This is a genomic window from Bartonella sp. LJL80, assembly GCF_054871565.1.
On record NZ_JBTXLM010000001.1, the window covers coordinates 275,172 to 390,514 of the forward strand.

Sequence of the window (115,343 nt, forward strand, 5' to 3'; positions counted from 1 at the left end):
CACGTCAACAAATGGCGTCACGTTGATTTCACTCATCAAAGCGCGGCGCGCTCCACTGCGGCGTCCACGCCGCCTTGAGCCACCACCTGAAGAGCCTACTGCCATACCCATCTGATGTCTCCTCAGACCGACTGACGCGATGTCAGTTTTTCGTCAATCTGACGTGAGAGAATTGCCGAGAATTCATCTGCAAAACCTTCCATCTTCGATGTGATTTTGCCTGCATCGCCCGATAGTTTATTATAGGCAATAACTGCAGGGATAGCGGCAAGAAGGCCGATGGCCGTGGCAAGCAACGCTTCAGCAATACCGGGAGCGACCACGGCAAGAGACGTATTTTTTGATGCGGCGATTGATTGAAACGAACTCATAATACCGACAACAGTTCCGAACAGGCCGATGAATGGCGCTGCTGAACCAACGGTTGCCAAAAATCCCAAGCGAGATTCCATCTTGTCGCTTTCACGCGCCAAAGCCACGTCCATGGCTTTATCAATACGGCTTTGCAAACCAATAGGAGAACGCGCACCTTTTTCGATGGATTTTTTCCATTCGCGCATAGCGGCCATAAAGACAGCCCCCATACCGGATACACGCCGATCGTCAAGGTTGCGATAAAGCTCCTCGAGTGATTGGCCGGACCAGAAAACCTGTTCAAACCGTGCCATAGCATGACGAACCCGACCAAAAGAAATGATCTTGTCGACAATAATCGCCCAACTCCAGACCGACGCCAGAAGCAAGCCTATCATAACGGCCTTGACAACCCAGTTGGCCTGCATGAACAGGCTCCAGATACCCACTGATTCTGGACTTGCTAGTTCTATTCCCGGCATAATTTATTCATCCCTGAATCCAAACGCCCGGCAATTTTACCGGGCGGCCATAAGCGAAAACTCTTGTTACATCAAACGCTCGAAGCCATATCAGAACGGGAACACCCCGTTTTCACGATTATCTTATGGCGTTTAAATTTGGTGAAACAAAGGCCGAAAACCGGCAATCCGGGGGCTTTTGATTCCCGCTTAGTCTTACATGTCTATGGTTAATGATTGGTAAGCAATCGAAACAATTCGCAGCTTCTCAATCGCTTTTATATCTCATTTGAAGGTGGTTGAAGAATACCTTTAAAAGCGGTCGGCAAATCTCTCGGCAGCCACTTATTGAATTGATGCCTCAATCCGTCACGATTGACCACTTGTCTATAAAATCTTTAGGGAATCGCCGCGGATGGCCTTCGCCGTTAATCAGCGCCGCCTCAACACGGGCAGATACCAGTAAGTTATCCGCGCAAGATATATTCTGACCCATCACAATACGGGCCCCGCCCAGTTTTACGATCTTTGTTTCGATTAACAATACATCATCAATATGTGCAGGCTTGCGAAAGTCTATTTCCATTTTCCGGACAATCCAAACCAGCTTTTCTCCATTTACACCTTTGGCAAGCTCGGTATGATGGATGCCGCTGACACGGAGAAATTCAGACCGTCCGCGTTCGAAAAATTCAAGATAGCGTCCATGATAGACCACGCCGGAGAAATCGGTATCGGCGAAATAAACACGTGCAAAAAGCCGATGGACACCATCGATGATCTCACCGCAAAACGGTACTGTCTCAGTCATTTTCACCACCAAACAGACCAAATTGGGTAGCATTCGGCGTTTGAGGCGCGGCGAGGCCCATATGCGTCCACGCTTTGGGTGTCATCACACGTCCACGCGGCGTACGCTGGATAAAGCCCTGTTGGATAAGGTAGGGTTCGATAATATCCTCGATTGCATCGCGCGGCTCCGATAGTCCGGCAGCAATGGTTTCAATGCCGACAGGCCCACCGCCGAAATTTTCGGCAATCATAATTAAATAACGCCGGTCGAGTTGATCTAGCCCCAGACTATCGACTTCCAAACGCGACAGGGCTTCGTCGGCTATTTTTCTATCTATGGTCTCGGCCTTGGCAACCAGCGCAAAATCCCGCACCCTTCGCAAAAGACGACCGGCGATCCGCGGTGTACCTCGTGCACGGCGTGCTATTTCACGCGCACCGTCTGCTGCGATAGGCATTTGAAAAATACGTGCCCCACGGCGCACAATGAATTCAAGTTCGTCGACCGTATAAAAGTTAAGCCTTACCGGAATGCCGAAACGATCCCGTAAGGGGGTCGTCAAAAGTCCGAGCCGCGTTGTTGCAGCGACAAGCGTGAATTTTGCCAGATCTATCTTGACCGAGCGGGCAGCAGGGCCTTCGCCAATAATGAGATCTAGCTGAAAATCTTCCATCGCCGGATAGAGAATTTCTTCAACAGCGGGACTGAGACGATGGATTTCATCAATAAAGAGAACATCCCGCTCTTCAAGATTGGTTAAAAGGGCTGCAAGATCGCCCGCTTTGGCAATCACCGGCCCAGAGGTCGAACGAAAATTGACCCCCAATTCTTTGGCCATGATTTGTGCCAAGGTGGTTTTTCCCAAACCCGGAGGGCCAACGAAAAGAACGTGATCCAATGCTTCATTTCGGGTTTTTGCCGCTTCGATGAAAACCTTCAAATTCGCCCGTGCCGCTTCCTGGCCAACAAAGTCATCCAGTAGCTGCGGTCGCAGCGATGTATCAATATCCTCGCCACGTTTGTCTGCTGTAAGAAGGCGTTCCTGATCATCCATAGCAGCGTTTTACCTTGAAAGTTCTTTCAAGCCAAGCCGTATCAACTTGGCAGAGTCAGCACCTTCGCCAGCATCACGAACAGCGGCGGCGACAGCATTGGCTGCCTGATCGCGCGAATAACCAAGATTGGCAAGCGCGGATACGGCATCGGCAACAGGTTGGGCGGCAACGCCTTCTCCAAGTTCATGTTTCAACCCCATATGCGCATTATCAATCGCAAAAGCCGGAGCCTTGTTTTTCAACTCCGTGACGATGCGTTCTGCCACTTTTTTGCCAACCCCCGGTGCGCGGCTGACCATGGCCAGATCGCGAAGGGCAATGGCATTCGAAAGTTCGGAAGGAGACAATGTTCCCAACAAAGCCAAGGCAACCTTTGCGCCCACGCCTTGAACATTTTGTAATAGACGAAACCATTCCTGTTCCAGTTTGGATTGGAACCCGAAAAGCCTGATCGCGTCTTCACGCACCTGCGTTTCAATAAAAAGGGTCACTGCCTCACCAACCGAAGGCAAAGCACCTAGAACACGCGCTGATGCAAACACCACATAGCCAACACCATGAACATCGACGATCACATGGTCATCATCAATTTCGTCGACAATACCTTTGAGTTTTCCAATCATGCCAACGCCTTCAATCGGTGGGAAAGACTATTGCGATTATGCGCGTGACAAATTGCAATTGCCAGTGCGTCGGCCGCATCACTGGAATCAAAACTTGCACGCGGCATCAAGACTTTGACCATCATGTGAATCTGCTGTTTCTCGCCATGACCAACGCCGATAACAGCTTTTTTGACAGCATTCGGCGCATATTCCGCAACGGGCAAGCCTGCCTGCGCTGGAACAAGAAGGGCGATACCACGCGCTTGTCCCAGTTTGAGCGTAGCACCAGCATCCTTATTGACGAATGTATGCTCTACGGCTGCTTCCTGCGGCATAAATTGATGTAGAATGTCGGCAAGGCCGGTATGGAGTTGGCACAGTCGTGAGGCTAAATCACATTTTTCATCCGATTTAACGGTTCCCGCGGCGATAAATTTAAGGTTATTGCCAAGCGTTTCTATAACGCCCCAACCTGTACGTCTTAATCCAGGATCAATACCTACTATTCGAATCGCTTCTGCCATGTTGCAAAGGTTAGAGCTTTTAAAGGCTTGAAGATAGTCAAATGTGAACAAAAGGGAAACAAAATGAACAGGATGTTAATCGCGTTGAAAAGCTGCCTTTAACATGTCGATCTGCTCGCTAACGGGGTTTGGCTGGCCAGATGCTGCCATCAAGGCATTATCGACATCATGATCCATATGCCTGACCCGATCTTCAAGGCGGATCGAATAATTGACAAGTTGCCTGAATTCTTCGGGTAGTTCATTCCATTGCGCGCTGTTTAAACCGGCGGACGGGGTATTGAGCGAAACTTTTGCTTTTTCCTGTCGTATTTGCTCAGGTGTCATTTCCTTGTCACGCGCTGCACGGAAAAGCAACAACCACGATGCCACCTGCATTAAGCGCGTACTCATCCGCATCGCTTCACTTGCATAGAGAGCCGAAGCCTCACCAGACAAACTCCTTGAAGCGATTTTGCCCGCACCATCAATATAGCTCGCGGTTTCTTCGATTAATGCCATCCCCTCATCATAAAGACGAGTAAAAGCATTGTCGAAAGCACCATGCTCGAACATGAATATCGTGTTATCTGCCTGCAATCCTTGCGGATTCACCCGTTTTACTCCACATCGCTTCAATCGAGGTACAAACGACAGCCGGTGACTGGAGGTTCCCGACAATCGTTTGTGCATCTCGCTTACAGCAAAATGCACAAACGAAAATGGTTTCGCAATGAAATCCTTAATGCAAGGTTAACGGCATAAAGCTGTTAACAGGTTAGCGTGACTTTTACGCTTTTTGCCAAGCGGTATCCGCCACGTTTTGTGCCGGTGAACGTACCTTTTGCGATGCATTGAAGCCATTGGTTTCGAGCGGCATTTGCACAACCGGTTTTGCCTGTTTGGTCGCAATCTTGACCCATTCAAGATAATAGGCCACGGCAAACTGGATGACAATGCCGGTCGCGATCAACAGAGTGTCATAGTACAGCCCGCCCGGATTGACCGTTTTCAAAACCTGGCCTCCCATGGCAAGGATTGTACCGGTAACGAAAACCGGAAGGCTGTGTTTGCCCAAGATAGCCAATGGATTTATCTGCGACACACGCGCCAACCGATTGATCTGCGGAATCATCACAACAACATAAGCCAGTGATAATATGTGCAACAAACGAGGAAGGCTCAAAAAGGTTTTATTAAACCCTGTCAAGGTTGCGGGCATACCCATAGTCGGGTTGATCCACCACCAGCCTAAACGCACCCACAAGAGCGAAATGACCAGATAGGAAATTGCCGCAAGCAACAAAAGCGGATGAGATGGTAACGTCCCACCACGTTTCACGTGCACTGTTGCGGCGATACCGATGACAAAAAGCAACTGCCAGGACAGCGGATTGAGAAACCAGACACCTTTTGTCGGATAATTATGCGGTGCAATCCCGTAGAAACCAGCGACGAGATAAAGCACCACCGAGCCAAGCAATAGAAGCTTCATGCTTTTATTGGCAAGATAGAGCATCAAAGGCGCAGCCAACATCAACACCATATAAAGCGAAAGAATGTTATTATAACCGAGTTGGTGCCCCAGCGTCACAACGCCAAGCAGCGCCTTGGCCGGCTCTTTCAACAACATGGGTATATTATTGACCCGCAAGAACTCCGGATGATGAAGAAATGTGGCCGCAGCAATGAAAATTGCCAGACTGATGAGTGTGGTCATAATATGGGTTGAATACAGCGTCGCCGAGCGGCGCCAAAGTTTCAAAGAGATGAGCAGGCGATTTTCACCGATGAACTTTGAACCGTAAGCAAGCCCGACTGCAACGCCCGAAATCAGTACGAATGCTTCCGCCGAATCAGAAAAGCCGAAATGCTTATGGGTAAACCACTCATAGATGGTGCCGGGCACATGATTGATAAAAATTGTCAATAACGCTAAGGCACGGAAAACATCAATGCGGGTATCACGCTTGGACATCATCGGTTGTGTCATATTTTTATTGCCTTTGGCTTTCTCTACACACGGCAAGGGCCATGCTCGGTTTTGTCATTAAACCATCACACACCAAAATGGAGTCGAAATTGCATTCGGCAACGATCACATTTCTTTCCAGATTGAAATCATTGTAAGGAATGATTAGGGGTGGGATGATAGATTTGCCCTAATTCATCCTTTTTATTTCCTTATGATTGCAGCATGACAGACAGTAACAATTTTATGACGCCACGACTTATCATGACATTAGATGCACGCCGTATGCTTGCAGCAAACCGCCTTGCAGACGGATTGGAGCGCGGTGACTTCGCCAGTGTCATTCTTTATGATTCGCAAAATGACGAAGCTTTTTTGCAAAAATCGGCTGAGTCTCTGATTGACATTGTCCAGGCAAAAGGCGTGGCGCTGTTGATTGCCAATGATAGCCGGATAGCCGGACGTATCAAAGCAGATGGTGTTCACCTCGAGGGTAAAGTCGATGACCTTCGCCAAATGATTGAGCGCCACCATGACACAATGATTTTAGGTTTCGGCAATTTGCGCGATAAACACGGCTCGATGGAGGTTGGCGAATGCGAACCTGACTATCTGCTGTTTGGCAAGCTTGGCGCCGACAAAAAGCCTGAGGCCCATTCCCGCAATCTCACATTGGCACAATGGTGGTCTGAGGTGATGGAAATTCCGGCAATTGTCCAGGCTGGTGCAGATATCGCCACTTTCAACGATGTTCTGGCAACAGGGGCTGAATTTATTGCTATTGAAGAAGCGCTTTTTGGCGCTCACGACATTGTTGAAGCTATTGACAGCATCACTGCAATGATCGCCGCAAGAACTGAGAGCATGACGGAGTCCCAGGGATGAAGGCGATTGCGCGCATCTTTATGACATTGGCTTTGCTTGCACCCTTTGCAGGCAGCGCATCGGCAAAAGCTGATAGCGACGAGGCTGAAAGAGGTGCCCGCCCAACCGCCAATAAGCAGACGAATGCGACAGCGCCTCTTAAAGCGGGCCAATATGATTTTGCCTATGACAATTATACCGCTGGAAATTATCTGACAGCATTCACAGAAGCGCTGAAACGGGGAGAAAAAGGCGACCCTACCGCTCAAACCCTTCTCGGACGAATGTATACAGAAGGCTATGCAGTGACATTGGATGGGGCGCGTGCCGCACTTTGGTTCGGGCGCGCTGCCAAACAAGGCGACCCACAAGCGGAATTGCGTTACGGGCTTATGGTTTTTAACGGAAATTACGTCACGAAAAATCAGGCTGAAGGCGAAGAATACGTTCGGAAAGCCGCAGATGCCGGTGTTCCCGAGGCTTATTTCTATTATGGTCAGCTACTGATGAATAAGGCTGACATTGATGATGCGTTGGAAGTCGGCCTTTCTTGGTTCTTGAAGGGAGCGGCTCTTGGCAATCCAGATGCCGCCTATGCAGCAAGCCAGATATTGGCGCGCGGGACACCAAAACGGCCGCGTGATGATGATAATGCCCGCAAGTTGATGGAGGCAGCCGCTGCAAAAGACCACGTACCGGCGCAAATTACGCTGGCAAAATGGATGGTTGAAGGCCGTGGTGGGCCACGTGATTACAAAGGCGCATTCAATCTTCTGCTTCTTAATTCGAGCAAAATGATTGCCCCGGCACAAATTAATCTTGCAAGGCTATATCGTGACGGCATCGGAACGGATGGTGACACCGTCATGGCTGCCGCATGGTATATGGTGGCTAAACAGGCCAAGATGGAGGCGCCAGACTTGGAATCCATGCTGGAGGGCATGTCGGACGAACAGCTTGCCGCCGCTTCAAAAAAAGCTGCCGAGCTTATGCCGACGCTTTAAAATTTCAGACCTCCCCTTGCTTCCAAAGCAATTTTATGGTCTTGAAAACCACAATACAGGACATTTCAACGATGTCCTTTCCAAAGATAATCAAAATTGGACCGATAATATGAAGATCAATGGCAATGAAATCCGGCCCGGCAATGTGATTGAACACAATGGCGGCCTCTGGGCGGCCGTCAAATGCAATGCGGTGAAACCCGGAAAAGGTGGCGCATTCAATCAGGTGGAATTGAAAAACCTGATTGACGGCACAAAACTGAATGAACGTTTCCGCGCAGCTGAAACTGTCGAAAAGGTGCGCTTGGAGCAGAAGGATTTTACATTCCTTTATGAGCAAGGCGACACATTGGTATTCATGGATTCAGAATCCTATGCACAGCTTGAACTGCAAAAGGATTTTGTCGGCGACCGCGCCGCATTTCTGCAAGATGGCATGACAGTAACGGTTGAGCTTTATGAAGAAAAGCCAATCGGCATCAACCTTCCCGATCAAGTGACATTGGCTATCACTGAAGCTGATCCGGTTGTCAAAGGACAGACAGCGGCCTCATCATACAAGCCGGCCATCCTTGAAAATGGCATCCGCATTCTGGTGCCGCCATTCATCTCATCCGGCGAGCGGGTTATCGTCGACACGAATGAACTCATTTATCTGCGTCGCGCAGATTAAAAAGGTTTAACTTATGGCACGTTCAGCAATAATGAATGTCATGGTGCAAGCGGCGATGAAAGCGGGCCGCTCGCTGGCCCGTGACTATGGCGAGGTGCAGAACCTGCAGGTATCATTGAAAGGCCCGGCCGACTATGTCAGCCAGGCCGACCGCAAGGCTGAAGAAATCGTCAAAAACGAGCTTATGAAAGCCCGTCCCGATTATGGCTATCTGATGGAAGAATCGGGTGAGATTATCGGTGAGGATACCCAACACCGGTTTATCGTCGACCCTTTGGACGGAACAACCAATTTTCTGCATGGCATACCTTTTTTCGGCGTCTCTATCGCGATGGAACGGCAGGGACAAATTGTTGCCGGTGTCATTTATAACCCCGCTTTGGACGAATTGTTTACAGCAGAACGTGGTGGCGGTGTGTTCCTTAACGATCGTCGTATGCGCGTTGCAGGGCGCCGTAAGTTGGAAGATTGTGTCATTGGCACCGGCGTTCCACATCTAGGGCGCGGCCAGCACGGACATTATCTGGTCGAATTACGCAATGTCATGGGTGAAGTTGCTGGCATACGCCGCTTAGGTGCTGCCGCTCTTGATCTTGCTTATGTAGCAGCCGGACGCCTTGATGGCTTTTGGGAAGATAATCTCCAGCCTTGGGATATGGCAGCAGGTCTTCTCATGGTGCGTGAAGCGGGCGGTTTTGTCAGTGACAAGGATGGCGGACAGGATATCTTTGGCAAAAAGAATATCATCGCCGGAAATGAGTTGGTTCACGGCGCCTTGATGAAAACGCTTAGAAAACCAATCTAGAGCAGTTCCCGATTGATGTGAATCATCAATCGGATAAGATACCGCGACAAATCAAAAGCTTGATACGCACCGGCCTGATACAATCAGGTCGAAAAGCGCTCTAGCTAATAAATCCCAGCAATATTTACATACAATCGACAAAGCGTGTTGTGGTCTCAAACTCCGATGCGCTTTATCTATCTCCGCCAGCACGGCGCTGTTCTTTTTTCAGTCGATATTGCGCGCCAATACGACGGATTGGATCCGGCGGAATAAAGCTGGGGCAACTGTTCGCGCGTATAAATTGCATGTCAGCATTATCATCGCCGCAAATTGCATCGGCAGCAAAACAGCCCAGATACGTACCTTTCGCAACACCCACCCCATTACAACCATTAAGCACCATAATATTATCTGTCGGTTGCTTGAAAACTGAATGCTGGTTAAGCGTAACGGCAATCATGCCACCCCATGTATAATCAAACTTGACGTGGGCGAGTTGCGGAAAACGTGCAATGAACGATTTACGGTGTTGTTCTAACGCGTTTCCTAAATGTCTGTCACCGGTAGAAAGCGATGCTGAAAAACGTAAGATATTGCGGATGAAGATACGTCTATCCGGTGTCAAGCGCACGGTTGTGCCTGCTGGATGAGCCGAGGTCAGCCCCCAAGGCACGACGTTGCAGAAGTGTCTCTCCACATCCGCTTTGTCTAGAGGTTGGGTTAAACTTGCATAGGTGTAGACTGGTACAAGACGATTTTTTACGAATCCGAACTCACTATTAAAGACATTGCCTGCATGAACGACAAAGCCGGCCTTTATTGACCCCGTTGGCGTAGAAAGATGATGTTTTGAACCATAACGGATTTCGGTGACAGGGCTATCTTCGAAGACGACGACATTAGCGGGCAGATGACGGGCCAAACCGCAAATCAAAGCGGCGGGATTAACTAGAATATTCCCCGCCGTATAGATAGCCCGCTGATAGTAAGAAGTCCCCAACCGACGGCTTAATGCCTCGCCGCTAATGTCTTCATAGGCAAAACCGTCCGCTTTTAGCTGCGCAGCAAAATGATCGAGCCCTGAAAGATTCCGGCTTTCATGTGCTGCCATATATTTTCCAGCATCCTGCCAATCGCAGGCGATGTCATAGCGATCCTTGAATTGACGTAAGCGGTCTATAGCAAAATTATTCAAGCGATAAAGACGTTGATCATGCGCGGGGTCGGTTTTGCCGCCATCAACATTATGCGGCACGTCGATGATGAAACCTGCATTGCGACCAGATGTGCCCTGCCCGACCTTCAGCGCATCGACCACAGCAATCTTCGCCTTTGGTTGGTGCTCAGACAACCGATGCGCGAGAGAGACACCGGTGAAGCCGGCACCTATAATGACATAATCAAATTCATGATGCCCTACCAGCTGGCGTCCCTGCCTATGCCCGTTGGGCGATATTTCATACCAGCCCGATTGGCCGTCGATCTGCGGTTGTTTGTGAATGTGAACCATGTAACGTCTATCTCACCATTTGGCAGTTTTCAGTGGGAAAACTGCAGCTTCGCCAAGCGAGCATAAAGGCCGTCACGTGCGACCAATTCTTCATGAGTACCTTCTTCAACAATATGTCCCTGATCGAGCACCAGAATGCGGTCTGCTTTGAGCACAGTTGCCAAACGATGCGCAATAACGAGTGTCGTTCTATTTTGCATCAATCGTTCAAGAGCTTTTTGAACAAGCATTTCGCTTTCGGCATCAAGTGCGGATGTGGCTTCGTCCAAAAGCAATAAAGGGGCATCACGCAAAATAGCCCGGGCAATGGCAATGCGCTGTTTTTGACCACCGGATAAGGTAACCCCCCTTTCCCCGACCTGTGTATCAAATCCGTCTTTCAACGCTTGAATGAAATCGAGCGCATGGGCAGCCTTTGCAGCGGCTTCAATTGCCGCATCATCGGCATCCTTCGCCCCAAATGCGATATTGTCGCGCAATGTCCCGTCAAAAATTGCCACATCCTGCGGCACATAGGCTATGCGTGCGCGCAAATCATGTGGATCTGCCTGTGCAACATTGATACCGTCGAACGAGATAGTACCTTTCTGCGGATCGTAGAAACGCAAAATAAGCGAAAAAATCGTGCTTTTCCCAGCACCTGACGGTCCGACGAATGCAATGGTTTCACCCGCTTTGGCTGAAAAAGAAAACCCATGGAGTGCAGGCTGTAACGGCCGTGTCGGATAGGCAAAATCAACATTTTCGCACGTCACCGCACCTTTTGCAGGAACGGGCATTTTGAGCGGAGCTGCCGGCACCGTTATTTGCGGTATCTCGACAAGGAGCTCAGCCAGGCGCTCTGCTGCACCCGCCGCTTGAGCCAATTCTGCGCCCACTTCAGAGAGTTGCCCAAACGCGCTGGCACCAAAGACTGCGTATAGGACAAATTGCCCAAGAGTGCCGGCACTCATCGTATTATCCAATACGTCGTTTGAACCGATCCAAAGTACGGCGACAACGCTGCCAAACACCAGAAAAATTGCAAAACCGGTCAGGAAAGCGCGCGAGAGTATCGAGCCACGAGCAGATTGGAAAGCGCGTTCGATGAGGGCCGAAAACCGGCTGTTGACCATACTTTCTGCCGTGAAGGCCTGTATTGTGCGTATGGAGCCGACCTGTTCCGAGGCCAATGCCGTCGCATCCGCAAGACGATCTTGCGCAAGACGTGTTCGCACCCGTACTTTTCTTCCAAAGGCTATCAAAGGAATGACCACAATCGGAATGGCGACAAGAACCATTGCCGAGAGCTTGGGGCTGGTGACGATCATCATGATAACGGCACCAACCGCCATTATCAGATTGCGCAGTGCCACAGAGGCTGTCGCACCGACAGCTGATTTGATCTGTGTTGTATCAGCAGATAAGCGCGATACAATCTCGCCTGAGTGCGAACGATCGAAAAACTCCGGCGAGAGACTAATGATATGGGCAAAAACATCGCGTCGAAGGTCAGCAACCACATGTTCCCCAAGTGTAATTACCGAATAATACCGCCCGGCAGAGGCAATGGCCAAAATGGCTGCCAATAGAAACAGCACGCCGAAATAGGAATTGATCATGGAACCGTCACTATGGGTAAAACCATGATCAAGCATACGCCGAATGGCAATGGGTAACGCCAACATGACAAGAGCGGCTAGAACCAAAGAGACTGCTGCTGAAAATGCAAGTTTGCGGTATCGTAAGACATAGGGAAACAGTGTAGAAAGCGGGCGTAAATTCCGTTTTTGTCGATTGGTTGTGTTTTTTTCGGCATTTTCTATGCCGGCCTGCTTATCCATCTTCGATTGCGCCCTTGTGCTATTGCTCTTGCTGATGTATAGGCAACACCAGATTTTTGCAAAAGTCCGGTTCTTGTCCGGGCTTTGTTTATCAAATTGACGAACGGATCGCACCATGAAAATGCATAAAGCGGTCCATCGTTACAGTTAAAAGCAGGAAGTTTGCGTCATGAAAGCTGATATTCATCCAGATTACCACACCATCAAGGTAGTGATGACCGATGGCACCGAATATTTTACCCGTTCAACATGGGGTAAAGAAGGTGACACTATGAACCTCGATATCGATCCAACAACCCATCCAGCTTGGACTGGCGGTTCGCAGACACTTCTCGATCGTGGTGGTCGCGTGTCCAAGTTCAAGAACCGTTTTGGCAATCTCGGTATCTAAAATCTTTACCAAATATAATAAAAAACCCGCCTTCATGGCGGGTTTTTTTATGGATATTTTCTAACCCATATCTTCCAGAGTAATCGTCAACATGCCGGCGACCATACTTGCTATCATGAACAGAACGAGCAGCCCGATGATGAACAAAACTAGGGCGATTCTGCGATGCCTATGATGAAACAGGAGAACCAGCCCGATACAACACAGCGCTATCGCTAAACCAAAAAACCAGCATCCGATGACAAGAAAAAGGGTTGGGCTCGAATCAGTGATTTGGTTTAAGTAACGAAAAATATCGTACAAGATAATGGAGGCCGATCAAGCGGATAGCTTGGCCAATACCTCATCGCTCACTTCGAAATTGGCGTAGACATTCTGCACATCATCGTCTTCTTCGAGTGTATTGATTAAACGTAGAACCGACTGGGCCTTTTCTTCATCAACCGGCGCACCAGTCGTAGGTTTCCAAACCGTCTTGATGGATTCTGCTTCACCCAATGATGCTTCCAATGCTTTGGATACTTCACCGATGTCTTCAAAAGCACAGATGATGACATGACCGTCTTCATCTGTTTGCACATCTTCTGCACCAGCTTCGATTGCGGCTTCCATGACGGTGTCAGCATCGCCGACTTCCAACTTGTAGACAATTTCGCCAACACGGTTGAACATGAATCCCACAGATCCGGTTTCTCCCAAAGCACCACCGGATTTCGTAAATGCGGCGCGCACGTTCGATGCCGTACGATTGCGATTGTCTGTCAATGCTTCCACAATAACAGCAACGCCAGCCGGACCATATCCCTCGTAACGTACCTCATCATAGTTTTCTGCATCGCCACCGGTTGCCTTTTTAATGGCACGCTCGATGTTGTCCTTCGGCATCGATTGTGCTTTGGCATTCTGAACTGCGAGGCGCAGACGCGGATTCATCGCCGGATCCGGTGTCCCCTGCTTGGCAGCAACGGTAATTTCGCGTGCAAGTTTGGAGAACATCTTAGATCGCATAGCATCCTGACGGCCTTTACGATGCATGATGTTTTTAAATTGAGAATGGCCTGCCATGGCTCACCTTTCAGGTTTTGGCGACAGAGAGCCTTGCCTAGATGCGAGCAACCCCGTCGGACAGCGTTTTGAAATTCTGAATGTCGCCTTATACGGAAAACTGGCGAAAAGGTAAAGAGAGCGCAATCCTTACCAGAAATTAGGGATAACCTCGTGCAGTCTCGGACCGATACGCAGCGGTGAAATTTTTTCCGCCAGCCCCGTTCGGTCTGATATGTCCACCGCCAGTCCGCAAATCGTTGCCGGGCCATGGGCTGGCTCATACCGCCCACGTGGAACCTTGGTGACAAATCGGTTGAGCGGCTCTTCTTTGTCCATTCCCAACGACGAATCATAATCGCCGCACATACCCGCATCTGACATATAGGCGGTTCCACCATTCAATATTTGTGCATCTGCGGTTGGCACGTGCGTATGGGTGCCAACAACAACGCTGGCTCGACCATCCAGAAAATGCCCGAAGCACTGTTTTTCACTCGTTGCCTCGGCATGAAAATCAAATATGACAGCATCTGCCTGCTCGCCCAGGGGACAATCCCCCACGATCTTTTCTGCTGCTTCAAACGGATCATCGAGATCAGGATGCATAAATACCCGTCCCATCACATTGGCAACGAGAACACGCGCTCCATTTTTCGCGATAAAGACACCTGAACCCTTGCCGGCGGTGCCCCTCGGAAAGTTGGCTGGCCGCAAAAAGCAATCGCTATGGTTAGCGTAATTCAAGGTTTCTTTTTGATCAAAAGCATGGTTGCCGGTTGTAACAACGTCGGCACCGGCTTCTAATGTTTCACGATAGATGCGCTCGGTTATACCAAAACCCGATGCGGCATTTTCTCCATTAACCACGACAAAATCGAGCTTGAAGTTCGATATTAAGCCGGGGAGCTTCTCGAATACCGCTGTGCGGCCGGTTTTTCCGACCATATCGCCTAAAAATAAAAATCTCATAGTCGATGTTTTAATCAAACTTTATAAAATGCGCAAACCACTTTCTGTCCAAATTCTGTCGAGTGGAATGTCATGCGGTTCAGCAGGTATATGCTCTACTTGCTGGCAATCAAATGCGAAGCCAATCAATAGAGGATTCCGCCCGTTTCGATGCATCTGCGCTATGGCGCGGTCATAGTAGCCTGCACCGTAACCAATGCGGTTGCCATTTTTATCAAAAGACGCAAGCGGAACCAAAAGACAATCCGGCTCAACCATCACCGAGTCTTGTCCGGGACCGAATGTACCAAACCCCATCGGCACCAATTGCGATTCGTTTTCAAATGATCTGAAAACCATCGTTGTTTTATCAATCAACGCAGGAAGCGCGAGTTGAAAACCATGTTTATGCAGCGCCATCATAACAGGTCGCGGATCGATTTCCGAGCGGATGGGCCAAAAACCACTTACGACTTTTCCTGTCATGATGCGTATGGCATCATCAACATTTTCAGCCATCTGCCCGGCAATCTTCAAACGCTGCTCTGGATCCATCGCGTCACGTCGCGCTAGACACTCCACCCGTAAAGCGTTCTTGTCTTTCTTCATTTGCCGCTGATGACTTTTTGTACAGCCGGTATTGCTCTCAATCGTTCGACATAGCGCAGCAGATTATCCAGACCAGCAAAGAGTTTTGCTTTGGTGGGAACTTGTGATGCATAGTCGAGTATCGGCAGCAAAATAGCATCCGCCAAAGTGAAGCTTTTTCCGCATAAAAATGCCTGCTCCGCTAACTGTTTCGAAACAACAGCGAGGCTTTCATGTGCAGCAGGAAGTGCTTTAGCCACTATGTCTAAACGAACTTTTCCGTTTTCACCTTTTGGAAAAGCATATTCCAGCACATAATCTCTCAACACTGCCTTATCGACATAGATAGAAATGACTTGCGCCCAAGCATCAACAAGCGCTGCGTCACTTGCAGCAGTGGGCCTCAGTGATTTGTCCGGATAAAGAGCATCGAGATAGCGGCAAATCGCCGTTGTTTCAAAAATTTTCAATTCGCCTTGCAACAGGACAGGAATTTTGCCGAAAGGATGATAATCTTTAAGCGCTGCTGATCTTAAAGCCAGCGTTTCGCCATGCACCGTCATACCGGTTTCATAGGAAACTCCCATCAGCTCACAATAAATGCGAACGCTTCGTGTAAACGTACTGTAATCAGTACCGACAATAAATAAAGATTGAGGCATAGAGAACTCCCACGTCGAGATTCTACAACACCCGACAAAATGTAAGCGGCGAACCACAGCAACCGATGGAAAGGTTTTGATCCCGGGAACCTACAACGTAGGTGGGTGCCATATGAAGAGGCCCACGAGCCCCCTCAGGGACAGCTCCCTTAGAGATCAATAAGGCCCCGGGGATGCAGTTATTCCTGTCGGGAAGTGCAGAACGCCAAAACCAATATAAGATGAAAGACGATACTTCACCAGTGGCAAAGCCAAATTAAATCGCCTTATCGGTTTGCTCTTCCAGCAAGTCAGAAATGCGGCTTTGGGCTTTGCGCATCTGGGGATAATATTGCAAGGCCTGCTCATAAGCCTTCAGAGCCAAATCATCCCTATCCGTCATTTCCATGACGGAACCCAAAAGTACCATGGCATTGTAATTTCTCGGCTCAAGCTTCAACGTTTCATTGAGCTCCAGCATAGCCAGTTTGATATCATTCGTTTGGATATGAACTGCCGCGCGCCGCATCCAGCCTTCGGCATAATCTGGTTGTAAAGCGACGACATTATCAAGGAAATCTAGGGCCAAAGCATAATTCTGTTCATTGATACCATCTTCCGCCCACTGCATTAACAGATCAATCGTGTCACTTCCCGACTGCGCCCAAAGCCCCTGTATCTGGCGGCTGATGGTCGCAGCAGCTTTTACATCAACAGTGCGTTTCAAGGATGCAAATAGCCGGTCAAGTTCCATTTGCTTGCGTTCAGCAGCATTCTGGTCTTTACCAAGTTCAGGTAAAGCTTCGTCAGGCGATGGTTTTTCCGGAATCATATCTTCAGGCGATAGCAAAGGAGATTCGGGGTCCTCTTGCGGTGGCAGCTCCGGCAATCCCTGCGCATAAAGCGGAATAGGGCCAAAGCCAAAGCAGAGGCATAGCAAAACACTGAAAAATCCACTGCGCAATTTATTCAACATCACATCCTGAATATCGATTTTAGCATGCAATATAGATAGACGATTGTGGTGACGCAATGGCGCCAGTCAGCAGACATAAAAAAAGGCCCCGAAATGGAGCCTTTTTTTAAGGATAGTCGAACAGATTAACCCTGACGTGCCTTGAAACGCGGGTTGCTCTTGTTGATGATATAAATACGACCCTTGCGGCGAACCAAACGGTTGTCGCGGTGACGAGCCTTAAGCGCTTTAAGCGAATTTTTGATCTTCATTTCAATCACCGTTTCTGTAACCCGTCGCCGGGCAAAATTAAATAAGCCCGCAACCGAGCCTGAAATCTGTTGGCCAAATAGCCTGAGCTGATAGGCTTTGTCAACTGCAAATGATTCAAAAAATAAGGTTTTTCCGGATCACCGAGCTCATCACTCTAACATGAGACAGTAGTCAGGCGTGTCCGGTCAACCGCGTCGCATGCCCCATCTTGCGGCCGGGGCGAACATCCGACTTACCGTAGAGATGGATCAACGTTTGCGGTTCGCGCAGTAAATCCGTCAGCCGGTCAACATCATCACCAATAAGATTTTCCATAACACAGTTGCTGTGACGCTTGGCATCAGCCAATGGCAAACCGGAAACCGCGCGGATATGTTGTTCGAACTGCGAAATCAAGCAGGCAGCTTCCGTCCAATGTCCCGAATTGTGGACCCTTGGTGCAAACTCATTTGCAATGATGGATCCATCGGCCAAAACAAAAAATTCCATGCCGATGACACCAACATAATCCAATTCATGAAGAACTATTTCAGCAGCCTTTTGCGCGGCTTTGCTGGTATTCACATCAATGGAAGCCGGAACCGTCGAGCTTCGTAATATGCCGTCTCGGTGTACGTTTTCAGGGCAATCGTAGAAGATGACCTGCTTTTGCTGGTTGCGGGCCGCAATCACAGAAATCTCCTTGGTGAAATCAACAAAACCCTCCAGAATAGCCGGCACATCGCCAATTTCGCTGAGAGCTTGATCAATCCCGGCTTCATCGGGCTGGTCAAGACGTATCTGGCCTTTGCCATCATAACCAAGCCGACGCGTTTTTAATATACCTTTACCGCCAATGGCAGCAAGGCCGGCAATAAGAGACGGCCGGTCATCGACCAAATGCCAAGGTGCGGTTTCAATACCACTTTCGTTTAAAAACTTTTTTTCAAGGAAACGGTCTTGCGATATTTCAAGCGCTGCCGGTTGTGGATGAATCGTGGCTTTTTCAGCCAGCCTATCCATGGCAGCTGCCGGCACATTCTCAAATTCATAGGTGATGACGTCACAGGCCTTTGCCAAAGCGTCGAGCGCTTCATTATCATCATAAGCTGCAACAATATGACGGTTGGCTGTCTGCGCAGCGGGACAATCCACCTGTGGTTCCAGTATAACCGTCTTGAAACCAAGCCTTGCGGCAGCCATGGCCATCATCCGCGCAAGCTGGCCACCGCCGATGATTCCAATCGTTGCACCGGGCTCAAGACGCTTCATTTCAAACCTCATCAACTGGAAACTCGGCGACACTTGCCGTTTGCTTTTCACGCCACAGATCAAGCCGACTTGCCAAACCGTCGTCATAGACTGCCAACATTGCTGCAGCCAACAAGGCCGCATTGATGGCACCGGCTTTGCCAATTGCCAAGGTTCCTACCGGTATACCTGCTGGCATTTGCACAATAGAAAGGAGTGAATCTTGACCGGAAAGCGCGCGCGACTGAACCGGCACGCCAAAAACCGGCAAGGGCGTCATTGCGGCAGTCATACCTGGCAAGTGCGCCGCACCGCCGGCACCGGCAATAATGACTTTAAAACCAGCATCCTTGGCACCCTTAGCAAACGCCACCAGCCGATCGGGCGTGCGATGTGCGGATACAATCCGCGCTTCAAAAGCAATTTCAAGCGCTGTCAAGGTTTCGGCAGCATGCCGCATGGTTTCCCAGTCTGACTGGCTCCCCATAATGATGGCTACATCACATTTTTTTTCCGCCATGATCACTTCCCGTCTTTGGTTTTTCAGGCAATGATATCTGGAATGATCCGATCTTCAAGCTTTTGAAGCTGATCCTTGATACCGAGTTTCTTTTTTTTCATCCGTTGGATTTGCAGTTGGTCACATCCAACCGCCAGCATGGCTTCAATCGCTGCATCAAAATCGGCATGATCCTGCTTCAGTCTGGCTACTGCCAGTTTGATGTCTGCCTGTTCTTGTTCGGACATGACCGCCGCCCTGCATGATGATGTTGAATTATATAAAGTGCTTCGCCAGTACTGAAATATGCCTGACCGCTCTGATTGCGCCTATAACATAGATTATGTTTTGCGGAAATGCCTAATCACTGTGATGAAAATAAATCCGAATGACATCGACAAATAATCATAAAGGTGACAAATTTATTTCCTTGGATGCTTAAAAAACACATTCACAATGAATAAGTCCAAAGGTGGAAACGAAAGGAGTACTGTTATGGGAATTGAAGCACATCTGGAATCTCTGGAACGCAAGCATGGCGATCTTGAAACGGAAATCAATGAGGCTCTGGCCGCACCTTCTACAGATGATCTCGAAATTTCAGATCTCAAGCGCAAAAAGCTCGTCCTGAAAGACGAGATCGAAAAGCTGAAAACCCAAACAGCATAAACTATTTCGATTTGAATAGTGCCTCGGCATCTGCACGACTTTTGTCCTTCTTGTTCTGTTCTTCCTTTAAACGGAAAATTTCAGTTTCAAGAAGGGCTGTCCTGGCTGTCAATTCGTCAAAAGACAGCATGGATATATCTTGACCGAGCTGATGCTGGGCTTTTCGTATTGGCATGCTTTCGTCGATCGTCATGAACTTGTCTTTCGTGAGTGAGACTGCATATCCCTTATAATACCAAGAAGAAAGACGATAGAGAATGACGATAGCTGAAAAAATGCGCGCCATTGCCATAGATGGCGCAGGCGGACCAGATGTCCTGAAACTAATCGAGACAGATGTTCCAGCGGTAACGGACAATGATATTCTCATCCGCGTTCATGCTGCCGGCGTTAACCGACCCGATGTGGCGCAAAGACAAGGCAGCTATCCGCCGCCGCCGGGAGCATCTCCTCTGCCAGGTTTGGAAGTCGCTGGCGAGGTCGTCAAGGTTGGAAAATCAGTCAGCCGCTTCAAGTTGGGCGACCATGTGACAGCGCTTATCGCTGGCGGTGGTTATGCTGAATATGCTGTGGTGGCTTCGGACAATGCTTTGCCGATTCCCCAAGGATATGATTTTATCCGTGCAGCAGCCCTGCCCGAAACCTTCTTTACGGTATGGAGCAATGTTTTTGATCGAGGCCAACTCAAAGCCGGTGAAACCTTTCTCGTTCATGGCGGAACATCCGGCATTGGAACAACCGCCATTCAACTCGCCAAGGCATTTGGCGCAACAGTGATTGCTACAGCCGGAACAACAGAAAAATGCGATGCGTGCACGAAATTGGGCGCTGACCTTGCTATTAATTACCGCGAACAAGATTTCGTTGAAGAAGTTAAGAAATTCAGCGGCAAAAAAGGTGTCGACGTTATTCTTGATATGGTCGGCGGAGATTACACCAATAAAAATTATAAAATAGCGGCCTATGACGGCCGGATTGTCCAGATCGCATTTTTAAAAGACCATAACGCAACCATCGGTTTGAATTACATTATGGTGAAACGACTGACACATACCGGCTCAACTTTGCGAATAAGGGATACCGCTTTTAAAGCAGCGATTGCCAAAGCGCTTTATGAAAAAGTTTGGCCATTATTGGAGGAAGGTAGTGTTGCACCGGTGATGGATCAAGTCTTTACACTTGAACAAGCCAGCAAAGCACATGAACGCATGGAATCAAGCCAGCATATTGGCAAGATTGTTTTGAAAATCGTTTGATAAGACATGCGGTACAACAGCGTGGCTTGTCGTTTTGATAAATTTGGGTTATAAGGCTGCATGATTTCCCGGAAATTGTGGTCTAGTCCACGTCCCGCCTCACCGGAGCGGGCGAACAAGAGGATACTATCTTATGGCAACGCAACTTTTGATGCCCAAAGCCACAGCCGTCTGGCTGGTTGACAACACAGCCCTGTCTTTTGACCAGATTGCCGCTTTTTGTAAGCTGCATCCTCTGGAAGTCAAAGCCATTGCCGATGGTGAATCTGCTCAGGGAATTAAAGGTCTCGACCCGGTCAATACAGGCCAGTTGACACGCGACGAGATTGCGCGCGCAGAAAAAGACGGCAATTACCGCTTGAAAATTGCCGAACCAAAAGTTCGCATTCCTGAAAGCAAGCGTAAAGGTCCTCGTTATACGCCATTGTCAAAGCGTCAGGATCGCCCTAATGCTATTTTGTGGTTGGTGCGTAATCATCCTGAGCTTAAAGACGCGCAGATTTCGCGTCTGATTGGTACGACGAAATCAACGATTGAACAAATCCGCGAGCGTACTCACTGGAATTCAGCCAACCTCACTCCTCTTGATCCGGTTACATTGGGCCTTTGCTCCCAAATCGATCTTGATATCGAAGTTGAACGCGCTTCTAAAAACCGTCCAGCGGTTATGCCGGAAGATGGAACGTTGCTTCCAGCATCAGCGACTGAAAATCTTGATATTCATGCAGCTGAAGAGGAAGAACTAGACGCCGATAAAGTTTTTGCAAAGCTTTCATCACTTAAAAGCGATCGGCAAGAAGACGAGTCAGAGTTTTAATGATTCATTGTTGGCGCCCATAGGCGTAAGCAATAAGATCATTTTGGGGATTGTTCAGTCGTTTTGAAGACGAATGATCCCCAAAAATAGCGCAAAAAATAAATCATAATGGTGTTTTTGCGCATAAATATACCCATTTGATGGTCTAGCAAACAAACGGGATGGACGACCATTCCTGCGCTTAAGGCGCGATTTTTCATAGGGACGACCCTGCAATTTATCAGCCGGAGTCTATTCTATGACCAATACAAAAACCGCTAGAAAACGTGTTTCAGCCAACATAACGTATAAGAAATCGCACTCCATGCGCCTCTACCGCTTGTTCGCGGCTTGGCTTGCTGTGCTGGTCTTCGCTTTCGGTTGGCCGACACTTTCAAGTAGTTCGTTGACGATCATATCAGCAGCTGTTGTTTTCACCATCCTTTTCTCAGTTATTCTTTACGCTGCATTCGGCGTTGTGCACGAAGCTGATGGCTTGGCCCGCATGCTGGGTGAGCCCTATGGGACGATAATCCTTACACTATCAATTGTCTCAATAGAGGTCATCTTGATTTCTTCGGTTTTGCTCGGTCCCGGTGAGACTACATCTGTCGGAAAAGATGCAATTTTCTCGGTCATGATGATTATCATGAATTTGGTCACAGGTCTCTGCCTGATAGTCGGTGCTTGGCGCTACAAGCAGCAGGAATATAACAAACAGGGTGCCACGATCTATCTTGTTCTTATTGCCGTGCTGGCCTTTATAGGTTTGGGGCTACCAGATTTTATTGGCGATAACGGCATTTTCACCCCCATGGAAGCCACAGCGCTCGGTGGCGCAACGCTGCTCATCTATCTTGGATTTCTCGCAATGCAGATCGGGCCATGGCATCGCTTGTTTACACAGCCAACCAAGGGCCACATGGTTGTCGAGAAAGATGAAGCAGGATCGGCAATGGCGACCTCTGTCAATCAGCAGCCGAACGCTGTCGATTGGAAAGCCGTGGCCTTTAGCAGCTGCATCTTGATAGCACTGATGCTGCCTATTGTTTTACTTTCTCACCACATGGCCGTTACCATTGACTTTGGTATCGCTGCCCTAGGAGCACCAATTGCGTTAAGCGGTGTTATTATTGCGGTGATTGTGTTCACGCCGGAGTCGATATCATCTTTGAAAGCTGCGTTAAACAACGAGTACACCCGTGTAAACAATCTCTGCCTTGGAGCTTTCTTATCCACTGTCGGCTTGACCGTCCCATCGGTCTTATTTATCGGCCTCATCGCCAATAAAACAGTTTTGTTGGGTATGAACCGTTCTGAAATTATCCTGTTTATCGCGACAATGATGTTAGCAGCAGTGACATTCACAGGCAGAAGAACGCATATGATCAACGGTATCGCTCATCTTGTGCTATTCTCTATCTATTGCCTGACATTGTTTTGATGGGTTCAATCCAATAAAAAAGCCCCTTCGAGAGGGGCTTTTTTTTACGTACGCTTGATCTACCAAGCTTAGAAATCACGTTGAATACGGATGGCACCGCCGATTGCGTCGGAGCCATGTAAATCTGAATGGATATCATTCCACTTACGATAGTTGACTTCTGGCATCAATGTCAGACCCGGTGTCAGTTCATAAGCGACATTGGCTGCGGTGTAGGTATTGCCAACACCTTCATATGAAAGCTGGAAATTACCGGTGGCTTTCGGGGTAAACTTGAAGGAAGCGCCAAGCCAACCTACCCAGTTACCGCCCCATGTACCGTAGAAACTGTCAACCGCGCGCACACCCTTGCGGCCGTCGCGGATAACGCTCGAAAGGTCATCGATATCTTCGTAATAGGTGTCGTCCAGATCCTTGTAAGCACCCATAACCCAAACGTTGAAGCGGTCTGTTACGTTGAGGCTAACCTTGGCCTTGCCAATCCATGTCTCATTGACGGCATCATAAGCAGCAGCACCAGTTACCGAGCCCCAACCCTGCTCGAACTTTAAACCGGCAACGACATTTGGAGTGTAATCTTCAATGCTACCATTGTAGTCGGTATCTTCATCACCACCCTGCTCGAGCGAGATCATAGCTGACAATCCGTTACCGGCAGCATACGTGTATTGGATCATATTGGTGCGATAGGCACCGCCGAGGATAACATCGTCATTGATGAAATCGCCATAATAATCAAAAAATGTATTGAGTGATGATTCGTCGATACCGATATGCAAACCACCTAATTCGATATAGCCGAAACGGATTTCTGACGAACTGGAGTCTGTACCGTCATCAAAGTCTGAACGCAGCTCAATATGCGAGCGCAGGGTACCAAGTTCCGTTTCAGATGCTGTTGCGACAAGAATATGCGTACGCACTTCATCGCGCCAAGTTTTTGGATTGCGGTCTGAACGGCTGCGTGCATAAACATCGTCGCCACCCTTAGCCTGGGCATAGATGAAGCCGCCCAAACGCATACAGGTTTCTGTACCGGGAATATAGAAATAGCCTTCGCCATACGCATCACATACGCGTACATATTCTACCGGCTCGGCTTCGGGCAAAACTACATCCGCTGCCTTCGCTTGCAACGCCTGTACCCCGATAACCGCGGAAGTTATCATTAAAACCTGTGTGAGTTTGTTCATCATCGTCCCAATATCTCAAATAGCATTGACTGATATTAACCGGAGAGAATCCGGCAAGGCTTGTAGCGTGCATTATGTTCTGACATCTCCAACGTCCATCCCGAAATATGGAGAAATCTTACGAATGCGCATTTATCTATATAAACTTGAATTATTAGTTCAAGTTTAAACTCTCAAATAAACTTGTACGTGTTTTTTTTCCTTAGCGCTGTCACTAAAATGAAACAGTTGAAACTAAAAAAGCCCGAAACGCGGTGTTTCAGGCTTTTCCAGTGTTAAACAAGCTATTTCAGAAATCGGTTAAGCTGCGTTTTCAGCATCCTTTGACCATTTTCCCAAAGCGGCGAGATAGTTCATCTTGGCGCGATGGGTGAATGCGCGCTGACCGGCAGCGACATTTTCCTTCTTACCGCCCCAGGCCTTGATTGCTGCAGCCTGCAATGCACGACCGTAGGAGAATGTCACATTCCAAGGCAGATTGCCCATAGCATTCATAGCAGAAAGATGCGCCGTAGCTTCTTCATCCGATTGACCACCAGAAAGAAAAGCTATGCCCGGAACGGTTGCTGGAACCGTCGTCTTCAGGACACGCACAGTCTTTTCAGCAACTTCCTCTACAGAGGCTTTACGAGCGTTTTTGCCATCGATCACCATGTTCGGTTTCAATACCATGCCTTCCATTTTGACATTGGCAGAAAAAAGCTCGTCAAAAACGGTGCGGAGAACATGTTCTGTCACTTCGAAACAACGATCAATGGAATGATCTCCAGGTTTTCCGTCCATCAGAATTTCCGGTTCCACGATCGGCACTATACCTGCTTCCTGGCAAAGAGCGGCATAACGCGCCAAAGCCTGCGCATTTTGCCTTACGGCACCACGCGTGGGAAGGTTTCGGCTATCAATGGCGATAACGCCGCGCCATTTGGCAAAACGTGCTCCCAATTCATAATAATCTTTCAAACGTTCGCGCAAGCCATCAAGGCCCTCGGTGATGAATTCATCGGGAAAAGCCGAGAGTGATTTTGCGCCGGCATCGACCTTGATACCGGGTATGGAACCAGCGGCCTTGATCAGGTCTGTCAACATACGGCCATCAGATGCTTTCTGACGAATGGTTTCGTCAAACAGGATCACGCCGGAAATGTACTTCTCCATAGCCTCTTTAGCAGTGAAAAGCATTTCCCGATAATCACGACGGCTTTCTTCGGTCGATTCGAGATTGATGCTGTCGAAACGCTTCTTAATGGTGCTGGTGCTCTCATCGGCGGCAAGAATTCCCTTACCGGCCGCTGTCATAGCAATTGCGATGTCCTCAAGACGTTCACTCATAGGGGTGGCTCCTCTTTTTAACTGACCAAAGCAATAACAAAATTGTCTATGAAACGGAATGGCCGTGCAGTTTTCTCAATCGATTGAAATGGGGAGAAGGCGTATTATTTCGCTAAATTAAGCAAAATGATGCGCCTTCCGATTTTACATTTATTGTTCCAAGGCTATGACACCGGGAAGTGGCTTTCCTTCCATCCATTCAAGGAAAGCACCGCCAGCGGTTGAAATATAGGTGAAGTCAGAAGCGACACCGGCATGATTCAAGGCTGCCACGGTGTCACCACCGCCCGCTACCGATATCAGCTTACCCTGGCGTGTACGTTCTGCCGCGCGCTTTGCCGCCGCAACAGTGCCTTTATCAAATGGATGAAGTTCAAATGCGCCGAGCGGCCCATTCCAAACAAGCGTGGCTGCCTCATCTATCGCCGCATTGATACGCTCGATCGAGCCATCACCAACATCAAGCATCATGCCATCGGCTGGCAGAGCGTCAACACCATAATGTTGATTGGGCGCATCCGCTTCAAAACGATAAGCAACAACGGCATCAACGGGAAGGATAACCGTACAATTTGTTGTTTTTGCCTTTGCAAGAATAGCACGGGCTGTTTCGCCAAGCTCATGTTCACAAAGTGACTTGCCGACATCAAGACCTTGCGCGGCAAGAAACGTGTTGGCCATGCCACCACCGATTACCAGCGCGTCAACTTTTTCGACAAGATTGTTCAATAGATCGATTTTTGTAGAAACCTTGGCACCGCCGACGATCGCAACGACGGGGTGGGCAGGATTTCCTAGACCTTTTTCAAGTGCCTCCAGCTCCATTTGCATCGAGCGGCCAGCATAGGCCGGCAATAGATGTGCAAGCCCCTCTGTCGAGGCATGGGCGCGGTGGGCAGCCGAAAAAGCATCATTGACAAAGATATCACCATTTAGCGCTAATGCCTGCGCGAAAGCGGGATCATTTTTTTCCTCTCCAGCGTGGAAGCGGGTATTTTCAAATAAAATGATATCGCCATCTTGCATGGAGTCTACTGCAGCTTTTGCAGGCGCCCCGATGCAATCTTCTGAAAAGCCAACAGAATGTCCTAATATTTTTTCTGTCGTTTTGACGATTTGACGAAGTGAATCTTCTTCAACGACTTTTCCTTTTGGCCGACCGAAATGGGCGAGCAAAATAACTTTCGCGCCTTTTTCATGCAATTCCATGATCGTTGGCTTCACTCGTTCGATACGTGTCGCATCAGTCACCTGACCATCGGCGACCGGAACATTGAGGTCAACGCGTAAGAGAACACGTTTTGATTTTACATCGGCATCGTCAAGGGTGCGAAAAGCCATATTACTCTCCAGACAAAAAAGCGGCCACATCGTTTAGATGTCATGCAGCCTGTTACATTGCAGTCACGACCGGACACCCCTGAATCGAGGGCATCCCTTGAATGAAAATGGGGGCCGCAGCCCCCATTAGTCAAGTTAGATTGTTTTTGCGAGTGCCACCGCAGTATCACCCATACGGTTGGAGAAGCCCCATTCATTGTCATACCAGGAAAGGATACGGCAGAGGCTGCCATCCATCACCTTTGTCTGGTCTGTGTGGAAAACCGATGAATGCGGATCATGGTTGAAATCGTGGCTGACCAATTTTTCGTCCGTGTAACCAAGTACGCCTTTCAACCGGCCGTTTGATGCAGCACGGATCGCATCGTTGATCTCTTCAACGGTGGTAGGACGCTTGGCAATAAATGTCAGGTCAACAACTGAAACATTCGGTGTCGGCACACGGATAGCTACACCGTCGAGAAGGCCCTTCAACTCGGGCAGTACGAGGCCGACGGCCTTTGCAGCGCCGGTTGATGTCGGGATCATCGACAAAGCGGCTGCACGGGCACGGTAAAGATCCTTGTGCATGGTATCGAGTGTTGGCTGATCACCTGTATAAGAATGGATGGTTGTCATGAAGCCCTTTTCAATACCGACGGTATCGTTAAGGACCTGGGCCACAGGGGCAAGACAGTTGGTTGTGCACGAAGCATTCGAGATAACCAGATGATCCTTGGTCAGCTTGTCATGGTTGACACCATAAACAACAGTCAGATCAGCACCATCGGCAGGAGCGGAAACAATAACGCGCTTCGCGCCAGCTTCCAGATGATAGGCAGCCTTATCGCGGCTGGTAAAAATACCCGTGCATTCCATAGCGATGTCGATATTGAGTTCTTTCCAAGGCAATTCCTTGGGGTCACGAACAGCCGTTACCTTGATCGGACCACGGCCTACATCAATCGTATCGCCTGAAACCTTGACTTCATGGGGAAAACGTCCATGAACCGAATCGTAGCGCAACAGATGGGCATTGGTTTCAACCGGCCCCAAATCATTGATCGCCACGACTTCAATATCCGTGCGACCGCTTTCGATGATTGCACGAAGAACGTTGCGTCCGATACGTCCAAAACCGTTGATTGCTACACGTACTGCCATAATATCTCTCCCTAGATTGAGATGTTTCAGTATTAAAGTTTTGCTTCTGCCGCGGCAACGACAGCTTCAGATGTAATGCCGAAATGTGCGTAAAGTGCGTCAATCGGCCCGCTGGCACCAAACCCATGCATCCCGACAAAAACACCGTCCGTACCAATGAAGCGATCCCATCCCTGCCGAATAGCCGCTTCGACTGCAATTTTCACCGGCGCCGTGCCGATCAATGCTTTGCGGTAGGATTCCGGCTGCTGCTCGAACAACTCGAAACAAGGAACCGAAACAACGCGGGTCGGTACGCCCTTGCTTTCAAGCACATCACGTGCATTGACAGCTATTTCAACTTCGGATCCGGAGGCAAAAAGAGTTACTTTTGCATCATCACTAGCCGTCATCAGCTCATACGCACCCAATGCGCAGAGATTTTCTTCCTCGTAGTCCTTGCGCAAGGTCGGCAGATTCTGCCGTGTCAAAGCCAGCGTTGATGGAGTCTGGTGCGATTTGAGTGCCAATTGCCAACATTCTGCCGTCTCCACCACATCCGCAGGACGAAAAACAAGATGATTGGGAATAGCGCGCAGACTGGCCAAATGCTCAACCGGCTGGTGCGTTGGCCCATCTTCACCCAAGCCGATCGAATCGTGCGTCATAACGTAAATGACGCGGATCCCCATCAGAGATGATAAACGCATGGCCGGACGAACATAATCGGCGAAACAAAGGAAAGTACCCGAATAAGGGATGATACCACCGTAAAGCGCAAGACCATTCATCATCGCGCCCATGGCATGTTCGCGGATACCATAGTGGATATAACGCCCCGAAAAATCGTCTGGCGTAATGCTTTTGGTCTGGCTTGTTTTCGTGTTGTTTGAACCGGTCAGATCGGCAGAGCCCCCAACGGTTTCGCCAACAACGCCGTTAATGATTTCCAGCGCCATTTCCGAGGCTTTCCGTGTCGCCACCTTTGGTTGATCCGCGGCCAACTGCTTTTTATAATCGGCAATAGCGGCATCAAAATTGCCCGGCAGATCGCCACGCATCAAACGCTCGAATTCAGCCCGACGTTCAGGATCCAGCGCATCCAGTTTCTTTTCCCATTCAATACGCTTTTTGGCAGCATTGAGGCCGGCAAGACGCCAGCTATCGAGAATTTCGGCAGGCACAACAAACGGCTCACTTGTCCAACCCAGCGCCGCACGCGTGTCTGCCACTTCTTCCGCGCCCAAGGGCGAGCCATGCACCTTGTTGGTGCCCGCTTTATGCGGAGAACCGAAGCCGATCGTGGTCTTGCAAGCAATCAAGGTAGGCTTATCGGACAACTTGGCTTTTTCAATTGCCTTTGCCAGCGCTTCCTGATCGTGCCCGTCAACCTTGATCGTGTTCCAGTTACAGGCTTGGAAGCGGGCACATTGATCGGTATTATCTGCAAGGGACACTGCACCATCAATGCAGATATTGTTATCATCCCAGAACAGAATCAGCTTGTTCAGCTTCATATGCCCAGCAATAGCAATCGCCTCCTGCGAGATACCTTCCATAAGGCAACCGTCGCCAGCAAGAGCGTAGGTATAGTGGTCAACGAGATCACCAAAACGCGCATTCATCAATCTTTCACCAAGTGCCATACCCACCGCATTGGCGATTCCTTGGCCCAATGGCCCGGTTGTAGTCTCGATGCCGCTGGCGTGCCCATACTCGGGATGCCCTGCCGTTCTTGCTCCGAGTTGGCGGAATTTCTTGATCTCATCAATGGTGATGTCTTCATATCCCGAAAGGTACATGACCGAATAAAGCAACATTGATCCATGACCCGCCGAAAGAATGAATCGGTCGCGGTTTGGCCAATTAGGCTTTTTGGGATCGTGGGCAAGGAATTTTGTATAAAGCACGGTCGCGATATCGGCTGCCCCCATAGGCAGACCGGGATGTCCCGAATTGGCTTTTTCAATGGCATCGATGGAAAGAAAACGGATAGCGTTGGCCATCTGGTTCTGTTTGTCACTGTTTTTCATGGGTTCGGGCTACTCTTTGATCGCTGAAAAAAGTTCCGGTCGTCCGCAACGATTGACACATATCACTTGCACACGATGAGTCAATAAATTCCGGCTTTCAACAGCTCTGATATGGTGGATTTCTTGCCACATGGCTCAGAGCCAATTAAGAATAAGAAAAATCACTCAGAAAATGCTGATGTGATTCGTTTTTTGACGCTGGCTTTTAAAAAAGGATCAGGAACAGGATGCGGCAAGACACATCGATTCTCGATCAGGCTATCGAGCGGTTGGAAAAAGCGCTTAAGACGCTGGAAACTGCGGTGAGCAACAATCACGAAAGCCAGTCCAGCACAGGTGAGCTGGAGGAAGAGGTCCAACGCATGAATGCCGACCGCAGCCGTCTTGCACAAGAACTCGATACGTCCGAGGCACGCGCGGAACGCTTGGAACTGGCAAATAAGGAAGTGTCGCGCCGCTTGATCACGGCGATGGAGACAATTCGCACCGTGGTTGATCGATAAAGGGCAGATAAGATATGGCAACTGTTTCAGTCACGATCGACGGAAAAACTTATCGCATGGCTTGCGATGAAGGCCAGGAACAGCATTTGACAGGTCTTGCCCAGCAGCTTGACCAATATATCAGCCATTTGAAATCGAATTTTGGTGAGATTGGCGATCACCGTTTATCTGTTATGGCCGGCATTATGGTGATGGATGAACTGGCTGAAACACAGCGCCAAATGGATATTATGAAACGAGAAAACGAAGAGCTTCGACAAGAAAACGCGAAATTGGCCACTGTCGGCGAGCGTTATGAAGTGAGCATCGCAAAGACGATTGATAAGGCTGCAAGCCATATAGAAACACTCGCTAGCCAGCTCATTGCAAACCGGTAACAGCATGGATTGACCTATCGAAATTCATCGCCTACGCGCAGGATTCGAGCTTTTTTTTTCAAAATCGGTTACGCAACGAAATTGTATTCATCTTGTCATCATTTTATGCGAACTGATGTGTGTTGTGCCGTCCTATAGGGTGCAGCGAAAATTGAAAGCCGGTTTCTGTGTTATGCGTGCAATGAAACAGAAAGTTCATGCGTGTCGGTTCAATCCAACAAAAGGCCGCACACATCAAGCGCGTTGAACGACCTTCGCCGAAAACGCTGATAACCAGGCCTACAAACGAGCATATTCTCTTGTATCAAATGGTTTGCTCAAGCGCTTTTTCCACCGCTGCTTGTGCATGTATAGCGGTCGTATCAAATACAGGAACGGCACTGTCGCTTTGATCAACGAGCAACGAGATCTCCGTACATCCGAAAATGATCGCCTCTGCACCGCCACGAACCAAACGATCTATGATCGCGCGATAATTTTGACGGGATTGTTCCGTTACAACGCCCTTCACCAGCTCGTCATAGATGATGCGATGGACGGTTGCCCTATCGGTTTCTTCCGGAACAAGGACATCTAAACCATAACCGACAGTCAATTTACGCTTGTAAAAATCCTGCTCCATTGTAAAGCGCGTACCTAACAAGCCGACCTTTTTAAATCCATGCGTTTCTATACGTTGCGCTGTGGCATCGGCTATATGCAGGAAAGGTATGATGATAGCACTTTCGATAGCATCTGCAAAACGATGCATTGTATTGGTGCAAAGGACGATAAAGTCAGCACCGCCAAACTGCAATTGTCTGGCTGCATCCACCATTTTTTGCTGAAGAATATCCCATCGGCCTTCATGCTGTAATTTTTCAATCTCGCCGAAATCGACTGAAACCATGAGGCTGCGCGCAGAATGCGCGCCGCCCAGTTTCTTTTGAATGGATTGATTGATCAGCCGATAATACTCGGCTGAACTCTCCCAACTCATACCACCGATAAGGCCGATGGTTAGCATGCTATACGCCTTTCATACCGTCTTTCGAAACATAGGCGATGCGCAGCATATTCGTTGCACCAGGTGTCCCTAAAGGGACACCCGCGGAAATGATGATGCGATCGGCTGGAACACAAAACCCTTCCTGACAAGCAATCGATGCGGCACGATCGACCATATCATCCAAGTCATGCGCATCTTCAGTGACGACGCAGTGCAAGCCCCATACCAATGCCAGACGACGTGCTGTCTCTACGACGGGAGAAAGGGCGATGATTGGCGTACTTGGACGCTCACGCGAAGCACGAACACCTGTGGCGCCTGACCCCGTGTAAGCAACGATTGCGGATAGGTTGAGCGTTTCCGCGATTTGGCGCGCAGCAAGTGAAATCGCATCCGCTCCTGTCGGTTCGGGCGAAGGATGCTGGGCATTGATCATGGGAGCGTAATTTGGATCGCGTTCAATTTTGCAGGCGATCCGATCCATTGTGCGAACAGCTTCCTCTGGATAGAGGCCGGATGCGGACTCAGCTGACAGCATAATGGCATCAGCCCCTTCGTATACCGCAGTAGCCACGTCTGAAACTTCGGCGCGTGTCGGAACCGGCGCACTGATCATTGATTCCAACATTTGGGTCGCAACGACCACCGGCTTGCCCGCGCGCCGGCAGGTTTTGATGATATCCATCTGAATTCCGGGCACTGTTTCAAGCGGCATTTCGACGCCCAGATCACCACGCGCAACCATGACGGCATCGGAAAGATCGACAATCTCCTCAATCCGCTGCACCGCTTGCGGTTTCTCGATTTTAGAAAGAATGGCAACCTTACCTTGTGTGATCTTACGGGCCTCGGCAATGTCTTCTGGACGCTGGATAAAGGAAAGTGCAATCCAGTCAATCGGCTCTTTGAGAACGGCCAAAAGATCCTTATGGTCCTTATCTGTCATCGCTCCGACACCCAAGGTTGTATCAGGCAGACTGACACCTTTGCGGTCGGATATACGTGTTCCCGCGATAACTTTACACTGGATGGAATGATTGCTGCATTTTTCGGCAAGAAGTTCCAGCTTCCCATCATCAATCAACAAGCGTTCACCAGGCTTGACCGCATCCAGAATTTCAGGATGGGGAAGAAAGACGCGCTTATTATCACCGGGAACGTCTTTATTGTCCAAGGTGAAAGACTGGCCGACAACCAGATCGACCTTGCCTTCGGCAAATTTTCCGACACGCAGCTTTGGACCCTGCAAATCTGCGAGAATGCCGATTGGCCGGCCAAGCTTCTTCTCGATCGTACGGATGCGTTTGACCAATGTACGCATCATATCATGATCCGCATGGCTCATATTAATGCGGAAAACATCCGCACCAGCCATGAAAAGTTTTTCGATCATTGCTTCATCAGCCGATGCAGGGCCGAGGGTTGCAAGAATTTTTACTTTACGATCGCGTTTCATTCGGTAGGCGCTCCTGTGACAACCGGCGTGTCTAACGCCGGATTATTCGACACCGGTTCGGTCAGCTGGACCATCCAGCTCGTCTGTGTACCGGTATCAATTTCCTGAAATCCGGCTTTCTGAAAGCCGCGGGCAAAACAATCATTTACCCCATCAATTTTAAATTCGCTGTCTTTAACACACATATTGACAGGGCCATCCCAGCGCCCCTGATTTTTTGCATCTTCAGCATGAAGATAATAGAAGCGGGACGATAACGGACCATCGATTATGGTTTTGCAACGTGTCGGACCGACGACCCACCACCCTTCGCTAACCCAGCCCGAAGGCGCACGATAGCCAATCGACACGCCGATAATCTCCTGCGTTGTATTGCATACTCGAAAATCAGCATGTGCGAGGCTGCCCGTTGCAGATGCAAGCACCAGGCCGATGAGAACAACCCGAATTTTTTTCAATAGCATTGTCGGCACCTTAGGCTGTAAAACATTTCTACAGCGTTCTTCCATTCACTTCTGCTGTTTTGTGTAGTTTCGATAGAATTGTCAATCTTAACCGCTTCTAGAATAAGGTCGTGTCAGAAAAATGATGATGGAAAATTCACATCAGGGCAAAAAATTGGTGCCATTTTTCGAAATTTCCGGAAATATGCAGACGGGCATTGTATTGATTGCCGATCACGCCCGCAATACGCTTCCGCCCGAATATGGCACACTCGGTCTACCAGCGTCAGAACTTGAGCGCCACATCGCCTATGATATCGGTGCTGAAGCACTTACCAGAGCGCTTGCCATGCAACTTGATGCACCTGCGATACTCAGTAACTTCTCACGTCTGTTGATTGACCCCAACCGCGGTGAAACGGATCCGACACTGATCATGCAACTATCTGATGGAGCAGTGGTTCCAAGCAACTATCCTTTGGATGACAGCGAACGCCAGCGACGGATCGACTGTTTTTACAAACCGTACGATAGAGCGATCGACCAGTTGATTGCGCAAGTCGAGCACCAGAGCGGCCAAAGCCCGTTGGTCATCTCTATTCATTCTTTTACGCCCGTCTGGCGTGGAATAACTAGACCTTGGGAGATTGGTCTGCTTTGGGATAGCGACCCACGGGTATTCAACTTACTTTATCACGCTTTACAACAAAGCGGAGATCTCACCATTGGTGATAATCAGCCTTATGATGGCGCTCTCAAGGGCGATACGATGTATCGCCATTGTACGCGAAAAGGCATCGCGCATATTTTAATTGAAATACGTCAGGATCTTATTTGCGATGCCGACGGTGTTGAAACTTGGGCTCAGCGCCTTGCCCCAATTCTCCGAAAGATCAACCTTGATACGCTGATTCACATGAAACAGTTTCATGTCTCCCGCTGTGACTGATATCGTAGCATTTCACAGAATAAACGAAAAAAAAATGCTTGTGGCTTGACTCCGAGGGCCGGACTCGGGCATCGAAATGTCACACTGCGACCGACTTCTCGAGTCGTATAACAGGAATCTATCTGGAGACCATTTCCATGAGTGATGTGACAGACGAAACACAAGCCGTGGCCGTTGGCCAATTACGCTCTTTCATTGAACGTATTGAGCGTCTTGAAGAAGAAAAGAAAACGATCTCTGATGACATCAAAGACGTTTATGCCGAATTGAAAGGCACTGGTTTTGACAACAAAGCTGTGCGCACCATCATTCGTTTGCGTAAAAAAGAAGACCATGAGCGTCAAGAAGAAGAGGCGATGATACAGCTTTACAAAGACGCCCTTGGAATGAACTAGACCACTTTTTCAGTACCAAAAGCCTTTCATTTCTTGAAAGGCTTTTTTTCGCTCAGCCAGATCTACGCTTATCCGCTATATCCAATTGATTATCCGTTCGTTATACAAAATATGGAAACGAAACGGGTGGTATAATGATCAACAATATGATTGCGCACTATAAGCAGCAGCTAAACGAAAGCGACATCGCATCCACCTATGCTTTTCTGATAAAGTTTGTGATGAAAGTGAAAGCATCCTATGGCGATTTTTCACAACATGATTTTACCATAGGCAATGTTTCACCCGGTTATATGGATTTTACCTATTTTCCTTTTTACAATGCCTCATTACATCAACAAAAACTACGTTTTGGCATTGTTCTCAATCACAAGCAAATGCGCTTTGAGTTGTGGCTTATGGGACAAAATGCAGCCGTACAAAAGGAATATTGGACACGGCTCAAAGCCACCAAATGGAATGAAAAGCGGGTTGCGATGCCCAAATATAGTGTGCTGGAAGCCACTATCCTCGACCAACCGGATTTTTCAGACCTGGAACAGCTGGTGCTTCAAATCGCAGAGAAAGCCGATATAGCCGTTACCGAAATCCTACAAACGCTCGAAAGTTGTTAAACAACAAAGTAAGATAAGCAGCGGCCTTTAGGCGTTTTCAATTTCTTCCCGCAACATTTCCAATTGCAACCATTCTTCTTCTTTTTTAGTAATAGTCAGCCGTTTTTCATCCAAAAGCTTGGACAATTGCTGAAAGCGTTTGGCGTCGCGCGTATAAAGTGAAGGATCAGAAAACTCCTGTTCCAGCTTTGCAATCTCACCTTGAAGCGCATCTATTTCTTCCGGCAACTTCTCCAACGCGTATTTTTGTTTGTACGATAATTTCTGCTTGTCGTTGCGTGGCAGTTGCACAGGCTCTGACCCGGTTGGTGTACCAACCAATTTACGTGCTTTCCGTTCTTCAAGGGCCGCACCTTTCCTTTGCGCCAACATATCACTATAGCCGCCGGCATATTGCAACCAACGTCCGTTTCCTTCCGGTGCAATAATACTCGTCACGGTGCGGTCGAGAAAATCACGATCATGGCTGACGAGAACCACAGTCCCTGCAAAACCAGCAACCAGTTCTTGCAGAAGATCCAATGTCTCCATGTCAAGATCATTGGTCGGTTCATCGAGAATGAGTAGATTTGCCGGTCGTGACAAGACGCGCGCCAGCATTAAACGCGCCCTTTCACCGCCCGATAACTCTTTGATGGGGGTGCGGGCTTGCTCGGGTTGGAAGAGAAAGTCCTTCATATAAGACACAACATGACGCTGCTCGCCATTGACAATGACGCTATCGCCGCGACCATCGGTCAAATAGTGGGCCAATGTTTCCGTTTCATCCAGCGCACGTTTTTGATCGAGCGTCGCAATTTCCAGATTGAAGCCTAAGCGGATGGTTCCGCTGTCAGGCGCCAAAGTTCCGGTCAACATCGATAAAAGTGTCGTTTTACCAATTCCGTTCGGCCCGACCAGACCAATGCGATCGCCCCGTTGGATCCGCGTTGAAAAATTGTCGACAAGAATACGATCACCATAAGCTTTGTTGATAGATTTTGCTTCTATCACCAGCTTGCCCGACTCCTGCGTGTCGCTGGCTTCCATAACAGCGCTACCCTGTGGGCCGCGATATTCTTTATACTGCTGGCGTAAAGACTGCAGGTCACCAAGACGACGAACATTGCGTTTGCGTCGAGCTGTTACGCCGTAACGCAACCAATGTTCTTCCCTCTCAATCTGGCGCCCCAATTTATGTTGTTCGCGCTCCTCTTCCTCCAACAGCTTGTCGCGCCATTCCTCGAAAGAACCAAAGCCTTTTTCAAGGCGTTTGGTTTCACCCCGGTCGAGCCAAACGGTTGAGCGGGTAACATTTTCCAAAAATCGTCGGTCATGTGAAATGAGTACAATTGCCGACCGTATAAGATTGAGCTCACCTTCGAGCCATTCAATGGTTGTGAGATCCAAGTGATTCGTTGGCTCATCAAGGAGAAGGATATCCGGTTGCGGTGCGATGACGCGCGCCAATGCGGCGCGCCGTGCTTCACCGCCAGAGAGATTTCTGGGATCCGCTTCACCGGATAGCCCAAGATGATCAAGCATATAGCTCACACGATGTTCGTCGTCCGCTGGACCTAAACCTGCGCTGACATAGGCTCTCACAGTCTCAAAGCCATCCATATCGGGTGATTGGGGTAGATACCGGATTGTCGCAGACGGATGACGGAATATCTCGCCATCGGTCGGTTCAACAAATCCGGCTGCAATTTTTAGCAAAGTGGATTTGCCAGACCCGTTACGGCCGACCAAGGCTATGCGATCATCTTCGCTCACGGATATTGCGGCATCGGTGAGTAGCGGTGTGCCGCCAAATGTAAGAAGGACATGGTCGAGTCGGAGAAGTGGAGGAGCCATCAGAATTCCATGTGACATTTTTTTTCTGTTGTGCGCGATTGCTACGCATCTGTCAATTAAAGCGGATATAGCCCACAAAAAAGGGCCGGCAAAGCCGACCCTCTCTTACATAATCACCACTCACATCAATTACATGGTGCCTGATACATACGACCATATGCATCGCGATAATTACAGTACTGAACACCATTGCGCGTTGTTGCCACACCGACAAGCGTACCAGCCGCCGCACCAATGGCAGCACCGGCGAGAGCGCCTTTGCCGCTGCCCTTAATGGCACCGCCAGCCAACGCACCTAACGCTGCCCCACCTGCACCATAGCCTGCGGTGCGCTGCTCATTGGCTGTACAAGCAACAGTTGCAAAGCCTAAAGCCGAAACCATAGCAATCAATGAAATACGTTTTAACATAGCCACACTCTCTCTTTTTTTAAAAAACGTCCCGTTAATTGTGTCGCCATAATAAGGCGAAACCAAGATCATCGCGAGGCCCAAGGCCATCGACTGTCCCGAGTTTACACACATGAATATTAACGGCCCTTTACCAACCTGTTCACTTTGCGTTCATAGTGCTTGGGTCAAGGTAGCCAATAATATCGCTTGGCCTGAACGCAGTTTAACGTTCAAAGTTCCGCGAATACGGTTAGAAAGTGTCAAAGATGCGCCAAAAGGAACATGCTTATCGGCAAGCGGCCATTCTGCATCCTCAATACATAGCCCATCAAGATCACTCAGCCCGATAATACTAAACAGGCTTCTATCGGGCAAATCATATTGAAAAGCGCCGGGTAAAACCGGATACGCTTCTTCCCGACCACTTGCCAACATGACATTGATCCCACGTTTCGCCAAGTTTACGGCAAAGGTCATATGAAAAAGAGCGTGATCAGTACGCTCGCCTCCAAAGGCGCCACACAGGATGATTCGTTTTGCACCCCGAGCCAGCGCGGCATCAACGGCAAGCTCACCATCTGTCATATCCTTGGCGACCGGAAAGACTGCCCGCTCAATTCCGCTATATAATTGTTTGAGCTCCTCATCTGATGAATCAAAGTCACCTAGCCAAAGATCGGGTTTCAGATCGAGTGGTTTTGCATGTCGCATACCGCCATCAGCTGCCAATACGATGCTGCCACTGACCTGCTGCTTTAAACGCGGCGTTACAAAAACGTCGCCGCCTAAAAGAATAGTAAAAACTGCCATGCCAACCCCATTCCCATTCTATCTTTTTACCAATCGTCACCTATATGTCACAGCAATACATATTTGCCGAAAGAATTCGCAGTAAAGAAAAAAAACACTGTTATTCTGGTTCTTTTTCGGTCAAACAACGCTAAAGGACTATTTACGCCATAATTGCGATGAAGATGGATAATCATCGGTTTGGCATGAGCGGATTGAAGATGACGGCAAGCATAAAATCCATTCCTACAAAAAAGCAATTCAAGCGCCTGATTAAAGTGCCATATCGCACTTCGGTGCTGGGCTGTGCTTTTTTGACGCTGTCTGCCTGCCAAATTCTTGATTACAATAAGCCTGATGGTGGTTTAACTCCATCAGGAACGCCGGTGACAGTGGACAGGGTTGCCAAAAATGACGCGCTGGCAAAATTGGGCGCTTCCCAACATCCGCGCATACTGCAAACCTATGGCGGTGAATATAGCGACGCGAAACTTGAACGTATGGTTGCAAAGATCGTCGGAAAATTAACAGCCGTTTCCGAAAATCCCAACCAAACTTATCGTATCACGATTCTCAATTCACCCAACGTCAACGCATTTGCACTGCCCGGCGGCTATGTCTATGTCACGCGCGGTATGTTGGCCCTAGCCAATGACTCGTCTGAAGTGGCGGCAGTTTTGGCGCATGAAATGGCACATGTGACGGCCAATCACGGTATCTTACGCCAGCAAAAAGAAGCTGAGGTTGAGCTAACCAATCAGGTTGTAAGCGAAGTTCTTGCCGACCGTTCTGTTGAAAAAGAGGCCGCGATACGCGGAAAACTCAGGCTTGCACAATTTTCGCGGAATCAGGAACTCCAGGCTGACGCGATCGGTATCAAAATGCTCGGTGAAGCGGGATATGACCCTTTTGCATCGCCCAGGTTTTTGCAGTCGATGGAAGCCTATACGGCTTTTCGTAATGTTTCCGGCGCGACCGATGCCACATTGGATTTTTTGGCGAGCCATCCCGCCACGCCGCAACGTATTCAATTGGCCATCGGCCAAGCGCGAAAAGTCGGTGCACCTGGTATCGGCACAACAGATCGCGATGATTTCCTCAACGGTATTGATGGCATGATTTTCGGTGATACGGCTGACGAAGGCTATATTCGCGGTAATCAGTTTGTTCATCCGAAACTCGGTGTCACCTTTACGGTTCCGCAGGGTTTCACCATTGATAATTCGTCAGCTGCGGTGATAGCAAGCGGCCCCGGAGACATAGCTATCCGCTTTGATGGTGTGGCGCTCCCCCGTGGACTTTCCGCGAGTGACTACATTCAAAGCGGGTGGGTTAGCGGTCTTGATCCGGCTTCTGTCCAACAAACCAGCATTAACGGGTTGCCCGCGGCCCGTGCTAGGGCTGTCAATGACCGTTGGGAGTTTGACGTGGTGGTCATCGTGGTAAAAGACCGTGTTTTCCGATTTTTAACTGCCGCACCAAGAAACTCGACAAATCTTGCTTCTGTGTCTTTAGCAACAACGTCAACTTTCAAGGCTCTGTCCTCACGCGAAGTGTCCGCGCTTAAGCCGCTGCGCATTCATGTTGTGACTGTACGCGCAGGAGAGACGGTCTCGTCAATGGCGCAGCGCATGCAAGGATCAACCGCGAGCGAGAAACTATTTCGCATCATCAATGCACTATCTCCCACGGCAACACTATCAGCCGGAGATCGCGTAAAGATTATATCAGAGTAAATCTACGCCAAGGCTTAATGCGAAAGGGATAAAACATGATGGCGCCGTTTCGTTCGAAACCCCATCAATAAGCCCATTCCGGTTTGGCAGTGAATGACACCGTCAACCAGCGATCCGGTCCAGCATCACCGATCATATCGCCTATTTCGGAGCGTATTTTATCCAGCTCTTCAACTTTTCCGATCTGATAATTCTGCGGTAAGATTAAGTGAATTTCTATCATCGTCGACCGCCCCACCTTTGCCAGATAGTTCTGCGCTCCGACGAACCCATATCTCTCGACTATTTCATCAACCACTGCGTTAACGTGATTGTCTAAAGACACCGGCGTAATCATAAGAATTTCGCGCAGAGCTTTTATAACCGTTTTTACCGGTACGGGTATCATTACAATTGCTATGAGGGCCAGAACCGCAGGATCGATATAGGGCAGCAGCCAACTATGCTCCGTGCCTTCAATGAAGAAGGCAAAAATAAAGGCGCAGAGAAGCGCCAGACTAATACCGCCAGAAACAAACCAGCTTTTCGCATCTATAGCAATAAATGCTGAACCAATCTCGCGATTGCGACGCAACTCATAAAAAGCCAAGCCGAAACATAAGCACACGGCAAAGAATGCAAACCAAACCGCTGGCCCGAAGTCGGGCGTATGACCACCCCGCCAAATGGTACTGATAGACTCGAATAAACCGTAAAAAACGGCGATCATCAAAGAGATACCGTTAATCGCCAAGAGCATGGGTTCAAAATGCCAGAAGCCGTATTGAAAACGCTCTGTGAACTTAGGAGCTTTGCGCTTTTGTCGATTAACGTCGATCTGAATAAGCCGCGCAACCAACAATGCAGCTAGGCTAAAAACACAATCCACTGCCGAATACATCCCATCGAATATGATGGAAGATGAGCCGGTGAAAATACCAATAGAGACAGCAGTGACCGCAAGAACGATTGTTACCCATATCGAATATTTCAGGATGCGCTGTTCTGCCAGCGCATTTTGATCATAAAGTTGCAATCTGTTTCTCCTTGATTGCAACTTTATATCTCAACCGGCCAATAAATGGAACCGCAAGCGCAGCCAAAGTCCTAAACCTCATAGGCCTCGACATTATTGACTGACAGGAGCGCGTTACGGAGCTTTTGCATGGCGCGCGCCTCGATCTGTCTCACGCGTTCTTTGGAAATGCCCATTGCCTCACCTAACGATTCCAATGTTGCACCGTCATCATTCAAACGACGTGTACGAATAATTTGCAATTCACGTTCATTCAGAATCTGTAAAGCGTCATGCAACCATTGCGAGCGTCTCTGTCCGTCGATTTCATCTTCAATGATCTCGTCCTGCAGTGGGCGCTCATCAACCAGAGCATCCATTTTGGAACCCGAATTCTCGTCATCACCCACCATAGGCGCGCTTAACGAGTTGTCGGAAGCCGAAAAACGAAAATCCATCGTTTCAACATCCGACACCGACACGCCGAGCTTTTCTGAGATGTTGCGATAAATATCCTGTTTGGTCATGCTTCGATCTTCCTGAGCCAATTTTGACCTCAGACGACGCAAGTTAAAAAACAGTGCCTTCTGTGCAGAGCTTGTGCCCCCACGTACGATTGACCAATTGCGGAGAATATAGTCTTGTATAGATGCCCTTATCCACCAAGTGGCATAGGTTGAAAACCGGACTTCCCGATCAGGCTCAAAACGGGCAGCAGCTTCCAGAAGGCCAACATAACCTTCCTGAACAAGGTCACCCAAAGGCAATTTGAAATGCTTGAAGCGATTGGCAATTGATATGACCAAGCGCATGTGAGCCGCTGCGATCTGGTGCATAGCGTCACTATCGCGATGATCTTTCCAACGCAATGCCAAGGCATGCTCATCCTGACGCTCTAGATAGGGGGCTCTCATCGCCGAACGCATCATGTTGCGTCCGAGTGTATTATCTGTTCCGGAATATGTTTTTGATGCAACTTGTACGGCGGTGGAAACGTTGCTCATAACTGCCCCTTCGGTGTCGTGACTATAAAATCATCTTCAATGTGACGGCGCTTCGTGCCGCTATTTGAACCAAACGTCAGAATCGAGATATGGTTCCAATATGACGTTAAAGTTGTGACTTTACAACTTTAAATTTCATATATTTATACCACACTTAATAATTGTTACTTGTGTTGCATTGTTACTTCACTTTGATAAAAGAGAAAAAGGCACTCCCTGTTCCAACATCCGCGCATAGGGAGGCAATAAACCGTATCCAAACGGGATTTGCGCAGGAAAAAAAGTGCTAATACCGTCTGGTTTCTGAAAAGCAGCGATACAATAATGTCGACCTCCAAAGTGTCGACTTCCAAATTAGCACATTGACTGTTGCTTGCTTGAAAGCGGTGTGTGCTGCGAAAGGGTCGGGCTCACTTGCTCTCTTCCGGGCAATTAAGCTTGGAATAACTGCCGATAGTTAAACCACATATAAATCAGTTTCGTTTGGTACGGTTAAGCTGGTTGCTTGTTTTGGAAAACCTATTGAACCTTGTGGTTCATGAACAATGATGAGCATTTCGCTTATAGCTCAGTTAAGCCAATGAAGACATCAATGGTTCCAAGAAACATGTTTCAGCTATAAAAAAACCCGCTAGAGAAGCGGGTTTTTCGATCTTCGTCAGGTTGGTTATCGTTGCGTCATCATGCGATTAAGCGGCGACAACCTCGCCGTCATCGGATTCTGCTTCCAATTCAGCGTCACTTTTAGAACCGCGTTTTGGGCTTTTCGCAAGATTGGTTTCAATCGAGCGCACCGCCTCGGTTTCCGATACTTTGTTGACTGCCGCAATCTCACGCGCCATGCGATCAAGAGCTGCCTCATAGAGCTGTCTTTCAGAGTATGATTGCTCAGGCTGGTTTTCTGCACGGAAAAGATCACGAACAACTTCGGCAATTGAAATAAGGTCGCCCGAATTGATTTTCGCATCATATTCCTGAGCACGACGCGACCACATTGTGCGTTTGATACGTGCACGCCCTTGAAGGACTTTCAATGCACGTTCAACAAAATCTGTTTCAGACAATTTACGCATGCCGATAGAAATTGCTTTTGCAACCGGTACTTTGACATGCATTTTGTCTTTTTCGAAGTGGATCACAAACAATTCCAGTTTGTGCCCTGCAACTTCCTGCTCTTCAATGGCGATAATCTGACCGACGCCATGAGCTGGATATACGATATATTCTGAAGCTTTGAATCCCTGACGTGCCGGGGATTTTTTCTGCTGGGACGACATATTTTTACTTACTCCCTTTGTGCCCGGCACATTTGCCGGCAAACACAGGTTGAAAGCCCTTAAACCGAGCCAAATCCGACAGAAAGCATCCCACAGTTGCATCAAACTGATCAAACGGCAAAAAAACCTGCCCGACAGTTGCGAAGCAAATGTCGTTACGGGTCCCTTCAAAATGACATATCCGTCCGAGCTCAATGAAACCATTCAGCACAGCGAAGGATCCATGTCAGATTGAAACCACCTTTCAGTGATAGAAGATCAACGTCAGAAAACACTCAGCTATCGGCTGAACTCTGGTAAACTAACATAAAAAACCAAAGAAATCAACATTCAGGCCGGAAATGATTCGATAGCGGCTCAGCTCAGTCGCCGGTTCCCGGTTTGTCAGAAAAGAATTTTTCCAGTTTGCCGGTTACACCATCCATTTCGGTTGCTTCCGGAAGCTGATCTTTTTTGATGGTCAAATTCGGCCATTTCGAAGCATATTCCATATTCAGCTCAAGCCATTTATCCAAACCCGGTTCCGTATCGGGTTTGATTGCTTCCGCTGGGCACTCAGGTTCACAAACGCCGCAATCAATGCATTCATCCGGGTGGATGACAAGCATATTCTCACCTTCATAAAAGCAGTCGACAGGACAAACCTCAACGCAGTCGGTATATTTGCAGCGAATGCAATTGTCGGTCACAACATAGGTCATGTTTCAATCTCCAGTGTTCACGTCAAGCGCATTCCGACAAAAGCCTGTCACACTTTTTAACGGAAATGAATTGATAACGGCATTGAGTTAGCGTTTTTGTGCGGTTGTTTCAAGTCCGCAAATAGGCCTTGATGTTCACATTTCCTGATCGCGCAGACGCTGCAACTGCCGACGATCGCGTTTTGTCGGACGTCCACCGGCACAAACAGATGCGTGCTGAACAGCCTCTGCAACCGGTGGTGTAAGGTCTTCGTAAAGCGTCTGGGCCTCGCTTGCGGGGCCACGCCTTTCAGCCAAGGCCTTCACTTTATAAACCAGCAATTTACGTTCAAGTGTGATTGTAAGTATATCGCCGATTTTGATTCCGAAAGCCGGCTTATCTACCTTGTCACGATTAACCCGCACTTTCCCGCCGCCAGAAAGACTGGCGGCAAGGCTGCGAGACTTAACCACCCGCGCGAAAAACAACCATTTATCCAAACGTTGTTTTGCCGGGCGCGTATCGGTCATTTTTTCATCTGATCCCGAAGGGCAGCCAATTTTGCAAATGGCGAATCAGGATCAATCGGTTTCGGAGCTGGTTTTGATTTCTGGTTTTTGAAACCTTGCTCGTTCTTTGACGCTTTATCGAAACGCGGCTTATCACGACGGTCCTGATGCCGCTTTGGCCCCTTTAATTGCGGACGCGCAGACGCATTGTCCTGTCTTCTTTTTTGGTTTGCATCGGGTCGTGCACCGCGATGCTCGTGCCGTGGCTGAAACCGCCAAAGCAAAACCGGCTTCACTTCATCCTTAGCGTTCTTCTTAACAAAAGATGGACCTACCGGCTCAGCCGCCGGTGTATCTTCCGTATCGGAAGGCGTTGCAACAGCCCAATCCGTACCAACGGGTTCTGCAGCATGGATATCCGCGACCTTAGTCAAAGCCGCTGGTTCAGGCTGATCTTCCGCTATCTTTGCAGCCACAGCAGCACTATCGCTGAGTTCATGCCGGTAACCGAGGCTTTTTAATATCTCTTCCATATCTTCGGCTGTAGCGCCGAGAATGGACATCATTGCAGGCGTTACAATAAAATGTCTACCATCATATGCGCCATCAGGGCGCGTCCCGCTGCCGGGCTTCCAGCTGAGCGCGGGACGTATAAGGTCAGCCAAACGTTCCAAAATATCGATACGAACCGCGCGGCGTCCCAAAACACGATAACCCGCGAGTTGATAGAACATAGGATCATAAGATGGCTCGACAACAACCGAGGTTCTACCGGCCGATAGAACCTGAAGAACATCGCCGTATCCGGGTAGATCCCGACCATCATTTTTCAAAGCCCATAACATCGTTACGGCTTGTGCGGGAGCCGGCTTCAACATCATTGGAAGGAAAATGTGAAATGCACCAAACCGAACACCGAGGCGACGCAAAGCGGCCCGCGATATCTGGTCGAGGTTTTTCACCTCGTCAGCCACATCTTTTCTAGGCAACACGCCCAATCGCTCGACCAGCTGAAAAGCCAATCCGCGGGTAATCCCTACCAAAGCCTCGGCATTCACCAAATCAAACAGCGGCTTAAGAGCGGTTTCAAAATGGAACGCAACGAAGCGATCAAGCCGTTCCGCCACTTTATCACGTGCAGCACCGGTTAATTGCTCATCTGCCAAGAGCACCGCGCGGGGCTTAAGAAGATCATCCGTTGCGACAAGGCTTGCCAAAGGCTGGCCTATCCAACGCACGACTCCATCCGAACCAATCGCCAAATCGCCATTGGCTGTAGCAGCCAGACGATCAGCGCGTTTGTCAAACTCCGATGCCAGTGCTTTTGCGGCAGCCGCTCTGACGGCCTTAGCATCATTTCCTTCACCGCCAACATCCGCGATAAAACGAAATCCATCAAGTTTTCCCACATGGTGTCCTTCAACGAGAACATCACCATTTTGAGCTATTTCGGCATCCATCATCACATTCTCTCTCAGCCGCCTCATAAGTACGCTTGTTCTGCGGTCTACAAATCGTTTCGTCAACCTCTCATGTAGCGCATCTGACAATCTATCTTCAATTTCCCGCGTCTTTTCTTGCCAGTGTTGCGGATCGGTTAGCCATCCGGGCCTATGCGAAACAAAAGTCCACGTCCGAATCTGTGCGATACGATGGGATAATGTATCAATATCTCCATCCGTTCGATCAGCGCGCGCGACCTGTTCCGCCATGTAATTCTCGTTCACGGCGCCGCGTTTGACCAAATCCCGATAGATGCTGGCGATAATGTCTGCGTGCTGGGCCGGCGCAATCTTGCGATAATCCGGTAGAGCACAGGCATCCCATAGAAGCGCTACCCTTTCTCGCCTATCGGCGAGGTGCGCAATATCATAGTCACGCGACAGAAACTCCAATGCCTGCGCATCGACTGACGGCAATGCGCGAACCAACCCTTCGACAGGTGACGCTGTATCCAGCGAACGACGCAAACCATCCAGACTGGAAAAGTCAAATTCCGCGGTGCGCCATTGCATGACTTTGACAGAATCAAAATGATGCGCTTCGATTCGCTCCACCAAGTCTGCCTCAAGTGGCGCAACGCGCCCGGTAACACCGAATGTACCATCGCGCATATGTCGACCTGCGCGGCCGGCTATCTGCGCCATCTCCGCAGGATTGAGATCGCGAAACTGGTATCCGTCAAACTTCCGCGTTTGGGCAAAAGCCACATGGTCGACATCAAGGTTCAACCCCATACCGATCGCATCGGTTGCCACCAGAAAGTCGACATCTCCAGATTGATACAATGCCACTTGCGCATTACGTGTGCGCGGCGATAACGCCCCCATGACCACCGCAGCACCGCCCCGCTGCCGTCTTATCAGTTCTGCAATGGCATAAACTTCGTCCGAGGAGAATGCCACAATTGCTGTTCGGCTAGGCAAGCGCGTAATTTTTTTTGAACCGGAATACAACAATTGCGAAAAGCGCGGGCGGCTGACAACCGTTACTCCGCGTAGCAGCTTTTCAAGTATGCCTTGCATCGTTGCCGCGCCAAGCAGCATCGTTTCCTGCCGTCCGCGCAAATGCAATATTCTGTCGGTAAAAATATGCCCGCGCTCAAGATCTCCGGCAAGCTGCACTTCATCAATCGCAACAAATGACGCCTTGGTCTCGCGGGGCAAAGCTTCTACCGTGCAAACCGCATAGCGGGCGGTAGGCGGGGTGATTTTCTCTTCACCCGTTACCAGTGAAACCTGATGTGCGCCTATTTTCTCGCAAATACGGCTATAGACTTCGCGCGCGAGAAGCCGCAACGGTAAGCCAATCATACCGCTATCATGCGCCAACATCCGCTCGATCGCCAAATGCGTCTTGCCGGTATTTGTCGGCCCCAATACTGCCGTTACGTCACGTCCAGAAAGGATGAGCGGGGTTTTCCCCATTGCGCACTCCAAATTAACAGCCATGATTGCTGTAACCACAAGCCCAACGGATTAGCGCCTTATGGAAACAGGCGCAAGCCTTGTCATGAGAGCGCTTTTCGCGCCTGACGCTATCCGGCCGGCGCGTCTCAAGCTTTTAATTTGTTGCGGTATCTTATCCGATTGATGATCCACATCAATTGGGAACCGCTCTAACATCCCATTAACCATAAAAATTAACGATTGGAACAGCACCAGAACGAATCAGCGACGAATCGCTGACCTAGCGGTGTTCTCCCTATGTTCTCACTATATGATGTAGATGGAATCATTATGGCGCTAAATGTAGTTTAACTTTTTGTGGCATTTGGCGATATTCAACGCGCAGCGTTAACTTTTGGCGTTCTGTCTTATCCAACCGTCAAAAGGCACCGGGCGAAAGTGTGTCAACATGGACAAGTCTTAAGAAAAGCTGAATAAAAACAATTCAATATCGGGTATTTTATTAACTTCAGGAACAGCAGGGGAACGAATCGGCGACGAATCGCTGACATGACGATGTTCTATCTTTGTTCACACCATATATAGTAGTAACAATGATAAGATAGACTACCATCTCATCGATAATAGAGCATGCGCGATAGCAATGTGCGGAGAATAGGTTAATTTTTATCGTTAACAAAGCGTAAAGCGATGATCGTTCTCAAGCGTCCTTGGTTTTGAAATCATAGTTGATTCGGTCATTTGGATAGTGTTTCGGATAGCAAGAAAGATCGCCAGCTCCGTGCTGGTTGCTGCAGCAGCATCTGCCTGCCCGTTGGTGCTTAGAGCAGTACGACGCATTCTTCGTCCTCGCCAAAGATAAGCACTGATCAACGAGAATACTTTTGAGGCGTCATCAATGTCCAATAATCATAATACGCTTCACACGATCATTACGGGACACTGAACCAGACAACAAAAAACCGGCCAAAAGACCGGTTTTAATGTTCAAAGAATGATGGTGAAATCAATCTTTCGGTGTCAAAACCTGACGACCACGATACATACCGGTTTTCAAATCGATATGGTGCGGACGGCGAAGTTCACCGGAATTCTTGTCCTCAATATAGGTCGGAGCCTTGAGGGCATCAGCCGAACGGCGCATACCGCGCTTGGACGGAGATGTTTTTCGTTTAGGTACAGCCATGGAATTACACTCCAAATTCGCTAAAAACGCATCTATTAAGGTAGCGACAAAGCCACCTTGCCAGACAAAATTGCATAAGGTTTGGCGTGCCTATACACTGATTGGGAGGGTTTGACCAGTCTTCAAGCGCATTTTTTTGATAAACACGGATAAGAATGTCGCGGTATAATTACCAAAACACGCTTATTCCATCAATTGATCATCGTACGCATTGTGTATAGGCACCAGATCGTCGCGCGCGATTCTCGATCAAGCGAGCAAGCCTTGCCAGATTAACTGTCGGGCGTGCTGGATTGCGTAGTTTCGGATTGGGCAATGTGACCGCGAGATAAGCAGCCTGTCTTGGTGTCAAATTCTTCGCAGACCGTTTAAAATAATGTTGCGCTGCTGCTTCGGCACCATAAATTCCCGGACCCCATTCGGCAATATTCAGGTAGATTTCCATAATCCGGTCTTTTGGCAAAATAAAATCGGCAAAGACAGCATAGGGAATTTCAAATCCTTTCCGCAGATAAGACCGGTCATGCCACAGAAAAAGGTTCTTTACCATTTGCATAGTGATGGTCGATGCACCGCGTGAGGGGCCACCATCACGTGTCACGACGGCTTTAAGCTCGCCCCAATCGACCCCATGATGGGAGCAAAATTGGCCATCCTCCGACATCATCACCGCGTAACGTAAATTCGGGGAAATATCATCAAGATAGACCCATTGCCGATCATATCCACGGATAAGCGCAAGATCCTTGATCATGAGAGTTGATACCGGGTGAATAAAAGGCAAGCGATAAACAACGATCAGGAAAGCCGGAAAGACAAACAGGAAAAACAGGACATATGCAAATATGCGCATATTATAGCGCCATTTTGCTCGTCCGTCCGTTGGTTGATCCGCTTGCGTCAAACGTCATGCCTTTCTGCGACCTTTAACCGTTTTAACCCAAAGTATTGACGGCGTCGATTGATTGGTTCATGTCCATGTTGCAAAGATTGAAGGAACGTACAATGGAAGATTTTGCCAATACACTTGCAAAAGATGCACAATTGATTGGTGAAATGTTGGATGCGATGCTTACTGAACGCATCGAGACTGGCGAAATCCGTCGACCGGATTGGCTTTTAAGCGCAATGCGGCACGGCGTACTCAATGGCGGCAAGAGGCTTCGGCCTTTTCTCGTTATGCAGACAGCCGCATTATTTGACGCAAAGCCGCAAACAGCTTTGCGTATTGCTGCGGCACTGGAATGTGTCCATTGCTATTCTCTCATCCACGATGATCTGCCCGCCATGGATGATGACGATTTACGCAGGGGCAAGCCAACCGTGCACAAAGCCTTTGACGAAGCAACAGCCATTCTGGCTGGTGATGCTTTGCTAACATTGGCTTTTGATATTATAGCCGATGATGCGACCGAGTTGAAAGCAGAGACCCGATTAAAGCTTGTTACCGGCCTGTCGCGTGCAGCGGGAATGGGCGGCATGGTGGGTGGCCAAGTGCTTGATCTGCAAGCTGAAAAACAGAAGCCAGATGAAGATGGCATCATCACTTTGCAAGCCATGAAAACCGGTGCACTTATACGCTTTGCATGCGAAGCTGGCGCATTGATCGGCAATGCGACCCATGAAGACCGTGAACGTTTGGTGGAATTTGGTGCGGCAATAGGACTGGCTTTTCAGCTGGCCGATGATGTTCTGGATGTCACGGCCGACACGGCGGCGCTGGGTAAAACAGCGGGCAAAGATATCGCTTCCGATAAAGCAACATTGGTCGCACTGCATGGATTGGATTGGGCAAGGCATCAATTGGATGGCTTGGTTGATCAGGCAGAAAGTCTTCTTTTACCCTTCGGCGAGAAAGCAACGATTTTGCGTCAAGCCGCGCATTTCATCGCCGATAGGAAAAACTGATGCCCACCGATGGCTATGAGGAATGTCGTAGGGTTACAAAACCCAAGGCAGAAACGGATAATAACGTGGTTTGAGTTTGCCCAATACCGGCAAAAGCAAATCATACGCCCAGCTACATATGCGAGGGCAGATCAAGCGGGGAAGCTTAATGGATATTGCGATAGCTGGTATGGGCATGGGCGGTTTATGCCTTGCAGCATTTTTGGCTCGTGATGGCCATAACATTACTCTTTATGACCAGATGGATGAGCCGGGGCCGGTTGGATCTGGCTTCGTGTTGCAACCTACAGGACTTATCGTGCTTGATCAACTTGGCCTTCGTCAAAAGGCTGAAGCACGCGGTCAGCGCATTGAACGGATGTTGGGCAAACTATGCAGCACAGAAAAGATCGTGTTGGATGTCGGCTATCGCAATGGCGATTATGGTATAGCGATCATTCGCTGGGCGCTTTTTGATATCCTCTATCAGGAAGTGCTTCATCATGGCGTTAACATAGAAATAGGAAAGCGTGTGCGCAGCGTCGAGACCGGCAATGCACCGCGAATTATCTTCAAAAACGGTGAAATAAGCCCTAAATTCGACCTCGTTGTTGATGCTATGGGCGCACGCTCGCCGCTGCGACAGGTTGCAGGTCAAGAGCTGCAATATGGTGCGTTGTGGGTTAACCTTCCGTGGCACGACAATGCCGGTTTTGATGCCCAGACACTTGAACAACGCTACCATAAAGCGTCCCATATGATTGGTATTTTACCCTTAGGGAAAGGCGACCGCAACAGTGTGGCCATGACAACCTTTTTTTGGTCTATCCGTCATCGTGATTTCGACGAATGGAAAGCCGAAGGTTTACAAAACTGGATGGAAAAGATCGCCAGCTTCTGGCCACAGGCTTTGCCGTTCATAGAAACGCTGAGTGATTATAAAGACCACATCGTCCACGCCAACTACCGTCACCACACACATATGAAGCCAACACAATCTGGTTTTACCCGGTTGGGCGATGCATATCACGCGACGAGCCCGCAATTGGGCCAAGGTGCCAATATGGCGTTTCTTGATGCACTTGCCTTGGCGCGCTCTTTGCAACAAAATGCAGATCGTGACAATGCGCTGAGAGAGTACATGAAACGCCGCCGTCTGCATATCGCCTATTATCAGTTGCTCAGCTATTGCCTGACACCTTTTTATCAGTCCGATAGCAGGATTTTACCGCTATTGCGCGACTATCTCATCGCGCCCACCTTACGCCGTCGCGGGCTTGTCCATGCAATGGTGGCCTCCATGGTCACCGGCCAAATGTTAAACCCGATCAAAAGTGCGGGACGCTGAGACAGTCATGCCTTTCACCCTCGATGCGCCATTCGAAGCCACGGAAGAGATTAAAAAAAGCCGCTTTCTTACTCGGATATTTCCTATTGTGTCAGAGGAAGATGCCGAAGCAATCCTTCAAGAGGTTCGGCAGGAAGCGGCAACGCATCACTGTTATGCTTGGAAATATGGCCAAAAGTATCGCTTCAGCGACGATGGTGAACCAACGGGAACAGCCGGAAAACCCATATTGAATGCGATTGAGGGGCGCGATTGCGACCGCATCCTTGTCATTGTAACGCGATGGTATGGCGGCATCCAACTCGGCACCGGTGGACTTGCGCGCGCCTATGGCGGCGGTGCAGCGAGAGCGCTGCAACAGTGCAAGCTTGTGGAACTGATTGACTGGGAAACACTGGATTTTCACTGTCCTTTCCATCTCATACCGATCCTACAAAATGAGATTGGAAATTTTCAGGCGACAATAGAACGGCAAACTTTCGATGCCGAAGGTTGTCAATTGACCGTGCGCTTACCGGAGTTTACCGCCAACGATTTCAAGCTTTGGTTGAAAGACCGCAGCGGCGGGCGAATTCAGCTGTAATGCATTAAGATTCTGTTTTAACGCGTATATTTATCCAAAACCAGTCCCCACTTTTCGGTACACGCTTTAGAGCGCTTTTCGACCTGATTGCATCCGGCCGGCGCGTATCAAGCTTTTGATCTGTCGCAATATCTTATCCGATTAAAGAGTCACATCAATCGGGAAGCACTCCAGAACTAACGTTTGGAAATGACCATCGTCAGATCCATGTTTCTTTCCGTATCAGCGATGACAAACTCTTTTTCTATGTGTTGCCCATCACGTTTGACCTCAAGCAATATATGTTTGTTTTGCAGATTATCCAAATCTTTGAAGGCAAAACCGAAACTTCCGTTTTTTTCTGTCGTTCCCCCGGCAATTTTATAGTAGTTTCCGGTCAATATCCGCGCCCATAAAGGCAAATCCTGTTTGATCAACCAAATTGACACATTGGCAGCTTCGACGGGATGCTGACCAGATTGATCACGCTCCAAAATCTGTCCATAAACCACACGGCAGTCTTTGCAGACGTCAATAGGCGTAAACTGCCCGCACCCGGCCAAGGATACCATCAAAAATACCGACGCTAACGGCTTCCATAAAGATGGCACGCTCACAACTCGACCTCATAATCAACATGGTAGATCATTTTATGGCCGTTGCTATCTAAATAGCGGTTATATGGGCCGTTAAAACAACTGTTCTCACTGCCATCCCTTTTCTTGACGACAGGACACAAATTAAAACGCCCCAACGCCCTTAGCTTGCTGGGTGCCTTGAAGATGATAGCGTAGATTCCATGTTGATCGGTTAAAACGGAACCGACCCGTTGTAGATCGGCTGAGTTAACGACTTTATTGTCATTGCTTGCCACTACCCCGCTTCGCCACCATTCTGCTGTAATCGGAATATTAGCGACAGGTTTGTCAGACCCTTTTTCCGTGATCTTACCATAGATCACGACATATTTAGCTGCCGATAGTGCCGATGGGGGCTGAAAGTAATAGTAGCCAAACCCGACTTTTAACGTTGCAAGCAGCATAATAACCCCCATCGCTGCCAGGAACGCGTATTTATGACCCAATAACCAGTTTTTCATTTAAAGCGATTTTCAATATACTCTGCAACCATCTGTTCAAATTCGGCCGCTATGTTGGCCCCACGCAATGTTTTTACCTTTTCGCCATCCACGAAAACAGGTGCAGCGGGTGTTTCACCCGTGCCTGGCAGCGAAATGCCGATATCGGCGTGTTTGGATTCCCCCGGACCATTCACGATACAACCCATAACCGCAACGTTTAAAGCTTCGACGCCGGGATATTTTTCGCGCCAAATCGGCATGTTTTTGCGAATGTCTCCCTGAATCTTCTGTGCCAATTCCTGAAATACCGTTGATGTCGTACGGCCGCACCCCGGACAGGCAGCCACAATAGGAATGAATTGGCGAAAGCCCATCACTTGCAGCAATTCCTGACTTACCTGCACTTCGCGTGTTCTATCGCCACCGGGCTCCGGTGTCAGCGAAATACGTATTGTGTCGCCGATACCTTGTTGTAACAGAATGCCCATAGCGGCAGACGAGGCGACAATACCTTTGGTGCCCATTCCGGCTTCCGTCAAACCAAGATGAAGTGCATGGTCGCAACGTTCCGCCAGCATCGTATAAACAGCAACCAGGTCTTGCACCTGACTGACTTTGGCCGATAGGATGATCTTGTCGCGCGGCAGGCCGATATCTTCTGCCAGATGGGCAGAAATCAGTGCTGATTGCACGACCGCCTCTCGCATCACCTCTTCAGCCGATAGCGGGCCACCCTGCGCTGAATTCTCATCCATCAGTCGGGTAAGAAGTTCTTGATCCAGCGACCCCCAATTCACACCAATCCGTACGGGTTTATCATGCTTGATAGCAATTTCGACAATATCGCTAAACTGCTTGTCGCGCTTGTCACGGAAACCCACATTGCCGGGGTTGATCCGATATTTCGCCAAGGCTTGCGCGCAGGCAGGATGGTCGGATAATAGTTTGTGGCCAATATAGTGAAAATCGCCGATCAGCGGAACATCAAGCCCCAATCGCTCCAAACGTTCGCGGATTTTCGGCACAGCGGCGGCTGATTCGTCACGATCAACGGTAATACGCACCAATTCAGAACCCGCCTTGGAGAGTGCCGCCACCTGAGCAACGGTCGAATCGATATCGGCTGTATCCGTATTTGTCATTGATTGCACAACAACGGGATTGTTGCCGCCCACCGAAACATTGCCAACATTGACTGCGACAGATGTACGCCGTGGAAAAGGTTTGGAGAAATATGGTTGCGTATTCATTTTCGGCTGAGTGTCTCTATCTATCTTTAAAACGCTTATAAACAATCCAAATGTATTTGTCGTCGTTGTTATTCAATATCCACGGAACCAAACCGAACGTTTTAACTCAAAGCCGTCCTTAAACGGCTTAAATCAAACCCAAATGCACGACCAAAATTCCCATATCACTGTTTCATGTCAAGTTTTTTACCGTTGTTTGCCTCTCAACCAAGAAATTTCACGCAACGCCCGATTCACGTGAAACCGCCATGCCAATGGAACAAAAATCCACATGGCGCGTTATCGGATCATCAATAACAAGCGGCCTTGTCTAGAATGATGCGGGGCCTTTTTTAAAGGAGAAAATGATGGGAATGTTCCAAGGCGACTGTCAAACAGGTCACAAAGCAAAAAAACGTATTCATCAACTGAAGCGCGAACTTGCCTCACTGACTGGTGACCGTCAGTGGTCTGATATGAATTATGACACTGGCGAAGTTGCCGGAATGATTAAAGAGAAAGGCCGACAGGCTTTCAATCAAATTAGTGATCATGCCAGCGAGATGAAAGAAAAAGCCAAGGACAATCCCAAAACCGCTTTGGCTGTGATTGCCGGCATCGGCCTTGCAGCCTGCCTCCTGATGCGGAAGAACTAAGATCCGGCTGAAAGGTTTCAGTTTTAGAAGCGCTTGCTTTGCGGCAAGCGCTTTTTTATATTTTTGTGTCAGTCTTCGACCTGAGCATAGCTATAATTACCTTCTGGTGTTTTATACCAGCGATTTACAACATATCCTCCACCTTTCGGATCACCTTTATCATCAAAAGCAAGGTCTCCAAGGGCAGTCTTAAACGGCCCATGAGCTTTTAAATAGGCTGCAACTTTTTCAGGGTCTTCACCTTCTGCCTCAATGCCATATGCAAATACCTGAATAACAGCGTAAGAATAAAGCGTATAGGCCTCAGGCTCGAAACCGCCGTCACGAAAAGCTTTTACCAGATCTTCGTTTCCGGGGATGTTGCGCGGATCCGCGGTGAATGTATTCAAAACACCAATAACGGCGTCCTGTGCAGTGGCAGCCAATTCATTGCTGGTTATTGCATCACCGCTCATAAATTGAATTTTGACATTCTGTTCGGCCATCTGACGCAGCATCAAACCCGCAGGACTATAAACACCGCCAAAATAGATGATATTGGCACCGCTTTGCTTGACCTTGGCAATAATGGCGGAAAAGTCCTTATCTTCGACATTCACGCCATCGAAGCTCAGCTCCTTGATGCCGAGAGCGTTAAGCTTTTTCTTTGTCTCTTCTGCCAGACCTGTGCCATAAGCGGTTTTGTCGTGGATAATCGCAATTTTCGGATCAGGAAAATGCTTCTTGATATATTCAGCGGCAAATGTTCCCTGCATATCATCACGTCCGCAGGTGCGAAATTGCATAGGGAATCCCATTTCCGTCAATTTCGGATTTGTCGCACCGGGCGACATCGCCAACATTCCGTTTTCATCGTAAACGCTGGCAGCAGGAATGGCACTTCCCGAATTATAATGCGCGACAACAAAATGAACGCCTTCGCCAGCCAATTTATTGGCCGCAGAAACTGCCTGTTTGGGGTCCGAGGCATCATCGATAATCTCGAGCACCATTTTTTCGCCTTTGATGCCGCCCTTATCATTGATGTTTTTGACGGCCATCTCGGCTCCGTGTTGCATTTGTGAGCCGATCGCCGCATTGGGGCCGGTAATCGGAATGACAACGCCAATATTTATATCGGCCCACGCACCGCTGCTGCACGCCAACAGACCGGCAGCCGCTATCCCTGCAATGAATTTGCTTTTCATGTCTATTCTCCTCTGTTCCCCTTACATCCAACATGTAAGAATGCTTTTTACCGGTATTTTTTCCGGCTTATGCGTAAGTTTACGCTTATTTTTGGCGCCATGAAAATGGCGAAGACTTCTCGTAGATCCAGCTATATTGCCGCACCATCTGCTTCGTTCGTGTATATTGAAATCCCATAGCTGAAAACGCCAGCAATACGACGAGATCCACCAGATAGTAATGGAGTGACATCAACGTACCATTAAATGGCGGGATATAATGGATAAAGCGTACTGCCGCTGCAAGCGGCAACATATAGACAAGAGCGATCGTACGTGTACGCCACGTCAGTGCACAAGCACGTCCCGTCATCCAAGCGGCCCAACCGCCCAACAGACACGTCACCAAGATAAATACAAAAAGCGATGATTCTTCGTAGATGATGCCTTGCATGTCCATTCTCCCTAGAGCATGCGCCCATTTGCGTTTTCGACCATCAAAGCCATATTAGTGCCTTCCTCCCTCAAGGTATGCCGCGCGCACTTGCGGGTCCGCCAATAGCTCTGCACCTGATCCGCTCATGGTTACCTGACCATTCACAAGCACATATCCACGATGGGCAAGTTTTAAGGCCCCGAAAGCATTCTGTTCAACCAGAAATACCGTCAAGCCGGTTTCGCGATTAAGCGCACCAATCGCCTCAAATATCTGTTTGACAATCAAAGGTGCCAGCCCAAGGGAAGGCTCGTCAAGCATCAATAAACGCGGACGAGCCATCAGTGCACGGGCGATTGCCAGCATCTGTTGTTCACCGCCCGATAAAGTCCCGCCACGTTGTTGCAGACGTTCTTTTAACCGCGGAAACAAGGTAAACATTTTCTCGACATCTTCGTCAAAATATTTGAGATTATCGAGGCTGGCACCCATTTGCAGATTTTCCAGAACAGTCATGCGCGGAAATATCCGCCGACCTTCCGGTGATTGGGCAATACGCAATCTGGCAATGTCATGCGCCTCCATCCGGGTTATATCCTGCCCGTCGAACAGGATACGTCCAGACTTGGCACGCGGCTTGCCGAATACGCTCATCATCAGCGTGGATTTGCCGGCACCATTGGCACCGATCAGAGTGACAATTTCCCCTTGCCGCACTTCAATATCGACACCACGCAAGGCCTGTATGGAACCATAAAATGTTTCGATCTTTTCGACTTTCAGAAGCGTATGCGCTTGTTCGTCCATCAACGCTTCTCCTTTTCGTGCGACGGTACTTTTTTGACGATATCCTCAACAGCGGCATCCGTCGGGTCGCCAGCACCCACTTCCCGTTCAACCTCGATCAGTTGTTCGACTTCGTCATCTTCTACACCAAGATATGCCGCAATGACCTTCGGGTCATTTTGAACATGGTCAGGTGTGCCATCAGATATTTTAGAGCCATATTCCAACACAACGACATGATCGGAGATTTCCATCACGACCGACATATCGTGCTCGATCAGAAGGATGGATGTCTTTTCCACGTCACGTATGTGCAACAAGAGGTTGTTTAACTCCAGAGATTCTTTTGGATTAAGACCGGCAGCCGGTTCATCAAGACATAGAAGCTCAGGATTGGTACACATGGCGCGTGCAATTTCCAATCGCCGCTGATCACCATAGGGAAGATCACCGGCTGGATCGTCAGCACGGTCCACCAAATTGATCTTTTCCAACCACTGACGTGCTTTTTCAATGGCCGTCTTAGCCGCCCGCTTATAACCGGGCAAACCGAACAATCCGAAAAATGTCATGCCCGATGCGCGCATAAGCTCATTATGCTGTGCAACAAGCAGGTTTTCCAATACGGTCAGCCCCGTGAACAGGCGTATATTCTGAAAGGTTCTTGCAACTTTTGCTTTTTTCGTGATTTCAAAATCGCCAAGACGTTCGAGCAGCAGGGTCTTATTTTCGTTCGTCTTGAGCGACAACATGCCGCCGGTCGGTCTGTAAAATCCGGTGATACAATTGAACACCGTAGTTTTGCCAGCTCCGTTCGGGCCGATAAGCGCGGTGATCTTGCCGCGTTCAACATTAAAGCTCAAGTCATCGACGGCGACGAGACCACCAAACTCCATGCGTAGATGCATGATTTCCAGAAGAGTATTATCTGCATTCATCAGCCATGCCCCTCCTTGGTAAAGTCACCGGATATGGCTTTTCTTTCCTTCAAGAATGCACTTGGCTGGCGAGTACCAACGAAACCACGCGGTTTCCAGACCATCACGCAAACCATAGCCAAACCAAACCACAACATACGATATTGCTGCGGATCGAAGTCCGGTCCGAACACCATCTGCAATGCTGGTACATCGCGCAGAACTTCCATGCCGCCAATCATCACGACAGCTGCAACGGCAATGCCCCCCAGCGAGCCCATACCGCCAAGAACCACGATTGCAAGAATGATGGCGGATTCGTCAAAAATAAAGCTTGTATAGTCGGCACGTCCCTGCCTTGCTGCAAAAAATGCCCCGGCAAAACCGCCAAACATCGCGCCAATGGAAAAAGCCGACAATTTGGTTGTGACAGTGTTTATACCAAGTGAGCGACATGCGATTTCATCCTCACGCAGCGCTTCCCATGCACGACCTATCGGCAAGCGTCGTAAGCGGATAACCACCCATGCGGTTATGATGACCATGACAAGAATGACGTAATAGAGAAATATCTTATAATGTGCAGCATGGAAATTTAATCCGAACAGCGCTGCGAACCCGCCATCACCTCGAATAAACGGCACACCGAAGAAGGTTGCTTTCTGCACTGAAAGACCTGATGCACCACCGGTTACCGGTGTCCAATTCTGCAAGATCGTGCGAATGATTTCGCCAAAGGCCAACGTGACAATGGCAAGATAATCTCCGCGTAATCTTAAAACCGGAAAACCCAACATCACCCCCCAAAGGGCAGCAAAAATACCAGCAAGAGGCAGACACAGCCAGAACGAAAACCCGAAGTGGTTTCCTAAAAGCGCCACGGTATAGGCACCCACCGCATAGAATGCAACATAACCAAGATCCAGCAATCCGGCCAGACCAACAACAATATTCAATCCCCATGCCAGCATAATGTAGATAAGAATCTGAATAGCGTAGTTATCGATCCATTTTTGCGACTGGGCCAGATTATCAACCACGAATGTCGTGATAAAAAATGGATAGAGAAGCAGGAAGGCCAGAATAAATCCGGGTGCGTATTTGCGAACACAAGGCGAAACAACGCTGATTGTCGATTTTATCGATGTCTGAACGCCTTTCGAATAAAGCAGTATAGAAGCAATCAAAAGAACAGCAACAAGAATAGCGCCAGCAATCATCAGCTGACCCGTCTGTGCTGATAGGCTGTAGTCCGACGTTCCTGATTTCAGTTCGTAATAAATCCAGGCACGATAGGCGACAAACAGAATAGAGGCAGGAAACAACGCCATGATGGCGCCCTTCATGCCTCCACCGAATATGGACCATGTGAAGCGGCCGAAACCGGCTATCAAAACATAGTTGAACAAATAGCCGATTTGCGGCGTCAATGTCATTTCGTTCTTCAAATTCAGATCGGCTCGAAAGCCCACGATAAAAACGAAGAGAAGGAACGCAATGGCTGCCGTTATTATCCCTTCACGCAGGGCCTTTCCGACATTGCCAACCATACGATCCTGAGAGGATTGCATATTGATATTGGCCACAGCTTAAACCTTTTCGACTTCCGGACGCCCAAGAATACCGGACGGCATGAAAATAAGAACAATTGCGAGAATGGAAAAAACGGCAACATCTTTATATTCGGGCGGAAAATAGGTTTGCCATAGAGCTTCGGTAAGACCGATCAGCAGACCACCAAGCACCGCACCGGGCAAAGAGCCAATACCGCCGAGTACCGCCGCTGTAAACGCCTTGATACCGGGGATAAAGCCATCGGAAAAATGGATCTGGCCATAATTGACGAGATAAAGCGTGCCGGCAATGGCTGCAAGCGACGCACCCATGATGAAGGTGATGGCAATGGTGCGATCAACATTGATACCAAGCAGCGCCGCCATTTTACTGTCTTGTTCAACAGCGCGTTGGGCCCGTCCCAACGACGTTTTACTGACGATGTAGGAAAATATAACAAGCAGCACGACGGTAACGATCACCACCAGCAGTTGTTTGTTCAGCACGAGAACGTCTGTCCCAGGAATTGTAAAGTTTCCTGTCACCATATCAGGGATGGGCTTGTTGCGCGGGCTCTGCTCGACCTGCACAAAATTGCGCAGAACAAACGACATGCCGATCGCGGTAATCAAGGGTGCCAAACGAAAGGAACCACGCAGTGGCCGGTAAGCCACACGCTCGATGACCCAGCTCCATACCGATGTAAATACCATCGATATGACGAGCATGATCAAGAGTGCCAAGGCGATAGGCACGGCTGCCGGCAAGGTCAGCAACATCATAAAAACGATCATGGCGATAAACGCCCCGATCATGAAAATATCACCATGGGCGAAATTGATCATGCCCAGAATGCCATAAACCATCGTGTAACCGATGGCTATCAATCCATAGATCGCACCCAGTGCCAATCCATTGATAAGCTGCTGAAGAAAATAATCCATTCAGAGTATGTCCCCTATGTCATTATTTCTATTTTTGCCACAGACTACCAACTGCGCACGCGAAAGCAATGTCTTTTTTACCGGAGCGGTTAAAAAAGATGAATTTTATGGCATTTTCTTAAGTTGCTTATTTAAGCGACATATTTTTCAGATAGCGCATTTCATTGGGTAGCTCGAAAGTTTTAATGCGATGGATCCTTGGATGTATCGACATGGGTTATCACAGACATCCCTGGAATAAGCCTATCCATGTCCTTCTGATCGGGGTCCAGTTCGATACGAACTGGTATACGTTGCGCCACTTTGGTGAAGTTTCCAGTCGCATTATCGGGTTTTAAGACCGAAAATTCGGATCCCGCCGCGGGCGAAAACCGCACAACATGACCATTCAGGCGCTGGCCGTTAAGGGCGTCGACGGAAAACACAACAGGCTGGCCGACTTTCATATTCGCCAATTGTGTTTCCTTATAATTGGCTACGATCCAAATTTCATCAGGAACGACAGCCAATAATTGTGTACCTGCCGACACATATTGGCCAAGCTTTGCGCCGACCTCGCCCACTCGCCCATTGCGGGGCGAATAAATCTTCGTGTGGTCTAGGTCGATTTGCGCAAGTTCTACTGCAGCTTGTGCACTTTCCACATCGGCCTGCAGCCCCTCACGATCAACAATAATTTTCTTCAACGTCTGTTGCTTGACCTCCAAAGCCGCGCTCGTTTGATCAAGATCGGCACGGGCGGAATCCTCGTCACTCTGCGATGAAACGCCTCTTTTGGTCAAAGGCTCTATACGCTTCCAGTTCAACTCTGATTTGACGTAAGCTGCCTCAGCAGATCGTATATCGGCTTTTGCAGATTCTTCCTGCTGATAGGAACTGGCCAATGATGCTTTTTTAGAATCGAGTGTCGCCCTGGCCTGATCAAGCTTTTGCTTAAAGATACGATCGTCGATTTGGATCAATAATTGCCCCTCCTTGACCCGTTCGTAATCTTTAATTTCAACCTTGGAAATATTGCCCGCCACCTGAGGGCTTATAACCGTGACGAAACCTTTGACATAAGCATTATCAGTTGTTTCAATACTGCTGATAAAGGGAGGCAGTTCCCACGCCCATAATATCAGCAATATCCCGCAAATGCCGGCAATAAAGGACACCGCTGTCGCTTTTGATCGCAAAAATTTAATCATTTTGTTCAATCCGCATTATATTCATGGACACTCTTCCTAGATCAGGCTGTCTGTATGATCGCATCGCTCGACCGGTCACGCCAGTTACGATAGGCCGTAAAGCCCATCTTTATCAGCAATATGATTAACACCGCCAATGCTATGCAGGCATAAAGCCTGAAAACATCGTTATAAGCCAAGACATTCGCCTCCAAGGTCGCCTTTTTTCCCAAAGCAGCCAATCCCTCGGCGTTTATAAGGGTCTGATCACCAAGCACATGGGAGTAAGATGCTGACAGCTGTTTGACTTCGGCTGCGACAATCGGATCGCTCATGACGATTTGCTGACTCAATATATTTGAATGGTACTTTTCAAATAGGATTTGCATACTGCCAAAAAATGCCGAGCTCATCAGTCCGCCCGTACTTTGAGTGAAGAGAAAGACCGCGATGAAGCTCAGTATGTAGTTGGGACCGCGAGCTATCGCCGTTGCCAAACCCTTGGACATTGACGGTGGCAGGAAAAGCGCATAGCCGAACCCGATCATACCTTGGCTCAAAATCATCTGTTCCGGTCTGGTCAGATTTGTTGCATGACTATCCATGAACGAACCCACAGCCAGCATGATCAGCGCTACAACGTGAAAGATATCTTCCCGACCCGGCTTAAAAAACGCGGCGCAGGTAAACCCGCCGACAACCGTCCCCACCACGACAGAGATATACATCGGGGCCATTTCACGGTTGAGCAGACCAAAAAGATTGAAGAAATTTGCAGCCAGCGTGGATTGCTCGGACAATAATATCCTGAACATCAAAAGAACGACGGCAATATGCAGCATTTCCTTGCTGAACAGCCAGCGTAAGTCGATCAGGGGATTTTTTCGATTGAGTTCGATGATTGCTGCCACCATGAGACACAGCGCCGCAAAAGCAAACCACCACCCCATCCATTCAACATCGCGCCACCAATACAACTTACCTACCGGCATAATCGCCGCGTTGATGCCTAAACCGACAGCTATCAAGCCATAGCTGACAAAATCCATCTTCTCGATAACTTTAGCGCGCGGGATTGGTGTTAAAGGAAGGGAAAAAATACAGCCGAACCCAATCAGCGCCAATCCCATTTCCAGCGCATACAGCCCGTGGAAACCGGCATGGTCTATCAACGAAGGTGAGACCAGACGCGAGAGCGGCACCGCCAAGGCCACATTCATCAGGTTAAGACTAAGGCCAACGGTACGTTTTTTTGCCGGTGCAAATGCCTCAATCATATAGAAAAAGGCGAGCGATGACATGGGCGCCGCCGCCATACCCGCAAAAAAACGTACGATTAAAGCTGATTGCAAATCGGTTACAAACAGATGCAAGGTACATATCAATAGAAAGCCGATGATGGACAGTTCGGCAAATGCGCGTAACCCAAACTGGTTACGAATTTTAATCAACATAATCGAAAGACTGACATTAGGAGCCATATAAGCTCCGACAAGCCATGTTGTCTCTATCGTCGTTGCGTGAAAATATCCCGTTAGCTGGTTGATGTTGGACTGCACCATATTTGCACCCAGCCCATAAGCCCACTGCAAAATACATGATGCAAAAATATAGATGAAGCACTTGTGTAAAGGCCCCGCAAAAAACTTTCCCGGATTAGGAAAAGGCGGCTGACGCTCATCATCAGGTACTGGTAGGACGCCTTCACTCATAGACGCGCCTCTTTTTCTATCGTATCAGCCATATGATCAAGAACGGATAGTGCTGCAGCCATGTCCTTATTGGCAATGCCGGCCATCACATCGCGTCGAACCTCAGCGGCAAACACTTCTATACCGTCGACCAATTCGCGTCCTTGCCGCGTCAGTGTCACAAATTTCGCACGCCGGTCATCAGCAGATACATCCCGGGAAACCAGGCCTTGCGCCTCCAATGCATCGATAATACGCACAAGAGTTGCGTTCTCGATTTCCAATTCTTCCGCGAGATTCTTTTGATAGAAATCATCTTGATCTTTTAGAGCCATCAACGCACGCGCACGCGCCAGCGTCAGACCATGGCGACGTATTCGGGCGTCAAATAAAATGCGCAGCTTACGACTGACCTTCAGTAAAAGGTCGACGAATTGCGCCTGATTTTCTGCGGTTTTCATTTCTTTGTTCCAGAAAACTTTTTATGTAGCGTGCTAATTATTGTTCCACAGCATATATGAGCAACAACATCTAATGGCAATTCACATCGTCGTAAGTCACAAAGGAGTGAATGTTTCTTCAAGAACTTTCGTTACTGATATCAGATGAATGTATCAATCTGGGGCGACATCGGCGTTCCCCAGAGATAGTTACCGCATTCAAGAGGTGACCAAGTGTCGCTTGCAGACTTTCTGATACTGCTTTCCGAACGCCCTTCTGTGTTAGAAAAGGGTGTATTCAAACCCAAATGCTTAGGGTTTTTCGGACAGTTCCACGGCGTTAAGTTACAAAACAGTATGTCGGTAAAAATCGCGATATCAATTGCAGCTTTCTAAAAGCTGCGTCGAATATAAGGCAAAATTTCGAATAGAAAGCCCTGTGTGCGATACAGAAAAAAAAGGGGGCAGACATTGGTCTACCCCGTTTAACGATACACTCTTCTTGATGAAATCAAGCCATTGTAAGGACGCCGCTGACTGTGGTCAACTGATGAAGAAAGTCTTCCGCTTTGTTACGGGCTTCATCACCATTTGCACCGTCAAGCGCATTGCGTGCATCTGCTATCCGTTGCTCCAGATCCTTTTGATCGAAGGATTGTACAGGCACTGCTGATTCTGCCAACAGAGAACAGCCCGTTGGGGTGATATCTGCAAAACCACCATAAACAACAAAAGACTTTTCACCCGCTGCGGATTTGACTTTTACTACGCCAGGCACAACGCTCGTCATCATGGGAGAGTGGTTTGGCATGATGGTTACGTAACCTTCACTGGCAGGCAGGACAACCTCCAATACATCCTCTGATAGCAGCAATTGCTCAGGGGAGACCAGTTCGAACAAGAAAGTTCCAGCCATATCCAAAATCACCTTACTTTTGAATTCGGTTTTCAAAGCGCTTCAAATTGAATGAGCCTTGAAAGGTCTTTAAATGCACCAATAATTGATGGCGCGGTAACAAGAAAGGTTCTGCCACGATATGCGTAGCAGAACCCTGTTTGCATTAGGCTGCTTCGGCTGCCAAACGTTGTGCTTTTTCAATCGCTTCATCCATAGAACCAACCATGTAGAAAGCTACCTCTGGCAAATGATCATATTCGCCGGCGCACAAGCCTTTAAAGCCCTTAATCGTATCTTCCAAAGCAACAAGCTTACCAGGCGAACCTGTAAACACTTCAGCAACATGGAAAGGCTGCGAAAGAAAACGCTCAATCTTACGAGCACGCGCAACCGTCAACTTATCTTCTTCAGAAAGTTCATCCATGCCAAGAATAGCAATGATATCCTGAAGAGACTTGTAGCGCTGCAAAATGGTCTGGACTTGACGCGCCACTTCGTAATGTTCCTCGCCAACGACCAGCGGATCAAGCATACGCGAAGAGGAATCAAGCGGGTCAACAGCAGGATAGATACCTTTTTCGGCAATCGAACGGGAAAGAACCGTTGTTGCGTCCAAGTGGGCAAACGATGTTGCAGGTGCAGGATCGGTCAAATCGTCAGCAGGCACATAGATAGCCTGAACCGATGTAATCGAGCCCTTGGTTGTTGTTGTAATACGTTCCTGCAAAGCACCCATATCGGTTGCCAAAGTCGGCTGATAGCCAACAGCAGAAGGAATACGGCCAAGTAGAGCCGAAACTTCCGAACCGGCCTGGGTGAAGCGGAAGATATTGTCCACGAAGAACAAAACGTCCTGACCTTCGTCACGGAAGCTCTCCGCTACAGTCAAACCAGAAAGTGCAACGCGGGCGCGGGCGCCAGGAGGCTCATTCATCTGACCATAAACGAGAGCACATTTGGAACCTTCAGCCGAACCACCATTTTCTTTCGGATCGACATTCACATGGCTTTCAATCATTTCGTAGTAAAGGTCGTTTCCTTCACGGGTACGCTCACCAACACCGGCAAAAACCGAATAACCACCATGCGCCTTGGCAATATTGTTGATCAACTCCATGATCAAAACTGTTTTGCCAACGCCGGCACCACCAAACAGACCAATTTTACCGCCCTTGGCATAAGGAGCGAGAAGGTCGACAACCTTAATACCGGTTACCAGAATCTCTGATTCCGTTGATTGTTCGACATATTCGGGTGCTGGCTGATGGATCGCACGGGTTTTTGTTGCTTTGATCGGACCAACTTCGTCAACCGGCTCACCAATAACATTCATGATACGACCCAACGTCGCTTCGCCGACAGGAACAGCAATCGGCGACCCGGTATCAACAACCTGCTGACCGCGAACCAAACCATCGGTCGAATCCATAGCGATTGTACGCACGGTGTTTTCGCCAAGATGCTGTGCAACTTCCAAAACAAGACGGTTACCGAGATTTTCAGTTTCCAGCGCGTTCAAGATTTTCGGCAGATGACCATCAAACTGAACGTCGACAACAGCGCCGATGACCTGTTTAACGCGGCCCAAGACACCTTGTTTGGTATCAAGCTTGAAGCTTCCACCAACGGTCGCCTTCACTGCCTTTGCGGGTGCGGCGGCTTTCTTTGCCGGCGCTGCTGCCTTGGCGGCGGCTGGTTTTGCAGCTGCCTTGGCCGCTACCGTTTTGGTAGCTGCTTTTGCCGGTGCTTTTTTCTCTGCAGCCTTTGAGGCCGCTGTCTTTGGGGTCGCTGCTTTTGCCATCGATCCTTACCTTCCAGATTAGAGCGCTTCAGCGCCCGCAATAATTTCGATCAGTTCTGTAGTGATCTGCGCTTGGCGCTGACGGTTGTACGTGATCGACAATTTGTTGATCATATCGCCGGCATTCCGCGTCGCATTATCCATAGCACTCATTTTGGCGCCCATCTCGCCGGCAGCATTTTCGAGCAATGCACGAAAAACCTGAACGGAAAGATTGCGCGGAATGAGATTATCAAGAATAGAAGCCGCATCCGGCTCATAGTCGTAAACAGCATTGCCGGTTTTTGCCGATTCAGCGTCTTCAACCACCTCGGCAGACGCAGGAATAAGCTGCAATGCTGTCGGCTGCTGGTTGATGACCGAAACGAATTCGGAATAAAACAATGTGCAAACGTCAAAACCGCCATCATTGAACAACGCAATGATTTTCTTCGCAATCTGATCGGCATGGGTAAAGCCCACCTGTTTGACTTCACGCAAGTTTACGTGGTCAATCATCAAATTACTGAAATCGCGGCGCAGTATATCCGCACCTTTTTTTCCAACCGTTATCACCTTGACAGTCTTGCCTTGCGACAACAACAAGCGAATACGATCACGGGCATGACGCGCGATCTGCGAGTTGAAACCACCACAAAGACCACGCTCTGCAGTGCATACAACCAAAAGATGCACATTATCTTTGCCTGTGCCTGCCATAAGCCGCGGCGCATCTTCTGCGCCGACATTCTCAGCGATATTGGCCAAAACCGATGCCATGCGCTGTGAATAAGGGCGAGCGGCTTCCGCAGCCTCTTGTGCACGACGCAGCTTCGCCGCCGCGACCATCTGCATCGCTTTGGTGATCTTCTGCGTCGCCTTAACCGAGGCGATACGGTCTCTAAGGTCCTTAAGCGAAGCCATTAAACCGTCCCGTCAGTTTATCAAGAAAAATTCTTGGCGTAAGTTTGAAGCACATTGGTCAACTTGCTCTTCAGCTCGTCGGTAATTTGCTTCTGATCACGGATACCTTCAAGAATATCTTTGTGGTCCGTACGCAACAAAGCCAAAAGGCCTTGTTCAAATTTACCAACCTGATTAACAGCAAGCTTGTCGAGATAACCGTTAACACCGGCGAAAATGACAGCAACCTGTTCTTCAGTCTTCAAGGGCGAAAACTGCGGCTGCTTCAACAATTCGGTCAACCGGGCGCCGCGGTTAAGCAAGCGCTGTGTTGAGGCATCAAGATCAGAACCAAACTGAGCAAACGCCGCCATTTCACGATACTGGGCCAATTCGCCCTTAATCGATCCTGCAACCTGCTTCATAGCCTTGATCTGCGCAGCCGAACCAACACGGGAAACCGACAGACCGACGTTCACAGCCGGACGGATACCCTGATAGAACAAATTGGTTTCAAGGAAAATCTGACCATCTGTAATCGAGATAACGTTAGTCGGGATATAAGCGGAAACGTCATTGGCCTGCGTTTCGATAACGGGCAATGCCGTCAATGAACCCGCACCATTATCATCATTCAACTTAGCAGCACGTTCCAGAAGACGTGAATGCAGATAGAAAACGTCGCCAGGATAAGCTTCACGACCAGGAGGACGACGAAGCAACAGCGACATCTGACGATAAGCTACAGCCTGCTTGGAAAGATCGTCATAACCGATCAAAGCATGCATACCATTGTCACGGAAATATTCACCCATCGCACAACCAGCGAATGGTGCGATAAACTGCATAGGTGCTGGATCGGAAGCGGTCGCGGCAATAACGATTGAATATTCCAATGCGCCACGTTCTTCAAGAACCTTCACGAACTGGGCTACTGTTGAACGCTTCTGGCCAACAGCAACATAAACGCAATAAAGCTTATCCTTTTCAGGACCATTATCGTGAATAGGCTTCTGATTGAGGAAAGTGTCGAGAAGAATAGCTGTCTTACCCGTCTGACGATCACCGATCACCAACTCACGCTGGCCACGACCGACAGGAATAAGCGCATCGACAGCCTTCAAGCCGGTCGACATTGGCTCATGAACCGACTTACGCGGAATGATACCGGGAGCCTTTACGTCTACACGGCGACGCTCTTTCGCGTTGATCGGCCCTTTACCATCAATCGGATTGCCCAGCGCGTCAACAACGCGGCCAAGCAACTCGGGACCAACAGGCACATCCACGATAGACTGGGTGCGCTTAACCGGATCACCTTCACCGATATCACGGTCAGAACCGAAAATAACGACACCGACATTGTCTGCTTCAAGGTTGAGCGCCATACCGCGCACACCACCGGGAAACTCGACCATTTCACCGGCCTGAACATTATCCAGACCATAAACACGGGCGATACCGTCACCCACAGACAGAACCTGACCAACTTCAGAAACTTCAGCCTCTTGACCGAAATTCTTGATTTGCTCTTTCAGGATTTTGGAAATTTCCGACGGTTTAATATCCATCAGCCGACCTCTTTCAGTGCAAGCTTAAGCGAAGACAATTTAGTAACAAGTGACGTATCAATCTGACGTGAACCAAGACGCACAATAAGTCCGCCCAGAATTTTTGGATCCACCGAAGCACGTAGGCGAACTTCTTTGCCCGCCACACCCTTCAACGTCGCTTTTAGTTCTTTTTCCTGCGCTGCAGTCAGCGCATGAGCCGAAATAACCTCGGCCGATATTTCACCGCGTGATTGTGCAGCGAGATGGTGGAAGGCATCTACGATACCCGGAAGCGCAAAAAGCCGCCGATTGGCAGCAACAACACGCAAGAAATTACCAACAAGCTGACCGGCACCTTTGCCTTTCAAACCTGATTTATCACATAGCGCGGAAACCGCTTTAACCTGCTCTTCGGTGGAAAAGACCGGACTGAACACCAGACGCTTCAAATCATTGTTGGTTTCTACGAGGGCAAGGCAAGAAGCGAGTTCTTTTTCAACAGCGTCGATACATTTGGCATCACGTGCCAAATCAAAAAGCGATCCGGCATAACGCTGGGCGACTGCTGATGTAAGCGAAGACGATTTTGACACTCTATCCCGTCTCTTTCCCCTGAGCGAAGGATTGACGATCTAAAAAATGCCAACCCTATGGTGTTAAATAATTTTATCTGTTTTTCGGTATGCAAACCCGCAATTTGGACACCAAAAGTTGATAGGCATCTAGCATACACAAACCAGACTCGCAACACCGCAGGGCGTCGCTTTTTAAGAGTCTGGGTGTTTTTTTTGAAAAAAGTTTAAACGACATAGCCAAACGCATAAAGAAAACTTGCAACGGCGAACACCAACTCGACAAAAAGCGCAAGCAGATTGAAACCGGAAAAGCTGCGATCCATGGCAAAAGAAACGAGCCGCCCGACGACGACAAAAAAAGAGGCGAAGAAAAGTGCGATCGCCAGGAAAGGCTGGGCAAAAATGAGGTAGCTGAGCCCGAGGCCCAACGGCACACCACCCATATTCCCCCGAACCGAAGCAAGAAGCGCTGCTGATTCCTGTTGCGGGTAGGTCCATGACAGCCGCATGGCAATTTTTGGCCAGATCATGTAAAATAAACCAACAAGAACAAAGCCCCAGGCAACAAGCCAGGCAAGCCATTCGCCGCAACTCTGGGGAAGATAAAATCCAATCATTTGCAAACCTCAAAAACGTGCTGGGTGATAGGCAGCCATGTTGGAAAAAGCCCTTCATGAAGCGACCGTCGTATACAATCTATAGTATCAGGCGGAGTTCATGACAATCTATCGCTCCAAGCTATTGTGCCGGCTTTTCAATAAAGCCTTCATCATCAATCGGATCCTGCATACAGGTTTGCTCCATCAAGCGTTTGATATCTTGCGGAACCGTTTTTATTTTCGCCATATCGACGTCGCGAAACGTATTAAATGCAGATGATGCGACCGCGTCCCCTGCCTCGATCAAGGCCATATCAATAGCGTTGTCGTTGGCTTCCAACCTCATTTCCACCACGTCAGATGACAGATCGAGCGCACGGGCGGTTTCCAAAAGTCCGCGACGTTCTGCCAATGCCGCCAGCATCTTGGTGCCGACCGGCCCGGTTTCGGCTTTACCGCTTACACTCAATGATTTTTCCAACGCAGCGATATCTTTAAGAATTTGATTATATTGCAAAACCGCATTCATATAGACCCAATGACGGGCTTTTGCCGTCGGCATTTTACAAGCATTGCGCATCGCTTCTGCCGGATTTTCTATCATCGGAAGGAATGCCTTGTCGGTTTCTTTGACCAAACTATAGGCAAATGCGAAGACTGTCACATCAGCGCTTTTGCTATTGTTCTGCTTATCTTGACCAATCACGTCGGAAACGGATTGCGCACTCACAGAACCAGCCGCAAAAACCATCACCCACAAAAATACGACAAACCGCACCATTTCGAACCCTCTAGAGCATCTACCGACAAACAAAAACCTTTATCGACGCTTTACTCTAAAGCGTAGACCTTGCCTGTGCCTTTCCAGATACTTTACTAAAGGAAACTCTGCGGGTCGATATCAATTTGCACGCGCACGGTTCCCCTTACTTTCGGTCCCGCGGCAATCATGGCCCGAATAAATGCCTGCATATCGGCGCGTCGGCTACCATGAATGAGCAATCTGAAACGATGGCGCCCCCGAACCAATGCCAAAGGCGCTTCGGCAGGCCCCATAACCGATATGTCTGCTGTTGCCGGGGCCGCCTGACGAAGCCCACGCGCATGGGTTTCTGCATCTATCCGCGTTTCGGCTGAAACAATCAATGCGGCTAACCGGCCATAGGGGGGCAAATGGTTGCGGGCGCGTTCATCAATCTCACGTGCATAGAATGCCTCACTATCACCTGAAATAATTGCCTGCATGACCGGATGCTCAGGCTGATAGGTTTGGATCAAGCCTTGGCTTTTCAATCCTGTCCGGCCGGCCCTGCCGGTGACTTGTGATAGGAGTTGGAAGGTGCGTTCCGCCGCGCGGGGGTCGCCATTTGCAAGCCCCAAATCGGCGTCGACGACGCCGACCAACGAGATCCCTGGAAAGTGATGGCCTTTGGCAACCAATTGCGTTCCTATGACGATATCGACATCACCTTTGGTGATCGCCTCCAGTTCCAAGCGTAAACGTTTTACTCCACCGATGAGGTCAGTTGACAGTACCAATATGCGCGCCTGCGGAAATAATTGCAGCGTTTCTTCGGCAATACGCTCGACACCGGGCCCACATGCCACCAGATGATCCAAAGCGCCACATTCCGGGCAAGCTTCTGGAACAGGCTCATGATAGCCGCAATGATGGCACATCAACTGGCCGCGAAAACGATGCTCGACGAGCCAACTCGAACAATTTGGACACTGAAACCGATGGCCACACACACGACAAAGCGTTAAGGGCGCGTAGCCACGACGGTTAAGAAAAATAAGCGATTGTTCGCCACGTTCCATCGTCTGTCGCATCGCGAGTTCTAATGACGGCGAAAGAAAGCGTCCCGCTGGTGGCTGATTCTTACGCATATCAATCGCACGCAAATCCGGCATGGCCGCTTCCTTAAAGCGCGAAGGAAGATGTACGGCTTGATAACGCCCCTGCATGGCATTGACCTGACTTTCCACCGACGGCGTTGCCGAAGATAGAATAACCGGAAAGCGACCAAAAGAGCCGCGCGCGACCGCCATGTCGCGCGCATTATAAAATACCCGATCTTCTTGCTTGTAGGCGGTATCGTGTTCCTCGTCGACGATTATCAGGCCAAGATTTTCAAAAGGCAAAAACAGTGCCGAGCGCGCACCGGCAACAACTCGCACCCTTCCCTCAGCCACTTGCCGCCAAACGCGTTCGCGCTGCCGCGGCGTTAGATCCGAATGCCATTCAGCCGGGGGAGCACCGAAACGGGCATGAAAGCGATCGAGAAATTGCTGGGTTAAGGCAATTTCAGGCAACAGGATCAAGACCTGTTTGCCCAATTCAACGGCTTTGGCGACAGCTTCGAAATAAACCTCGGTTTTACCCGAACCGGTAACACCATTCAAAAGAAGCGTTTGAAACCGGTCATCAGAAACGGCTTTGACCAGACGATCGGCTGCGTCTCTCTGTCCATCCTCCAATTGCGGCGGGGCATATGAGGCGTCCGGCTCCGCCACGATTGCAGGCGCGGGCACTTCAACCTCGTCAAAAAGGCCTTGTGCCTTCAAACCCTCGACAACACTCACCGATGTACCGGCTGCATGGGCAAGGCCAGAACGCGTCCACGCCATACCATCTTCTGCCAATTCAAGAACACGCTTGCGCGCCGGGGTTAATCTTTCCACCTCGCCACCGCGATAGCGCAAACCTGTGATCGAAGGTTCGGGGTCAAAAGCTGCCGGAACACGCAGCGCCATTCTCGCGACCATTCCAGGCGGCGAAAGTGTATATTCAGCAACAAAATGAATAAACCGCAGCATGTCATCTGTTATCTTCGGACAATCAAACACCTGCGTAACAGGGCGCAATTTCTTCGCTGCCACCTGCTCACATGATTCGTCGGTGACCAGCCCCGCCACTTCGCGCGGACCAAGAGGCACACGCACAATAGACCCGATATGCGCCACCATCCCTTCTGGTACGACATAGCTATACGGCTTCTCAGCAGGCATCGGCACCAATACTGAAACGATTTTTGGGCGGTCTGATTCGGCTTTTGTCATTGTCATTGTTATGTTGGACTTGCTTTTGGATAAAACAATGTCACATAACAATCAAATCGTAGTTGATAGCGGCCTGAATGATGAGGCCTTTGGAGCACTGTTATGAAATTTTTTGTTGATACCGCAAACATTGACGATATCCGTGAACTCAATGAACTCGGTTTGGTTGACGGTGTCACAACCAATCCGTCTCTCATCCTGAAATCCGGCCGCAACATTATTGAAGTCACCAAAGAAATATGTGCTTTGGTTGATGGTCCAGTTTCTGCCGAAGTCGCAGCAACCGATTTTGACGGCATGATGAAAGAGGCAGCGGTGCTTGCCAAGATTGCCGACAATATCTGCATAAAACTACCACTGACACTTGATGGTTTAAAAGCGTGTAAAGCGCTTACATCCAAAGGTCTGAAGACAAATCTTACTTTATGCTTCTCAGCCAATCAGGCTTTGCTTGCTGCCAAAGCGGGCGCGACATTTGTTTCACCCTTTATCGGTCGTCTTGACGATATGGGCCTGAACGGCATGGATCTTATCGGCGAAATTCGTACCATTTTTGACAACTATGATTTTACTACGGAAATCTTGGCGGCATCGATCCGCACCGTCAATCATGTTAAAGAAGCCGCAATGATTGGTGCCGACGTAGCAACGATCCCGCCAGCAACATTGAAAACATTGGTAAAGCATCCTCTGACAGACAAAGGATTAGAAACGTTTCTAGCCGATTGGGCTAAAACCGGTCAAAGCATAGGCTGAGATAGCGGTGTGGGCATAAGCTTTTTGTCCATCCGCAACGCATCCGATAAACAACAACTATTTGGGATCGGGACTTATTGATTTGAACGAGACGGTATGAGGAATTTTTTCGAGAACGAGGAGAAGGCCACAGAAAATCTGAACATTTTCAAGGCTACTCGACTCGGGTTTCGGAAAAATTGACCGCATCCTGAAGGGACACAGAAACAGCTGCAAATTGCTTTATCGAAAAGCTCAACCTAAGAATACCACCCGTTTTTCGCTTTCCTTCGCGCAACTCTTTGCTGTTTATTTGGCCATAGCATTCAAATGAATAGGTCTTGACCCCAGCAGATATGCATCCTCCTCAATTTAAACCCCGGGGGGTGCATCTTGCCTTTTTTCGGCATATACTGATTTAAAGCAAATAAGTCGTTCACTACATAACAACAGCATCAATATCATATTCAAGGGGTTGCATTTGATTATTTGGGAAGCGGTCAAGCTGGCTTTTTCCAATATGACGAATTTTAAAGGTCGTGCCAATCGTAAGGAGTTCATCCTGTTTTTGGTATTTGATCTTATTGTTTTTTCTGCGCTTTTTCCACTGGCCAATTACAGCAATGAAAATCTGCTCGGCCAGATAATCAATTTCCCCATAACCGCAATTGGCATCTTTTTATTCATTCCGAGCGTCTCACTTATCATGCGGCGCTTTCATGATATTGAATGGAAAGGGCTGTGGCTTGTTGTTCCTGCTATTGGAACGATATTGATGATACCACTGCTTATTCTTTGGCTCATCTTTTCAATATTTTATTTTTTAACGGGTCTGGTCGGGCTTGTCGTTTGGGTATTTTTTATTGGTCTTCTACCCATTACGCTTTTGCAGGCTACACCGGACAACCCCATGTTTTATTTGGTTTTAGGTGTACCGATTGGCATCTATTGTGTATTCGCGCTGATATTATGCTGCTTGAAGGGTGAGGCCGGACAAAACAAATACGGTCAGCCAAGCTTGAACCTCTATACCGAGCAATATTTCACCCAACAAGCGCAACGAAATACCGCCTTGACTATGCAGTCGCAAAAAGATGATTGAATAGCGCAGTGTCTAGCACCCGCCTGACACTAACAATCTTTCTGTTATACCTGCGCAATCAAACACAGCATAGCACTGAAAACCATTATGCTTGCATAGGTATTCAGGCCACCCATCGTGCAATAGAGCGCTTTTCAGCCTGATGCTATCCGGCCGCCGCATCTCAAGCTTTTGATTCGTCGCGGTATCTTATCCGATCGACGATTCACATCAATCGGGAACCGCTCTCGAACGCGGGCAACCAAACCAGTTGGTTCAACGAGGCAAATTCGAAATTATCGGCGCGTGGTATCTTCGGACGCGACCAAAAGCGGTTTTCAGCAAAAATCGCCAAGACTTCTGCTGAAAACGCTGAGAGGTTATTTCAGCTTTGATACATCTTGAGCGAGGGACAAGAATATCTGTTCGGCAAGCTCTTCAGCCGCCCGTTTTTTGGCGTCTTCCTCTGCCTGCAGGTTGGCATATTCCTGTCTTGGACGATCAAACGATGCACTGACAGAGCGCGTACGCCTTGCCAATGGTTTGTTTTCCATGTCCTTCAACACATAGGTTGAATTGCCAACAACAGCACCCGCCGAAGCACGCCCTGTCCTATCCGTTGTATCACCGATATCAAGCTGCACGGCTGAACGAACGTAGTATCCCGTCCCCAATGACAACTGATAGGTCGCAACAGCAGGCTCCCCACCGCCGCCATTCAACAGGAAGATCAGGCGATTACGTACCATCTGGTTGAAACGGTCGTTTGGCTGGTCGATGACAATACCCGATAGTTTGGACCTGATGGATGGCGCGACATTGAGCTGCGTGCCGCCATCGCTGCTACCCTTGTAGAGTGGCTGAACGGTACAGGCTGAAACGAAAGCGACCGTACCCAGCGCAACTGCGGTGGCGACAGGTCTGATTTTGCAAAAGATGCGGTCAAGCGACAACATTAACAATCCTCTGTGGCACAACGATAATTTTTCTGGGCGCTTTGCCTCCCAGATGTGATTGCACAAAATCGAGCGACAGAACAGCCTTTTCAACAGTAGCTTGATCTGCATTTCGGTCAATTGTCAAATCACCACGTTTTTTACCGTTAATCTGAATAGGCATGACCACTTCATTATCGACGATCAAAGAGACGTCATGTTGCGGCCACGGCAGTTGCGAAACGAGCGTTTTTTCACCGAGTGCGGCGTGACACTCTTCGGCTAGATGCGGCATCATGGGCGCAATCATGACGATGAAGAAATCCACCGCCTGCCTTAAAGCGGCTTTCATTTCATCATCAGCTGTCTCGGCCGCCTGCAAAGCGGGCGCCATAATATTGACCAATTCATATAAGCGCGCCACTGCACGGTTGAATGCCAACTTTTCAATGTCATCTGCCACCGCTGCCAGCGCTTTGTGAGCAGCTTTCGAAATATCCAATGCCAATCCACTTTTTGCTGACTTGGGTGCAATGCCGACAAGCGAATCAGCTGCACCCGCAACCAAGCGCCAGACACGCTGGACAAAACGGTGCGCTCCTTCTGCACCCGCTTCGGTCCATATCACGTCCCGCTCAGGCGGAGAATCTGACAGCATGAACCAGCGCGCCGTATCGGCCCCATAGGAGGCGATAATATCATCGGGATCGACAACATTCTTTTTCGATTTCGACATTTTTTCGATGGAGCCGATTTGTACCGGGCTTCCATCCGTCAACATTGTCGCTTGCCGTAAACCGTCTTTATCTTCAATGCGTATATCGGCCGGCGATACCCAGCCATGGGCATCACGATAGGTTTCATGCACAACCATACCTTGAGTGAACAAGCCTTTGAAAGGTTCGTCCACATTGACATGACCCGTCATCTTCATCGCGCGGGTGAAGAAACGCGAATAGAGCAGATGAAGGATCGCGTGTTCGATACCACCAATATATTGATCGACTGGAAGCCAATGATCCGCAGCCTTTCTATCGGTCGGTTCGTTTTCCCAAGGCGCGGTAAAGCGGGTATAATACCACGACGAGTCGACAAACGTATCCATCGTATCGGTTTCACGACGCGCTGCCTTGCCACAGCATGGACATTTGACAGCCTTCCACGTCGCATGCCGATCCAAAGGATTCCCCGGCTTGTCGAATGTCACATCATCGGGCAGCTTCACCGGCAATTCCGATTTCGGCACCGGTACAACGCCACAATCATCACAATGAATCATCGGGATGGGACAGCCCCAATAACGTTGCCGCGATATACCCCAGTCACGCAGGCGGAATTGCACTTTGCGCTCCACTTGCGGGCGACCGTTCAACATCTGTTTTTCTAAATGCTCTACAATCGCCTCGAATGCCGCTTTCGGCTTCATTCCGTCCAGAAAACGCGAATTAATCATCATCCCGTCTTCTGTATGCGCGGTTTCGGTAACTATGAAGCTTGCAGGGTCTGCACCTTCAGGCAAAACAACCGGGCGCACAGGCAGCTCATACTTATTGGCAAAATCAAGATCGCGTTGATCATGTGCCGGACATCCAAAAACAGCGCCGGTGCCATATTCCATCAAAACGAAATTGGCCACATAGACCGGTATCTTCCAATTTTCATCCAGAGGATGGACGACGCTCAATCCGGTATCGAAGCCTTTTTTCTCAGCCGTTTCAAGTTCTGCCGTGGATGTCCCAGAGCGCTGACACTCTTCAACAAAGGTTTTTAACGCTGCATTGTTTTCAGCAAGTTTGCGCGCAATCGGATGATCGGCGGCGATTGCAATAAACGACGCGCCAAAGATTGTATCCGGTCTGGTCGAATAGCATTCTATCTCATCAAAACCTTCAATCGGCGTTTCCTCAGACAACGCCCAACGAAGCAGGACGCCTTCAGACTTGCCAATCCAGTTTTTCTGCATGACGCGGACTTTTTCCGGCCATTCATTTAGCTGATCAAGACCATCCAGCAAGTCTTCACTGAAGTTGGTAATCTTGAAGAACCACTGGGTGAGTTCCCTTTGTTCGACCAAAGCGCCTGAACGCCAACCACGCCCGTCAACAACCTGTTCATTGGCCAAAACGGTGTGGTCGACCGGATCCCAATTGACTTTGGATGTTTTGCGGTCCACCAAACCCTTGTTGAACATGTCGATGAACAACATTTGCTGGCGATGATAATAATCCACGTCACATGTGGCAAACTCACGTGACCAATCAAGCGACAGCCCCATGGATTTCAACTGTGCGCGCATCGTCGCGATGTTCTGATAGGTCCACTCTTTAGGGTGAACCTTGTTTTGCATGGCTGCGTTTTCAGCCGGCATACCAAAGGCATCCCACCCCATAGGGTGCAGCACATTATAACCCTTTGCCCGTTTATAACGCGCTACAACGTCGCCCATGGCATAATTGCGGACGTGCCCCATATGGATGCGCCCTGATGGATAGGGAAACATTTCAAGCACATAATATTTTTCACGCGGGTCATCATTACCGGTTTTGAAAATCTGCTTTTCATCCCAGATGGATTGCCATTTCTGTTCTGTCGCGCGCGGATTATAGCGTTCGGTTGCCATCGCCATTATACTCTTGCAAAATGAAGCCAAAATACTCAATAGGTGCTTCACCACGGATTAACGCAAGCGTCAACCATTTCTATGCGTTTTTCTTGATTCAATCGACGATGAAAGGGAATTGATCATGACCTCGACCGTAACACAATGGCAAAAGGTCCAGCAGGAAATCGTCAAATCTTGCGAAGAAGCAAAGCGTCCGACAGATTCGGTTGAGCTGGTTGCTGTTTCAAAAACTTTTGAAGCGCAAGAGATACGTCCCGTTCTCGTCGCAGGGCAGCGTGTTTTTGGCGAAAACCGGGTGCAGGAAGCAAAGGCAAAGTGGCCGGCTTTGCGCGATGAATTTGCCGATATCAAACTGCATTTGATCGGCCCGCTGCAATCCAACAAGGCGGCCGAGGCGGTTGCCTTGTTCGACGTGATCGAAACAGTTGACCGCGAAAAGATTGCCAAAGTCCTCGGAGAAGAAATGCAGCGACAAAACCGACCGCTGCCCTGCACCGTCCAGGTCAACACCGGCTTGGAGCCGCAAAAAGCCGGTATCGCTCCACAGCAAGCAGTCGAATTTGTTCGGCACTGCCAGCAGGTCCACAAACTCAATATTGTCGGCCTGATGTGTATCCCACCAGCAAACGAAAACCCCGGACCCCATTTCGCTTTGCTGGCAAAGCTTGCAGGGGAAGCCGAGGTATCACAATTATCAATGGGCATGTCGTCCGATTACGAGATAGCCATCGCATTTGGAGCGACGCATGTCCGTGTCGGCTCGGCAATCTTTGGCCACCGCGACACGGCTGTATAAGGCTTAGCTATCCATACCCATGCCGCCACCCGCACCAAATACCTGACCGGAGCAGTAGCTCGCTTCAGCACTGGCCAACAAGACATAGAGCGGAGCAATCTCAACCGGTTGTCCTGCACGGCCAATCGGTGTCTGGCCGCCAAATTCCGGTATTGCATCCATTGTTTGACCGCCAGAAGGTTGCAAAGGTGTCCAAAACGGCCCGGGTGCCACCGCATTGACGCGGATACCCTTCGGCCCCAATTGTTTTGCCAACGACTTAGCAAAAGCCACATTCGCGGCCTTTGTCTGTGAATAGTCGAAAAGATTTGCCGAGGGATCAAATGCCTGAATCGACGAGGTGATGATGATTGAGCCACCGGCAGGTATGTGATTCAAGGCTGCTTTGGTGACGCGAAACGGCGCATAGATGTTGGTCTTCATCGTCGCGTCAAACGCTTCATCACTGAGATCTGTCAACGATGAAACCGCCTGCTGCCGACCGGCATTGTTGACCAGAATGTCCAGACCACCAAGTTTTTGTGCAGCCTGATTGACCAATTCACTACAGAATGCTTCATCCGTCAGATCGCCGGGTAAAGCCACGGCTTTGCGTCCAGCCTTCTGGATCAGGTCAATAACTTCTTTTGCATCGGATTCTTCTTGCGGCAAGTAGTTGATCGCGACATCGGCACCCTCACGGGCGAAGGCGATTGCAACTGCCCGACCAATTCCGCTGTCACCACCGGTAATAAGAGCCTTACGGCCATTTAGACGACCGCTACCCTTGTAGGTTTGCTCGCCGTGGTCCGGCAAAGGATTCATTTTGGACGCAAGACCGGGAGGATCTTGCTTTTCTGTTGAATAGGGGGGACGAGGATACGCGTCTACGGGGTTGCGTCGTTCTGCCAAGGGATTGGCCTCCATTGTTGATTGGGTTTGAGCTCTGGCACTTAGCGGGATTGCTGCTGCGGCAAGCGTTCCACCCAGCATAAGGCCGCGTCGTGATGTTTTCAGCTTTTCGTCACTCATAAGACTTCCTTCTTTAACGCGAATTTTTAAACAAAATGAACATCGTTCATTCACGTCAATGGTGATTGGCTTTTAGCCTTAGACATTGTAAATGCGTTATTTTTCGGCGTTTTCACTGTATTGGTGGCTTAACGTTTGCTGCCTGCAAAAGGTTCCGCTTCACAACAAGTTTCACGGTGTTGGCACTTTTTTTACTGTGCAAACCGGTTCGGTTTCGTTTAATCTACCGAAAAGTTGCTTGTGCTGGCCATAGGCAAATTGGAGGAGAGCGTTTCAGGCGGGAACCTGAAATGCACACATTTGGAGGAAATCTATGTCGGAGAAAATCTATCCTGTGCCGAGCAGCGTTAAGAAAAATGCGCTGATTGATCACGACACCTATCTTCAATGGTATGACGAAAGCATCAAGGACCCTGAAGCTTTTTGGTCGAAACACGGCAGGCGTATCGACTGGTTCAAACCGTTCACGAAGGTAAAAAACACGACATTCAAGGGCCGTGTTTCCATCAAATGGTATGAGGATGGTATCACGAACGTCACCTATAATTGCATTGATCGCCACTTGAAAAGCCGCGGTGATCAGGTTGCTATGATATGGGAAGGTGACAACCCTTATATTGATAAAAAAATAACCTATAATGAACTTTACGAAAATGTCTGTCGTTTCGCCAATATTCTCAAGAAACGCGGCGTTAAAAAAGGTGATCGGGTTACCATCTACCTTCCGATGATTCCTGAAGCGGCTTATGCCATGTTGGCCTGTGCCCGTATCGGCGCTGTCCATTCAGTGGTCTTTGCCGGTTTTTCGCCCGAGGCACTTGCTGGCCGTATTGTCGATTGTGAATCTACCTTCGTCATTACCGCTGATCAAGGTGTGCGCGGCGGCAAACCCATCCATTTGAAAGAAAATGTCGACCACGCCATCGACATTGCGGCGCGGCAATATGTTCTGGTCAATCAGGTGATGGTGGTACGCAGAACGGGCGGTAAAATCGGCTGGGCACCGGGCCGTGACTTTTGGTATCACGAAGAAATGCCGAATGCCAAAACCGAGTGCCCTCCTGCAAAAATGAAAGCAGAAGACCCGCTCTTCATTCTCTATACTTCCGGTTCCACGGGTAAGCCCAAAGGTGTGCTTCATACCACCGGCGGTTATCTTGTTTATGCGTCGATGACACATGAATATGTTTTTGATTATCACCCGGGCGAAGTCTATTGGTGTACCGCGGATGTCGGTTGGGTCACGGGCCATTCTTATCTTGTTTACGGTCCGTTGTGTAATGGGGCGACGACCTTGATGTTTGAAGGAGTACCAAACTTTCCAGACCAGGCACGCTTTTGGGAAGTGGTCGACAAACACAAGGTCAATATACTTTACACCGCACCGACAGCTATCCGTGCCCTTATGGGCGCAGGGGATGAATTTGTTGAGCGTTCCAAGCGTACATCGTTGCGCCTATTGGGTTCGGTCGGAGAACCAATAAACCCGGAAGCATGGGAATGGTTCTACAACAAAGTCGGTGATGGCCGTTGCCCTATCGTTGATACATGGTGGCAAACCGAAACCGGCGGTCACTTGATCACCCCATTGCCCGGTGCGACGGATCTAAAGCCGGGTTCTGCTACCCTACCTTTCTTTGGTATCAAGCCGCAGCTCGTCGATGCCGAAGGCGAAGTGCTGGAAGGTGAGAATGACGGCAATCTGTGTATTACAGACTCTTGGCCAGGGCAGATGCGGACGGTTTATGGCGATCATGCCCGTTTCATCCAGACCTATTTCTCGACCTATAAGGGAAAATATTTCACCGGCGATGGCTGTCGGCGCGATAGTGACGGTTACTACTGGATTACCGGCCGCGTTGACGATGTCTTGAACGTTTCCGGTCACCGTCTTGGAACGGCCGAAGTTGAATCGGCCTTGGTATCTGACCACGCTGTCTCCGAAGCAGCCGTTGTCGGGTATCCCCATCCCGTCAAAGGTCAGGGCATCTATTGCTTTGTCACCCTGATGGAAGGCACCAGACCGACAGAAGAGCTGAGACAGGATCTTGTTCAACACGTGCGCAAAGAAATCGGCCCGATTGCCACACCGGATAAAATCCAATTTGCACCCGGTCTACCTAAAACGCGTTCGGGCAAAATTATGCGTCGTATTTTACGTAAAATTGCCGAAGACGATTATGAAAACCTCGGTGACATCTCGACACTTGCAGAACCTCAGGTCGTTGAAGACCTTATCACCAACCGTCAAAATAAACGTCCTGGAACATAAGCAGACATAACGTTACGCGATGAGAATCGAAAACGCCGGAAACCTTTCCGGCGTTTTTATATTTTTAAAATCATCGAGAATGAATTGTCTATCAGGCCATTTTATTGTTTAGGCTCAGGGACTAAGAGCTTCAATGCACTGGTGCGCTTTTCGACCTAATGCTATCCGCCCGACGCGTCTCAAGCTTTTGATTTGTCGCGGTTCTTATCCTATTGATGATTCACATCAATCGGGAACCGCTCTAAAAAGCAGGACGCATGGTTTTTTTGCTCAATGTGTTCAATACATCCACCGCATTATACAGTTCGGTTTTTTCCGCCTCGCTCAATTCAACACGCGTCAATTGATGATCCAAGACGATAGCGAAATCCTGTCCGTCAGGAACACCACCCAAAGCGTATTGGCGTATTGGATCTATGAAGAACGGTTGCTCATCCCTTTTCACTCGGATTCGGCGCTTGACCGTTTTCCCGTTCGCAAGCGTGATAACGTAAAAATAATAGCCAAAGGCGATCTTTTTCAACTCGATAATCGCCGGCATCATAGCGTATTTATGCCCACGCACCGACCACTGCCGGTAATGTCGTATAAGGTCGCGAAACCCAACGATGATAAAGGCTACCGATAAGGCAGCCACCAAAATGAAAATCACAAGGCGTTGCCAGAAATGATCTATCGACAGACTTAGAGCCATAATTTGCGGCTCACCGCGCTTATAAACAACATAGGTTCTGTAACCGGCAGATCCCCAATCCAAAAACCGTGCCGAGAGTTGCTTGTGAATGATGTTGTCATTCAACGTGACAGTTACATCGGCATGACAGAGGCGTATGATAAGAAAATTTGCTTCGCATATATTGCGTTCAAGCGTGAAGTTTTGCGCATAATCTGGATCAAGCCAGATCTTTGTATCCCGCTGAAAATCGGGTTTCCAAAAATGACTGAAACCAACAAGCATAAAGATTCCCAAAAACAGAAAAAATAAACCGCTTTTGAAATAAGACCAATCGAGGCCGAGAATTTTAAGGGGTCTCGTCGGAAAGGCTTGTTGCCAGTTACTCATTCCCGCATCCTGTCGATAACGATGATAGCATGATGATTAAACCAATAGCGGCATTGTTTCGCAAGAACGCACGACGATACACAGTTAACAAAACGCATTTGAAGTGTTAAGCATAAACTGTAGGGGGAGCAACGGCTTAGGACAAATGCCGTGTAAGCCTCCGTTAAGCTTCATACGTTATGAGAACAAAAAACGGAGTCTGAAAAAACGCAATGAAGCGTGTCGAAAAACAGGAATGGCGCAATCAGCTCATTCTCGATAATGCATTGGATTATGCCATATTGACGGCGGATATGAACGGCTTGATCGTAAGCTGGAGTTCAGGCGCGGAAAAACTATTTGGCTGGACACCGAAAGAAGCGATTGGCCAACCGCTCGATATTCTTTTTACGCAGGAAGACCGCAAGAACAAGCTTCCCGAATCGCGTCGTCAGATGGCCAGTCAGCATCGCATTGATGCTGTGGAGCGCTACCATATGCGCAAGGATGGTAGCCAGTTTTGGGCATCCGGTGACCTTCAGGCTTTCTATAATGATGATGGGCAACAGCAAGGTTTCTTGAAAATCGTGCGTGACCGAACAGATGAAAGACGCCATGCAGAGGCGCTGCGTCTGAGCGAAGAACGGGTGCGGCTGGCACAGGAAGCTGCCGGTATTGGCGCGTTCGAAATTGACCGCGACCGGCGAGTAATTGAAGCGACGCCGCAATTTCTCAAACTTTTGGGGTTTCCTGAAAGTGACGAACTTGCTTTGGCGGACTTCTGTTCTGTTCTGGTTGAAAATCGCGAAATGATTGCGCAACTCATGCTGGAAACCAGGCAGGATGAAAGCCTGATCATCCATTTGGAATTCCAAATCAAACGCGTTGATAACGGGCAATTGCGCTGGATGGGTTATTGGGCAGAGGCAGCCCCCAAAGACACTGGCAGCGCCATGAAACATCGCATTTTGGGGGTATTACAAGACATCACCGAAAGACGTGAGGCGCAAGAAAAGCAAGCTATGCTTTCGGGTGAGTTGGCCCATAGAGTAAAAAATATTCTAGCGATTGTACAAAGCATTGCCAACCAGACCCTCATAAACGCGCCGTCTCTGGAAAAAGCCTCTCATGATTTCTCCGTCCGCATCAATGCGCTGGCACGTGCACAGGATATTCTGACGCATGGAGCGGCAAAAAGCGCTGACCTTTTACAGATTGTAGAAGCAAGCCTTGATATTCATGGCAGCCATTCGCAGCGTTTTACCATATCTGGACCAGAGGTGGCTTTATCGCCGCAAGCGGCACTCTCAATGGCGTTAGCCTTGCATGAACTGAGTACCAATGCCGTCAAATATGGTGCGCTGTCAGGTGACGTCGGCATGGTGGATATTGGCTGGACGATGGACCAAGATGGCTTTCATTTCCACTGGCGTGAAACTGGTGGTCCGGCAGTGAGCAAGCCTACACGTAAGGGCTTTGGCTCGAAATTGATTGAGCGTCTATTGCCGGCAAGTTTCAATGGCAATGCCGATCTGAGCTATGCAAAAAGTGGATTTTCGTTTGAGCTATCAGCTCCTTATGTCGAGGAAAATTTTCCCATAGACTAGGGTCAGGATCAGGCTTGTTGAACGCTACAAAACTTTAAAACAGCAAAGAGCATTGTTTTTGTACACTAGGCATATGAGATCTAATCTGATATGAACACTGTTCATGGAAAACGACAAAAAACCAACCAAAACTGAAATGAAACGCGCGCGTCAAAAAGCGGCGTTGATAGATGCGGCTGAAAAAGTCATTGCGCGTAACGGGCTTTCGTCGTTGAAAGCACGCGATTTGGCCGACGAGATTGGCATTGCTCTGGGAGGCATTTATAACATCGTCAGTGACCTCGATGAATTGGTGTTGTTAACGGGCTCACGCACATTGCAAGAATTGAACCGCAAGCTGGATCGTGCCCTGGAGACGATAGACAAAAACCAGCCTATCGAGCGGCTTGTCGCAGCCGGTCAGGCTTATCACCACTTTGCAGCGGAAAATTATTATCTCTGGCGCGCTTTGTTTGATCACCGGATGTCGGGTGAAAAATCTTTACCAGACTGGGTCACACTGGAGCGTAAGCAACCTTTTTTCAGGGTTATTGAACCCCTGTCCCGTTTGATGCCGAATGCGGCTGACGCCGATATCGCGGTCTTTGCGCAGACACTGTTTTCATGTGTACACGGCATGGTGCTTATCGGTTTGGAAAATCATGATGTCGGTGTTCGCCACGATCAATTGGACGCCGAAATCGCCCATCTTTTGCATATCATCGCCAGCGGCCTGCAAAGCCGCAGCTAAGGGCATACCGGAAAGCGGAAACCGATTTTCCGATAGATGCACCCGACAAAAAAACAGGTTGAAGCATGTTGTTGGAACGCGGAAAAACGCTGCATGCGCGAGTCCACCATAAATCGGCGGACCTATCAGTGGTTATTCGCGGACGATGCCGACAAACGGCAATTGGCGGAATGCGTGCCCCGCATCCATGCCATAGCCGACAACGAAGTGATCAGGGCAGGAAAAACCTACAAAATCGGCTTCAATTTCTGCTTGCCTGCGCATTTTTTTGTCCAGCAATGCGGTGATAAAAATACGCCGGGCACCGCGGCTTAGCAAAAGATCGCGTACAAACTTCAGCGTGTTGCCAGATTCAAGTATGTCGTCAACAAGCAGGATGTCACGTCCCGCGATATCACTGTCAACATCGTGTAAAAGTTTTATCTCGCCACTTGTCTTACCCGCACCGTAACTGGAAATTGTGATAAACTCGACCGTCGAGACAACGTCCGCCTCGTGTAAAGCCCTGATAAGATCAGCAGCAAAGATAAATGACCCTTTTAAGATCGGTAATACCAATAGATTTTCAGGGTTTTCGGCTGCAACCTGTTTTGCTATCGCCGCATTACGGCCTGCAATATCATTTGCGGAAAACAGTACATCTATCATCTTACCATCTATGAGCGGCATAACATCATCCCGTTATCTGATTTCCGGCCATGCCTAACACAGACATTTGCGCTAAGAAAGCAGAGATTGGGTTTAAATTTTAACCGGTACTTAACCATATTCCTCAAGGATTGCGCAGAAACCGGCGCGGGACCGATCTGCGCCGGTGGTTTTACGATAAGCGCGTTTGGCAGGCCGTTAAAAAGCCTGTTTTCATGCGCAAAAGCAACGTGTTCGATGAAGCTGAATGATTAGGTGCACCTAGAGTGATTCGTTTTGAAAATGTCGGTTTGCGTTATGGCATGGGACCGGAAGTGCTCCGTGACGTGAGCTTTCATATTCCTCACGGGTCATTTCAGTTTCTTACCGGCCCTTCGGGTGCAGGCAAAACGTCGTTGTTGCGCTTGATGTTTTTGGCAATGAAACCGACGCGCGGTTTGATCAATGTTTTCGGCGCGGACACCGCTCTGTTAAAGCGACGTGAAATGCCGGCACTTCGTCAACGCATCGGTATCGTCTTTCAAGATTTTCGGTTGCTTGACCACATGACGACCTATGAAAATGTTTCTCTTCCCCTTCGCATTAGAGGGCGGGAGGAAGCCACCTATCGCGCCGAAGTTGAAGAATTGCTGCAATGGGTGGGATTGGGTGAACGGATGAACGTGCTACCGCCTGTGCTGTCGGGTGGTGAAAAACAACGTGCTGCCATAGCACGCGCATTGATTGACCAACCGGAAATCTTGCTTGCCGATGAACCGACGGGCAATGTTGATCCTCCTTTGGCACGTCGTCTTCTACGACTGTTTATCGAGCTTAACCGTTCTGGCACGGCTGTTGTGATAGCAACCCACGATGTCGGGCTGATGGAACAGGTTGATGCGCGCCGTATGATTCTCCATGACGGGAGGCTCGACATCTATGATTGAGACTCCATCGCAAAATAGTGCCAAAAAAGTCTGGTCGCGTAAAAATCATAATGAACCGACATCCATTGTCCCAGCAGGTGATGTTGCTGGCAGGGCGCTGGCTGTTGTCATTGCAATTATGACATTTCTAGCGTCGCTTTCCTTGGGCGGGGTTGATCTTATAAGCCAATCCGCAAAAAGTTGGGAAAGCCAGATTTCCCGCGAAGCCACGATACAAATCCGCCCGACCGATGGACTCGACATTGAGAAAACGCTGCGATACGCGGTTGAATTGGTTGAGGGTTTCCAAGGTGTGACCAGCGCAAAGATTATTGACAAGGCTGCAACTGAACGCCTTCTTGAGCCTTGGCTTGGAAGCGGCCTTGCTCTTGATGAACTGCCGATCCCACGTCTTATCGTTGTGACATTGGATGATAATCACGACGCCGATTTCGGCATGATAAGCGATGCGATTGCCACACAAATCCCTGGCGGCAGCTTTGACGACCATCGCAATGCCATTGACCGGCTTGTCGTGATGGCACAAGCAACGGTATTCATCGGCATGGTTATCTTGTGTCTTGTGATCGCAGCGCTCATCCTGACGATTGTGTTTGCTACGCGCAGTGCACTTTCCGGCAATGCCCATATTGTTGAAGTTTTGCACTTCATTGGCGCTGAATCGAGATTTGTGGCAAGACAATTCGATTTGCATTTTTTTAAAACCGGCTTCAAAGGCGCGGTATATGGCGGAATAGCGGCGATTGTTATCTTTCTGGCATTTTCATTTTGGTCGAGCCGCAATATGGGCACGCCGGAAGCAGACCAAGCCACGGCTTTATTCGGCAATTTTTCCATTGGCTGGGGAAGCTATATAAAAATACTCGTTCTGATAGGATTTGTTTCTATTTTGACCATGGCGACAAGCCGACTTACTATTCTCAACCAATTAAAAGATATAGACCGCCGCGAAAGTGATTTATTCTGATACGATGAGCGACTGTTCACTGACTGCAGAATTTGCCAATCCTGATGCCCGTCGTAAACGGATGCGGCAACTAAGGTTGCTTCGCTGGCGTCGTCGTTTTTTCAAACACCTGCCGCCGGTCTCGTTGCTGATCATCTTTATCATTGTAGCGTTCGGTGCTGGTTTCTTTTACTTCAGCGAAAAGATCTCGCGTCTCGCCCCACCTGACCCCTTGCCGGTAGCAGATGCTATCATTGTATTGACAGGCGGTGAAAAGCGCATGGAATCCGGTTTGGATTTGCTCTCCAAAGGGCGTGGAACCCGCTTATTGATCAGTGGCGTCAATCCAGCCACCAATACTCAGGCACTTATCAGGGTAACGCACGCAGACCCGCTATTATTCGATTGTTGTGTTGATCTTGGTCATGAGGCAATCAATACGATCGGCAATGCAGAAGAAAGCACGGCATGGATTCGACGCAACCATTATCGCAGTGTCTACATTGTAACCAACGACTACCATATGCCGCGCTCGCTTCGGGAGCTTGAACGTTTGATGCCGGATATCCAGTTTATTGCCTATCCCATCAGCGATGAAAATGAAGATGACAGTTGGATCAGGCAATTTAATCAACTTCGTATCCTCGCCTCAGAATATGTCAAATTCATCGGTGCGGAAATCCGCGGCTGGTTGCGCTGAAAATCACACCTGTCATATGACGCTGCTATTATTGGTTTGCAAAGCGCTTGGCAGACTTCAGTGGCAGGCATCTTTTCTGTTTTCGCCGCCGATCACAAAAAAGCGCCTTGATCCGTTCGGCATGTTGCGCGACAAAGTTATATAGTTTTTTTGGAGGAAGAAATGACGAATATCCAATATCCCAATACCAAGCTTTTGATAAATAACGAATGGCGTGACGCACGGGGCGGCAGGACCATTGACGTTATTGATCCGGCGACGGAAGAAGTTATCGGTAAAATTGCCCGCGCTGAAAAAGCCGATCTGGAAGAAGCGGCAACATCCGTTGCCAAAGGTTTCGAGATATGGAGCGCGACATCGCCGTTTGATCGCGCTAAACTGATGCGTAAAGCCGCTAGCCTTCTGCGCGAGCGTGTCGATAATATTGCTTGGCTGATGACGCGCGAACAGGGCAAAACCCTTGAACAAGCGAAAATGGAAACTCTTGGCGCGGCCGACACCATTGATTGGTTCGCTGAAGAGGCGCGCCGCACCTATGGTCAGGTTATACCGGCACGTGCTGGCAACGTAACACAAATGGTCATTAAACGACCCGTCGGTCCCGTGGCAGCTTTTACCCCGTGGAATTTCCCTATCAACCAGATTGTTCGCAAATTGTCTGCCGCACTTGCCGCAGGGTGTTCAATCATCGTGAAAGCGCCTGAAGAAACGCCCGCCTCTCCCGCAGCGATGATCCAGTGCTTTGTCGATGCAGGTATTCCAGCCGGTGTGATTGCGCTTGTTTATGGTGTACCCGCCGAGATTTCGGAATTTCTCATTCCGCACCCGTTGATTGAAAAGATTTCGTTTACCGGCTCGACAGTGGTTGGCAAACATCTTGCAGCGCTTGCCGGTCAACATATGAAAAAAGCAACGATGGAATTGGGCGGCCATGCCCCCGTGCTGGTTTTTGATGATGCCGACATCGACAAGGCGGTTTCCATCATGGCAGCAGCAAAATTCCGCAATGCCGGTCAGGTTTGCGCGTCACCAACACGGTTTTTAATCCAGGAAAGCGTCTACGACGAATATTTGGAGAAATTCATAAAAGCCGCGAAAGCCATTAAGGTCGGAAATGGTCTTGATGCCGGCGTCGATATGGGGCCGCTCGCCAATGAACGGCGTATTCCCGCGATGGAAGAGATGATCAAAGACGCGGTTTCCAAGGGTGCGAAATTGCAAACAGGTGGAAAACGCATTGGCAATAAAGGCTATTTCTTCGAACCCACGATTTTGACAGATGTGCCAACATCTGCTGAAATGATGAATGAGGAACCATTCGGGCCGGTCGCTATCATCAACCGCTTTAAAACTCTGGATGATGCGATTGCCGAGGCCAACCGCTTGCGTTATGGCTTGGCATCTTATGCCTTTACAACATCTGCCGCCACCGTGCAGGCACTTGGCGCGCGCATCAATGCGGGTATGACAACCATCAACCACAATGGTCTGGCGCTTCAAGAAGTACCTTTTGGCGGCATCCGCGATTCCGGTTATGGAACCGAAGGTGGGTCAGAGGCCATCAATGCTTATCTGGATCTTAAATTCGTGACATTGGCGGTTTAGAGCGCTTTTCGACCTGATGCTATCCGCCCGGCGCTTCTCAAGCTTTTGACTTGTCGCGGTATCTTATCCGATTGATCATGCACATCAATCGGGAACCGCTCTAAAAACATCGAGCCACGCAGAAATTGTCCTGCGTGGCTCTCATGCTTCTGAAGCAAACAAGCATTGCCCTTCCGGTTAGACCGGTAATCGTGATTGATCGCGACATGTTCTATGGCGCCGCTCGTAATCTCTCTGATCTTTATTGATGCCTGCGCGGCTCGTTTAAGACCGCATAGCCTAAGCTTCAGGAACGGTCGGAGCATATACGGTGGCAGCCACGTGATCCTGTTGACGATATTTAGATGACGATAGACACCAGCCGCAACGTTAGCGGCAAAAGGGTGCTGTTTTAGCCGAGAGGGCGGTTATGACCGCATGCGGTGAGACTCTTACCTGCAATCCTCGTCCGCCACCGTTCACGAATATCGTGTCATGGGATAAGGCGCTTTCTTCAAAAACTGTCGGAAAATTGCGTCTTTGACCGAAAGGCGAGATGCCGCCGACCTTATATCCCGTCAATTTTTCCGCCTCATTTACGGAAAGCATAGCTGCATGCTTGCCGTCAAAAACTGCAGCCAGTTTCTTCATATTCGCTTCTTTATCTGCCGGCAAAACCGCGACATAAGGTTTATGATCGACCATGATCATAAGAGTTTTGAAAACTGTCGCGGGATCGGCGCCAATAGCCTCGGCAGCCTGTATGCCGATATGCTCGGCATGAGGGTCATAATCATATGAGACAAGTTCATATGCGATGTTGTGACGGGTTAAAAACGCAGTTGCCGGGGTCGTCTTACTCATCTTCCCACCTTCACGCAATAAAGTTTAGGCGCCTTGAATGAACGAGCACAATCCACCTATTTCAGCAGGAAAAATGCGCTCGCATGGCTTATAATGCTCCCATATTTATCGCCGCTGCGTTCCAGAAACAAGCTTTATGATATTATTGAAAACGCTCCGATCCGGCGTTCTATTGAAATCTGGGACACATTTCGATCCGATTGAATCAGATCAACCCGTCTCAAGCTTTTAATTTGTCGCGCTATCTTATCCGATTGATCATTCACATCAATCGGGAACCGCTCTAATCTCTTGCAAGCGCTGCTACGGGATCGAGTTTGGATGCATTGCGTGCCGGTAGAAAACCAAAACCAATGCCGATTAGTGTCGAAAACAAGAATGCGATCATGATGGATCCAGTCGAATAGACCAACTGGAATGGTGCACCGCTGATCGCGAAAATCCAACCGACAGACAGTCCGAAGAGAATGCCCAAAGTGCCACCAATCAGACAAACCAGAATGGCTTCGATGAGAAATTGTTGTAGGATATCGCTTTGTCGTGCTCCCACTGCCATTCGCACACCAATTTCATTGATGCGTTCGGATACGGTGACCAGCATGATGTTCATAACGCCGATGCCACCCACCAACAACGAGATCAGCGCAATTGAGGCGACGAGCAATGTCAGCACCTGCGTACTTGCCAAAACCTGCTCTCGGAATTCTTCGGAATTGCGGATGAAAAAATCCTCCGTGCCATGACGCATGATCAGAAAGCGTTTAACGGCTTCTTCTGCCAAACGGGAATCGACGTTATCAGCAACTTTCAAAGTGATCGAGCGCACAGTATTGTTGCCAAGAAATCTCGTCTGCACCGTTGTATAGGGAAGATACAATTGCAACGTGTCGGACGATGGCCCCATTTGTTGCAGTTCGACCACCCCGACAATGCGTGTAGGCACCTTGCCGACCAAAACCACTTTGCCGATCGGGCTATCATGACTATCGGGAAAAAGTGTGGAGATTGCCTGCTTTTCAACGACAAGATCGGTGGCACGGGTCGCAACGCTTTGCGCATCGAACAATCTTCCCTCGACCAATTTTGCACCCTGCGCATCGAAATATTGATCGCTGACACCGGAGACCGAAACATTGGATTCGATAGAACCATAGCGCACTGTGGATGTGGTTGAAACAGTCGGTGTGACAGCCGCAGCATAGGGTTGCTGGGCAAGCGCTGTCGCATCGGCATCCACCAATGTCGTGACTTTGCCCGACCGCATATCCGCAAAACTTTTGCCGGCAAAAATATTCAAGGTATTTGTACCCAGACTATTGATGTTTTCAAGAATCTGCTTTTGTGTGCCATTGCCCAAGGCGACCATTGAAACGACGGCGGCAATACCGATAATAACGCCCAACATCGTCAGAAATGTCCGCATACGATGCGCATTCATTGAAAGAAGCGCCATACGGAACGCTTCGTGGAAACGATCGACGAACGAACGAAACAGGCCGATTGTTTGGTGGCTGTCAATTTCGGCGACTATATCATCCGCATGACCGGTTGCGACTTCTGTCGGTTTATTGGCCCGATCGGATAAAATCTCGCCATCGCTGATTTCTATGATACGCTCGGCCTTTTCGGCAACCGACATATCGTGGGTGACGATGATGATTGTTCTGCCCTCGGCATGCAGCTCTTCCAGAATACGCAGGACTTCTTCACCACTATGGCGGTCAAGGGCACCGGTTGGCTCGTCAGCCAAGATGACTTCTGCATCATTCATCAATGCGCGGGCAATGGACACACGTTGCTGCTGACCACCTGAAAGTTGCCCGGGCCTGTGGTTGACTCGATCGCCCATGCCAAGGCGCTGTAACAAGGCACCAGCGCGTTTTTTGCGTTCATCGGGCGAACGTCCGGCATATATTGCCGGTATTTCCACATTTCCGAGAGCCGTCAACTCGCCCAGAAGGTGATAGCGCTGAAAGATAAAGCCGAAATGATCGCGCCGCAGGCCTGAAAGCTGGTCGGCGTCAAGCTGTGCAGTTTCCTTGCCCGAAACCCGATAGCTTCCGGCGCTTGGACGATCCAGACAACCGAGAATATTCATCAGCGTTGATTTGCCCGAACCCGAAGCACCGACAATAGCCACCATCTCGCCACGCTTGATTGTCAGGTTGATACCCTTGAGAACACGCACATTGGTTTCTCCCGCAGGAAATTCGCGGATAACATCCTTCAAAACAATAACGGCATCGGTTCTATCGGTTTTCATTGCTTAGAACGGCCCCATACGACGACGATTACCGGCTGTCGGCATGACACCGTTGCTGGAGCCGGTCACGACCGTTTCACCTTCATCCAAGCCAGATAAAACCTCCACCATAACTTTATTGTTCAAGCCGGTTTCAATGTCTTTTGCATGGAGTTCGCCGTTTTTATCCAGCACATTCACCACAGCCTTATGCCCGCTTACATTGTTCAAAGCATCGGCCGGTATCAATAGGGCATTCTCCGCCCGACCAAGAATGATATGCACTTCCGCCGTCATATAGGTGCGCAAAACACCATCATCGTTCGGCACGTCGAATGTACCATTATAATAAATCGCCGATGATGAAGATGTGCTTGAAGAGGCACTGCTGGAAGAATTGAAACTGATATCGTTGCGTATGGATTCAGGTGCCGGTTCAATCTTTTCCAGACGGCTTTCATATCGCCTGTCGGGATTGCCGATAACGTTGAAATAGAGATCCTGCTGCGGTTTTACATTGATGATATCGGCTTCCGATATTTCAGCCCGCACGGTCATGACCGAAAGATCGCCAAGGATAACGATGGTCGGTGCGGATTGCACCGCATTGACGTTTTGCCCTTCCTGCACAACGGCAGCAAGTACAGTGCCGTCGGATGGCGCTGTAACACGCGTATAGCCGAGATTGACCTGTGCCGTTTCCACATCGACTTCCGCTTGGACAATTTGTGCCTTTAACTGGTCGATCTGGGCTTCGCGGATTTTGACCTGCGCATCTGCATCATCAAAATCTGCCCGCGATACCGCGTGGGATGCAATCATTGTTTGCTGGCGGGTCAAATTTTGCTTGGCAAGGACCAACTGGGCTTCCTGTTCTGCCAATTTGCCACGATAATTTGCCAAAGCCGCCTGTTTGCTTTTCAAATCATTTTGCTGGGTTGTCGGGTCAATCTCTGCCAAGAGATCTCCCTCTTTCACAATACTTCCCGGTTGGACCTTCATGGAAACGATACGACCGGTCGCTCGCGCGCCGACCGCTACCAAGCGATGCGGCTTGACGGTCCCCGTGGCCAAGACGCTCACCTCGATGTTTCCGCGTTTAACGGCTGAGGTCATATAAGTGGGCTGTGTCGTGCCGAAAAAAGCCGACCGTATCCAAAAGAAAAGCACAATCACCACAATTACTGCGACGATAATTGTAACCAGTTTTCTACGGTTCATCGTGTTTCACTTCCTGCCTGAGCCGTTTTAATATGGGGGCCTGTATAACCATCGACGATTTCGGGACGTGACGTTTCAACGGTTCCATCCCATCCCCCACCAAGCGCTTTCATCAAGGCGATATAATCTGTTGTGATTGCTACACGACTTTCAATCAACGATTGTTCTGATGAATAATGCGAACGTTCCGCATTCAACAATTCTAGAAAGCTTGTATTTCCGCTTTCATACAGTGATCGTGAGAGTTCCAGCGCTTTGGAGTAGGCCGTCGACGCTTGAGCAAGCTTGCCGGAACGTTGTCTTTCCTTGCGCATTGACACAAGCGCGTTTTCGACATCTTCCAATGCTGTCAAAACACTGCTGCGATAGGCGATGAACGATTGGTCACGTTGCGCGCGGGCTATTTCCACCGCAGCCTCACGCTGGCCACCATTGAAGATAGGGACGCTCACACCCGGGCCAAACGACCAGCTGATGGATGAATCCTTGCCAAGCTGGCCGGGCTGCGTTGCGGCTGTCGATATATTGCCCGTCAATGTAACCGACGGGTAACGCGCAGCTTCTGCCTGTCCTATACGCGCGGTTGATTGCGCATATTGACGCTCGGCCAGGCGCACATCGGGACGCGTCAACAGAATGTCTGCCGGTACACCGGCTGGAATTGGCCATTTGGGCTGTGGTACCCGACCGGTCTTTTTCATTGTGTCGTTCAGCGCTGTCGGACTCTGCCCTGTCAACACCGATAAGCGGTGTATCGTCGTTGCCAAATTCGCTTCCATCTGGGGAATACCGGCTTCGGTACTGGCTGCCTGCCCCTCGGCATTGGAAACATCAAGCTGGGAAACCGCACCGGCTGCAAATTTATCGCGGGTGAGCTGTGCCGTCCTTTTTTGCGAGGCGGCAGTTCTCTGTGCCAAGGCTATTTTTTGCTGGAGGCCGCGGGCTTCAGCATAATTGGTCGCGACATCGCCAATAAGCGTGACCATTGTCGCCCGCATATCTTCCTTTGCACCATCAAGCCCATATTTTGCCGCTTCAACGGCCCGCCTGTTGGCGCCAAAAAGATCAATTTCCCAACTGGAATCAAAACCGCCACGATACTGGCTGCCTTCCGGCCCACCCGCCGATTTACTGCGGCTGCCAGACGCCGATCCATCAAGGCTTGGGTAGAGCGTACCTGTTGTCTGCCAAAGGCTGGCACGTGCTTCGCGCAGCTTTGCCTTGGCCGTCGCAACATCATTATTGCCGGCAATAGCATCAGCAACCAGCTTTTCAAGCAGGGGATCATTCAGGCGGCGCCACCACCCTGCAATTTGAGCAGGTTGAGAAGGGGTTTCACGTGAATCTGAACTCCAATGCGACGCCAGCAAAAAAGACGGCTTTTGATAGTCCGGCCCGACAAGACAACCTGAAAGCAAGAGAAGCCCGGCGAGTGCAGAAACGCGCTTAGGCAATTTGCCCGCGTTCTTTGAACACCATTTCTGCATCATTTCTCCTGAAACCGTCGTAAGACTTTTGCGGCGCATCAAGCATGAACATTTTTCCGTCCGCGCTTTTATATTCCACACTCACGCTTGAAAATCTCGTGAAATTTTGTTCATTTTCGGCCAAAGTCAATAGTTTGACGCCATCAATACTTCGCGTATCATTAATCAAGATCAAAACGCATGATAACCGGCACATGGTCGGACGGTTTTTCCCATCCCCTTGCTGCCGTGACGATTTGCATCTGCTGCATATGGGGGACAAGATCAGGCGAAGACCAGATATGGTCAAGGCGCCGGCCACGATTGGACGACTCCCAATCTTTGGCACGGTAGCTCCACCAGGTGTAGAGCTTTTCAGGCTCAGGCACTTGTTCGCGCATGAGATCGACCCAACCGCCATCATGACACAGAGCCTTCAGGGTTTCGGTTTCGATAGGGGTATGGCTGACAATCTTCAGCAGCTGTTTATGCGACCAAACGTCGTTTTCCAACGGTGCAATATTGAGATCTCCGACAAGGATGGACGAATAGCCATCGCCCATATCAGCGCGCACAGCTTTCATTTCTTCGAGGAAATCAAGCTTATGGCGAAACTTCGGATTGATTTCCGGATCCGGCTCATCCCCTCCGGCTGGAACATAAAAATTGTGAATGCGTATCGTTTTATCACCTGCTTTAACAGTCACGGAGAGATGACGACAATCACCTTTGTCGCAAAATCCTATTCTGCGGGCATCACCGAGAGGGCGCCTCGAAAGGGTTGCAACACCATGATAGCCTTTCTGACCACTCACCTCGATAAATTCATAACCCGCTGCCTTAAGGGCTTTGAACGGGAATTTATCATCGGGACACTTTGTCTCTTGCAGGCACAAGACATCCGGTTGTTGCTCTGCCAATAAATCGAGAACGAGCGGCAAACGCAATCGAACCGAATTGATATTCCAAGTGGCAACTTTGAAGCTCATCTTAAAACCTTCAAAAAAAGGGCTAGTTTTCCTGCCCTCTTTTATCCAGCTAAAACCTAAAAATCCAGCGCTCACGTAAAACTTTTCCGCACCGGCAATATTTGGCTATTTGACCTTGTCGAAAGAAGCCTTCAACTGCCGGGCGGCAAGATCCGTTGCCTCATCTGCTTGCGGGACAACACCCACCATGCCAAAGAATTCATGTGTCACACCGGGATAGGTATGCTGGACGACTTGGTTGCCGGCATTTTTTAAATGGTCGGCATAGGTCATACCTTCGCTTAACAGCGGATCAATTTCAGCATTTATGACGGTAATATCGCCTAAATCCTGCAAGTCTTTGCGCCCGACAAGATTGATCCGCGGATCTGCTGTGTCTTTTTGATGGTCAAACACTTCTGCAACAAACCACCCCATCGCTTTTTTGGATAAGGGTTGTGCATCAGCATTCACTTTGTATGAAGGCGTATTCATATCATTGCCCGCAATGGGATAGACAAGCAATTCGTGTACAGGCCTGATGGTTTTTGCATCCCTTGCACGCAAAGCCACATTGGCTGCCAGATTTGCGCCAGCACTTTCGCCTGCTACGGCAATCTTCTTAATATCGATGTTTAAACGGCCGGCATGCGTGACGGCCCACTGGTAAGCTGCCCAAGCATCTGCATGCGCCGCGGGAAACTTGTTTTCAGGTGCTTGCCGATAATGAGCCGAGACAACAACGGCCCCTGTCTTGGCAGCAAGTGCGCGCGCAGACATATCATACGTATCAAGATCGGCAATCACCCAACCGCCGCCATGGTAATAGACGATAAGCGGGAAAGGCCCTGTGCCTTGCGGCGTATATACACGCAACGCAATATCGCCTTTCGGTCCGGCAATCGTCATATCTTCGGTTTTGATAGAGGTAAAGCGCTCATCGGCTTTAATACCACGGTCTTTCATCACAGCCGTGGCCGCATCGGCAGGCGAAGGCTGGCTGCGTGTCTGTTCAACGGTCAAAGTGCCTATCGGCTTGGCACCCAGCTCTTCAAGCTTGAAAAGGACTGCGGCCATATCAGAAGACGGTACGGGTTTATCCATACCGCCCTGTTTGATTTCGGCAATATCACGGGGTGAATCCGACGTGGCTTCACCTCTTGGCATTTGTGCCTGACCGGCTGTTACGAGTGTTGTCGAAGCGAGAGCCAGACTGAGAAATAGGGTGTGCGTTTTATACGGCATGTTTCATCCTTTCAATTTCCATCTGTGAAAAGAAAGGATGAACGGGCAATAAAGTTCCCGCGGACTTAAATCATATCAGTTTCGGTTGCGTTTCATCGCGATACGCTGATACGGAATATCGAACATTCCTTTGGCAAATTTCACGCCGGTACGAACATTGGTGATTTGCACCGTTGTTTCAAGGTTTTGCTGGTCGACAATCGTCCACTGACGCAACTCGTAGGTCTTCGAGTCAAAAATCATACGGATCTGCCCCTTACCCAGGCTCTTATCCGCCAAAATAATCGTTGTCGCACCCGGATCCTGACTGACACCCAAAAGGCGACCGCCGGAAAGGTCGATCTGGTTGTCGAGCAACATTTTCATTGGTGTTTGCGATAATTGGTAGAGATCCCAAGTGTCGAGCTTGCGATTGTTGATCGCGACAGATTTGCCATCCGTTATCACACGCACAGGCGAGTCTTTGTAGCTGAAGCGAATTTTACCCGGTCTTTCCAAGTAAAAAGTTCCCTCGGACATATCACCTTTAGGACTGAACTGAACGAAATCGCCTGTCATCGTTTTGATCGATGAAAAATGGTTTGCAATTGTTTGTGCCTGCGCATTGGCATTTTGCGCATAAGCGGATGCCGGCAGAACCACTGTCGATATTGCTGCGGTTGTAGCCACCGCTCCCGCAATCATAAGCGCTTTAAAAGCCGATACGCATTTCATCATCATTCCTATACTCCTGCCATTCTTATTGCAGCATCGTGTGGCATCACTATGGCGTGCCTGTTTCCATCTGTGGCAAATGCCCGCAAAGACAAGGCAAAACTGCTAACGGTTCAAAAAGGGGCATCATCTTCAGGAACGAGAATCTCACGCTTTCCCGCATGATTTGCGGCGCTGATAAGCCCTTCATCTTCCATTCTTTCAATAATGGAAGCGGCCCTGTTATACCCAATGCCCAAACGACGCTGAATATAAGATGTCGAAACCTTGCGATCCCGTAATACGACAGCGACCGCCTGATCATAAGGGTCTTCCGAATCTTCCATTGTCGGAGCATTCGTTTCCGAGCCGGCGAGTTCTGTTTCGCCATCATCTTCCGTGATAGCATCCAGATAATCCGGCACGCCCTGCGCTTTAAGATGGTGGACGATCTGTTCGACCTCATCATCACCGACAAAAGGCCCATGTACGCGCTGGATGCGTCCGCCACCCATCATGAAGAGCATATCACCCTGCCCCAATAGCTGCTCGGCCCCCTGCTCGCCCAAGATGGTGCGGCTGTCAATTTTCGAGGTTACCGAAAACGATATGCGGGTCGGAAAATTGGCCTTGATCGTGCCGGTGATAACATCGACGGAGGGACGCTGCGTGGCCATGATCACATGGATACCGGCCGCGCGCGCCATCTGCGCCAGACGCTGAACGGCACCCTCGATGTCTTTGCCCGCAACCATCATCAAGTCTGCCATCTCGTCGATAATGACAACGATGTAAGGCATTGCTGCAAGGTCCAGCGTTTCAGTCTCATAAACAGGCTCACCTGTTTCGCGGTCAAAACCGGTCTGCACCGTACGGGACAGACTTTCTCCCTTGTTTTCCGCCTCTTTCACGCGGGCATTGAAGCCATCAATATTCCTGACGCCCACTTTGGCCATCTTGCGGTAACGCTCTTCCATTTCGCGCACCGCCCATTTAAGCGCGACAACGGCTTTTTTCGGGTCGGTAACCACCGGTGTCAACAAATGGGGAATTCCATCATAGACAGAAAGTTCCAACATTTTAGGATCAACCATGATCAAGCGGCATTGGTCAGGTGTCATACGATAAAGCAGCGACAGGATCATTGTATTGATTGCCACCGATTTACCCGAGCCTGTCGTCCCTGCAACCAACAAATGCGGCATTTTTGCGAGGTCGGCAATCACAGCTTCTCCGCCAATGGTCTTGCCAAGCGCCAAACCAAGTTTGGCCTTGTTTTCGTAAAAATCCTGCGTTTGCATGATTTCACGCAGATAAACGGTTTCGCGTGTCGGATTGGGCAGTTCGATGCCGATAACATTACGACCCGGAACAACGGCGACGCGGGCCGAGATTGCACTCATCGAGCGGGCAATATCATCGGCCAAGCCGATAATGCGCGAAGATTTTATACCCGGCGCAGGTTCAAACTCATAGAGGGTTACGACAGGGCCGGGTCGTGCATGGATAATTTGGCCTTTAACGCCGAAATCCTCCAATACGCTTTCCAATTGGGCGGCATGTTCCTTAAGGCTTTCAGGGGAAAGCAACGGGCTTTTTTGTATGACTTTCGGCTCGGCCAGATATTCCAGATGCGGCAGTTCAAACCCGTAAGCCTGCTGCGCGGTGGCTCTTGGTGCGGCTTTCGCACGACTGGCCTTTTGCGGTTTTTCATCTTCCCAAGGCACTTCGTTTTGCACAGCCTGCAGAGATGCAAAACCGGGATCCACACGCCCTTTGCTTTTTTCCGGATGGGACCGTTCAACATTTTTCAAAAAGTCCGGATTTTTCAAAAAATCCGGCTCGTTGCGCCTGAACAGACGACCTATGGCTGCCTTGAGCGTATAGACAGCATGCATCGTTCCTCCCAAAAGGGTCACAAAAATGCTGCCACGCGGCGCGTCACGCTCCGGCTCGTCATCATAATCCTTGCTGGCCTGACGGCGTTTTTTCTGTTTGGAGGACTTTGCAGGCTGACGGCGCCCGACGACACCACCAGCAATGGCCACCGACCAGAACGCCAAAGGCGCTAGGATGACCGCTATTATCACCGAACTTGCCATGGTCGGCAAAGCGGAAAGAAAAATATTGGCAAAGGATAAAATCTTGTCGCCGAATACGCCGCCAAGCCCGATAGGCATCGGCCAATGAGCAAACGGTGGAACCAAGGCGATCAAACCGGAAAAACAAAAGGCTGAAACCACCCAGAAGAACAGCCTCCGACCAAGCTTGCCAATATCCTTTTGTGCAATCAAGAGCACGGCCCAGAAAAACGGCGGCAACAATGCCGCAACACTTGCAAGGCCGAAAAACTGCATCGCAAGATCGGCAAAAACCGCTCCCGGCCACCCCATCAAATTGGTAACGGGATTGCTATTGGCATAACTCAATGACGGATCGGCAACGTTCCAGGTTGCCAATGCCGCTGCAGCCAATCCTATCAGTACCAGAAGAGCGATACCGATAAACGAGCCAAGCTGGCGTGAAAACATCACCACAAGACGCGGGCTTTGATAAGCACCGTCTGTTGTTAAATCATAAGATGATGAGCCCTGACGCATAAAAAAACCCAGATAGATGACCGCCGATCAATTCGGCATAGTTGTGTCACTATAGCGCCAGAGAGTTAACGGGCCATTAACCATCGGCAGCCCGGTCAGCAGATTGAAGGGTTTCAAAAACCGTTCAACAATAAAAAAAACCGCTTTTGATGCGGGCTTTTTCTAGAGCATTTCCTGAAAAAGTTAATCGGCTTTTCCGTTGGACAATGCGACAAATAAAAAATCTGAAGTAAATCCATGCCCCGAGAAAAAGAAGATTTGCTCCAGAGCATTTTCGCAAAAGTGTGAAGCGCATCCGTGGGGAAAACGATTCACAGGATCGTTTTCTTAATCCCAATCCTATCGGACAAAAATGCGGAAAAACCAAAGACTTAGAGCACGTATTTGGTTCATCAGATACCGAACGTGCTCTAGGACAAAGATGTCGTGTCAGTGAATGGTTTCACCGTGGAGGGAAATATCAAGCCCCTCGATTTCCTGCTGTTTTGTCGGGCGCAGTCCGATGACAGCTTTGATGACATAGAGGATAATGGCCGTGACCACCGCTGAATAGATAATTGCGGCAACAAGACCGTAAGCCTGATTCAGCACCGATACTTTGGCATAGGCATCCGGATCGTCAAAAAAGATGTCGGAAGCGAAATAGCCCGTCAGCAATGCACCGACAATACCGCCCACACCGTGAACGCCAAAGGCATCAAGCGAATCGTCATAACCCAGTGCCCGCTTGAGGAATACCGCTGCGACATAGCAAACAGGTCCGGCAATGATGCCGATAATCAATGCGCCCATAGGTTCGACGAAGCCCGCCGCTGGCGTAATAGCCACCAAGCCTGCCACCGCGCCGGAGATGATGCCCAAAACGGATGGCTTCTTTGAAACGGCCCATTCAACGATCATCCAACACAAAGCACCAGCCGCAGTTGCCACCTGTGTGTTAAGCATGGCAATGGCAGCAACCTTATTGGCGGCACCGGCCGAGCCAGCGTTAAAACCAAACCAGCCAATCCACAAAAGAGCGGCACCGATCATCGATAGTGTCAGATTGTGTGGTGCCATATTGACACTGCCATAGCCTTCACGTTTTCCGAGGATTAGAACCGTGACCAACCCTGCGACACCGGCATTGACATGGATAACCGTTCCGCCGGCGAAGTCCAATACGCCATCTTTTCCAAGGAAACCGCCGCCCCAAACCCAGTGGCAGATCGGCGCATAAACCAATAGTGACCATAATCCCATAAACCAGAGCATTGCTGAAAATTTCATCCGCTCGGCGAAGGCACCGGTAATCAATGCCGGAGTGATCACTGCAAACGCCATTTGGAACGTAATCCATAGATAGGTCGGGAAGGTGCCATTCAAGTCATCTATGGAGATACCTTTGAGGAAAAGGTGGGCGAAATCGCCGTAATAAGGATTTTCGCCGGAAAAGGTGAACGAGTAGCCCACGACAAACCATATGACACTGACCAGACAGCAAATCGCGAAACTCTGCGTCATCGTGGCCAGAACGTTTTTCTTACGTACCATACCGCCGTAAAACAGCGCCAAACCGGGTATCGTCATCAAAAGGACGAAAGCCGTCGAAACCAGCATCCATGCTGTATCACCGGAATCGAGCTTTGTCGGGATTTCGGTGACAACCTCCGTCACTGTCTCGACTTCCTGTGCAAAACCCGTGCTCGCGCCCATCAGTGCAAAAGCACCCAACGCGATCGGAATAATCTTTTTAACACTCACCATTTAACCTCTCCATCAGGAATGGAACGTGCAGCACGTTCACTTCATATCAATGCTAACAAGTTTCATGCCAATTGCTTTTTAAAGCTCCATCTCGGCACTGAAAGCCGCACAACTATGTATCATTGTAAATTATTGCCTATTTTTTAGGCTGAATGCCTCACAAACGCATGGTTTAGAGCGGTTCCCGATCGATGTGAAACATCAATCGGATAAGATACCGCGACAAATCAAAAGCTTGAGACGCGCCGGCCAGATAGCATCAGGTCGAAAAGCGCTCTAAAGCGCGCTTTCATCAATTTCTCCGGTACGGATACGTACCGCGCGGTCTAAGGGGATGACAAAAATTTTCCCATCGCCAATCTGGCCTGTTCTCGCGGAATCGGTCAAAATCTCTACCACACGGTCCACCAGTTCTTCCGCCACAGCCACTTCAATCTTGATCTTCGGCAGAAAACTGATGGCATATTCGGCACCGCGATAAATCTCCGTATGCCCCTTCTGCCGCCCATAGCCCTTGACTTCTGTGATCGTTAATCCGTCGATGCCGATAGCGGTCAATGCGTCACGCACATCGTCGAGCTTGAAAGGCTTAATGATTGCCATGATGATTTTCATAGTCTGTCCCTCTTGGCTGTTGCACATTGCAGTAAAACCACGCCGCTTTGAAAGCCGCTGGCTATGGTGCAACATTCAAGCTTCGTGCCAATTGGACAAATAATCTGGAAAAATACCAAAAACGCCACTCGGTTTGCCGGATTGCGTTTCGGAAAAACAATAGGATGAGCCCTTGCTTCATCCAAAAAATATTATCGATGAAAAACCGCAGCAGGGTCAGCGCCACGCATCGGGCGCGCTCAACGCGGCGCAATCTGGCGCATGAGACCTTCCTGGGCGACGCTGGCGACAAGCTTGCCATCCCGACTATAAATATAGCCATGGCTCAATCCCCGTGCATTATGGGTGTTGGGGCTTTCAATGTCATAAAGCAACCAGTCATCAAGAATGAAAGGCCGGTGAAACCACATGGAATGGTCGAGGCTGGCCGGCTGGATATCATCGGAAAACACCGACCGCCCATGCACCAATAAAGACGTATCCAGCAATGTCATATCCGACAAATAGGCTAGAACAGCAGAATTCAAACGACGATTTCCCGCCGCATCGCCATCAAGTTTGAACCAGCATTGCTGCGACGGCGAATGTTTTTGTCTTCCCAGATATTCCTCCAGATCCGTTGGACGAATGATAAAGGGCCTTTGCATATTCCAATAGGTGCGGACACTCTCCGGTGCCTTTGCCAAAATAGCTTCGTTGATCGTATGATCATCCGCTAACGTTTCCGGTTGAGGCAACCCCTGTGGCATCGGCCTTTGATAATCGAGCCCCGGTTCGTCAATCTGGAATGATGCGGAAAAAGACAGGATAACAACGTCGCTTTGTTTGGCAACAACCCGCCGTGTCGAAAAACTACGGCCATCCCGCAAACGCTCGACATCGTAAATGATCGGCTGCTCCGGGTCGCCCGGTCTGATAAAATAGGCATGGAGTGAATGAACAAACCGATCATCGCTGACCGTATGCTGCGCTGCCATAAGCGCCTGGGCAATGACATGGCCGCCAAAAACACGTTGCCAGCGTGAATTCCCGCTTTGCCCGCGAAACATGTTCTGGTCTATTTTTTCTAAATCCAGTATGGATAGAAGATGTTGAAGCGGATTGGTCATGGAACATATCACTCGATTGATGAATTCATGCCAGACCGATGAACCAAGAACAGGGCACCTTGTCAAGAACAGACAAGCCCGGTGCCAGCAATTTCGAAAGGAAGCAAGAGATGTCTGCCGCAACCACACAACGCGCTGAGGGTTTCGATCTGATCATTGCAGGGGGCGCCTATGTCGGCCTTTCCTTGGCAGTTGCGGTCAAGCAGGCAGCCCCTTCCTTGAAAATCAGCGTTATTGATGCCAGCCCGAAAGATAGCTGGAAGACCGATCCGCGTGCCTCTGCCATTGCGGCCGCGGCGATCCGCATGTTGCGACAGCTTGATTGTTGGCAGGAAGTGGAGCCGCAATCTCAGGCTATACGCGACATGATCATCACTGATTCGCGCAAAAGTGATCCGGTAAGACCGGTTTTTCTGACATTTGACGGTGATGTTGCCGCGGGTGAGCCCTTTGCCTATATGGTCGAAAACAAGCACCTCAATGCGTCCCTCCATCGTCGTGCAAAAGAATTGGGCATTCCGGTCATCGAAGGTGTCCGTGTCAACGGCTTCACCAACCGTGCCGAACAGGTGGATGTCGAACTGGATAATGGCGACATCCTGACCACACGATTATTGGTTGCTGCCGATGGCGTACGCTCCAAGCTGCGCGACATGGCAGGCATCAAAACAGTTTACTGGCCCTATGGCCAAATGGGCATTGTCTGCACAGTCGAGCATGAACGTCCGCATCATGGGCGCGCCGAAGAACATTTTCTTCCCGCCGGGCCTTTCGCCATATTGCCCTTGAAGGGCAACCGATCTTCCCTTGTCTGGAATGAACGTGATGAAGATGCAAAACGTCTTATGGAAGCCGACGACATGGTATTCGAGGCTGAACTGGAAAGCCGTTTCGGGCACCATCTTGGCGCATTGAAATTGGTGGGCGAAAAGCGGGCCTTTCCATTCGGGCTGACATTGGCGCGCGATTTCGTAAAGCCCCGTTTTGCTCTTGCCGGCGATGCGGCACACGGCATTCACCCGATTTCCGGCCAAGGGCTCAATCTCGGTTTCCGTGATGTTGCGGCTCTCGCCGAAGTGATTGTGGAAACATCGCGTCTGGGACTGGATATCGGTTCGATGGCGACACTGGAACGGTATCAAAGCTGGCGTCGGTTCGAAACTGTCCGCATGGGCATTACGACCGATGTACTCAACCGTATGTTCTCGAATGATATTACCCCAATCCGCATGCTCCGTGACGTCGGTCTTGGTATTGTCGACCGTTTGCCAAAGCTGAAGAGCTATTTCATCGAAGAGGCCGCTGGATTGACAAAAGGCTCACCGAAACTGTTGCTGGGTGAAGCTCTTTAGAGGGTATCTCGATCTTATAGGATCAGATCACCTTGAGATTTTCAAAATAACCAAAAGCCTATTACGCATTTTACGTAATTTTATTGACAAATTGCGTAAAATGCTTTATGGCCTATCCCCGCAGTGACAGGGTGCAACTCCCTGCTGACGTTAAACTGCAAGCGCGGGTATCGAAAGTCCTCCGGTGCTGTCAGAAACAGAGGACGGGTTAGCCGAAAGGCGCTCTGGCTTTGTCCCCCCTTTTTGATACGGGACTTATGGGTTTTGTCCCATGGCTATGGATGCCCCTGCTTCATGGTGTGTTGTCTCAAAAGAGATGACCCCATGGGGTAGGGGGTATCTATGGCTTTTTTCCCCCGGAAACCGCCATTTCGTGTTGTGACTATCCTTTAAAAAAAAGAAAATAACACGTTGCAAGCAACAGGCACAAACGGCTGATGTCCAAGCGCTAACGGATAACAGCACAGCCGTTGCAGAACTTGGCACTAGAGCATTTCCAGAAAAAGTTGAATCGGCTTTTTCGTTGGACAATGCGACAAATAAAAAATCTGGAGCAAATCCATGCCCCCAAAAAAAGAAGGTTTGCTCTAGTCGAGCGGTTCCCAAAAAGTGGAAACCGGTTTTTGGATAAGAACCGCGTAAAAACAATGGATGAGAGCAGACCCATGACCTCACTCAAGTGACTCTGCTCTAGAGAACCAAATCTGTTTTCAGAAGCCTTGAGCAAGCTTTCAAGCAGGTGAAAACATCCAAGGTTAGATACAAAGCCAGATATAAGGGCTATGGAAAATAGAAGGCAAAAGGGGCATGTCAGCAATAGAGATCGCAAAAGAAATAGCCCTTGATGCGCATTTCAACCTGATGCTATCCGGACCGCGCATCTCAAGCTTTTGATTTGTTCCGGTATCTTATCCGATTGATCATTCACGTCAATCGGCAGCCGCTCTAAAAGCGTTAAGAATATGGCGCAAACAAAAAGCCGCAACACAGGCTGCGGCTTTTCAAAACAGTTTGATAAAATCCGCCGTTAGACTTGGCGTTCCACCATCAGCTTCTTGATTTCCGCGATTGCCTTGGCAGGGTTCAAGCCTTTCGGGCAGGTCTGCGCACAATTCATAATCGTATGACAACGATAGAGACGGAAAGGATCCTCAAGATTATCAAGCCGTTCGCCTTTTGCTTCATCACGAGAATCGGCAATCCAGCGGTAAGTCTGCAACAAAACGGCCGGCCCGAGATAACGATCGCCATTCCACCAGTAGCTGGGGCAGGATGTCTGGCAACAAGCGCACAAAATGCACTCATAAAGGCCATCCAGTTTCAACCGATCGTCATGGCTCTGCAGCCATTCTTTTTGCGGCTCTGGTGAAACGGTCTGTAGCCACGGCTCGATCGAGCGATGCTGCGCATAGAAACGGTTGAGATCCGGCACCAGATCCTTGACCACCGGCATTGACGGCAAAGGATAAACCTTGATCGGATGCTTGACTTCATCCATCCCCTTGATACAGGCCAGCGTGTTGGAACCGTCAATATTCATGGCGCAAGAGCCACAGATACCTTCACGGCAGGAACGGCGCAGTGTCAACGTAGGGTCAACATGGTTCTTGATATAGAGAAGCCCATCAAGGATCATCGGCCCACAGGCGTTGCGATCGACATAGTAGGTGTCAAGACGCGGGTTCTGATCATCATCAGGCGACCAACGATAGATGTGAAACTCCGTGAGTTTCGACGTATCTGCCGGTTTCGGCCAGACCTTGCCCTTTTTCACCTGCGAATTTTTGGGAAGCTGCATTTGTACCATTGGTGTATCTCCCCTTAGTAAACGCGCTTCTTAGGCGCAATTTTCTTGAGTGCGATGCCGCCGTTTTCCTCACTGGTCAACGGATCGAGATGAACACCACGATAGGAAAGTGTGACTTTACCTTCGGGCGACAAATGTGAAAGCGTATGCTTACGCCAGTTCTTGTCATCACGCTCGGGATAGTCCTCGCGGGCATGTGCGCCACGGCTCTCATGACGGGCTTCGGCCGAATAAACCGTGGTAATGGCGTTGGCCATAAGGTTTTCCAATTCCAATGTTTCCATCAGATCGGAGTTCCAGATCAACGAGCGATCTGTTACCTTGATGTCGGGCAATTCCTTCCAGATTTCCGAAATACGTTTGCAACCTTGTTGCAACGATTCCTCTGTACGGAACACCGCAGCATCTTCCTGCATGGCACGCTGCATCTTTTCACGAAGTTCTGCTGTCGGCATCGAGCCATTGGCAAAACGGATGCGATCAAACCGCTCCATGATTTTTTCAACAGCCGCTTCATTAATGGGCGGAATTTCGGCTTTCCGGTCAATGACTTCACCGGCACGAATAGCCGCCGCGCGACCGAAGACAACAAGGTCAATCAGCGAGTTGGAGCCAAGACGGTTGGCGCCGTGCACCGAAGCGCAACCAGCTTCGCCGACAGCCATAAGGCCGGGCTGTACACGATCCGGTTCATCATCCGTAGGATTTAAAACCTCACCATAATAGTTGGTCGGTATACCACCCATATTGTAGTGCACCGTCGGCAGAACAGGGATCGGGTCTTTGGTGACATCGACACCGGCAAAGATACGTGCCGATTCAGAAATGCCGGGCAAACGCTCGTGCAAAATCGCCGGATCAATATGGCTCAAGACCAGGAAGATATGGTCTTTTTTCGGGCCGACACCGCGTCCTTCACGGATTTCAATGGTCATGCAACGCGATACGACATCACGCGAGGCAAGATCTTTGAATGAAGGCGCATAGCGTTCCATGAAACGCTCGCCTTCCGAATTGATCAGATAACCGCCCTCACCGCGCGCGCCCTCGGTGATCAGGCAGCCTGAACCATAGATACCGGTGGGGTGAAACTGGACAAATTCCATATCCTGCAAAGGCAGGCCCGCACGGGCAACCATGCCGCCGCCATCACCCGTACAGGTATGCGCCGAGGTTGCCGAAAAATAGGAACGGCCATAACCACCGGTTGCCAGCACGACCATCTTGGCGGAAAAACGGTGAATTGTACCATCATCGAGATTCCATGCGACAACGCCCGTGCAAACGCCATCGGTCATGATGAGATCAAGCGCGAAATATTCGATGAAGAACTGCGCATTATGCTTCAGGCTTTGGCCATAAAGCGTGTGCAAAATTGCGTGACCTGTACGGTCAGCCGCGGCACAGGTGCGCTGCACAGGAGGCCCTTCACCAAATTCGGTTGTGTGGCCGCCGAAAGGACGTTGATAGATCTTACCTTCTTCCGTACGGGAGAAAGGCACACCGTAATGCTCAAGCTCATAAACGGCATCAGGTGCGTTGCGCACCAGATATTCCATGGCATCCATGTCACCCAGCCAGTCAGAGCCTTTGATGGTGTCATACATGTGCCACTGCCAATTATCAGGGCCCATATTGGAAAGCGAGGCAGCAATGCCGCCTTGCGCTGCCACGGTGTGGGAACGTGTTGGGAAAACCTTTGTGATACAAGCTGTCTTCAGACCTTGTTCGGCCATACCCAGTGTCGCGCGCAAACCCGAACCGCCAGCGCCAATAACAACAACATCGAATTTGTGATCGACATAGCGATAGGCTTTTTCAGCTTTGTTTGCATCGGCAATTGAAGTTGTGGTGGCCATGGAGATCAACCTCCCAATGTGATTTTAAGAAGGGCAAGAAGCAAAGCGCCGCCCATGACGTAACAAAAGAACATGTTCAAGGTCAGCACGAAGACGCGTGCGCCCTCATTGGGGAGATAATCCTCGATAATGACCTGCATGCCTAGTTTCATGTGGTAAATGCCCGAAAAGACCATAAGGCCCATAACCACTGCAACCACCGGATTGGCCAATGTCGCGTGAACGGTGGCATAGTCTTTACCAACCAATGAAACAACAAGCACGATAAAGAAGATGAACAACGGTACATTGGCAAATGCCGTGACGCGCTGCATCCAGAAATGGTGCGTTCCGTGATGGGCGGAGCCAAGACCGCGAACCTTACCAAGCTCAGTTCTGAAATCTTTTTTCATGAATTTCTCTCCAGCCTTTAACGAACGACATAGCCGACGATCCAGATAAGGAGCGTCAAAATGATGGAAATGAAGACAGTCGCCCAAGCCGTCTTGGTGGCTGTATGTTTTTCAAGAAGACAGGTTTTTGTATCCCAGAAGAGATGGCGTACACCGCCAACCAGATGATGAACCAATGCAAGCGTGTAGAGAAAGAGGATGCAACGCCCGATAAACGAATTGAAAAGTCCGTTGACCGTTTCGAATGCCTCCATTCCGCACGCTGCGGCAATAAGCCATGCTGCGAGAAAAAGAGTGCCGAAATAAAGTGCACCACCCGAAACGCGGTGTGCTATCGACATGGCCATGGTGATAGGCCAGCGATATATGCTGACATGAGGTGAAAGGGGACGTTCTTTCGTCGTTGTATCTGTCATGGGCTTTCCTGACCTGGCTTTGACCGCAGACATGGTGAAACCACCATTGCCTGACACTCCCCCGTCTGCTTTGCTATGCGCGCTGCAAACAGGTTGGAAAATCTATCTTATGCATTGGAATGGCTTTTTCCTCCCTCCAACACTTCAGGCCGGCCATTTGAGTTGTCGGATTCAAGGTCACGCACAAAAACAACCGAATGCTCCGCAGCCATAAACTGCAAAGCTTATTTTTGTTCTAATGCGGAAATTGCCCCACGTCAAAGCCGTAACGACGATTCTTGTCATCAAATCATTGGGATCAAGCCCACTTTAGCGTGGGAAACACGATTCAATCGGTTAAAAAATATGACTAATTAAATCAAGATTTTAGATCGATGATCAATACCCAACTTTGATGCGCATGATTGCATCAGGTGATTCTCGATCCACCCAATCTTGCCCCTTCCCTTGCAACCGATGACGCACATGGGAAGATCAGATCGGCGGAGACTTATTGTGTGTCTTTGAATGGGACGGGAAGAGAAAACCGGTCGGCCGGCTTTCTCTCGATATTCAGTCGAGAGCAAAACCGTTTTTGATTGACGTACGGATTCGCTCTTACTTTTTTAAAATTGCGTTTTCCTGACACAAAAGTCTTTCAACTTTTGCTGGAAATGCATTAATCGAAACGAATGACGAAGCCGGCCCAATCGCCCTTGGCTGCAATCTGCTCGTATAATTTTTTGCCATCTTCCGGCAAGCGCGGTGCATTCAAAACCAGCTTGGTCCAACCACGGTCTTCAGCGCGGTCACAAAGCAGATCAATCATTGCCTTTGCAATCCCCTTGCCCTGATGGGCGTGGTGAACATGGATATGGTCAACCTGACCGGCACGCAAACCCGAAACCGGCTCCGGCAGGTCATAGAATATGACAAAGCCGACAAGTTCACCATCAAGACGTGCGCCCAAAACCTCTGCTGTACGATCTTGCAACAATTGCTCGGCATAAAATTCATCGGGCCGACGCGGTGCGCCGCGCTTCAATGCCTGCGCATAACTTGCAAGAAGGGGCGCGAGAAGATGTGCGTCTTTCAAGCGCAAAAGGCTAATTTCAACAGCATGTGGCGTTTGATTTTTCGATGCCATGGCGCGGGGTCTCCCTGTTGGCCGGATCAGTCTTCATCTTCACTTTTAAATTGCCTCGCTTACGAGGTAAAGAGGCAGAGAGATGCTGCGGCGATTATGCCGCAGGCATCTTTATTTCCAATCGCGTATATCGACAAAATGGCCCGCAATTGCTGCTGCCGCTGCCATGGCGGGAGAGACGAGATGCGTCCTGCCCTTGTAACCCTGACGACTTTCAAAATTACGGTTGGACGTTGATGCGCAACGCTCTCCCGGCTCCAAACGGTCATCATTCATGGCAAGGCACATCGAGCAACCAGGCTCACGCCAGTCAAAACCTGCTTCTATGAAAATCTTGTCCAGACCTTCAGCTTCCGCCTGCTCCTTCACAAGACCCGAACCGGGAACCACCATGGCTGACACCGTGGGAGAAATCTTCTTACCCGCAATGACAGCGGCAGCTGCGCGCATATCTTCGATGCGGCCATTGGTGCACGAACCAATAAAGACACGATCAATCTTGATGTCGGTGATTTTCGTACCGGCAGTCAGGCCCATATATTCCAACGCACGTATTTTGGATGCGCGTTTTGTTTCATCCGCTATGTCGGCTGGATTGGGGACAACACCGGTGACAGGCACGACATCTTCCGGAGACGAACCCCAAGTGACCGATGGCACGAGTTCGCTTGCATCAATCGTCACGACGGTATCGTAATGGGCACCTTCATCGCTGTTCAAGGTTTTCCAATAAGCAATCGCTTTATCCAGCAAGTCTTCCTTGGGCGCACGGGGGCGGCTGCGAATATATTCGAACGTTACCTCATCCGGCGCGATCAAACCGGCACGCGCGCCACCTTCAATCGACATATTGCAGACCGTCATGCGGCCTTCCATCGAAAGATTGCGGATAGCCTCGCCCGCAAATTCGATGACATGCCCGGTTCCGCCCGCTGTGCCGATTTTGCCGATAATTGCCAAAACCAGATCTTTCGCGGTAACACCATCGGGCAAAGCGCCGTCGATCTGCACCAGCATATTTTTGGATTTTTTCTGGATCAAGGTTTGCGTCGCCAAAACATGTTCCACTTCGGATGTGCCGATACCATGCGCTAACGCACCGAATGCACCATGGGTCGATGTATGGCTATCACCGCAAACAATTGTCATGCCGGGCAGCGTAAAACCTTGCTCCGGCCCGATAATATGGACAATACCCTGCCGCTTGTCATTCTGGTCGAAATATTCAACACCGAATTCCGCGGTATTTTTTGCCAAGGCCTCTACCTGAGTGCGGCTTTCCTCGTTCTTGATAATCTGCGAGCGGTCAGGCGACGTGGGAATGTTGTGGTCGACCACCGCAAGGGTTTTTTCTGGATGACGCACTTTGCGATGGGCCATACGCAACCCTTCAAAGGCCTGCGGGCTTGTTACTTCATGGACAAGATGACGATCGATATAGAGAAGGCATGTGCCGTCTTCCTGACGGTCAACAATGTGGTCTTCAAAAATCTTGTCATAAAGCGTACGCGGGGCACTCATTTTTTTGTCCTTGAATATTGGCAATAGAGTT

Annotated in this window: 109 protein-coding genes, 1 other RNA gene and 2 pseudogenes (1 of these 112 only partly in view); 30 read left to right on the plus strand and 82 right to left on the minus strand. The window is 49.4% G+C overall.

The window, feature by feature from the left end; translation table 11 throughout:
• From tolR to ACYSNS_RS01215, 8 genes are all read right to left on the minus strand, one after another.
• On the minus strand, positions 1-111 hold the 5' portion of the coding sequence (gene tolR / locus ACYSNS_RS01180) for a protein TolR (protein WP_461721297.1). 351 nt of this gene lie to the left of the window's left edge; only the first 111 of its 462 coding nucleotides appear in the window; the start codon lies at positions 109-111; the stop codon falls past the left edge of the window.
• A gap of 11 nt (positions 112-122) precedes the next feature.
• Entirely contained in the window at positions 123-836 is a 714-nt protein-coding gene (gene tolQ / locus ACYSNS_RS01185) for a protein TolQ (protein WP_461721298.1), read from the minus strand.
• A gap of 340 nt (positions 837-1,176) precedes the next feature.
• Positions 1,177-1,626: a YbgC/FadM family acyl-CoA thioesterase gene (locus ACYSNS_RS01190; protein ID WP_461721299.1), complete on the minus strand. Its 450-nt coding sequence runs from the start codon at positions 1,624-1,626 to the stop codon at positions 1,177-1,179.
• Positions 1,619-2,662, minus strand: coding sequence for a Holliday junction branch migration DNA helicase RuvB (ruvB, locus tag ACYSNS_RS01195; protein ID WP_461721300.1), 1,044 nt, complete (start codon positions 2,660-2,662; stop codon positions 1,619-1,621). Before ruvB ends, ACYSNS_RS01190 begins: the two co-directional genes overlap by 8 nt.
• A 9-nt stretch (positions 2,663-2,671) precedes the next feature.
• Positions 2,672-3,286: a Holliday junction branch migration protein RuvA gene (gene ruvA / locus ACYSNS_RS01200; protein WP_461721301.1), complete on the minus strand. Its 615-nt coding sequence runs from the start codon at positions 3,284-3,286 to the stop codon at positions 2,672-2,674.
• Positions 3,283-3,792 (minus strand): crossover junction endodeoxyribonuclease RuvC, encoded by a 510-nt coding sequence (gene ruvC / locus ACYSNS_RS01205; protein WP_461721302.1) that lies wholly within the window; start codon positions 3,790-3,792, stop codon positions 3,283-3,285. Before ruvC ends, ruvA begins: the two co-directional genes overlap by 4 nt.
• A gap of 75 nt (positions 3,793-3,867) precedes the next feature.
• The gene (rcdA, locus tag ACYSNS_RS01210) at positions 3,868-4,347 is read right to left on the minus strand and encodes a protease adaptor protein RcdA (protein WP_461721873.1); all 480 of its coding nucleotides are present in this window, start codon (positions 4,345-4,347) and stop codon (positions 3,868-3,870) included.
• A 214-nt stretch (positions 4,348-4,561) separates the two neighbouring features.
• Positions 4,562-5,764, minus strand: a complete 1,203-nt coding sequence (locus ACYSNS_RS01215) for an OpgC family protein (protein WP_461721303.1) — start codon at positions 5,762-5,764, stop codon at positions 4,562-4,564.
• Positions 5,765-5,968: 204 nt separating this feature from the next.
• Here ACYSNS_RS01215 and ACYSNS_RS01220 point away from each other — a divergent pair, with 204 nt between their 5' ends.
• The 4 genes from ACYSNS_RS01220 to ACYSNS_RS01235 all read left to right on the plus strand — a co-directional run bounded on the left by ACYSNS_RS01220 (position 5,969) and on the right by ACYSNS_RS01235 (position 9,089).
• Positions 5,969-6,628 carry a thiamine phosphate synthase gene (locus ACYSNS_RS01220; protein ID WP_461721304.1) on the plus strand — a complete coding sequence of 220 codons (660 nt, stop codon included), beginning with the start codon at positions 5,969-5,971 and terminating at the stop codon, positions 6,626-6,628.
• A complete protein-coding gene (locus tag ACYSNS_RS01225) occupies positions 6,625-7,611 on the plus strand; it encodes a tetratricopeptide repeat protein (RefSeq protein WP_461721305.1) in 987 nt (328 codons plus the stop codon). The genes ACYSNS_RS01220 and ACYSNS_RS01225 overlap by 4 nt, the downstream gene beginning before the upstream one ends.
• Before the next feature lie 109 nt (positions 7,612-7,720).
• A complete protein-coding gene (gene efp, locus ACYSNS_RS01230) occupies positions 7,721-8,284 on the plus strand; it encodes an elongation factor P (protein ID WP_461721306.1) in 564 nt (187 codons plus the stop codon).
• Positions 8,285-8,297: 13 nt separating this feature from the next.
• A complete protein-coding gene (locus ACYSNS_RS01235; RefSeq protein ID WP_461721307.1) occupies positions 8,298-9,089 on the plus strand; it encodes an inositol monophosphatase family protein in 792 nt (263 codons plus the stop codon).
• A gap of 172 nt (positions 9,090-9,261) precedes the next feature.
• Here ACYSNS_RS01235 and ACYSNS_RS01240 read toward each other — a convergent pair whose 3' ends face one another.
• Complete coding sequence (locus tag ACYSNS_RS01240) at positions 9,262-10,581, minus strand: NAD(P)/FAD-dependent oxidoreductase (RefSeq protein WP_461721308.1); 1,320 nt, start codon at positions 10,579-10,581, stop codon at positions 9,262-9,264.
• A 29-nt stretch (positions 10,582-10,610) separates the two neighbouring features.
• Positions 10,611-12,404, minus strand: coding sequence for an ABC transporter transmembrane domain-containing protein (locus ACYSNS_RS01245; protein WP_461721309.1), 1,794 nt, complete (start codon positions 12,402-12,404; stop codon positions 10,611-10,613).
• A 169-nt stretch (positions 12,405-12,573) separates the two neighbouring features.
• Between ACYSNS_RS01245 and rpmE the strand changes: the two genes are divergently transcribed.
• Complete coding sequence (gene rpmE, locus ACYSNS_RS01250; RefSeq protein ID WP_461721310.1) at positions 12,574-12,795, plus strand: 50S ribosomal protein L31; 222 nt, start codon at positions 12,574-12,576, stop codon at positions 12,793-12,795.
• Positions 12,796-13,113: 318 nt separating this feature from the next.
• On the opposite strand, the gene ACYSNS_RS01255 is transcribed toward rpmE, so the two are convergent.
• The 10 genes from ACYSNS_RS01255 to ACYSNS_RS01300 form a co-directional block, all read right to left on the minus strand.
• Positions 13,114-13,860, minus strand: coding sequence for a YebC/PmpR family DNA-binding transcriptional regulator (locus tag ACYSNS_RS01255; RefSeq protein WP_461721311.1), 747 nt, complete (start codon positions 13,858-13,860; stop codon positions 13,114-13,116).
• Positions 13,861-13,989: 129 nt separating this feature from the next.
• Positions 13,990-14,811, minus strand: coding sequence for a TIGR00282 family metallophosphoesterase (locus ACYSNS_RS01260; protein ID WP_461721312.1), 822 nt, complete (start codon positions 14,809-14,811; stop codon positions 13,990-13,992).
• Between the two features lie 21 nt (positions 14,812-14,832).
• Positions 14,833-15,399, minus strand: a complete 567-nt coding sequence (locus tag ACYSNS_RS01265; RefSeq protein ID WP_461721313.1) for a 5-formyltetrahydrofolate cyclo-ligase — start codon at positions 15,397-15,399, stop codon at positions 14,833-14,835.
• Positions 15,396-16,040, minus strand: a complete 645-nt coding sequence (locus ACYSNS_RS01270) for a glutathione S-transferase family protein (RefSeq protein WP_461721314.1) — start codon at positions 16,038-16,040, stop codon at positions 15,396-15,398. The genes ACYSNS_RS01265 and ACYSNS_RS01270 overlap by 4 nt, the downstream gene beginning before the upstream one ends.
• 46 nt (positions 16,041-16,086) lie before the next feature.
• Positions 16,087-16,247, minus strand: a non-coding RNA gene (ssrS, locus tag ACYSNS_RS01275) — 6S RNA.
• A 49-nt stretch (positions 16,248-16,296) separates the two neighbouring features.
• Complete coding sequence (locus ACYSNS_RS01280) at positions 16,297-16,995, minus strand: hypothetical protein (RefSeq protein WP_461721315.1); 699 nt, start codon at positions 16,993-16,995, stop codon at positions 16,297-16,299.
• A 125-nt stretch (positions 16,996-17,120) separates the two neighbouring features.
• Positions 17,121-17,246: a type B 50S ribosomal protein L36 gene (ykgO, locus tag ACYSNS_RS01285; RefSeq protein WP_461721316.1), complete on the minus strand. Its 126-nt coding sequence runs from the start codon at positions 17,244-17,246 to the stop codon at positions 17,121-17,123.
• Between the two features lie 172 nt (positions 17,247-17,418).
• Positions 17,419-18,498 carry a 5-(carboxyamino)imidazole ribonucleotide synthase gene (locus tag ACYSNS_RS01290; RefSeq protein WP_461721317.1) on the minus strand — a complete coding sequence of 360 codons (1,080 nt, stop codon included), beginning with the start codon at positions 18,496-18,498 and terminating at the stop codon, positions 17,419-17,421.
• A 1-nt stretch (position 18,499) separates the two neighbouring features.
• Entirely contained in the window at positions 18,500-18,997 is a 498-nt protein-coding gene (purE, locus tag ACYSNS_RS01295) for a 5-(carboxyamino)imidazole ribonucleotide mutase (RefSeq protein ID WP_461721318.1), read from the minus strand.
• Positions 18,998-19,020: 23 nt separating this feature from the next.
• A complete protein-coding gene (locus ACYSNS_RS01300) occupies positions 19,021-19,224 on the minus strand; it encodes a YdcH family protein (RefSeq protein WP_461721319.1) in 204 nt (67 codons plus the stop codon).
• Positions 19,225-19,471: 247 nt separating this feature from the next.
• Between ACYSNS_RS01300 and ACYSNS_RS01305 the strand changes: the two genes are divergently transcribed.
• Positions 19,472-19,645, plus strand: a complete 174-nt coding sequence (locus ACYSNS_RS01305; RefSeq protein WP_461721320.1) for a YdcH family protein — start codon at positions 19,472-19,474, stop codon at positions 19,643-19,645.
• 1 nt (position 19,646) lies between these two features.
• Here the strand turns inward: ACYSNS_RS01305 and ACYSNS_RS01310 are convergent, their stop codons facing one another.
• Positions 19,647-19,838, minus strand: coding sequence for a DUF1192 domain-containing protein (locus ACYSNS_RS01310; protein ID WP_461721321.1), 192 nt, complete (start codon positions 19,836-19,838; stop codon positions 19,647-19,649).
• 64 nt (positions 19,839-19,902) lie between these two features.
• On the opposite strand from ACYSNS_RS01310, the gene ACYSNS_RS01315 reads away from it, so the two are divergent.
• The 3 genes from ACYSNS_RS01315 to ACYSNS_RS01325 all read left to right on the plus strand — a co-directional run bounded on the left by ACYSNS_RS01315 (position 19,903) and on the right by ACYSNS_RS01325 (position 23,141).
• The gene (locus ACYSNS_RS01315) at positions 19,903-20,901 is read left to right on the plus strand and encodes an NAD(P)H-quinone oxidoreductase (protein WP_461721322.1); all 999 of its coding nucleotides are present in this window, start codon (positions 19,903-19,905) and stop codon (positions 20,899-20,901) included.
• Between the two features lie 133 nt (positions 20,902-21,034).
• The gene (locus tag ACYSNS_RS01320; RefSeq protein WP_461721323.1) at positions 21,035-21,718 is read left to right on the plus strand and encodes a DUF1013 domain-containing protein; all 684 of its coding nucleotides are present in this window, start codon (positions 21,035-21,037) and stop codon (positions 21,716-21,718) included.
• Positions 21,719-21,956: 238 nt separating this feature from the next.
• Entirely contained in the window at positions 21,957-23,141 is a 1,185-nt protein-coding gene (locus ACYSNS_RS01325) for a calcium:cation antiporter (protein WP_461721324.1), read from the plus strand.
• Between the two features lie 68 nt (positions 23,142-23,209).
• Here ACYSNS_RS01325 and ACYSNS_RS01330 read toward each other — a convergent pair whose 3' ends face one another.
• The 5 genes from ACYSNS_RS01330 to tkt all read right to left on the minus strand — a co-directional run bounded on the left by ACYSNS_RS01330 (position 23,210) and on the right by tkt (position 30,159).
• Entirely contained in the window at positions 23,210-24,337 is a 1,128-nt protein-coding gene (locus ACYSNS_RS01330) for a porin (protein WP_461721325.1), read from the minus strand.
• Between the two features lie 297 nt (positions 24,338-24,634).
• Positions 24,635-25,663 carry a class I fructose-bisphosphate aldolase gene (locus ACYSNS_RS01335; RefSeq protein ID WP_461721326.1) on the minus strand — a complete coding sequence of 343 codons (1,029 nt, stop codon included), beginning with the start codon at positions 25,661-25,663 and terminating at the stop codon, positions 24,635-24,637.
• 150 nt (positions 25,664-25,813) lie between these two features.
• Positions 25,814-27,004, minus strand: coding sequence for a phosphoglycerate kinase (locus tag ACYSNS_RS01340; protein ID WP_461721327.1), 1,191 nt, complete (start codon positions 27,002-27,004; stop codon positions 25,814-25,816).
• Positions 27,005-27,139: 135 nt separating this feature from the next.
• A complete protein-coding gene (gap, locus tag ACYSNS_RS01345; protein WP_461721328.1) occupies positions 27,140-28,147 on the minus strand; it encodes a type I glyceraldehyde-3-phosphate dehydrogenase in 1,008 nt (335 codons plus the stop codon).
• A 32-nt stretch (positions 28,148-28,179) separates the two neighbouring features.
• The gene (tkt, locus tag ACYSNS_RS01350) at positions 28,180-30,159 is read right to left on the minus strand and encodes a transketolase (RefSeq protein WP_461721329.1); all 1,980 of its coding nucleotides are present in this window, start codon (positions 30,157-30,159) and stop codon (positions 28,180-28,182) included.
• 227 nt (positions 30,160-30,386) lie between these two features.
• Between tkt and ACYSNS_RS01355 the strand changes: the two genes are divergently transcribed.
• Both ACYSNS_RS01355 and ACYSNS_RS01360 read left to right on the plus strand, forming a co-directional pair.
• A complete protein-coding gene (locus ACYSNS_RS01355) occupies positions 30,387-30,662 on the plus strand; it encodes a DUF4164 domain-containing protein (protein ID WP_461721330.1) in 276 nt (91 codons plus the stop codon).
• A gap of 14 nt (positions 30,663-30,676) precedes the next feature.
• Positions 30,677-31,039, plus strand: a complete 363-nt coding sequence (locus tag ACYSNS_RS01360; protein WP_461721331.1) for a cell division protein ZapA — start codon at positions 30,677-30,679, stop codon at positions 31,037-31,039.
• 304 nt (positions 31,040-31,343) lie between these two features.
• On the opposite strand, the gene ACYSNS_RS01365 is transcribed toward ACYSNS_RS01360, so the two are convergent.
• From ACYSNS_RS01365 to ACYSNS_RS01375, 3 genes are read right to left on the minus strand one after another with little or no spacing between them, the layout of a single operon-like run.
• On the minus strand, positions 31,344-32,045 hold the full coding sequence (locus ACYSNS_RS01365; protein WP_461721332.1) for an aspartate/glutamate racemase family protein: 702 nt from the start codon (positions 32,043-32,045) through the stop codon (positions 31,344-31,346).
• Between the two features lies 1 nt (position 32,046).
• Positions 32,047-33,483: a pyruvate kinase gene (pyk, locus tag ACYSNS_RS01370; RefSeq protein WP_461721333.1), complete on the minus strand. Its 1,437-nt coding sequence runs from the start codon at positions 33,481-33,483 to the stop codon at positions 32,047-32,049.
• Positions 33,480-33,947, minus strand: coding sequence for a DUF1036 domain-containing protein (locus ACYSNS_RS01375; protein ID WP_461721874.1), 468 nt, complete (start codon positions 33,945-33,947; stop codon positions 33,480-33,482). Before ACYSNS_RS01375 ends, pyk begins: the two co-directional genes overlap by 4 nt.
• A 121-nt stretch (positions 33,948-34,068) precedes the next feature.
• On the opposite strand from ACYSNS_RS01375, the gene ACYSNS_RS01380 reads away from it, so the two are divergent.
• The 3 genes from ACYSNS_RS01380 (at position 34,069) to ACYSNS_RS01390 (ending at position 35,884) form a co-directional block, all read left to right on the plus strand.
• On the plus strand, positions 34,069-34,875 hold the full coding sequence (locus ACYSNS_RS01380) for an N-formylglutamate amidohydrolase (protein ID WP_461721334.1): 807 nt from the start codon (positions 34,069-34,071) through the stop codon (positions 34,873-34,875).
• A gap of 137 nt (positions 34,876-35,012) precedes the next feature.
• Positions 35,013-35,270, plus strand: coding sequence for a DUF2312 domain-containing protein (locus ACYSNS_RS01385; protein WP_461721335.1), 258 nt, complete (start codon positions 35,013-35,015; stop codon positions 35,268-35,270).
• 134 nt (positions 35,271-35,404) lie between these two features.
• The gene (locus tag ACYSNS_RS01390) at positions 35,405-35,884 is read left to right on the plus strand and encodes a DUF7000 family protein (RefSeq protein ID WP_461721336.1); all 480 of its coding nucleotides are present in this window, start codon (positions 35,405-35,407) and stop codon (positions 35,882-35,884) included.
• A 27-nt stretch (positions 35,885-35,911) separates the two neighbouring features.
• Here ACYSNS_RS01390 and ACYSNS_RS01395 read toward each other — a convergent pair whose 3' ends face one another.
• The 3 genes from ACYSNS_RS01395 to ACYSNS_RS01405 all read right to left on the minus strand — a co-directional run bounded on the left by ACYSNS_RS01395 (position 35,912) and on the right by ACYSNS_RS01405 (position 38,922).
• Positions 35,912-37,720: an ABC-F family ATP-binding cassette domain-containing protein gene (locus tag ACYSNS_RS01395; RefSeq protein WP_461721337.1), complete on the minus strand. Its 1,809-nt coding sequence runs from the start codon at positions 37,718-37,720 to the stop codon at positions 35,912-35,914.
• 125 nt (positions 37,721-37,845) lie between these two features.
• A complete protein-coding gene (locus tag ACYSNS_RS01400; protein WP_461721875.1) occupies positions 37,846-38,130 on the minus strand; it encodes a hypothetical protein in 285 nt (94 codons plus the stop codon).
• Between the two features lie 153 nt (positions 38,131-38,283).
• Complete coding sequence (locus tag ACYSNS_RS01405) at positions 38,284-38,922, minus strand: thiamine diphosphokinase (protein ID WP_461721338.1); 639 nt, start codon at positions 38,920-38,922, stop codon at positions 38,284-38,286.
• A 164-nt stretch (positions 38,923-39,086) separates the two neighbouring features.
• Here ACYSNS_RS01405 and ACYSNS_RS01410 point away from each other — a divergent pair, with 164 nt between their 5' ends.
• Positions 39,087-40,637: a M48 family metalloprotease gene (locus ACYSNS_RS01410; RefSeq protein WP_461721339.1), complete on the plus strand. Its 1,551-nt coding sequence runs from the start codon at positions 39,087-39,089 to the stop codon at positions 40,635-40,637.
• Between the two features lie 64 nt (positions 40,638-40,701).
• On the opposite strand, the gene ACYSNS_RS01415 is transcribed toward ACYSNS_RS01410, so the two are convergent.
• The 8 genes from ACYSNS_RS01415 to mtgA form a co-directional block, all read right to left on the minus strand.
• On the minus strand, positions 40,702-41,652 hold the full coding sequence (locus ACYSNS_RS01415) for a cation diffusion facilitator family transporter (protein ID WP_461721340.1): 951 nt from the start codon (positions 41,650-41,652) through the stop codon (positions 40,702-40,704).
• 71 nt (positions 41,653-41,723) lie between these two features.
• Positions 41,724-42,635: an RNA polymerase factor sigma-32 gene (locus ACYSNS_RS01420; protein ID WP_461721341.1), complete on the minus strand. Its 912-nt coding sequence runs from the start codon at positions 42,633-42,635 to the stop codon at positions 41,724-41,726.
• A 689-nt stretch (positions 42,636-43,324) separates the two neighbouring features.
• The gene (locus ACYSNS_RS01425) at positions 43,325-43,912 is read right to left on the minus strand and encodes a CarD family transcriptional regulator (RefSeq protein WP_461721342.1); all 588 of its coding nucleotides are present in this window, start codon (positions 43,910-43,912) and stop codon (positions 43,325-43,327) included.
• A 362-nt stretch (positions 43,913-44,274) separates the two neighbouring features.
• Entirely contained in the window at positions 44,275-44,613 is a 339-nt protein-coding gene (gene fdxA / locus ACYSNS_RS01430; protein ID WP_461721343.1) for a ferredoxin FdxA, read from the minus strand.
• Between the two features lie 135 nt (positions 44,614-44,748).
• A complete protein-coding gene (locus ACYSNS_RS01435) occupies positions 44,749-45,123 on the minus strand; it encodes an RNA-binding S4 domain-containing protein (protein ID WP_461721344.1) in 375 nt (124 codons plus the stop codon).
• Entirely contained in the window at positions 45,120-48,029 is a 2,910-nt protein-coding gene (locus tag ACYSNS_RS01440; RefSeq protein WP_461721345.1) for a helicase-related protein, read from the minus strand. The genes ACYSNS_RS01435 and ACYSNS_RS01440 overlap by 4 nt, the downstream gene beginning before the upstream one ends.
• Before the next feature lie 988 nt (positions 48,030-49,017).
• Complete coding sequence (gene rpmF / locus ACYSNS_RS01445) at positions 49,018-49,197, minus strand: 50S ribosomal protein L32 (RefSeq protein WP_461721346.1); 180 nt, start codon at positions 49,195-49,197, stop codon at positions 49,018-49,020.
• A 199-nt stretch (positions 49,198-49,396) separates the two neighbouring features.
• Positions 49,397-50,050 (minus strand): monofunctional biosynthetic peptidoglycan transglycosylase, encoded by a 654-nt coding sequence (gene mtgA / locus ACYSNS_RS01450; protein WP_461721347.1) that lies wholly within the window; start codon positions 50,048-50,050, stop codon positions 49,397-49,399.
• 203 nt (positions 50,051-50,253) lie between these two features.
• Between mtgA and ACYSNS_RS01455 the strand changes: the two genes are divergently transcribed.
• The 3 genes from ACYSNS_RS01455 (at position 50,254) to ACYSNS_RS01465 (ending at position 53,015) form a co-directional block, all read left to right on the plus strand.
• Entirely contained in the window at positions 50,254-51,105 is an 852-nt protein-coding gene (locus ACYSNS_RS01455; protein WP_461721876.1) for a polyprenyl synthetase family protein, read from the plus strand.
• Positions 51,106-51,253: 148 nt separating this feature from the next.
• Positions 51,254-52,432, plus strand: a complete 1,179-nt coding sequence (locus ACYSNS_RS01460) for an FAD-dependent oxidoreductase (protein ID WP_461721348.1) — start codon at positions 51,254-51,256, stop codon at positions 52,430-52,432.
• A gap of 7 nt (positions 52,433-52,439) precedes the next feature.
• Complete coding sequence (locus ACYSNS_RS01465) at positions 52,440-53,015, plus strand: IMPACT family protein (RefSeq protein ID WP_461721349.1); 576 nt, start codon at positions 52,440-52,442, stop codon at positions 53,013-53,015.
• 176 nt (positions 53,016-53,191) lie between these two features.
• On the opposite strand, the gene ACYSNS_RS01470 is transcribed toward ACYSNS_RS01465, so the two are convergent.
• The 3 genes from ACYSNS_RS01470 to ispG are packed head-to-tail and all read right to left on the minus strand — an operon-like array spanning position 53,192 to position 55,325.
• On the minus strand, positions 53,192-53,566 hold the full coding sequence (locus ACYSNS_RS01470) for a hypothetical protein (RefSeq protein ID WP_461721350.1): 375 nt from the start codon (positions 53,564-53,566) through the stop codon (positions 53,192-53,194).
• 41 nt (positions 53,567-53,607) lie between these two features.
• Positions 53,608-54,093, minus strand: a complete 486-nt coding sequence (locus ACYSNS_RS01475; RefSeq protein ID WP_461721351.1) for a hypothetical protein — start codon at positions 54,091-54,093, stop codon at positions 53,608-53,610.
• Positions 54,090-55,325, minus strand: coding sequence for a flavodoxin-dependent (E)-4-hydroxy-3-methylbut-2-enyl-diphosphate synthase (gene ispG / locus ACYSNS_RS01480; protein ID WP_461721352.1), 1,236 nt, complete (start codon positions 55,323-55,325; stop codon positions 54,090-54,092). The genes ACYSNS_RS01475 and ispG overlap by 4 nt, the downstream gene beginning before the upstream one ends.
• Before the next feature lie 344 nt (positions 55,326-55,669).
• On the opposite strand from ispG, the gene ACYSNS_RS01485 reads away from it, so the two are divergent.
• Complete coding sequence (locus ACYSNS_RS01485) at positions 55,670-55,960, plus strand: hypothetical protein (protein ID WP_461721353.1); 291 nt, start codon at positions 55,670-55,672, stop codon at positions 55,958-55,960.
• Between the two features lie 68 nt (positions 55,961-56,028).
• On the opposite strand, the gene ACYSNS_RS01490 is transcribed toward ACYSNS_RS01485, so the two are convergent.
• The 17 genes and pseudogenes from ACYSNS_RS01490 to ACYSNS_RS01570 all read right to left on the minus strand — a co-directional run bounded on the left by ACYSNS_RS01490 (position 56,029) and on the right by ACYSNS_RS01570 (position 74,440).
• Entirely contained in the window at positions 56,029-57,147 is a 1,119-nt protein-coding gene (locus ACYSNS_RS01490; protein ID WP_461721354.1) for a branched-chain amino acid ABC transporter substrate-binding protein, read from the minus strand.
• Between the two features lie 85 nt (positions 57,148-57,232).
• Positions 57,233-57,580, minus strand: coding sequence for a DUF6867 family protein (locus tag ACYSNS_RS01495; protein WP_461721355.1), 348 nt, complete (start codon positions 57,578-57,580; stop codon positions 57,233-57,235).
• A gap of 54 nt (positions 57,581-57,634) precedes the next feature.
• On the minus strand, positions 57,635-58,369 hold the full coding sequence (locus tag ACYSNS_RS01500; protein WP_461721356.1) for an ABC transporter ATP-binding protein: 735 nt from the start codon (positions 58,367-58,369) through the stop codon (positions 57,635-57,637).
• Between the two features lie 2 nt (positions 58,370-58,371).
• A pseudogene (locus ACYSNS_RS01505) lies at positions 58,372-59,286 on the minus strand (ABC transporter ATP-binding protein); the annotation flags it as partial.
• A pseudogene (livM, locus tag ACYSNS_RS01510) lies at positions 59,286-60,752 on the minus strand (high-affinity branched-chain amino acid ABC transporter permease LivM); the annotation flags it as partial. The pseudogenes ACYSNS_RS01505 and livM, both read right to left, overlap by 1 nt.
• A 102-nt stretch (positions 60,753-60,854) precedes the next feature.
• Positions 60,855-61,763: a branched-chain amino acid ABC transporter permease gene (locus ACYSNS_RS01515; RefSeq protein WP_461721357.1), complete on the minus strand. Its 909-nt coding sequence runs from the start codon at positions 61,761-61,763 to the stop codon at positions 60,855-60,857.
• Between the two features lie 182 nt (positions 61,764-61,945).
• Positions 61,946-62,953, minus strand: a complete 1,008-nt coding sequence (locus tag ACYSNS_RS01520; protein ID WP_461721358.1) for an HlyD family secretion protein — start codon at positions 62,951-62,953, stop codon at positions 61,946-61,948.
• Positions 62,954-62,994: 41 nt separating this feature from the next.
• Positions 62,995-64,644: an MFS transporter gene (locus ACYSNS_RS01525; protein WP_461721359.1), complete on the minus strand. Its 1,650-nt coding sequence runs from the start codon at positions 64,642-64,644 to the stop codon at positions 62,995-62,997.
• A complete protein-coding gene (locus ACYSNS_RS01530; RefSeq protein ID WP_461721360.1) occupies positions 64,641-65,084 on the minus strand; it encodes a MarR family winged helix-turn-helix transcriptional regulator in 444 nt (147 codons plus the stop codon). Before ACYSNS_RS01530 ends, ACYSNS_RS01525 begins: the two co-directional genes overlap by 4 nt.
• 490 nt (positions 65,085-65,574) lie before the next feature.
• The gene (locus ACYSNS_RS01535) at positions 65,575-65,979 is read right to left on the minus strand and encodes a F0F1 ATP synthase subunit epsilon (protein WP_461721361.1); all 405 of its coding nucleotides are present in this window, start codon (positions 65,977-65,979) and stop codon (positions 65,575-65,577) included.
• A 145-nt stretch (positions 65,980-66,124) separates the two neighbouring features.
• A complete protein-coding gene (gene atpD / locus ACYSNS_RS01540) occupies positions 66,125-67,762 on the minus strand; it encodes a F0F1 ATP synthase subunit beta (RefSeq protein WP_461721362.1) in 1,638 nt (545 codons plus the stop codon).
• 18 nt (positions 67,763-67,780) lie between these two features.
• Positions 67,781-68,665 carry a F0F1 ATP synthase subunit gamma gene (locus tag ACYSNS_RS01545; RefSeq protein ID WP_461721363.1) on the minus strand — a complete coding sequence of 295 codons (885 nt, stop codon included), beginning with the start codon at positions 68,663-68,665 and terminating at the stop codon, positions 67,781-67,783.
• Positions 68,666-68,685: 20 nt separating this feature from the next.
• Entirely contained in the window at positions 68,686-70,215 is a 1,530-nt protein-coding gene (atpA, locus tag ACYSNS_RS01550) for a F0F1 ATP synthase subunit alpha (protein ID WP_461721364.1), read from the minus strand.
• Positions 70,215-70,790, minus strand: a complete 576-nt coding sequence (locus ACYSNS_RS01555; protein ID WP_461721365.1) for a F0F1 ATP synthase subunit delta — start codon at positions 70,788-70,790, stop codon at positions 70,215-70,217. The genes atpA and ACYSNS_RS01555 overlap by 1 nt, the downstream gene beginning before the upstream one ends.
• Positions 70,791-70,996: 206 nt before the next feature.
• Complete coding sequence (locus ACYSNS_RS01560; RefSeq protein WP_461721366.1) at positions 70,997-71,389, minus strand: AGROH133_08824 family phage infection protein; 393 nt, start codon at positions 71,387-71,389, stop codon at positions 70,997-70,999.
• A 121-nt stretch (positions 71,390-71,510) separates the two neighbouring features.
• Positions 71,511-72,152 (minus strand): hypothetical protein, encoded by a 642-nt coding sequence (locus ACYSNS_RS01565; protein WP_461721367.1) that lies wholly within the window; start codon positions 72,150-72,152, stop codon positions 71,511-71,513.
• Positions 72,153-72,247: 95 nt separating this feature from the next.
• Complete coding sequence (locus ACYSNS_RS01570) at positions 72,248-74,440, minus strand: primosomal protein N' (RefSeq protein ID WP_461721368.1); 2,193 nt, start codon at positions 74,438-74,440, stop codon at positions 72,248-72,250.
• Between the two features lie 96 nt (positions 74,441-74,536).
• Here ACYSNS_RS01570 and fsa point away from each other — a divergent pair, with 96 nt between their 5' ends.
• Positions 74,537-75,190 (plus strand): fructose-6-phosphate aldolase, encoded by a 654-nt coding sequence (gene fsa / locus ACYSNS_RS01575; RefSeq protein WP_461721369.1) that lies wholly within the window; start codon positions 74,537-74,539, stop codon positions 75,188-75,190.
• A gap of 499 nt (positions 75,191-75,689) precedes the next feature.
• The gene (locus tag ACYSNS_RS01580) at positions 75,690-76,271 is read left to right on the plus strand and encodes a DUF805 domain-containing protein (protein ID WP_461721370.1); all 582 of its coding nucleotides are present in this window, start codon (positions 75,690-75,692) and stop codon (positions 76,269-76,271) included.
• A gap of 359 nt (positions 76,272-76,630) precedes the next feature.
• Here ACYSNS_RS01580 and lptE read toward each other — a convergent pair whose 3' ends face one another.
• Both lptE and leuS read right to left on the minus strand, forming a co-directional pair.
• Positions 76,631-77,206 carry an LPS assembly lipoprotein LptE gene (gene lptE, locus ACYSNS_RS01585; protein ID WP_461721371.1) on the minus strand — a complete coding sequence of 192 codons (576 nt, stop codon included), beginning with the start codon at positions 77,204-77,206 and terminating at the stop codon, positions 76,631-76,633.
• Complete coding sequence (gene leuS, locus ACYSNS_RS01590) at positions 77,193-79,805, minus strand: leucine--tRNA ligase (RefSeq protein WP_461721877.1); 2,613 nt, start codon at positions 79,803-79,805, stop codon at positions 77,193-77,195. The genes lptE and leuS overlap by 14 nt, the downstream gene beginning before the upstream one ends.
• Before the next feature lie 124 nt (positions 79,806-79,929).
• Between leuS and ACYSNS_RS01595 the strand changes: the two genes are divergently transcribed.
• Positions 79,930-80,604, plus strand: a complete 675-nt coding sequence (locus tag ACYSNS_RS01595; RefSeq protein ID WP_461721372.1) for a YggS family pyridoxal phosphate-dependent enzyme — start codon at positions 79,930-79,932, stop codon at positions 80,602-80,604.
• 3 nt (positions 80,605-80,607) lie between these two features.
• Here ACYSNS_RS01595 and ACYSNS_RS01600 read toward each other — a convergent pair whose 3' ends face one another.
• Positions 80,608-81,615, minus strand: coding sequence for an SDR family oxidoreductase (locus tag ACYSNS_RS01600; protein ID WP_461721373.1), 1,008 nt, complete (start codon positions 81,613-81,615; stop codon positions 80,608-80,610).
• A gap of 313 nt (positions 81,616-81,928) precedes the next feature.
• On the opposite strand from ACYSNS_RS01600, the gene acs reads away from it, so the two are divergent.
• Complete coding sequence (acs, locus tag ACYSNS_RS01605) at positions 81,929-83,887, plus strand: acetate--CoA ligase (RefSeq protein WP_461721374.1); 1,959 nt, start codon at positions 81,929-81,931, stop codon at positions 83,885-83,887.
• Positions 83,888-84,128: 241 nt separating this feature from the next.
• Here the strand turns inward: acs and ACYSNS_RS01610 are convergent, their stop codons facing one another.
• Entirely contained in the window at positions 84,129-84,950 is an 822-nt protein-coding gene (locus ACYSNS_RS01610) for a hypothetical protein (RefSeq protein WP_461721375.1), read from the minus strand.
• A gap of 212 nt (positions 84,951-85,162) precedes the next feature.
• On the opposite strand from ACYSNS_RS01610, the gene ACYSNS_RS01615 reads away from it, so the two are divergent.
• Together ACYSNS_RS01615 and ACYSNS_RS01620 are read left to right on the plus strand one after the other, a co-directional pair.
• Positions 85,163-86,536: a sensor histidine kinase gene (locus ACYSNS_RS01615; RefSeq protein WP_461721376.1), complete on the plus strand. Its 1,374-nt coding sequence runs from the start codon at positions 85,163-85,165 to the stop codon at positions 86,534-86,536.
• 103 nt (positions 86,537-86,639) lie between these two features.
• Complete coding sequence (locus ACYSNS_RS01620) at positions 86,640-87,266, plus strand: TetR/AcrR family transcriptional regulator (protein ID WP_461721377.1); 627 nt, start codon at positions 86,640-86,642, stop codon at positions 87,264-87,266.
• A gap of 132 nt (positions 87,267-87,398) precedes the next feature.
• On the opposite strand, the gene hpt is transcribed toward ACYSNS_RS01620, so the two are convergent.
• Complete coding sequence (gene hpt, locus ACYSNS_RS01625) at positions 87,399-87,935, minus strand: hypoxanthine phosphoribosyltransferase (RefSeq protein WP_461721378.1); 537 nt, start codon at positions 87,933-87,935, stop codon at positions 87,399-87,401.
• Between the two features lie 245 nt (positions 87,936-88,180).
• Between hpt and ftsE the strand changes: the two genes are divergently transcribed.
• From ftsE to ACYSNS_RS01645, 4 genes are all read left to right on the plus strand, one after another.
• Positions 88,181-88,840, plus strand: coding sequence for a cell division ATP-binding protein FtsE (gene ftsE, locus ACYSNS_RS01630; protein WP_461721379.1), 660 nt, complete (start codon positions 88,181-88,183; stop codon positions 88,838-88,840).
• Positions 88,833-89,807: a cell division protein FtsX gene (locus ACYSNS_RS01635; protein ID WP_461721380.1), complete on the plus strand. Its 975-nt coding sequence runs from the start codon at positions 88,833-88,835 to the stop codon at positions 89,805-89,807. Before ftsE ends, ACYSNS_RS01635 begins: the two co-directional genes overlap by 8 nt.
• A gap of 4 nt (positions 89,808-89,811) precedes the next feature.
• Entirely contained in the window at positions 89,812-90,486 is a 675-nt protein-coding gene (locus tag ACYSNS_RS01640; RefSeq protein ID WP_461721381.1) for a YdcF family protein, read from the plus strand.
• A 162-nt stretch (positions 90,487-90,648) separates the two neighbouring features.
• Positions 90,649-92,091, plus strand: a complete 1,443-nt coding sequence (locus ACYSNS_RS01645) for an NAD-dependent succinate-semialdehyde dehydrogenase (protein ID WP_461721382.1) — start codon at positions 90,649-90,651, stop codon at positions 92,089-92,091.
• 369 nt (positions 92,092-92,460) lie between these two features.
• Here ACYSNS_RS01645 and ybaK read toward each other — a convergent pair whose 3' ends face one another.
• The 11 genes from ybaK to tesB all read right to left on the minus strand — a co-directional run bounded on the left by ybaK (position 92,461) and on the right by tesB (position 106,839).
• Positions 92,461-92,934, minus strand: a complete 474-nt coding sequence (gene ybaK, locus ACYSNS_RS01650; RefSeq protein WP_461721383.1) for a Cys-tRNA(Pro) deacylase — start codon at positions 92,932-92,934, stop codon at positions 92,461-92,463.
• A 283-nt stretch (positions 92,935-93,217) separates the two neighbouring features.
• Entirely contained in the window at positions 93,218-95,197 is a 1,980-nt protein-coding gene (locus tag ACYSNS_RS01655; protein ID WP_461721384.1) for a MacB family efflux pump subunit, read from the minus strand.
• 3 nt (positions 95,198-95,200) lie between these two features.
• The gene (locus ACYSNS_RS01660) at positions 95,201-96,397 is read right to left on the minus strand and encodes an efflux RND transporter periplasmic adaptor subunit (protein ID WP_461721385.1); all 1,197 of its coding nucleotides are present in this window, start codon (positions 96,395-96,397) and stop codon (positions 95,201-95,203) included.
• Complete coding sequence (locus ACYSNS_RS01665) at positions 96,394-97,884, minus strand: efflux transporter outer membrane subunit (RefSeq protein ID WP_461721878.1); 1,491 nt, start codon at positions 97,882-97,884, stop codon at positions 96,394-96,396. The genes ACYSNS_RS01660 and ACYSNS_RS01665 overlap by 4 nt, the downstream gene beginning before the upstream one ends.
• A 161-nt stretch (positions 97,885-98,045) precedes the next feature.
• Entirely contained in the window at positions 98,046-98,852 is an 807-nt protein-coding gene (locus ACYSNS_RS01670; RefSeq protein ID WP_461721386.1) for an exodeoxyribonuclease III, read from the minus strand.
• Positions 98,853-98,957: 105 nt separating this feature from the next.
• Positions 98,958-100,076 (minus strand): alpha/beta hydrolase, encoded by a 1,119-nt coding sequence (locus ACYSNS_RS01675; protein ID WP_461721387.1) that lies wholly within the window; start codon positions 100,074-100,076, stop codon positions 98,958-98,960.
• A 75-nt stretch (positions 100,077-100,151) separates the two neighbouring features.
• A complete protein-coding gene (locus ACYSNS_RS01680) occupies positions 100,152-100,760 on the minus strand; it encodes an outer-membrane lipoprotein carrier protein LolA (RefSeq protein WP_461721879.1) in 609 nt (202 codons plus the stop codon).
• A gap of 143 nt (positions 100,761-100,903) precedes the next feature.
• Entirely contained in the window at positions 100,904-103,369 is a 2,466-nt protein-coding gene (locus ACYSNS_RS01685) for a DNA translocase FtsK (RefSeq protein WP_461721388.1), read from the minus strand.
• Between the two features lie 429 nt (positions 103,370-103,798).
• On the minus strand, positions 103,799-105,115 hold the full coding sequence (locus tag ACYSNS_RS01690; RefSeq protein WP_461721389.1) for an ammonium transporter: 1,317 nt from the start codon (positions 105,113-105,115) through the stop codon (positions 103,799-103,801).
• A 276-nt stretch (positions 105,116-105,391) separates the two neighbouring features.
• On the minus strand, positions 105,392-105,730 hold the full coding sequence (locus ACYSNS_RS01695) for a P-II family nitrogen regulator (RefSeq protein WP_461721390.1): 339 nt from the start codon (positions 105,728-105,730) through the stop codon (positions 105,392-105,394).
• A gap of 239 nt (positions 105,731-105,969) precedes the next feature.
• Positions 105,970-106,839: an acyl-CoA thioesterase II gene (tesB, locus tag ACYSNS_RS01700; RefSeq protein WP_461721391.1), complete on the minus strand. Its 870-nt coding sequence runs from the start codon at positions 106,837-106,839 to the stop codon at positions 105,970-105,972.
• Positions 106,840-106,949: 110 nt separating this feature from the next.
• On the opposite strand from tesB, the gene ACYSNS_RS01705 reads away from it, so the two are divergent.
• Positions 106,950-108,191: a ubiquinone biosynthesis hydroxylase gene (locus ACYSNS_RS01705; protein WP_461721392.1), complete on the plus strand. Its 1,242-nt coding sequence runs from the start codon at positions 106,950-106,952 to the stop codon at positions 108,189-108,191.
• 1,027 nt (positions 108,192-109,218) lie between these two features.
• Here the strand turns inward: ACYSNS_RS01705 and ACYSNS_RS01710 are convergent.
• The 6 genes from ACYSNS_RS01710 to leuC all read right to left on the minus strand — a co-directional run bounded on the left by ACYSNS_RS01710 (position 109,219) and on the right by leuC (position 115,312).
• Positions 109,219-109,998: a succinate dehydrogenase iron-sulfur subunit gene (locus tag ACYSNS_RS01710; protein WP_461721393.1), complete on the minus strand. Its 780-nt coding sequence runs from the start codon at positions 109,996-109,998 to the stop codon at positions 109,219-109,221.
• A gap of 14 nt (positions 109,999-110,012) precedes the next feature.
• On the minus strand, positions 110,013-111,857 hold the full coding sequence (sdhA, locus tag ACYSNS_RS01715) for a succinate dehydrogenase flavoprotein subunit (RefSeq protein ID WP_461721394.1): 1,845 nt from the start codon (positions 111,855-111,857) through the stop codon (positions 110,013-110,015).
• Positions 111,858-111,862: 5 nt separating this feature from the next.
• Positions 111,863-112,249, minus strand: a complete 387-nt coding sequence (gene sdhD / locus ACYSNS_RS01720) for a succinate dehydrogenase, hydrophobic membrane anchor protein (RefSeq protein WP_461721395.1) — start codon at positions 112,247-112,249, stop codon at positions 111,863-111,865.
• Between the two features lie 17 nt (positions 112,250-112,266).
• Positions 112,267-112,665, minus strand: a complete 399-nt coding sequence (sdhC, locus tag ACYSNS_RS01725; protein WP_461721396.1) for a succinate dehydrogenase, cytochrome b556 subunit — start codon at positions 112,663-112,665, stop codon at positions 112,267-112,269.
• A gap of 658 nt (positions 112,666-113,323) precedes the next feature.
• A complete protein-coding gene (locus tag ACYSNS_RS01730) occupies positions 113,324-113,791 on the minus strand; it encodes a GNAT family N-acetyltransferase (protein WP_461721397.1) in 468 nt (155 codons plus the stop codon).
• 111 nt (positions 113,792-113,902) lie between these two features.
• Complete coding sequence (gene leuC / locus ACYSNS_RS01735; RefSeq protein ID WP_461721398.1) at positions 113,903-115,312, minus strand: 3-isopropylmalate dehydratase large subunit; 1,410 nt, start codon at positions 115,310-115,312, stop codon at positions 113,903-113,905.
• Between the last annotated feature and the right edge of the window lie 31 nt (positions 115,313-115,343).

What these genes read in the sequence shown, in the direction of transcription:
- ACYSNS_RS01440 (WP_461721345.1), bottom strand. Translation starts at nt 48,029, where the DNA reads ATGGGGAAAACCCCGCTCATCCTTTCTGGACGTGACGTAACGGCAGTA.
- ACYSNS_RS01460 (WP_461721348.1), top strand. Translation starts at nt 51,254, where the DNA reads ATGGATATTGCGATAGCTGGTATGGGCATGGGCGGTTTATGCCTTGCA.
- sdhA (WP_461721394.1), bottom strand. Translation starts at nt 111,857, where the DNA reads ATGGCCACCACAACTTCAATTGCCGATGCAAACAAAGCTGAAAAAGCC.
- fdxA (WP_461721343.1), bottom strand. Translation starts at nt 44,613, where the DNA reads ATGACCTATGTTGTGACCGACAATTGCATTCGCTGCAAATATACCGAC.
- ruvC (WP_461721302.1), bottom strand. Translation starts at nt 3,792, where the DNA reads ATGGCAGAAGCGATTCGAATAGTAGGTATTGATCCTGGATTAAGACGT.
- pyk (WP_461721333.1), bottom strand. Translation starts at nt 33,483, where the DNA reads ATGAAACGCGATCGTAAAGTAAAAATTCTTGCAACCCTCGGCCCTGCA.
- ACYSNS_RS01255 (WP_461721311.1), bottom strand. Translation starts at nt 13,860, where the DNA reads ATGGCAGGCCATTCTCAATTTAAAAACATCATGCATCGTAAAGGCCGT.
- hpt (WP_461721378.1), bottom strand. Translation starts at nt 87,935, where the DNA reads ATGCCGCTCATAGATGGTAAGATGATAGATGTACTGTTTTCCGCAAAT.
- ACYSNS_RS01455 (WP_461721876.1), top strand. Translation starts at nt 50,254, where the DNA reads ATGTTGGATGCGATGCTTACTGAACGCATCGAGACTGGCGAAATCCGT.
- ACYSNS_RS01500 (WP_461721356.1), bottom strand. Translation starts at nt 58,369, where the DNA reads ATGGACGAACAAGCGCATACGCTTCTGAAAGTCGAAAAGATCGAAACA.
- ACYSNS_RS01380 (WP_461721334.1), top strand. Translation starts at nt 34,069, where the DNA reads ATGATGATGGAAAATTCACATCAGGGCAAAAAATTGGTGCCATTTTTC.
- ACYSNS_RS01240 (WP_461721308.1), bottom strand. Translation starts at nt 10,581, where the DNA reads ATGGTTCACATTCACAAACAACCGCAGATCGACGGCCAATCGGGCTGG.
- ACYSNS_RS01400 (WP_461721875.1), bottom strand. Translation starts at nt 38,130, where the DNA reads ATGTTAAAACGTATTTCATTGATTGCTATGGTTTCGGCTTTAGGCTTT.
- ACYSNS_RS01560 (WP_461721366.1), bottom strand. Translation starts at nt 71,389, where the DNA reads ATGATTGGATTTTATCTTCCCCAGAGTTGCGGCGAATGGCTTGCCTGG.
- ACYSNS_RS01645 (WP_461721382.1), top strand. Translation starts at nt 90,649, where the DNA reads ATGACGAATATCCAATATCCCAATACCAAGCTTTTGATAAATAACGAA.
- ACYSNS_RS01225 (WP_461721305.1), top strand. Translation starts at nt 6,625, where the DNA reads ATGAAGGCGATTGCGCGCATCTTTATGACATTGGCTTTGCTTGCACCC.
- ACYSNS_RS01495 (WP_461721355.1), bottom strand. Translation starts at nt 57,580, where the DNA reads ATGCAAGGCATCATCTACGAAGAATCATCGCTTTTTGTATTTATCTTG.
- ACYSNS_RS01270 (WP_461721314.1), bottom strand. Translation starts at nt 16,040, where the DNA reads ATGCCTCAATCTTTATTTATTGTCGGTACTGATTACAGTACGTTTACA.
- ispG (WP_461721352.1), bottom strand. Translation starts at nt 55,325, where the DNA reads ATGAATACGCAACCATATTTCTCCAAACCTTTTCCACGGCGTACATCT.
- ACYSNS_RS01360 (WP_461721331.1), top strand. Translation starts at nt 30,677, where the DNA reads ATGGCAACTGTTTCAGTCACGATCGACGGAAAAACTTATCGCATGGCT.
- ACYSNS_RS01300 (WP_461721319.1), bottom strand. Translation starts at nt 19,224, where the DNA reads ATGTCCGAACAAGAACAGGCAGACATCAAACTGGCAGTAGCCAGACTG.
- ACYSNS_RS01325 (WP_461721324.1), top strand. Translation starts at nt 21,957, where the DNA reads ATGACCAATACAAAAACCGCTAGAAAACGTGTTTCAGCCAACATAACG.
- ACYSNS_RS01190 (WP_461721299.1), bottom strand. Translation starts at nt 1,626, where the DNA reads ATGACTGAGACAGTACCGTTTTGCGGTGAGATCATCGATGGTGTCCAT.
- ACYSNS_RS01515 (WP_461721357.1), bottom strand. Translation starts at nt 61,763, where the DNA reads ATGGATTATTTTCTTCAGCAGCTTATCAATGGATTGGCACTGGGTGCG.
- ACYSNS_RS01280 (WP_461721315.1), bottom strand. Translation starts at nt 16,995, where the DNA reads ATGTTGAATAAATTGCGCAGTGGATTTTTCAGTGTTTTGCTATGCCTC.
- ACYSNS_RS01690 (WP_461721389.1), bottom strand. Translation starts at nt 105,115, where the DNA reads ATGGTGAGTGTTAAAAAGATTATTCCGATCGCGTTGGGTGCTTTTGCA.
- gap (WP_461721328.1), bottom strand. Translation starts at nt 28,147, where the DNA reads ATGGCAGTACGTGTAGCAATCAACGGTTTTGGACGTATCGGACGCAAC.
- ACYSNS_RS01595 (WP_461721372.1), top strand. Translation starts at nt 79,930, where the DNA reads ATGACCTCGACCGTAACACAATGGCAAAAGGTCCAGCAGGAAATCGTC.
- ACYSNS_RS01245 (WP_461721309.1), bottom strand. Translation starts at nt 12,404, where the DNA reads ATGGATAAGCAGGCCGGCATAGAAAATGCCGAAAAAAACACAACCAAT.
- ACYSNS_RS01490 (WP_461721354.1), bottom strand. Translation starts at nt 57,147, where the DNA reads ATGAAAAGCAAATTCATTGCAGGGATAGCGGCTGCCGGTCTGTTGGCG.
- ACYSNS_RS01220 (WP_461721304.1), top strand. Translation starts at nt 5,969, where the DNA reads ATGACAGACAGTAACAATTTTATGACGCCACGACTTATCATGACATTA.
- ACYSNS_RS01525 (WP_461721359.1), bottom strand. Translation starts at nt 64,644, where the DNA reads ATGAGTGAAGGCGTCCTACCAGTACCTGATGATGAGCGTCAGCCGCCT.
- purE (WP_461721318.1), bottom strand. Translation starts at nt 18,997, where the DNA reads ATGGCGGAAAAAAAATGTGATGTAGCCATCATTATGGGGAGCCAGTCA.
- ACYSNS_RS01410 (WP_461721339.1), top strand. Translation starts at nt 39,087, where the DNA reads ATGGATAATCATCGGTTTGGCATGAGCGGATTGAAGATGACGGCAAGC.
- tkt (WP_461721329.1), bottom strand. Translation starts at nt 30,159, where the DNA reads ATGAAAAACAGTGACAAACAGAACCAGATGGCCAACGCTATCCGTTTT.
- ACYSNS_RS01465 (WP_461721349.1), top strand. Translation starts at nt 52,440, where the DNA reads ATGCCTTTCACCCTCGATGCGCCATTCGAAGCCACGGAAGAGATTAAA.
- leuC (WP_461721398.1), bottom strand. Translation starts at nt 115,312, where the DNA reads ATGAGTGCCCCGCGTACGCTTTATGACAAGATTTTTGAAGACCACATT.
- ACYSNS_RS01640 (WP_461721381.1), top strand. Translation starts at nt 89,812, where the DNA reads ATGAGCGACTGTTCACTGACTGCAGAATTTGCCAATCCTGATGCCCGT.
- acs (WP_461721374.1), top strand. Translation starts at nt 81,929, where the DNA reads ATGTCGGAGAAAATCTATCCTGTGCCGAGCAGCGTTAAGAAAAATGCG.
- ACYSNS_RS01365 (WP_461721332.1), bottom strand. Translation starts at nt 32,045, where the DNA reads ATGCTAACCATCGGCCTTATCGGTGGTATGAGTTGGGAGAGTTCAGCC.
- ACYSNS_RS01675 (WP_461721387.1), bottom strand. Translation starts at nt 100,076, where the DNA reads ATGCCGTATAAAACGCACACCCTATTTCTCAGTCTGGCTCTCGCTTCG.
- ACYSNS_RS01520 (WP_461721358.1), bottom strand. Translation starts at nt 62,953, where the DNA reads ATGATTAAATTTTTGCGATCAAAAGCGACAGCGGTGTCCTTTATTGCC.
- ACYSNS_RS01535 (WP_461721361.1), bottom strand. Translation starts at nt 65,979, where the DNA reads ATGGCTGGAACTTTCTTGTTCGAACTGGTCTCCCCTGAGCAATTGCTG.
- ACYSNS_RS01475 (WP_461721351.1), bottom strand. Translation starts at nt 54,093, where the DNA reads ATGAAAAACTGGTTATTGGGTCATAAATACGCGTTCCTGGCAGCGATG.
- ACYSNS_RS01730 (WP_461721397.1), bottom strand. Translation starts at nt 113,791, where the DNA reads ATGGCATCGAAAAATCAAACGCCACATGCTGTTGAAATTAGCCTTTTG.
- ACYSNS_RS01420 (WP_461721341.1), bottom strand. Translation starts at nt 42,635, where the DNA reads ATGAGCAACGTTTCCACCGCCGTACAAGTTGCATCAAAAACATATTCC.
- rpmF (WP_461721346.1), bottom strand. Translation starts at nt 49,197, where the DNA reads ATGGCTGTACCTAAACGAAAAACATCTCCGTCCAAGCGCGGTATGCGC.
- ACYSNS_RS01600 (WP_461721373.1), bottom strand. Translation starts at nt 81,615, where the DNA reads ATGAGTGACGAAAAGCTGAAAACATCACGACGCGGCCTTATGCTGGGT.
- ACYSNS_RS01390 (WP_461721336.1), top strand. Translation starts at nt 35,405, where the DNA reads ATGATCAACAATATGATTGCGCACTATAAGCAGCAGCTAAACGAAAGC.
- atpD (WP_461721362.1), bottom strand. Translation starts at nt 67,762, where the DNA reads ATGGCAAAAGCAGCGACCCCAAAGACAGCGGCCTCAAAGGCTGCAGAG.
- sdhC (WP_461721396.1), bottom strand. Translation starts at nt 112,665, where the DNA reads ATGACAGATACAACGACGAAAGAACGTCCCCTTTCACCTCATGTCAGC.
- ACYSNS_RS01545 (WP_461721363.1), bottom strand. Translation starts at nt 68,665, where the DNA reads ATGGCTTCGCTTAAGGACCTTAGAGACCGTATCGCCTCGGTTAAGGCG.
- ACYSNS_RS01565 (WP_461721367.1), bottom strand. Translation starts at nt 72,152, where the DNA reads ATGGTGCGGTTTGTCGTATTTTTGTGGGTGATGGTTTTTGCGGCTGGT.
- ACYSNS_RS01670 (WP_461721386.1), bottom strand. Translation starts at nt 98,852, where the DNA reads ATGAGCTTCAAAGTTGCCACTTGGAATATCAATTCGGTTCGATTGCGT.
- ACYSNS_RS01660 (WP_461721385.1), bottom strand. Translation starts at nt 96,397, where the DNA reads ATGAACCGTAGAAAACTGGTTACAATTATCGTCGCAGTAATTGTGGTG.
- ACYSNS_RS01315 (WP_461721322.1), top strand. Translation starts at nt 19,903, where the DNA reads ATGACGATAGCTGAAAAAATGCGCGCCATTGCCATAGATGGCGCAGGC.
- ACYSNS_RS01395 (WP_461721337.1), bottom strand. Translation starts at nt 37,720, where the DNA reads ATGGCTCCTCCACTTCTCCGACTCGACCATGTCCTTCTTACATTTGGC.
- ACYSNS_RS01260 (WP_461721312.1), bottom strand. Translation starts at nt 14,811, where the DNA reads ATGAGATTTTTATTTTTAGGCGATATGGTCGGAAAAACCGGCCGCACA.
- ACYSNS_RS01620 (WP_461721377.1), top strand. Translation starts at nt 86,640, where the DNA reads ATGGAAAACGACAAAAAACCAACCAAAACTGAAATGAAACGCGCGCGT.
- ACYSNS_RS01695 (WP_461721390.1), bottom strand. Translation starts at nt 105,730, where the DNA reads ATGAAAATCATCATGGCAATCATTAAGCCTTTCAAGCTCGACGATGTG.
- ACYSNS_RS01685 (WP_461721388.1), bottom strand. Translation starts at nt 103,369, where the DNA reads ATGCGTCAGGGCTCATCATCTTATGATTTAACAACAGACGGTGCTTAT.
- rcdA (WP_461721873.1), bottom strand. Translation starts at nt 4,347, where the DNA reads ATGTTCGAGCATGGTGCTTTCGACAATGCTTTTACTCGTCTTTATGAT.
- ACYSNS_RS01310 (WP_461721321.1), bottom strand. Translation starts at nt 19,838, where the DNA reads ATGACGATCGACGAAAGCATGCCAATACGAAAAGCCCAGCATCAGCTC.
- ACYSNS_RS01710 (WP_461721393.1), bottom strand. Translation starts at nt 109,998, where the DNA reads ATGGTACAAATGCAGCTTCCCAAAAATTCGCAGGTGAAAAAGGGCAAG.
- ACYSNS_RS01290 (WP_461721317.1), bottom strand. Translation starts at nt 18,498, where the DNA reads ATGAAGCGTCTTGAGCCCGGTGCAACGATTGGAATCATCGGCGGTGGC.
- ACYSNS_RS01530 (WP_461721360.1), bottom strand. Translation starts at nt 65,084, where the DNA reads ATGAAAACCGCAGAAAATCAGGCGCAATTCGTCGACCTTTTACTGAAG.
- leuS (WP_461721877.1), bottom strand. Translation starts at nt 79,805, where the DNA reads ATGGCAACCGAACGCTATAATCCGCGCGCGACAGAACAGAAATGGCAA.
- ACYSNS_RS01405 (WP_461721338.1), bottom strand. Translation starts at nt 38,922, where the DNA reads ATGGCAGTTTTTACTATTCTTTTAGGCGGCGACGTTTTTGTAACGCCG.
- ACYSNS_RS01330 (WP_461721325.1), bottom strand. Translation starts at nt 24,337, where the DNA reads ATGATGAACAAACTCACACAGGTTTTAATGATAACTTCCGCGGTTATC.
- ACYSNS_RS01425 (WP_461721342.1), bottom strand. Translation starts at nt 43,912, where the DNA reads ATGTCGTCCCAGCAGAAAAAATCCCCGGCACGTCAGGGATTCAAAGCT.
- ACYSNS_RS01375 (WP_461721874.1), bottom strand. Translation starts at nt 33,947, where the DNA reads ATGCTATTGAAAAAAATTCGGGTTGTTCTCATCGGCCTGGTGCTTGCA.
- ykgO (WP_461721316.1), bottom strand. Translation starts at nt 17,246, where the DNA reads ATGAAGATCAAAAATTCGCTTAAAGCGCTTAAGGCTCGTCACCGCGAC.
- ruvB (WP_461721300.1), bottom strand. Translation starts at nt 2,662, where the DNA reads ATGGATGATCAGGAACGCCTTCTTACAGCAGACAAACGTGGCGAGGAT.
- tesB (WP_461721391.1), bottom strand. Translation starts at nt 106,839, where the DNA reads ATGACCAATCCGCTTCAACATCTTCTATCCATACTGGATTTAGAAAAA.
- ACYSNS_RS01305 (WP_461721320.1), top strand. Translation starts at nt 19,472, where the DNA reads ATGGGAATTGAAGCACATCTGGAATCTCTGGAACGCAAGCATGGCGAT.
- ACYSNS_RS01680 (WP_461721879.1), bottom strand. Translation starts at nt 100,760, where the DNA reads ATGATTGCGGGAGCGGTGGCTACAACCGCAGCAATATCGACAGTGGTT.
- ACYSNS_RS01215 (WP_461721303.1), bottom strand. Translation starts at nt 5,764, where the DNA reads ATGACACAACCGATGATGTCCAAGCGTGATACCCGCATTGATGTTTTC.
- ACYSNS_RS01570 (WP_461721368.1), bottom strand. Translation starts at nt 74,440, where the DNA reads ATGACAATGACAAAAGCCGAATCAGACCGCCCAAAAATCGTTTCAGTA.
- ACYSNS_RS01320 (WP_461721323.1), top strand. Translation starts at nt 21,035, where the DNA reads ATGGCAACGCAACTTTTGATGCCCAAAGCCACAGCCGTCTGGCTGGTT.
- ACYSNS_RS01470 (WP_461721350.1), bottom strand. Translation starts at nt 53,566, where the DNA reads ATGGTATCCTTGGCCGGGTGCGGGCAGTTTACGCCTATTGACGTCTGC.
- ACYSNS_RS01610 (WP_461721375.1), bottom strand. Translation starts at nt 84,950, where the DNA reads ATGAGTAACTGGCAACAAGCCTTTCCGACGAGACCCCTTAAAATTCTC.
- ACYSNS_RS01385 (WP_461721335.1), top strand. Translation starts at nt 35,013, where the DNA reads ATGAGTGATGTGACAGACGAAACACAAGCCGTGGCCGTTGGCCAATTA.
- mtgA (WP_461721347.1), bottom strand. Translation starts at nt 50,050, where the DNA reads ATGCGCATATTTGCATATGTCCTGTTTTTCCTGTTTGTCTTTCCGGCT.
- tolQ (WP_461721298.1), bottom strand. Translation starts at nt 836, where the DNA reads ATGCCGGGAATAGAACTAGCAAGTCCAGAATCAGTGGGTATCTGGAGC.
- lptE (WP_461721371.1), bottom strand. Translation starts at nt 77,206, where the DNA reads ATGTTGTCGCTTGACCGCATCTTTTGCAAAATCAGACCTGTCGCCACC.
- ACYSNS_RS01655 (WP_461721384.1), bottom strand. Translation starts at nt 95,197, where the DNA reads ATGAAAACCGATAGAACCGATGCCGTTATTGTTTTGAAGGATGTTATC.
- ACYSNS_RS01335 (WP_461721326.1), bottom strand. Translation starts at nt 25,663, where the DNA reads ATGAGTGAACGTCTTGAGGACATCGCAATTGCTATGACAGCGGCCGGT.
- ACYSNS_RS01235 (WP_461721307.1), top strand. Translation starts at nt 8,298, where the DNA reads ATGGCACGTTCAGCAATAATGAATGTCATGGTGCAAGCGGCGATGAAA.
- ACYSNS_RS01435 (WP_461721344.1), bottom strand. Translation starts at nt 45,123, where the DNA reads ATGACCGATACGCGCCCGGCAAAACAACGTTTGGATAAATGGTTGTTT.
- ybaK (WP_461721383.1), bottom strand. Translation starts at nt 92,934, where the DNA reads ATGAGTAAGACGACCCCGGCAACTGCGTTTTTAACCCGTCACAACATC.
- ACYSNS_RS01485 (WP_461721353.1), top strand. Translation starts at nt 55,670, where the DNA reads ATGATGGGAATGTTCCAAGGCGACTGTCAAACAGGTCACAAAGCAAAA.
- ACYSNS_RS01265 (WP_461721313.1), bottom strand. Translation starts at nt 15,399, where the DNA reads ATGAAGAAAGACAAGAACGCTTTACGGGTGGAGTGTCTAGCGCGACGT.
- ACYSNS_RS01355 (WP_461721330.1), top strand. Translation starts at nt 30,387, where the DNA reads ATGCGGCAAGACACATCGATTCTCGATCAGGCTATCGAGCGGTTGGAA.
- ACYSNS_RS01705 (WP_461721392.1), top strand. Translation starts at nt 106,950, where the DNA reads ATGTCTGCCGCAACCACACAACGCGCTGAGGGTTTCGATCTGATCATT.
- efp (WP_461721306.1), top strand. Translation starts at nt 7,721, where the DNA reads ATGAAGATCAATGGCAATGAAATCCGGCCCGGCAATGTGATTGAACAC.
- fsa (WP_461721369.1), top strand. Translation starts at nt 74,537, where the DNA reads ATGAAATTTTTTGTTGATACCGCAAACATTGACGATATCCGTGAACTC.
- atpA (WP_461721364.1), bottom strand. Translation starts at nt 70,215, where the DNA reads ATGGATATTAAACCGTCGGAAATTTCCAAAATCCTGAAAGAGCAAATC.
- sdhD (WP_461721395.1), bottom strand. Translation starts at nt 112,249, where the DNA reads ATGAAAAAAGATTTCAGAACTGAGCTTGGTAAGGTTCGCGGTCTTGGC.
- ACYSNS_RS01340 (WP_461721327.1), bottom strand. Translation starts at nt 27,004, where the DNA reads ATGGCTTTTCGCACCCTTGACGATGCCGATGTAAAATCAAAACGTGTT.
- ACYSNS_RS01580 (WP_461721370.1), top strand. Translation starts at nt 75,690, where the DNA reads ATGACGAATTTTAAAGGTCGTGCCAATCGTAAGGAGTTCATCCTGTTT.
- ACYSNS_RS01665 (WP_461721878.1), bottom strand. Translation starts at nt 97,884, where the DNA reads ATGCAGAAATGGTGTTCAAAGAACGCGGGCAAATTGCCTAAGCGCGTT.
- rpmE (WP_461721310.1), top strand. Translation starts at nt 12,574, where the DNA reads ATGAAAGCTGATATTCATCCAGATTACCACACCATCAAGGTAGTGATG.
- ACYSNS_RS01635 (WP_461721380.1), top strand. Translation starts at nt 88,833, where the DNA reads ATGATTGAGACTCCATCGCAAAATAGTGCCAAAAAAGTCTGGTCGCGT.
- ACYSNS_RS01615 (WP_461721376.1), top strand. Translation starts at nt 85,163, where the DNA reads ATGAAGCGTGTCGAAAAACAGGAATGGCGCAATCAGCTCATTCTCGAT.
- ruvA (WP_461721301.1), bottom strand. Translation starts at nt 3,286, where the DNA reads ATGATTGGAAAACTCAAAGGTATTGTCGACGAAATTGATGATGACCAT.